The organism is Jeotgalibaca sp. A122 (assembly GCF_052266715.1).
In the GTDB taxonomy this organism is placed as follows: domain Bacteria; phylum Bacillota; class Bacilli; order Lactobacillales; family Aerococcaceae; genus Jeotgalibaca.
The window spans coordinates 461,372-546,582 of sequence record NZ_JBQPRB010000001.1; the positions used below are offsets into that span (position 1 = coordinate 461,372).

86 protein-coding genes, 6 tRNA genes, 2 rRNA genes, 1 other RNA gene, 1 pseudogene, 2 riboswitches and 2 other annotated features (1 of these 100 cut by a window edge) are annotated in these 85,211 nt (G+C 42.3%); of the genes and pseudogenes, 33 read left to right on the plus strand and 63 right to left on the minus strand.

Annotated features, from left to right (window positions below; all coding sequences use genetic code 11):
- From ACTU7M_RS02170 to ACTU7M_RS02180, 3 genes are all read right to left on the minus strand, one after another.
- Positions 1 to 976, minus strand: the 5' portion of a protein-coding gene (locus ACTU7M_RS02170) for a L,D-transpeptidase family protein (protein ID WP_443472731.1). The gene continues 401 nt to the left of window position 1, outside the view; only the first 976 of its 1,377 coding nucleotides appear in the window; its start codon is at positions 974 to 976; its stop codon lies beyond the left edge, outside the window.
- Between the two features lie 134 nt (positions 977 to 1,110).
- Positions 1,111 to 1,815 carry an O-methyltransferase gene (locus tag ACTU7M_RS02175; RefSeq protein ID WP_443472732.1) on the minus strand — a complete coding sequence of 235 codons (705 nt, stop codon included), beginning with the start codon at positions 1,813 to 1,815 and terminating at the stop codon, positions 1,111 to 1,113.
- 77 nt (positions 1,816 to 1,892) lie between these two features.
- Positions 1,893 to 3,227: a hemolysin family protein gene (locus tag ACTU7M_RS02180; protein ID WP_443472733.1), complete on the minus strand. Its 1,335-nt coding sequence runs from the start codon at positions 3,225 to 3,227 to the stop codon at positions 1,893 to 1,895.
- 283 nt (positions 3,228 to 3,510) lie between these two features.
- Between ACTU7M_RS02180 and cbpA the strand changes: the two genes are divergently transcribed.
- Positions 3,511 to 4,149, plus strand: a complete 639-nt coding sequence (gene cbpA / locus ACTU7M_RS02185) for a cyclic di-AMP binding protein CbpA (protein WP_443472734.1) — start codon at positions 3,511 to 3,513, stop codon at positions 4,147 to 4,149.
- Positions 4,150 to 4,305: 156 nt separating this feature from the next.
- On the opposite strand, the gene ACTU7M_RS02190 is transcribed toward cbpA, so the two are convergent.
- The 13 genes from ACTU7M_RS02190 to ACTU7M_RS02250 form a co-directional block, all read right to left on the minus strand.
- Positions 4,306 to 4,947 carry an MBL fold metallo-hydrolase gene (locus ACTU7M_RS02190; protein WP_443472735.1) on the minus strand — a complete coding sequence of 214 codons (642 nt, stop codon included), beginning with the start codon at positions 4,945 to 4,947 and terminating at the stop codon, positions 4,306 to 4,308.
- Between the two features lie 53 nt (positions 4,948 to 5,000).
- Entirely contained in the window at positions 5,001 to 5,489 is a 489-nt protein-coding gene (locus tag ACTU7M_RS02195; protein ID WP_443472736.1) for a QueT transporter family protein, read from the minus strand.
- Between the two features lie 8 nt (positions 5,490 to 5,497).
- Positions 5,498 to 5,543: riboswitch (PreQ1 riboswitch) on the minus strand.
- A 101-nt stretch (positions 5,544 to 5,644) separates the two neighbouring features.
- The gene (locus ACTU7M_RS02200; RefSeq protein WP_443472737.1) at positions 5,645 to 7,609 is read right to left on the minus strand and encodes an ABC transporter permease; all 1,965 of its coding nucleotides are present in this window, start codon (positions 7,607 to 7,609) and stop codon (positions 5,645 to 5,647) included.
- Positions 7,599 to 8,369, minus strand: a complete 771-nt coding sequence (locus ACTU7M_RS02205; RefSeq protein WP_443472738.1) for an ABC transporter ATP-binding protein — start codon at positions 8,367 to 8,369, stop codon at positions 7,599 to 7,601. The genes ACTU7M_RS02200 and ACTU7M_RS02205 overlap by 11 nt, the downstream gene beginning before the upstream one ends.
- 104 nt (positions 8,370 to 8,473) lie before the next feature.
- Positions 8,474 to 9,442 carry a sensor histidine kinase gene (locus tag ACTU7M_RS02210; protein WP_443472739.1) on the minus strand — a complete coding sequence of 323 codons (969 nt, stop codon included), beginning with the start codon at positions 9,440 to 9,442 and terminating at the stop codon, positions 8,474 to 8,476.
- A complete protein-coding gene (locus ACTU7M_RS02215) occupies positions 9,442 to 10,125 on the minus strand; it encodes a response regulator transcription factor (protein ID WP_443472740.1) in 684 nt (227 codons plus the stop codon). Before ACTU7M_RS02215 ends, ACTU7M_RS02210 begins: the two co-directional genes overlap by 1 nt.
- A 7-nt stretch (positions 10,126 to 10,132) precedes the next feature.
- Positions 10,133 to 11,269, minus strand: a complete 1,137-nt coding sequence (alr, locus tag ACTU7M_RS02220) for an alanine racemase (RefSeq protein ID WP_443472741.1) — start codon at positions 11,267 to 11,269, stop codon at positions 10,133 to 10,135.
- A 14-nt stretch (positions 11,270 to 11,283) separates the two neighbouring features.
- Positions 11,284 to 11,634, minus strand: coding sequence for a holo-ACP synthase (gene acpS, locus ACTU7M_RS02225; RefSeq protein ID WP_443472742.1), 351 nt, complete (start codon positions 11,632 to 11,634; stop codon positions 11,284 to 11,286).
- 27 nt (positions 11,635 to 11,661) lie between these two features.
- Positions 11,662 to 12,999 carry a metallophosphoesterase gene (locus ACTU7M_RS02230; protein WP_443472743.1) on the minus strand — a complete coding sequence of 446 codons (1,338 nt, stop codon included), beginning with the start codon at positions 12,997 to 12,999 and terminating at the stop codon, positions 11,662 to 11,664.
- A gap of 313 nt (positions 13,000 to 13,312) precedes the next feature.
- Complete coding sequence (locus ACTU7M_RS02235) at positions 13,313 to 14,884, minus strand: DEAD/DEAH box helicase (protein ID WP_443472744.1); 1,572 nt, start codon at positions 14,882 to 14,884, stop codon at positions 13,313 to 13,315.
- 376 nt (positions 14,885 to 15,260) lie between these two features.
- Positions 15,261 to 16,649 carry a UDP-N-acetylmuramoyl-tripeptide--D-alanyl-D-alanine ligase gene (locus tag ACTU7M_RS02240; RefSeq protein ID WP_443472745.1) on the minus strand — a complete coding sequence of 463 codons (1,389 nt, stop codon included), beginning with the start codon at positions 16,647 to 16,649 and terminating at the stop codon, positions 15,261 to 15,263.
- 55 nt (positions 16,650 to 16,704) lie between these two features.
- Positions 16,705 to 17,790: a D-alanine--D-alanine ligase gene (locus tag ACTU7M_RS02245; RefSeq protein ID WP_443472746.1), complete on the minus strand. Its 1,086-nt coding sequence runs from the start codon at positions 17,788 to 17,790 to the stop codon at positions 16,705 to 16,707.
- Between the two features lie 100 nt (positions 17,791 to 17,890).
- The gene (locus tag ACTU7M_RS02250; protein WP_443472747.1) at positions 17,891 to 18,640 is read right to left on the minus strand and encodes a hypothetical protein; all 750 of its coding nucleotides are present in this window, start codon (positions 18,638 to 18,640) and stop codon (positions 17,891 to 17,893) included.
- 176 nt (positions 18,641 to 18,816) lie between these two features.
- Between ACTU7M_RS02250 and ACTU7M_RS02255 the strand changes: the two genes are divergently transcribed.
- Positions 18,817 to 19,554, plus strand: a complete 738-nt coding sequence (locus tag ACTU7M_RS02255; protein ID WP_443472748.1) for an SMI1/KNR4 family protein — start codon at positions 18,817 to 18,819, stop codon at positions 19,552 to 19,554.
- Between the two features lie 225 nt (positions 19,555 to 19,779).
- Here ACTU7M_RS02255 and ACTU7M_RS02260 read toward each other — a convergent pair whose 3' ends face one another.
- Positions 19,780 to 20,043, minus strand: a complete 264-nt coding sequence (locus ACTU7M_RS02260; protein ID WP_443472749.1) for a type B 50S ribosomal protein L31 — start codon at positions 20,041 to 20,043, stop codon at positions 19,780 to 19,782.
- Positions 20,044 to 20,254: 211 nt separating this feature from the next.
- Between ACTU7M_RS02260 and ACTU7M_RS02265 the strand changes: the two genes are divergently transcribed.
- Positions 20,255 to 21,109: a DegV family protein gene (locus tag ACTU7M_RS02265; protein WP_443472750.1), complete on the plus strand. Its 855-nt coding sequence runs from the start codon at positions 20,255 to 20,257 to the stop codon at positions 21,107 to 21,109.
- A gap of 273 nt (positions 21,110 to 21,382) precedes the next feature.
- Here the strand turns inward: ACTU7M_RS02265 and ACTU7M_RS02270 are convergent, their stop codons facing one another.
- The 7 genes from ACTU7M_RS02270 to ACTU7M_RS02300 form a co-directional block, all read right to left on the minus strand.
- Complete coding sequence (locus ACTU7M_RS02270; RefSeq protein ID WP_443472751.1) at positions 21,383 to 21,745, minus strand: hypothetical protein; 363 nt, start codon at positions 21,743 to 21,745, stop codon at positions 21,383 to 21,385.
- Between the two features lie 39 nt (positions 21,746 to 21,784).
- Positions 21,785 to 23,035 (minus strand): transcription termination factor Rho, encoded by a 1,251-nt coding sequence (gene rho, locus ACTU7M_RS02275; protein ID WP_443472816.1) that lies wholly within the window; start codon positions 23,033 to 23,035, stop codon positions 21,785 to 21,787.
- 50 nt (positions 23,036 to 23,085) lie between these two features.
- A complete protein-coding gene (locus ACTU7M_RS02280) occupies positions 23,086 to 24,357 on the minus strand; it encodes a UDP-N-acetylglucosamine 1-carboxyvinyltransferase (RefSeq protein WP_443472752.1) in 1,272 nt (423 codons plus the stop codon).
- 56 nt (positions 24,358 to 24,413) lie between these two features.
- A complete protein-coding gene (locus ACTU7M_RS02285) occupies positions 24,414 to 25,202 on the minus strand; it encodes an AAC(3) family N-acetyltransferase (protein WP_443472753.1) in 789 nt (262 codons plus the stop codon).
- 69 nt (positions 25,203 to 25,271) lie between these two features.
- Positions 25,272 to 26,129 (minus strand): class II fructose-1,6-bisphosphate aldolase, encoded by an 858-nt coding sequence (gene fba / locus ACTU7M_RS02290; protein WP_443472754.1) that lies wholly within the window; start codon positions 26,127 to 26,129, stop codon positions 25,272 to 25,274.
- Between the two features lie 659 nt (positions 26,130 to 26,788).
- Complete coding sequence (gene rpoE, locus ACTU7M_RS02295; protein ID WP_443472817.1) at positions 26,789 to 27,364, minus strand: DNA-directed RNA polymerase subunit delta; 576 nt, start codon at positions 27,362 to 27,364, stop codon at positions 26,789 to 26,791.
- A 44-nt stretch (positions 27,365 to 27,408) separates the two neighbouring features.
- Positions 27,409 to 27,840 (minus strand): DUF1934 domain-containing protein, encoded by a 432-nt coding sequence (locus ACTU7M_RS02300; RefSeq protein WP_443472755.1) that lies wholly within the window; start codon positions 27,838 to 27,840, stop codon positions 27,409 to 27,411.
- A 122-nt stretch (positions 27,841 to 27,962) separates the two neighbouring features.
- On the opposite strand from ACTU7M_RS02300, the gene ACTU7M_RS02305 reads away from it, so the two are divergent.
- Together ACTU7M_RS02305 and ACTU7M_RS02310 are read left to right on the plus strand one after the other, a co-directional pair.
- Positions 27,963 to 28,778: a lipoate--protein ligase family protein gene (locus ACTU7M_RS02305; protein WP_443472756.1), complete on the plus strand. Its 816-nt coding sequence runs from the start codon at positions 27,963 to 27,965 to the stop codon at positions 28,776 to 28,778.
- 5 nt (positions 28,779 to 28,783) lie between these two features.
- Positions 28,784 to 30,148: an HD domain-containing protein gene (locus tag ACTU7M_RS02310; RefSeq protein WP_443472757.1), complete on the plus strand. Its 1,365-nt coding sequence runs from the start codon at positions 28,784 to 28,786 to the stop codon at positions 30,146 to 30,148.
- Between the two features lie 196 nt (positions 30,149 to 30,344).
- Here ACTU7M_RS02310 and ACTU7M_RS02315 read toward each other — a convergent pair whose 3' ends face one another.
- From ACTU7M_RS02315 to ACTU7M_RS02325, 3 genes are all read right to left on the minus strand, one after another.
- Complete coding sequence (locus tag ACTU7M_RS02315) at positions 30,345 to 30,893, minus strand: folate family ECF transporter S component (RefSeq protein WP_443472758.1); 549 nt, start codon at positions 30,891 to 30,893, stop codon at positions 30,345 to 30,347.
- A gap of 35 nt (positions 30,894 to 30,928) precedes the next feature.
- A riboswitch (THF riboswitch) is annotated at positions 30,929 to 31,038 on the minus strand.
- 61 nt (positions 31,039 to 31,099) lie between these two features.
- Positions 31,100 to 32,701 carry a CTP synthase gene (locus ACTU7M_RS02320; protein ID WP_443472759.1) on the minus strand — a complete coding sequence of 534 codons (1,602 nt, stop codon included), beginning with the start codon at positions 32,699 to 32,701 and terminating at the stop codon, positions 31,100 to 31,102.
- A gap of 177 nt (positions 32,702 to 32,878) precedes the next feature.
- Complete coding sequence (locus ACTU7M_RS02325; protein WP_443472760.1) at positions 32,879 to 34,030, minus strand: aminotransferase class I/II-fold pyridoxal phosphate-dependent enzyme; 1,152 nt, start codon at positions 34,028 to 34,030, stop codon at positions 32,879 to 32,881.
- A 170-nt stretch (positions 34,031 to 34,200) separates the two neighbouring features.
- Positions 34,201 to 34,465, plus strand: a binding site (T-box leader).
- A gap of 42 nt (positions 34,466 to 34,507) precedes the next feature.
- Positions 34,508 to 34,749 (plus strand) — a binding site (T-box leader).
- Between the two features lie 66 nt (positions 34,750 to 34,815).
- Between ACTU7M_RS02325 and ACTU7M_RS02330 the strand changes: the two genes are divergently transcribed.
- From ACTU7M_RS02330 to ACTU7M_RS02350, 5 genes are read left to right on the plus strand one after another with little or no spacing between them, the layout of a single operon-like run.
- On the plus strand, positions 34,816 to 35,892 hold the full coding sequence (locus tag ACTU7M_RS02330) for a methionine ABC transporter ATP-binding protein (protein WP_443472761.1): 1,077 nt from the start codon (positions 34,816 to 34,818) through the stop codon (positions 35,890 to 35,892).
- On the plus strand, positions 35,889 to 36,569 hold the full coding sequence (locus ACTU7M_RS02335; RefSeq protein ID WP_443472818.1) for a methionine ABC transporter permease: 681 nt from the start codon (positions 35,889 to 35,891) through the stop codon (positions 36,567 to 36,569). Before ACTU7M_RS02330 ends, ACTU7M_RS02335 begins: the two co-directional genes overlap by 4 nt.
- Before the next feature lie 27 nt (positions 36,570 to 36,596).
- On the plus strand, positions 36,597 to 37,439 hold the full coding sequence (locus tag ACTU7M_RS02340; RefSeq protein ID WP_443472762.1) for a MetQ/NlpA family ABC transporter substrate-binding protein: 843 nt from the start codon (positions 36,597 to 36,599) through the stop codon (positions 37,437 to 37,439).
- A gap of 27 nt (positions 37,440 to 37,466) precedes the next feature.
- On the plus strand, positions 37,467 to 38,288 hold the full coding sequence (locus ACTU7M_RS02345) for a MetQ/NlpA family ABC transporter substrate-binding protein (RefSeq protein ID WP_443472763.1): 822 nt from the start codon (positions 37,467 to 37,469) through the stop codon (positions 38,286 to 38,288).
- Between the two features lie 58 nt (positions 38,289 to 38,346).
- Positions 38,347 to 39,531, plus strand: a complete 1,185-nt coding sequence (locus ACTU7M_RS02350; RefSeq protein ID WP_443472764.1) for an amidohydrolase — start codon at positions 38,347 to 38,349, stop codon at positions 39,529 to 39,531.
- A gap of 81 nt (positions 39,532 to 39,612) precedes the next feature.
- Here ACTU7M_RS02350 and ACTU7M_RS02355 read toward each other — a convergent pair whose 3' ends face one another.
- Entirely contained in the window at positions 39,613 to 41,040 is a 1,428-nt protein-coding gene (locus tag ACTU7M_RS02355) for a hypothetical protein (protein ID WP_443472765.1), read from the minus strand.
- A gap of 110 nt (positions 41,041 to 41,150) precedes the next feature.
- On the opposite strand from ACTU7M_RS02355, the gene ACTU7M_RS02360 reads away from it, so the two are divergent.
- The 3 genes from ACTU7M_RS02360 (at position 41,151) to ACTU7M_RS02370 (ending at position 42,695) form a co-directional block, all read left to right on the plus strand.
- Positions 41,151 to 41,642, plus strand: a complete 492-nt coding sequence (locus tag ACTU7M_RS02360) for a DUF2975 domain-containing protein (RefSeq protein WP_443472766.1) — start codon at positions 41,151 to 41,153, stop codon at positions 41,640 to 41,642.
- A 9-nt stretch (positions 41,643 to 41,651) separates the two neighbouring features.
- Positions 41,652 to 41,873, plus strand: a complete 222-nt coding sequence (locus tag ACTU7M_RS02365) for a helix-turn-helix domain-containing protein (protein WP_443472767.1) — start codon at positions 41,652 to 41,654, stop codon at positions 41,871 to 41,873.
- Positions 41,874 to 42,014: 141 nt separating this feature from the next.
- Complete coding sequence (locus ACTU7M_RS02370; RefSeq protein WP_443472768.1) at positions 42,015 to 42,695, plus strand: MIP/aquaporin family protein; 681 nt, start codon at positions 42,015 to 42,017, stop codon at positions 42,693 to 42,695.
- Between the two features lie 60 nt (positions 42,696 to 42,755).
- On the opposite strand, the gene ACTU7M_RS02375 is transcribed toward ACTU7M_RS02370, so the two are convergent.
- On the minus strand, positions 42,756 to 43,517 hold the full coding sequence (locus tag ACTU7M_RS02375; RefSeq protein WP_443472769.1) for a sugar phosphate isomerase/epimerase family protein: 762 nt from the start codon (positions 43,515 to 43,517) through the stop codon (positions 42,756 to 42,758).
- Positions 43,518 to 43,735: 218 nt separating this feature from the next.
- On the opposite strand from ACTU7M_RS02375, the gene ACTU7M_RS02380 reads away from it, so the two are divergent.
- From ACTU7M_RS02380 to ACTU7M_RS02405, 6 genes are all read left to right on the plus strand, one after another.
- On the plus strand, positions 43,736 to 44,119 hold the full coding sequence (locus ACTU7M_RS02380; RefSeq protein WP_443472770.1) for a cytochrome b5 domain-containing protein: 384 nt from the start codon (positions 43,736 to 43,738) through the stop codon (positions 44,117 to 44,119).
- A gap of 99 nt (positions 44,120 to 44,218) precedes the next feature.
- Complete coding sequence (gene uidA / locus ACTU7M_RS02385) at positions 44,219 to 46,015, plus strand: beta-glucuronidase (protein WP_443472771.1); 1,797 nt, start codon at positions 44,219 to 44,221, stop codon at positions 46,013 to 46,015.
- Between the two features lie 296 nt (positions 46,016 to 46,311).
- Positions 46,312 to 46,791, plus strand: coding sequence for a PTS sugar transporter subunit IIA (locus ACTU7M_RS02390; protein WP_443472772.1), 480 nt, complete (start codon positions 46,312 to 46,314; stop codon positions 46,789 to 46,791).
- Positions 46,792 to 46,810: 19 nt separating this feature from the next.
- Complete coding sequence (locus tag ACTU7M_RS02395) at positions 46,811 to 47,122, plus strand: PTS fructose transporter subunit IIB (protein WP_443472773.1); 312 nt, start codon at positions 46,811 to 46,813, stop codon at positions 47,120 to 47,122.
- Between the two features lie 23 nt (positions 47,123 to 47,145).
- Complete coding sequence (locus tag ACTU7M_RS02400) at positions 47,146 to 48,210, plus strand: PTS fructose transporter subunit IIC (RefSeq protein ID WP_443472774.1); 1,065 nt, start codon at positions 47,146 to 47,148, stop codon at positions 48,208 to 48,210.
- 156 nt (positions 48,211 to 48,366) lie between these two features.
- The gene (locus tag ACTU7M_RS02405) at positions 48,367 to 49,065 is read left to right on the plus strand and encodes a hypothetical protein (protein WP_443472775.1); all 699 of its coding nucleotides are present in this window, start codon (positions 48,367 to 48,369) and stop codon (positions 49,063 to 49,065) included.
- Positions 49,066 to 49,282: 217 nt separating this feature from the next.
- Here ACTU7M_RS02405 and ACTU7M_RS02410 read toward each other — a convergent pair whose 3' ends face one another.
- From ACTU7M_RS02410 to tnpB, 3 genes and pseudogenes are all read right to left on the minus strand, one after another.
- Positions 49,283 to 49,909 carry an HD domain-containing protein gene (locus tag ACTU7M_RS02410; protein WP_443472819.1) on the minus strand — a complete coding sequence of 209 codons (627 nt, stop codon included), beginning with the start codon at positions 49,907 to 49,909 and terminating at the stop codon, positions 49,283 to 49,285.
- A 30-nt stretch (positions 49,910 to 49,939) separates the two neighbouring features.
- Positions 49,940 to 50,374 (minus strand): annotated as a pseudogene (locus ACTU7M_RS02415) (ASCH domain-containing protein); the annotation flags it as partial.
- Positions 50,375 to 50,461: 87 nt separating this feature from the next.
- On the minus strand, positions 50,462 to 51,499 hold the full coding sequence (gene tnpB, locus ACTU7M_RS02420) for an IS200/IS605 family element RNA-guided endonuclease TnpB (RefSeq protein WP_443472776.1): 1,038 nt from the start codon (positions 51,497 to 51,499) through the stop codon (positions 50,462 to 50,464).
- 107 nt (positions 51,500 to 51,606) lie between these two features.
- On the opposite strand from tnpB, the gene ACTU7M_RS02425 reads away from it, so the two are divergent.
- The 5 genes from ACTU7M_RS02425 to ACTU7M_RS02445 all read left to right on the plus strand — a co-directional run bounded on the left by ACTU7M_RS02425 (position 51,607) and on the right by ACTU7M_RS02445 (position 56,669).
- Positions 51,607 to 52,809, plus strand: a complete 1,203-nt coding sequence (locus ACTU7M_RS02425; RefSeq protein WP_443472777.1) for a hypothetical protein — start codon at positions 51,607 to 51,609, stop codon at positions 52,807 to 52,809.
- Positions 52,810 to 52,822: 13 nt separating this feature from the next.
- The gene (locus ACTU7M_RS02430) at positions 52,823 to 54,010 is read left to right on the plus strand and encodes a hypothetical protein (RefSeq protein WP_443472778.1); all 1,188 of its coding nucleotides are present in this window, start codon (positions 52,823 to 52,825) and stop codon (positions 54,008 to 54,010) included.
- A complete protein-coding gene (locus tag ACTU7M_RS02435) occupies positions 54,007 to 54,906 on the plus strand; it encodes an ABC transporter ATP-binding protein (protein ID WP_443472779.1) in 900 nt (299 codons plus the stop codon). The genes ACTU7M_RS02430 and ACTU7M_RS02435 overlap by 4 nt, the downstream gene beginning before the upstream one ends.
- A 4-nt stretch (positions 54,907 to 54,910) precedes the next feature.
- Complete coding sequence (locus tag ACTU7M_RS02440) at positions 54,911 to 55,675, plus strand: hypothetical protein (protein ID WP_443472780.1); 765 nt, start codon at positions 54,911 to 54,913, stop codon at positions 55,673 to 55,675.
- A 100-nt stretch (positions 55,676 to 55,775) separates the two neighbouring features.
- Entirely contained in the window at positions 55,776 to 56,669 is an 894-nt protein-coding gene (locus ACTU7M_RS02445; protein ID WP_443472781.1) for an SDR family oxidoreductase, read from the plus strand.
- 203 nt (positions 56,670 to 56,872) lie between these two features.
- Here the strand turns inward: ACTU7M_RS02445 and nrdG are convergent, their stop codons facing one another.
- The 5 genes from nrdG to ACTU7M_RS02470 form a co-directional block, all read right to left on the minus strand.
- On the minus strand, positions 56,873 to 57,439 hold the full coding sequence (gene nrdG, locus ACTU7M_RS02450; protein ID WP_443472782.1) for an anaerobic ribonucleoside-triphosphate reductase activating protein: 567 nt from the start codon (positions 57,437 to 57,439) through the stop codon (positions 56,873 to 56,875).
- A 12-nt stretch (positions 57,440 to 57,451) separates the two neighbouring features.
- Complete coding sequence (gene nrdD / locus ACTU7M_RS02455; RefSeq protein ID WP_443472783.1) at positions 57,452 to 59,611, minus strand: anaerobic ribonucleoside-triphosphate reductase; 2,160 nt, start codon at positions 59,609 to 59,611, stop codon at positions 57,452 to 57,454.
- 163 nt (positions 59,612 to 59,774) lie between these two features.
- Positions 59,775 to 60,203, minus strand: a complete 429-nt coding sequence (gene mgsA, locus ACTU7M_RS02460; protein WP_443472784.1) for a methylglyoxal synthase — start codon at positions 60,201 to 60,203, stop codon at positions 59,775 to 59,777.
- A 195-nt stretch (positions 60,204 to 60,398) separates the two neighbouring features.
- Complete coding sequence (locus ACTU7M_RS02465) at positions 60,399 to 60,797, minus strand: hypothetical protein (protein ID WP_443472785.1); 399 nt, start codon at positions 60,795 to 60,797, stop codon at positions 60,399 to 60,401.
- An 81-nt stretch (positions 60,798 to 60,878) separates the two neighbouring features.
- Positions 60,879 to 61,403 carry a hypothetical protein gene (locus ACTU7M_RS02470; RefSeq protein ID WP_443472786.1) on the minus strand — a complete coding sequence of 175 codons (525 nt, stop codon included), beginning with the start codon at positions 61,401 to 61,403 and terminating at the stop codon, positions 60,879 to 60,881.
- A 179-nt stretch (positions 61,404 to 61,582) separates the two neighbouring features.
- Here ACTU7M_RS02470 and ACTU7M_RS02475 point away from each other — a divergent pair, with 179 nt between their 5' ends.
- From ACTU7M_RS02475 to mscL, 5 genes are all read left to right on the plus strand, one after another.
- A complete protein-coding gene (locus ACTU7M_RS02475; protein ID WP_443472787.1) occupies positions 61,583 to 62,347 on the plus strand; it encodes an SDR family NAD(P)-dependent oxidoreductase in 765 nt (254 codons plus the stop codon).
- Positions 62,348 to 62,988: 641 nt separating this feature from the next.
- Positions 62,989 to 63,819, plus strand: a complete 831-nt coding sequence (proB, locus tag ACTU7M_RS02480) for a glutamate 5-kinase (RefSeq protein ID WP_443472820.1) — start codon at positions 62,989 to 62,991, stop codon at positions 63,817 to 63,819.
- Positions 63,816 to 65,090, plus strand: coding sequence for a glutamate-5-semialdehyde dehydrogenase (locus tag ACTU7M_RS02485; protein WP_443472788.1), 1,275 nt, complete (start codon positions 63,816 to 63,818; stop codon positions 65,088 to 65,090). The genes proB and ACTU7M_RS02485 overlap by 4 nt, the downstream gene beginning before the upstream one ends.
- Before the next feature lie 206 nt (positions 65,091 to 65,296).
- Positions 65,297 to 66,388, plus strand: a complete 1,092-nt coding sequence (locus ACTU7M_RS02490) for an NAD(P)/FAD-dependent oxidoreductase (protein WP_443472789.1) — start codon at positions 65,297 to 65,299, stop codon at positions 66,386 to 66,388.
- Positions 66,389 to 66,465: 77 nt separating this feature from the next.
- The gene (gene mscL / locus ACTU7M_RS02495) at positions 66,466 to 66,858 is read left to right on the plus strand and encodes a large-conductance mechanosensitive channel protein MscL (protein WP_443472790.1); all 393 of its coding nucleotides are present in this window, start codon (positions 66,466 to 66,468) and stop codon (positions 66,856 to 66,858) included.
- Between the two features lie 40 nt (positions 66,859 to 66,898).
- Here the strand turns inward: mscL and ACTU7M_RS02500 are convergent, their stop codons facing one another.
- From ACTU7M_RS02500 to dnaX, 13 genes are all read right to left on the minus strand, one after another.
- On the minus strand, positions 66,899 to 67,906 hold the full coding sequence (locus ACTU7M_RS02500) for a YdcF family protein (protein ID WP_443472791.1): 1,008 nt from the start codon (positions 67,904 to 67,906) through the stop codon (positions 66,899 to 66,901).
- Between the two features lie 14 nt (positions 67,907 to 67,920).
- Positions 67,921 to 68,790 (minus strand): 16S rRNA (cytidine(1402)-2'-O)-methyltransferase, encoded by an 870-nt coding sequence (gene rsmI / locus ACTU7M_RS02505; RefSeq protein ID WP_443472821.1) that lies wholly within the window; start codon positions 68,788 to 68,790, stop codon positions 67,921 to 67,923.
- Positions 68,786 to 69,064 carry a GIY-YIG nuclease family protein gene (locus ACTU7M_RS02510; RefSeq protein WP_443472792.1) on the minus strand — a complete coding sequence of 93 codons (279 nt, stop codon included), beginning with the start codon at positions 69,062 to 69,064 and terminating at the stop codon, positions 68,786 to 68,788. Before ACTU7M_RS02510 ends, rsmI begins: the two co-directional genes overlap by 5 nt.
- The gene (locus ACTU7M_RS02515; RefSeq protein ID WP_443472822.1) at positions 69,054 to 69,815 is read right to left on the minus strand and encodes a tRNA1(Val) (adenine(37)-N6)-methyltransferase; all 762 of its coding nucleotides are present in this window, start codon (positions 69,813 to 69,815) and stop codon (positions 69,054 to 69,056) included. The genes ACTU7M_RS02510 and ACTU7M_RS02515 overlap by 11 nt, the downstream gene beginning before the upstream one ends.
- A complete protein-coding gene (locus ACTU7M_RS02520; protein WP_443472793.1) occupies positions 69,802 to 70,161 on the minus strand; it encodes a DNA replication initiation control protein YabA in 360 nt (119 codons plus the stop codon). Before ACTU7M_RS02520 ends, ACTU7M_RS02515 begins: the two co-directional genes overlap by 14 nt.
- A 26-nt stretch (positions 70,162 to 70,187) precedes the next feature.
- Positions 70,188 to 70,994 (minus strand): PSP1 domain-containing protein, encoded by an 807-nt coding sequence (locus ACTU7M_RS02525; protein ID WP_443472794.1) that lies wholly within the window; start codon positions 70,992 to 70,994, stop codon positions 70,188 to 70,190.
- A 24-nt stretch (positions 70,995 to 71,018) separates the two neighbouring features.
- Positions 71,019 to 71,996 carry a DNA polymerase III subunit delta' gene (gene holB, locus ACTU7M_RS02530; RefSeq protein ID WP_443472795.1) on the minus strand — a complete coding sequence of 326 codons (978 nt, stop codon included), beginning with the start codon at positions 71,994 to 71,996 and terminating at the stop codon, positions 71,019 to 71,021.
- A gap of 8 nt (positions 71,997 to 72,004) precedes the next feature.
- Positions 72,005 to 72,337, minus strand: a complete 333-nt coding sequence (locus ACTU7M_RS02535; RefSeq protein ID WP_443472796.1) for a cyclic-di-AMP receptor — start codon at positions 72,335 to 72,337, stop codon at positions 72,005 to 72,007.
- A 27-nt stretch (positions 72,338 to 72,364) separates the two neighbouring features.
- Positions 72,365 to 72,997, minus strand: coding sequence for a dTMP kinase (gene tmk, locus ACTU7M_RS02540; RefSeq protein WP_443472797.1), 633 nt, complete (start codon positions 72,995 to 72,997; stop codon positions 72,365 to 72,367).
- Between the two features lie 74 nt (positions 72,998 to 73,071).
- Entirely contained in the window at positions 73,072 to 73,377 is a 306-nt protein-coding gene (locus ACTU7M_RS02545) for a DUF2508 family protein (RefSeq protein ID WP_443472798.1), read from the minus strand.
- 28 nt (positions 73,378 to 73,405) lie between these two features.
- A complete protein-coding gene (recR, locus tag ACTU7M_RS02550; RefSeq protein ID WP_443472799.1) occupies positions 73,406 to 74,002 on the minus strand; it encodes a recombination mediator RecR in 597 nt (198 codons plus the stop codon).
- Between the two features lie 21 nt (positions 74,003 to 74,023).
- Positions 74,024 to 74,341, minus strand: a complete 318-nt coding sequence (locus tag ACTU7M_RS02555; RefSeq protein ID WP_443472823.1) for a YbaB/EbfC family nucleoid-associated protein — start codon at positions 74,339 to 74,341, stop codon at positions 74,024 to 74,026.
- Between the two features lie 16 nt (positions 74,342 to 74,357).
- Entirely contained in the window at positions 74,358 to 76,181 is a 1,824-nt protein-coding gene (gene dnaX / locus ACTU7M_RS02560) for a DNA polymerase III subunit gamma/tau (RefSeq protein WP_443472800.1), read from the minus strand.
- 192 nt (positions 76,182 to 76,373) lie between these two features.
- On the opposite strand from dnaX, the gene ACTU7M_RS02565 reads away from it, so the two are divergent.
- Positions 76,374 to 76,688: a hypothetical protein gene (locus ACTU7M_RS02565; protein WP_443472801.1), complete on the plus strand. Its 315-nt coding sequence runs from the start codon at positions 76,374 to 76,376 to the stop codon at positions 76,686 to 76,688.
- Positions 76,689 to 76,795: 107 nt separating this feature from the next.
- On the opposite strand, the gene ffs is transcribed toward ACTU7M_RS02565, so the two are convergent.
- Both ffs and tadA read right to left on the minus strand, forming a co-directional pair.
- Positions 76,796 to 76,881, minus strand: an RNA gene (gene ffs / locus ACTU7M_RS02570) — signal recognition particle sRNA small type.
- A 51-nt stretch (positions 76,882 to 76,932) separates the two neighbouring features.
- Positions 76,933 to 77,433 (minus strand): tRNA adenosine(34) deaminase TadA, encoded by a 501-nt coding sequence (tadA, locus tag ACTU7M_RS02575; protein WP_443472802.1) that lies wholly within the window; start codon positions 77,431 to 77,433, stop codon positions 76,933 to 76,935.
- A 116-nt stretch (positions 77,434 to 77,549) separates the two neighbouring features.
- On the opposite strand from tadA, the gene ACTU7M_RS02580 reads away from it, so the two are divergent.
- On the plus strand, positions 77,550 to 78,425 hold the full coding sequence (locus ACTU7M_RS02580; protein WP_443472803.1) for a helix-turn-helix domain-containing protein: 876 nt from the start codon (positions 77,550 to 77,552) through the stop codon (positions 78,423 to 78,425).
- 43 nt (positions 78,426 to 78,468) lie between these two features.
- Here ACTU7M_RS02580 and ACTU7M_RS02585 read toward each other — a convergent pair whose 3' ends face one another.
- On the minus strand, positions 78,469 to 78,795 hold the full coding sequence (locus ACTU7M_RS02585) for a hypothetical protein (RefSeq protein WP_443472804.1): 327 nt from the start codon (positions 78,793 to 78,795) through the stop codon (positions 78,469 to 78,471).
- A gap of 119 nt (positions 78,796 to 78,914) precedes the next feature.
- Here ACTU7M_RS02585 and ACTU7M_RS02590 point away from each other — a divergent pair, with 119 nt between their 5' ends.
- Positions 78,915 to 80,081: a cation diffusion facilitator family transporter gene (locus ACTU7M_RS02590; RefSeq protein ID WP_443472805.1), complete on the plus strand. Its 1,167-nt coding sequence runs from the start codon at positions 78,915 to 78,917 to the stop codon at positions 80,079 to 80,081.
- 48 nt (positions 80,082 to 80,129) lie between these two features.
- Here ACTU7M_RS02590 and ACTU7M_RS02595 read toward each other — a convergent pair whose 3' ends face one another.
- Positions 80,130 to 82,637 (minus strand): ATP-dependent Clp protease ATP-binding subunit, encoded by a 2,508-nt coding sequence (locus ACTU7M_RS02595; RefSeq protein ID WP_443472806.1) that lies wholly within the window; start codon positions 82,635 to 82,637, stop codon positions 80,130 to 80,132.
- Between the two features lie 38 nt (positions 82,638 to 82,675).
- Positions 82,676 to 83,140 (minus strand): CtsR family transcriptional regulator, encoded by a 465-nt coding sequence (locus tag ACTU7M_RS02600; protein WP_443472807.1) that lies wholly within the window; start codon positions 83,138 to 83,140, stop codon positions 82,676 to 82,678.
- Between the two features lie 250 nt (positions 83,141 to 83,390).
- Here ACTU7M_RS02600 and ACTU7M_RS02605 point away from each other — a divergent pair, with 250 nt between their 5' ends.
- Positions 83,391 to 84,095: a glucosamine-6-phosphate deaminase gene (locus ACTU7M_RS02605; protein WP_443472808.1), complete on the plus strand. Its 705-nt coding sequence runs from the start codon at positions 83,391 to 83,393 to the stop codon at positions 84,093 to 84,095.
- 107 nt (positions 84,096 to 84,202) lie between these two features.
- Here the strand turns inward: ACTU7M_RS02605 and rrf (ACTU7M_RS02610) are convergent.
- The 8 genes from rrf (ACTU7M_RS02610) to rrf (ACTU7M_RS02645) all read right to left on the minus strand — a co-directional run bounded on the left by rrf (ACTU7M_RS02610) (position 84,203) and on the right by rrf (ACTU7M_RS02645) (position 85,063).
- Positions 84,203 to 84,318 (minus strand): 5S ribosomal RNA (gene rrf, locus ACTU7M_RS02610).
- Positions 84,319 to 84,374: 56 nt separating this feature from the next.
- Positions 84,375 to 84,448, minus strand: a tRNA-Pro gene (locus ACTU7M_RS02615).
- 10 nt (positions 84,449 to 84,458) lie between these two features.
- Positions 84,459 to 84,532, minus strand: a tRNA-Arg gene (locus ACTU7M_RS02620).
- A gap of 10 nt (positions 84,533 to 84,542) precedes the next feature.
- A tRNA-Gly gene (locus tag ACTU7M_RS02625) sits at positions 84,543 to 84,614 on the minus strand.
- A gap of 4 nt (positions 84,615 to 84,618) precedes the next feature.
- Positions 84,619 to 84,691: transfer RNA gene (locus ACTU7M_RS02630), tRNA-Thr, on the minus strand.
- Between the two features lie 22 nt (positions 84,692 to 84,713).
- Positions 84,714 to 84,786: transfer RNA gene (locus tag ACTU7M_RS02635), tRNA-Lys, on the minus strand.
- 60 nt (positions 84,787 to 84,846) lie between these two features.
- Positions 84,847 to 84,919: transfer RNA gene (locus ACTU7M_RS02640), tRNA-Val, on the minus strand.
- 28 nt (positions 84,920 to 84,947) lie between these two features.
- Positions 84,948 to 85,063, minus strand: a 5S ribosomal RNA gene (rrf, locus tag ACTU7M_RS02645).
- Between the last annotated feature and the right edge of the window lie 148 nt (positions 85,064 to 85,211).

The window sequence follows — 85,211 nt, forward strand, 5'->3', positions numbered from 1 at the left end:
CATGGTAACCCGAACCAAGAATTTCCGGTGTCGTCTTCACGTCTTCACCCGCTAAAATATAACCAGCCAGATTTTCAGATTCGGCTTCCATTGCAATGGACCAACCGTATTCGCCCGGTGGTACTTGTACTTCGCCACGATTCGTGCTTTTAAAGGTACGTGTTTTTTCATAGGTTGCATATTTATCATGCAACGTCTTCAGGAATGCTTTGGCTGCTTCTTTATTAACGGTCGGTTTTCCCGAGTTGTCCAGGGATAACCACGAAGCAATTTGGTCCTTAGGAACGGCTATCTCTTCACCGATTATCGTATACGTAATATTCGTATCAGCCAAATCCCGCATGGTTTCAACGACTTGCGTCAAGTCTTGACTATCGGCCGTCAATTCCGGCAATACATACGCATCCTCTAAAGCAAGCGTTTCTTCACCAGCAACCATCGTTGCAATCAGTTGTTCCTCGAAACGATCCGCATCAATAATGGTACCCGGTACTTCTTCCTCAATAACAAATTGTCCATCCTTGTTTTTAACGTTTGCACTGACTGGTGCGATTCGGTCGACTTTAGATAGCGTCAACTTTTCAATCAGTTCAAAAACAGCTTTTTCATCAAATTGAATCGCAACTTCTGAAGCTTTTACCGTATGGGTGTTGAAGAAAGCAAGTGGCCAAGACCAACTGTTTTGCTGACTTTTTAATTCGCCCAGAAAAGTATCGCTGTCAATTTTGGCATCCAAATCTTGAGGCGTTACGTTTGTGACTGTTTTGCCATCTTCAGTCACAATGATGGTACTAGCATGAAGCTTTTGCGTAACGACACGCTTTGCTTCATCCAGAGTCTTGCCTCCTACATCTATTTCGCCAATTTTCGAATTGGGTAAAAAATGATTATCATAATACTTGCTTCCGCCTATGTAAGCAAGCACGAAAATCGCAAAAATGCTGATAACAGTAAAGATAAGCGGCTTTTTCTTCATCCATATCCCTCCGTACATCTCGGGTTAACGCTTTATATTTCAAATTGTTACCCAATCATTACAATTGTGTTACAGCCTTCCTTGCAGATTATTGTAACGCACCTGATACATTTTTGCTATAGTTTCAGCTCATTTTATATAGTGTCCAAGATATAACTGAAGTCGAATTCCTCGATTTTTTTAATCATCAATAATCCATCCCCTAGCGGTACAAGGGCGGTTTCCAACGCTGGGTGGTTCAATACCGTATCCATCAATAAATTCAAACGGCGGTGGATTTTCCGGACGCGTCGTGGAATTTCTTTTTCATCATCCAGTATGGTCCCACCCTGGAACACATCATCAATAATCAACATACCGCCTGTGCGCAAGACGCGTAGGCAGTGTGGTAGAAATTCATAATATTTCGCCTTGGCACTGTCCATAAAAATCAAATCGTAAGTCTGGTCCAATGTTGGCAGGATATCCGCAGCATCGCCTTCTAGCAAGGTTACTTTGTCAGCCAAACCCATTTTTTCAAAATTAGCTTTCGCCCGTTCGATCATAATATCAAAACGATCAATCGTGGTTAGATGACCCGTTTCGCCAAGATGTTGGGCCATCAAACTGCCTGAAAATCCAATTGCTGTCCCAATTTCCAAAATTTGTTCGGGTTGTAAAATACCTACCATCATATTCAGGAAAACTGCTGTCTCATGAGGGATGATTGGAATGCCGCGCTCGTTGGCATAACTTTCAAGTTCGGCTAACCCGCCAGAAAAAGGTTTTAATTCTTTACGCATAAAATCTACTATTTCCGGTTTTACAACCGGACGGCTCATCATCGGATTTTTCTCCATTTACTTTTCCACTCCCAATAAAAAAAGCTTATCTAAGCGCCGGAACGACCGCACGCCTGAGATTAAGCCTTCTCGTATTATTCTTTGTTATTTTCGTCTTCCTCTTTAGACCTGTGTTCCACATGAATCGAACGGATTCGTCCGTTTTCGACTTTAGCAGTTGTCAGCACGTAAGGGCCTACCCGGACACTGAGTTTCTCATCATCATCTGGGAAGTAACCTGCTTCTTCAATCATGTAGCCACCGATTGAATCCACTTCGCTTGATTCTATTTCTGTATCGAAAAGAGTATTAAATTTCTGCAGATTCATTTTACCATTAATGAAGTAATTCTTCTCATCCATTTTACGGGATAAGCGTTGAATTTCATCATACTCATCTTCGATGTCACCAACGATTTCTTCCAATAAGTCTTCCAGCGTCACAATACCTTCAACCCCACCGTACTCGTCTTTCAGGATTGCCATATGGGTATGTTTCTTACGGAATTCTACCAGTAAATCGTCAATAAAGATGGTTGAGGGCACAAATAATGGTTCATTTACCAAAGTCCTGAAATCCAGTCTCTCAAAGCCAATATCTTTGGAAGCTTTCAGCACATTCTTCATGTGCAGAACCCCAATTACATTGTCTTTGTCACCTTCATAAACAGGCATCCGTGAAAACGGGCTGTTCAATACCAATTCCAGGTTCTCATCTAAACTGTCGTCTAAATCTATCATTAGTGTATCCGTACGCGGCACCATTAATTCACGTGCCAAACGGGTATCAAGCGACAAAACACCCTCCATCATCGTAAATTCTGATGGATCGATTGCACCTTGACCACGACTTTGTGCAAGAATTTGACGCATCTCATCACGCGTTAATTTTTCCTCTTGTTGGGTAAAGTCGATTGGTGATAACTTTTTCAAAATATTCGTAGAAGCTGACAACAACCATACAAAGGGTTTCGTCACAGCTTTGACCACTGAAATCGGTCCGGCAGTGAAACGTGCAATTTGTTCTGGCATTTGCAAAGCAACTTGTTTCGGATAAAGTTCACCTAGTACAAGGGTAATGTAAGCAAGTACTAATGTAACAATGACTGTGGCAATTGTTTCCCAACCAGATATTCCTCCTAAAAATGGTTCCAGGTAAGGAACAAAGTTGGAAGATGCAGATGCACTGTTGAAAAATCCGGCAAGTGTAATGGCTACTTGGATGGTTGCCAAGAAGTCATCGGAGTTGTCGAGAAGTTTCAATACTTTTTGTGCTTTACGATCGCCTTCTTCGGCCATCGTATTCATTTTCTGGCGATTGATGGAAACAAAAGCTAATTCTGCTGAGGCAAAAAAAGCATTCACAGCTGTCAGGATTATCACAACTAAAATATCAGATAATAACCTCTGGGCTTCGGGGTCTGGGTTCATTTAAATCTTTTCTCCTTTAGATTGTTTTATTTTTTTCTATATAATACCGCTAGTATACTTCTATAATAGGAAATATCAAGTTGAAAAGCAAGGAGTTTTTCACAAGCGCTCAGGCGCTTCTCTCATTTTAATTCTCATATTTATTTTCTTAAATCGAAAAAGTAAGGGGTTTCTTTTGGGTCATTTATACGTTTTTAAGACATGGATGACTTTCTTGAATGCCATTGCATTTTCTCATTTTAATGTTATTATCGGTATATAAATTAGATTGGAGGAACTACCCATGCTTATTCGCTCGCTTGCCATCCCTAAAAGAGACCTGACTGTGGTTAAAGAATCTGCCACTTTACAAGAGGCAATCGACATCTTGGAAGAATCCGGGTTCCGTTGTGTTCCGATTCTTGATGAAACGGGCACACTTTTCAGAGGTAATATTTATAAGATGCATATCTACCGCCATAAAGCTAACGGAGGAGACATGACTCTTCCGGTAACGCATTTACTGAAAAATGCCACAAAATTCATTTCCATAGATAGTTCATTTTTCAAAATTTTCTTCACGATTAAAGAACTTCCATATATTGCGGTGTTGAACCGCGACAATACTTTCTTCGGTATCCTGACACACAGTAGCTTGTTGAATATGTTGGCGCAATCCTGGAGTGTAGATGTCGGGAGCTATGTACTGACGATTGTTGCTCCTAGCCGCAAAGGTGATTTGTTCCAGATTACCAAAATCATCAACAAAACAACATCCATCGCTAACGTGATAACCTTGGATGTGAACCGTGACGATGTACTGCGTCGTGTTCTTGTGACTTTGCCGGCTGACACAACAAAAGCTGAGCTTGATACAGTTGTAGCAGGACTTGAAAAACAAGAATTCCGTGTTGTTTCAATAGAAGATTTACGTAACGAATAGAGTATGAAAAAAGGCTCACTCAAGCTTAATTTAAGCTGTTGAGTAGGCTTTTTTTTATGAAATGGCCTACTCAGGCGGAAAATTTGCCATGAGTGAGCTAATTTTTTAAAAAAAGCTCACTCGGACTAAAATTTCAGTCTGAGTGAGCTTTTATCTTTATATTTCCCCATTTAAGAACGGGTTCTGTGCAAGTTCTTGTTCAACAGTAGTTGGATTACCATGACCTGGGAATAAGACTGTATCTCCAGGCAGTGGCACGATATGCTCTTTGATTCCTTGCAATAAAGTTTCTTGGCTGCCATAAGGAAAATCAGTGCGTCCGATACTGCCTTGGAAGATGACATCCCCCACTATTGCAAAGCCATTTTCTTTGAAAAGGAAAACCAGACTACCTGGTGAATGACCTGGAAGATGTTGGAGTTCAAAGTTAAATGGTCCGATTTGAGTCGGTCCCATTGTATCCAAATAGAAATCGGCGGGCTTGTCGATGACAACTTCCGGAATGAGTGGTTGTCGGCCAGATCCGTTAAGCGTTGGATCTACCAGCCATTCTTTTTCGATTGAACTTTGATACAAAGGAATACGATATTCTTTACGGATTTCATTCACAGCACCAATATGATCATAATGTGCGTGTGTCAAAACTATCGCAAATGGTTTTAAGTTATTAACATCTATAACATTCATTATTTCATCAGCTTCAGCACCTGGATCGAAAATGATCGTGTCGCGGTTTTCGCCAATCAGGAAATAGCAATTCTCTTGGATAGGTCCTACCGTTAGGGCAAGTAATTCCATGGATGTTTTCCTCCCATACTCTTTATTCTTCAATTATATAAAAAGGAGCAGGTTTATGCCATTTTTTCGGTGAAGCCAATCAGTTTATTTAAATACTTCATTAATGGTGCAGAAACAATCAATACAACTGCTTCGCCGAACGCTGTGGTTGCGTAGCTGAACCAAAAAGGTAAATCTAAAACGATATACAATTCAATTGCCACAAAAACCATTGTTATCGTAAAAACGGCTGCCGTTTTCATCATGCGTTTCATTTCGGAATCTCCCGGTTTAAACAGGCGTTCCAAAATGAGGAATGAAATGAAGGTTTGTCCAAAACCGAACACTAAATCCCATGCACCCAGTGTGGAGAAAATAAGATTTGAGATGAAGACACCTGCTAAAACCCCATATTTATAATTCTTATGATACCCAACTAGATGATTAAGCATCTCCGAAACCCGAAACTGCACGGCTCCAAAAGACATAAAACTAAAAATCCCTGTCATTGCTACATACAGGGCTGCGATGATGGTATTTACCACCATTTTTCTTGTACCCATATTTATTATTCCTCCTAGTTTTTTTCCGTGGGATGGTCGACGAACCACGTACTGCTTTTTGACAAGCTTATCTATTTTAGCACAATAAAAGAATAGCAACAAGGAGCATTTAAAAGGGAAGCAATGATCATCATTGCTTCCCTTTTGCTCGAACTTTATTGCACGATTGAGTAATAGATTCTCGCTGTTAATCGGTAGATAATCCAGTAAATCAACCCAAACGCAACAACAACACCTACTATACTTCCTATCAAGATCGTATGTGAATGCAATCCAAAAATGAGTAACATTTTATACAAGATTGGATATGCAAATGCCGTGTGAATCGTTGCAACAATAATCGGCAACATGAACATCCAGATGACCTGGCTACGGCTCGTGTCACGGATCATCTCTTTATCCAATCCAACTTTCTGCATAATCTGGAACCGCGTCCGATCTTCATAGCCTTCAGAAACTTGCTTGAAATAAGTAATTAAAATAGTCCCAATTGTGAAAAGCGTGCCCAAGAAAATTCCCAGGAACAGAAACCCTCCCGTCATGGAATACCATTCTTCGCGCATATCAGCCTGTGTTTCATAGTTAACGATTGCTTCTTCTTCAATTAACGGTCGTAGTTTTTTTGAATATGCCGCCCCAGCTTCATCCGATGCATGCGTATTCCATAGAATACTTCCCGTAACACTTGTATCGTAACTTTGGCCTTTTTCTTCATATGTATCGAGAATTGTACTAATCGTAGCCACGGTGGGGACTACAAATAAGAACGTTTGTCCCAATTCTTCGTCAGTCATAAAATGATCTAATTCATCGCTAAAAGTCTTCACCTTGAATTCTTCATCCGCTATCCGAATCGTATCAAATTGATATTTCGCTGCTTCATGAATATAAATTTCTCCTGTTTTTGGTGCCAAGGAAAGACCTTCAAGTTCATTTATAGTTTCCGCTGTCAGAAGTGTTGTAGACGTATAAGAACCATCGTCTCCTTTTATTTCATTCCCATTCAGAACACCAAAGACGTTTGCATAAGAGTAACTCTCTAAATCAGAAATTGTTAAACCAAATGTATCGGATTGAATACGTGCTGTTACTTTATCAATATCTGCTTGTATAGCTTCCATTGTTTTCTCATCATCATAATAAACGGTAGCCTGATGATCGGATGGATAACGACTCGTTAAAGCTTGTTCCGATCCCACATATATTGCGGTAGTTGTACCCAAAGCGATAATGACCATACAGGAAAGAATCGCAATGTTGGCGAGACCTGTTGCATTTTGTTTCATCCGGTAAAGCATCCCCGAAATAGAAATAAAAGCGCGTGGTTGGTAATACAGTTTTTGATTTTTTTTCATCCGTTTCAGAATGTAGATGGAACCAGAAGTAAATAGCAAGTAGGTTCCAACAATAACCAACAAAACTGCGGTGAAAAAGTTGACTAAAGCTGCGATTGGATCTGTTATTGTTAGGGAAATATAGTAACCTGCCCCTAATAACAAAAGTCCCAGCAGAAATAGAAAGACGTTACTTTTAGGTTCTTTCTCCCCTTCTTTCTCTCCACGCAGTAATTGTATCGGGTTGGAAAACGTCACCTGACTGACATTATACAAATAGGCAATAAAGAAAATAGTGACAAACACAGCAGCTGTCAGGACAAAATTCAAGGGATTAAATGAGTAAGGCATTTCAACCGGTAATTTCAACAAATAATTCAAAAAGAGAAACATCAGTCGCCCTAACACAGACCCCATTACTAGCCCCAGTAGAATGGTAACCATCCCAACAATAATGGATTCAAGCAACAAAATACGCGCAACATGTCGTTTTTCCAGCCCCAAAATCCCGTACAGCCCAACCTCTTTTTTACGCTTTTTTATAAGAAAACTGTTTGTATAAAGTAGAAAAACCAATGAAAACAGCCCGATGGTAATGGCTCCGAATCGGAACAGGAGTATTAATATATCTGCTCCACGCATCCCATCAAAGTCGTTGGACATGAGTGAGAACATTTGAAAAAGCATGGAAACCGTCAGGGTTGCAGAGATTCCGTAGGGAAGATAGAGTTGCTTGTTGGCCCGGATATTACGCAGTGCCATTTTCAAGTAAAAATTACTCTGCATGCTGCTCACCTCGATTGGTCACGACCAACATCGATTGGGCAATCTTGTCCCGGAAATCTTCAACCGAAAGGTTCCCACGATACAATTCATGGTATACGATGCCATCGCGAATAAATAATACGCGGTTTGAATAGCTGGCCGCCTGCACACTGTGGGTAACCATCATAATCGTTTGCCCTTCTTCGTTAATCCGTTCAAATGTCTCCAACAGGTTTTGTGATGCTTTCGAATCTAGCGCACCTGTTGGTTCATCGGCTAACAGTACTTTTGGTTGGGTAATTAACGCACGCGCCACAGCAGCACGTTGTTTTTGACCACCTGAAACTTCATAGGGGAAACGAATTAATTGTTCATGAATACCCAGGTTCTTCGCTAGAGGCAACAACCTTTTTTCCATTTCAATAACGGGTATTCCGGATAAAACAAGTGGCAAGGAAATATTATCTTTCAAATTAAATGTGTCCAACAAGTTAAAATCCTGGAATACAAATCCCAGTGTGTCGCGACGAAAACGTGAAATCTCTTTGTCTTTAATTTTGGATAGTGGTTGTCCTTCTAAATAGACTTCTCCAGATGTTGGTTTATCCAACGTGGAAAGAATGTTCAACAACGTTGTTTTTCCAGATCCAGATTCTCCCATGATTGCGATAAATTCACCTTTATTAACAGAAAAATTCACATTACTAAGTGCTTCCGTCCCTTTATTAGCCAACCTTGCACGGTATATTTTTTTTAAGTTCTTAATTTCAATAAATGTCATTGTTATTCCTCCTTGCCTATAATAATAGAGGATTATATCCCTCCTAGCCTTTATTTTTCCTTACAATCAAACAAAGGAACCTTACACTTTTGTAAGGTTCCGCGTTAATCAAATAATAAGACATCATTCCGCTCCAAATGGAGGATGGCTTTTGTGTAAATACCGACTTCAGATTCAATTTCCAGTCGATGGCCAAGTCGTTTGCAAATCATTCGACTTAAAAACAAACCCAAACCCGTTGACTTTTCATGCAAGCGACCGGATAAACCCGTATATCCTTTTTCAAAAATTTTGGGCAGATCCTCTGCACGAACACCCGTCCCATTATCCTCAATAATCAAACTATCACCTTCCGCATAGATACGGATTCGGCCGGTGGGTGCATATTTCAAACTGTTGGACAGAAGTTGTTCCACAATGACTTCCAACCACTTATTATCCGATACCACCGATAATTGCATCGGTTGGTAATCAAGCTGGATACGATTATAAATAAAGAGGCTTGCATACTTCTTGATAACTTTACGGATTACACTATCTAAATCAACGTTAACTAAATCAAGCTCTTGATTGGTTCCTTCCAACTTCAAGTAATTTAGCGCCATGTGGGTGTAATCTTCCACCCGAATCAATTCTTGTTCGATTTGCTTTTTAGATTCAGAGTGCGGTAATTGCTGTTGAAGTAAGCTCATCGCTGCAATGGGCGTTTTGATTTGATGCAACCAAAGCGTAAAATAATCCATTTGCTCTTGTTCCTTTTCGCGATTCCTCTGTTCCTGGTCCCGCAGTTTTTCTTCCAACAACGCAAGTTTTGTTTGATAAATCTGTTCAATCGAAGTAAATTCATCTTCCAATGCCAACTCCTGTTTAAGGGCTCTATATCTTTCAGCATATCGCAACCACTGATAGAGCCAGTAAATCATTGAAAATAATCCCGTTAACAATAAACTATACCTAAAAAAAGGACCGGGAAAACGTGTCAGGAAAGCAACAATACCAAAACAAAGAGCAGCAACGCCAGCAATAACGGCTTGTGGTCGCATCGCATGCAAGAAGGCTTTGAAGATGGTCATCACGGGGTATCCTCCTCTGTCACTGAATAACCCATTCCTTTTTTGGTAACAATGAATGAATCCAAGCCGATATTCTTCATTTTTTTACGCAACCGTGTAATAGTGACAGCCAACGTATTATCATCGATAAACGATTCATCTTCCCACAAACGCACCATAATCTCCTCACGGGCTACAAACGTTCCTTTCTTTTGAAAAAGGAGTTCGAGCGTTCGCAGCTCATTGCGCGTTAAGTCCAACTCATTGTCCCCGTATATTAACTTCGATTCTCCTGGTTTGAGGATAACCGAACCGTGGTGCAAGTAGTTTTCATTTCCAGTGAAATCATAGGTGCGTCGCAATAAAGCCTGGATTTTCGCCAGTGCAACATTCAAGTCAAAAGGCTTTTGGATATAATCATCCCCGCCCATTTGAATGGCCATGACGATGTCCATATTTTCGGTACGACTGGAGATAAAAATGAGCGGCACTTGGGAAATTTTACGGATTTCCTGACACCAGTAATAACCATTAAAGGCAGGTAATTGGATATCCATTAATACAAGTTGAGGTGTCTCGGTATGGAAATGGTTCAGGACATTTTGAAAATCAGTGACCACAAAGGAATCGTAGCCCCATTTTTTCAGTTCTGCAGCCAAAACGGATGAAATGGTGCGATCATCCTCAACAATCATGATTTTCATTTTGTCTTCACCCCTCTTTTATATCGCTGTAAATACGTGGTACACGTGTACTGATGCCGCACAAAATCTCATAACCTATTGTTCCCAGAGCAACTGCCATTTCGGAAGGACTGTTCACTTCGCCGTTATTCTCGCCCAGCATCGTTACTTTCGTACCTACTGGATATTCTTTTGGCAAACTGATCATCAGTTGGTCCATGCAGACAACGCCACGGACAGGACAGCGGTGCCCATCCACCAATAGCGTTTGGCTGCCTAGGTCACGACGCCAGCCATCAGCATAGCCAACCGGTAACGTTGCCAACCACTCACCTTCATACGCTTTGTAGCGGGCACCATAGCTGATGGTGTCGCCTTCGTGCATTTGCTTCACATAGCTGATTTCTGTTTCCAGCGTAAAGGCTGGTTTTAACTTATAAGGCAAAGGAATCGTTAAGTCCGACGGGTTATAGCCATACATGGCAATCCCTATCCTGACGGCATCCGTTTGGAAGTCTTCATGCCATAACGTCATGGCTGAATTTGCTAAATGAACGATTTCTGGGCGTTTTTCCATACTTTGTACGAGTTCCTTGAAACGCGCGTATTGACGCTCGACTTGGGCGTCATCCTCGCCATCCGCGGTTGCGAAGTGGGTAAAGATCCCTTCCAAGTGCAACGATTCGTGTTTGTCACAGAACGCCTCAAATGCCTGGACCTCTTTGGCAGTCCTTAGACCAATTCGGCCCATCCCTGTATCAAGTGCTAAATGAATGCGCAAAGGGTTGGTTGTTTTCCGCAAATTCAACAACGGCAATGCTGCTTCCAACCATTCAAAGGAAGAAACGGTCACACTGATATTGGAGTCCGCCATCAATGCCACATCCCGTACTTCGGTCAGTCCCATCACTAATAAGAAATCTTCGGTAAAACCATTTTGGCGCAGTTCGATTGCTTCATCAAGGATGGCTACACAGAAACCATCCACTCCCGCTTCTTTGGCGGCATTCGCTATTGGAACGGCACCATGTCCGTATCCATCCGCCTTTACAACAGCCAATAGTTTCTTTTCCGGTTTAATATATTTTCGAATTTGATTAATATTCCATTTGATTGCACCTAAGTCAACTTTCGCCACTGTTGGGCGATGTGTTCCTCGCACCATAAAATAAAATCCCCTTACTTTTCTAAGATTACTTGCGCAACCACTGTATTTGAAGAATGCGAAATGGAAACCCAAACGTTGCCTTCAAATGGTGATTTCGTCACATTTGGTTTGCCGCGTTCACCGGGTAAAACTTCCATATCCTGAAAGGATAATTTCCCGATTCCGGTTCCGTAGGCTTTTGAGAAAGCCTCCTTGACCGCATAGCGACCAGCCAGAAATTCCATTTTCCGGGTGCCGGTCATTTTATCAAAAAGAGCAAATTCTTTTTCTGTCAGGACCCGGGTGGCAAATTGCTCGCGCCTTTCGTAAGCCCGCGTGATACGGTCCAGTTCAGTCACATCCAGGCCAATTCCCACAATCATCTTTGTCACTCCTCATGTTCAATGTCTTTATTTTACCAGAAAATCATTTGGTATGAATAGATTGCGGTCATCTAAATCAATATCTTGCAGGGAACGGGTGGAATAACGTTTCAAAAACCCATCACTGTTCTCCTGAATAATTTTGTAACCTGGGTGAGTTTCGAGTGTTTCATCGGTTTCAAAGTCTTGGCCGGAGAAGTAGCGGACATTCAGTCGTCCCACAAAATCCATTACGTCCTCTTCGTAAGTTTCCTCGTACCACTGCTCTTCAAACATCTGCCTCAAACCCAATGTCGCGCCATCTTCATAAAAAATATCATAAGCTGTTTGTTTGTAATCCAACAAATCCGGATCAGTTTGATTGGTCGCTTGTGCCCACTCCTCGACTGCCAATTCGCGGTGGCTATAGTTCAGACCCTCTGGCGAAATAGTAATTTCACCGACGCTATTGGGAAAAATCGACAAAGCACCTGTTATGACTTCCCGGGTATCGGCGTCGGACGAGATGTTTTGCGCATGGATATGACCCGCAAACAAAGCTGTAATCCCTTGTTCCTTTAACAAAGGATTGATTTCATCTGCATTTACCAAGGTATGTCCGGTTCGCTTGGAATCGTTATGCGAAAGGAGCGGATGGTGTCCCACCCACATCTTTGCATTATGCACCTGGAAATAATCGGATAACCAGGCAGCTGTTTCCATTTTTATTTTCCCTTCTACGGTTGGCGAACTTGTATTTTCGGTATCCGTGTAAATATTTGTATCCATCATAAGGATGGGATAGCCTGTTGCAGGTTCGATGGCGTAGCTGAGTGAATTGGGGTCTTGATTAATTGCCAAGTCAAAACCAAAATCAGCAAACAGTTCGCGGAAATCGTCGGGAGAGACTTGCTTGGTCGGTTTCATTTCAGGACCTTCAAATTTACGGGCCCATCCACTATGAATATCGTGGTTTCCGGGAATAACGCTGACCTGGGTTCCGTTTGCCTCGACTTGTTCAAAGTAGGCCGCTAAATCCACCATACTTTGGTACTCACCGTTAAAGGTCAAGTCGCCGCTGACTATCAGTAAATCGGGTTTCTCAATGGCCGCTTCCCAAACGAGTGCTTGCATCACGGAGTCGATGTGCGCCAAGTCCTTTCCTGCCGCTGATGCTTTCATCTGTGCGAAAGCTGAACCGACATCATGGAGCTCCGGTGAGATATAGTGGATATCGGTCACCATCCATATTTTCAAATCTTCTGATTCAGAGACAAGCGGATCTATGTTTCGAAATTCTGTTTCCGTTGTCCCAGCTGCTGTAAAGCGATATAAAAAACCGCCCGAAATAATAAGTGCGGATAGAATTGCTAATTTTTTTATCATGCGTATGCCCTCTTTCATGTAATAACAATTAATTATTGCAAAAATAGCGCATGACTTCAAGAAATTGGTGCAAGGTGCGGCGTTTAAAATGATTTTTGGTACTGAACACCGCACTATGGCTCCCAAGTGCGGTGTTCAGAAAATTATTTCAGTGGGAACGCCGCACTTTTGGAAAAAATGCGGCGTTTAGCGTTACTATATTTCAGCATCGCCGCATTTGGCGCTAAAATGCGGCGTTTAGACTTTTTTCGCGCACTTAACGCCGCACACAAAAAAAAAGAGCGAGACAGATGTCTCACTCTTTTGCTAACGATTAGTCGTTGCTTCTGATTTTGAAGCTTGGTTTGCTTCCGCCTTTGCTGCTTCCACCTTTACGGTCGTCGCGGCGTTTACCAGCACCACCTGAACGGCTACTGTCGCGGTCTTTGTTCCAAGAACGGTTTCCGCCACCGCTATTGCGGTCGCTTGATTGGCGACGGTCGTTTGAACGGTTTCCACCGCTCTTACCTTTGTAGCCGCCACCGCTGCTCTTACCACGGTAGCCGCCTTTGCCGCCTTTACGGGATGGCAATGGGCGTTCTGGAGTGATGTTTACAGGCACTTCAGATGCTTCTTTTGTTTGGCTCTTAAGGAATGCAGCAGCCAATTCTTCTGCTGTATACTTGTCCAATAAATGTTTGATTGCACGTTCGTATTTGTCAGCTTCTGTATCTTTGACAATATCTTCGATTGTGTCAATCGCATTTTTCAATTGTCCTACCATTGCCTCTTCATCTGAAGGTGGGCGAAGTGGTGACATTTCTTTACGTGTTAATTTCTCGATAGTACGTAAGTAGTCCATTTCGTTTGGTGTTACGAAAGTAACGGACATTCCTTCCTTACCAGCACGGCCTGTACGACCAATACGGTGAACGTAGCTTTCTGGATCTTGTGGGATATCGTAGTTGTAAACGTGAGTTACACCAGAAATATCCAAACCACGTGCAGCAACGTCAGTTGCAACAAGGATGTCCAAGTTTCCGCTCTTGAAGTCTTTCAAAACGCTCATGCGTTTTTTCTGAGTCAAGTCGCCATGAATTCCTTCAGCGCGGTAACCGCGTAGTTCAAGACCTTTTGACAATTCATCAACACGACGTTTTGTACGACCGAAGATGATTGTAAGTTCTGGGTTTTGAACGTCGAATAGACGAGTCATGTTATCGAATTTCTCGAAATCTTTACATTTCACGAAATATTGATCGATCAAGTTAGCAGTCATTTCTGATGCTTTAATTTGAACGTGTTCTGGATTCTTCATGAATTGCACACCGATACGTTTGATTGCTGGCGGCATTGTAGCTGAGAACAATAGTGTTTGACGAGTTTCAGATGGTGTTTCCGAAATAATAGCTTCGATGTCTTCCAAGAAGCCCATGTTTAGCATTTCGTCTGCTTCGTCCAAAACTAATGTTTCAATGTCTTGTAATTTAAGTGCCTTGCGACGGATAAGGTCCAAAAGACGGCCAGGTGTACCTACAACAATATGTGGGTTGTTTTTCAAGCCACGGATTTGGCGACTGATATCAGCACCACCGTAAACAACTTGTGCTGTAACACGTTTGTCGCGGCCTAGACGGTACAACTCTTCTTGTGTTTGGATAGCCAATTCACGAGTTGGTGCAATAATCAAACCTTGGATTGAACGTTTGTTACGATCAATTTTTTCCAACATTGGCAGACCGAATGCAGCTGTTTTACCTGTACCTGTTTGTGCTTGTCCAATTACGTCCATTCCTTTTAAACCTAAGGGAATTGTTTGCTCCTGGATTGGCGTTGCTTCTTCAAAACCCATAGCTTCGACGGATTTTAGTAGTTCGGGAGATAATCCCAGTTCTGTAAATTTCATGTTTCCTCCTAGTTTTTGAGAAACATTAAGAGAGTTTTTTTATAAAATCGTAAGAAAGCGTCGTTCTGTGCCTTCTTAATCCTCTAAATTGATTGATATCATAAATCATATGCAAATGATCATTTAATCGTTTGAATAGTAAGTTACTGGTCTCATTCTTCGTTCGCGAAGAAAACCCTCTTTATTCCTCTATTTTTAACAAAGGTAATCATACCATGACTTTCAATTATTTACAAATTTAAACCTTCATTATGTGAAAACCTTTTTAATGTGTTCGCTTCCAAAAAAGGCGTTTTTAAGCAAAAAGACACGCCTAGCACTAAAGAATAGCGTGGGCGTGTCTTGAAACAAAATTAATAATATTGCTTTCAAAAAATCATTGTTCCCTCAGAGCTTTTACAACCGACAGCAAATCAGTTCCGAAACTGGACTTGATTAAAATTTGGTCATTATGGTCGAGTGTTGCTTTCAGCTCTTCTATTAAAGGTGCCTTATCTCCGGTGAAATAATGCAGTTGATTTGTCGGGAATTTGCTTTCAAGGGCCTGGTACAGCGGTGCAATTTCGTCTCCATACAAATAAACTGCGTCGAAATCTTCCGGTTCCAGGGAAGCCGATAAGCTCGCGTGAAGTTCTGCAGATTTCTCGCCCAGTTCACGAATATCTCCCAAAAGAACAAACTTACGGCCTTCGCGCGGTAGTTTCGCATAAGCTTCCAGAACTGCCGTCATCGAGGTTGGACTTGCATTGTAAGCATCATTCAATAATTGGGAACCATTGATTCCTTCTAGCCATTGACTGCGGTTTTCGGTTAATTCAAAATGTTCCAGATAACCTTTTACTTCCAACATGGATAAGCCAAAATAGTCGGCAATCGTCAATGCTATCAAGGCATTTTGGACATTGTACTCGCCCAAAACAGGAATTTCCAATATTTCACCATCGTCTAAACTCACTTTGAATGACGTCGCATTTTTACCACTCTCGATGCCGTAAGCAAAGACAGTCGCGGTATGATCGATACCAAAAGTACGTTTGTGATAGTTACCATCAATCGGCATCTCTTCGCGGATCAAGGGCTCATCGATTGGGTAAATGAACAATCCATCAGGTTTAAGCCCGTCAAGGATTTCCAGCTTGGCTTTGGCAATGTTCCGGCGGCTGCCTAAATATTCCAGGTGGCTTTCACCAATAATTGTGATTGCCGCAACATCCGGTGTCGCCAGCTTACTCAAGAATGAAATTTCACCATGATCGGACATACCCATTTCCAATACCAAAATTTCAGTTTCTTCCGGCATTTGTAAAATTGTAAATGGTAAACCAATCTCGTTGTTGAAATTTCCTTTCGTCTTGTGCACTTTGAATTTCGCTTCCAAAACAGCGGCGGTCATATCTTTGGTTGTTGTCTTCCCATTACTGCCTGTAATTGCAACGACTTTTGGATTGATTTCGCCCAAATAATATTTAGCCAAATCCTGCAAAGCCGTTAAAGTATCATCGACCAAGATAATCGCGATGTCTGGTGGCGCCTCAGCTTCTGGACGGCTCCATAATGCGGCGGTAGCACCGTTGGCGATTGCGGACTGAATATAATCATGACCATCGGTTTCCCCTTTTAACGGTACAAAGAGACTGTCACTTGTCGCTTCACGCGAATCAAAAACGACGCTTGTTATTTCTGCGAAGCGGTTGGGGGAACTATAATCGATGGCTTTCACTGCTTTTACAATATCAATAATACGGATTGGCTTCATTTGTGTCATCCCTTCTCTGCAAGAAAAACCGCCTCATAGGAGAACGGCTTTTCACATTATACGTTTAGTCTACTTGAACACTCGTGATTTTCCCAGAATAACGTTTAAGGGCTAATTGGATTAACTCCTCCACCAAATCGCTATACTTCAAGCCTGCATGTTCCCAAAGAAGAGGATACATGGAGAATTGCGTAAATCCAGGCATCGTATTTACTTCATTGATGTAGATTTCGTGGTTACTTGTCACAAAGAAATCACAACGGCTCAAGCCACTACCATCCAAAGCGCGGAATGCTGTGGCAGCATATTCCTGCAGTTTTTCAACTAGTTCTTCTGGCAGATCAGCGGGAATATTCAATTCCACTGAGTTATTGATGTATTTTTCCTCATAGTCATAGAAATCTACTTTTTTAACGATTTCACCAGGTACTGAAGCATTCACATCAGAGTTACCCAAAATCGCGACTTCTACTTCGCGGGCTTCGATTCCTTGTTCCACAACCACACGTGAGTCATATATAAAAGCTTTTTCAATCGCGGCTAAAAGTTCTGCTTGATTGGATGCTTTAGAAATACCCACGCTTGAACCCATATTGGCTGGTTTGACAAACATTGGGTAAATTAAAGACCCTTCGCAACGTTGGAAAATTTCTTCTTGCTGGTTTTGCCAATCAAATTTCGTTACCGGTACATAGGGAACTTGCGGTAAGCCAGCTTGTTGGAACAGCTGTTTAGAAACGATTTTATCCATCCCTGCTGCACTTGCAAGCACGCCGCAGCCCACATAAGGCATATCCAACACTTCAAAAAACCCTTGAACTGTACCATCTTCACCGTTTGGTCCATGCAAAACAGGGAAAATAACAGCGTCTTCGGATTTAATCGCCGCAGGAGAAATTTTGATACCAATTGAACTTTGACCTTCTTCTGTAGCCATTTTTTTGACATCGCCCGCTGTTAATCGTAACATTTCTGATTCTTTAACGGGTTCAGTCAATGTTTCACCTTGGATCCATTCTCCGTCACGCGTAATATAAACAGGTACAACATCATAGTAATTATAGTATATTTCTTTCACGATGGAGTGGGCAGTTAGAATGGAAATATCATGTTCCGCACTCTTGCCTCCGTATATAAGAAAGATTTTCATTATTTTTCTCCTTAAGTTATAAAATTATCAAAGTTATTGTACCACAATCTTTTTACCGATAACATTAGAAAAGAACCTGCCAGACATTGCGGACAGGTCCTTATTTTAACTTATATGTCAGTTTCCACGAATCTTTATCTGCGTCATAAGTTAAGTCCCCGATTGAAGACCGTTCGTCGAGGCTCCCTTCCAGCATGCTAAGCTGATCTTCCACTACAAATAACGGTGCGGAATAAATGGCCCCAATCACAGTCATTTGGCGGAATGAAATACAAATACCTTCCTTGAACAACCGAATAACCTCTTGCTTATCATCCACCGTGAACGGCGAAACCAGGCGTTCTTTTTGGAAAAATTTACGTTTTCCATTTACCTTTTCCTTCATTCGTTGCGTAATCGATTCGGTAAATAAATCCCAGAACTCCTCCAAGTGGCGGTAGTAAACTTTGGCAAAATTATTTGGTAACGTTAAATAGATATAATTATTTTGAAGTTTATAGTAGAAAGGGGAATGAAGGTAGTTATGCGCATGGGCAATATACAAAATTTCCGAAATCTCGACTGGTGTCAACTGGTGTAACATTTCAATATTCGAGTAATCAATCCAGCACGGTTTATTTACATCTTGCGAAATAGATTTTAAAAATTTAACGACATTTTCTTGTTCTTTAATTACATTGAAACCTGTGTAGTTATCATAAGTGCTTAGGGGATGTTTGTAATTATTGAGTAAAAGCAGATTCTGAGGGATACGTTTCAGGGAAATAGCTTCAATCATATTTACAATCCCTTTACTTAGAACATTATTACCAACTGTGTCATAATATACGTAAACGATCTGTTCTGGCACTGGACGTCCCCTTTCTTTTTTAATTTATTATTTATTGTACTATAATAAGAGACTACACGAGTCTCAGCATCATGTTAATATTATTACAATTATATATCTTTTCAAAGCGATATGTAGAAAGAAATAGTTAAGTTTACGGAAATATTCAAAACCACCCACGAAAGGAGAGGTCAGTCATGGCTTCCCACCTGATTCCCACAGCATCCGAAAAAAATTTAAATCTTCTTTTGAAAAAAAGACCTTTAACCTCCACCCTGACAACAGCTGATTTACCAGAGAGTTATTTGCAGCTTTTAACTGAACAAAATGGCGGCTATGTCAAAAACATGGTGGTGCCAACCCAAGAACCGACATCAGACGGACTGGATTGCGCGCATCTGCATTATATATTGGGTTTGCATGAAAATAAAGAAAAATCACTGCCTTATCAAGATTTTTTGCCGGATTACTTTATTATTTTCAGTTCTCACAAAGGTTGTTACTTTACTTTTGATTATTCAAGGGGAGAGGTAGAGCCTGCTATTCGGTATTTGGATACCGAAACTGATAATTGGCAAGTTGTGGCATCCAATTTTACTGCCTTTTTAAGTAACTTGCGTCCGGGAAAAATCACGGTCCCTTTCGAAGGGCAGTTGACACGAACAGAGGCCGAGCATGCTTTTTTAACAGCGGGAGAGCCAGATGAACTGGATGTGCTCTGGGCACATCTGGAAGATACGGATGATAAAGAGTGGTATTTTGACTGGATTCAGTATTTTGCGCAAATTCCAATGTTCCATCAATCGGCATTTGGTGCCCTGGAAACGCAAATTCTATATTTCCGATTGGATTTACCGCAAAATGCTGATAAGGTTTTTAAGTTTTTTCCAGAAAAGAGCGACTGGATTCAAGAAGAATTGGCAGCTGATTTTTAAGACAAAAAACGACGATTAGCTATTTAGAAAATTGCTAATCGTCGTGAATTTGCGATTTTACGCCAATTAGATAGTCGTTTGTTTCCTAAGCGTCGCCTTTTTGAAAAATCACGACTATCAGCCCACACAACAAAACTTAATCGTCGTGCCTGCCAACTAAGAAAAATTATAAAACCCGATACCACAAAAAAACCAGCCCTCTCGGACTGGATTTTACGCTTGAAATTAAGCTTCTTCTGTTTCTGTTTTGAAACCGTATTTCTTGTTGAAACGGCCCACGCGTCCTTCTGCTTGTGCAAATTTTTGACGACCAGTGTAGAACGGATGAGAATCTGAAGTAACTTCCATACGGATCAATGGATATGTGTTTCCGTCTTCCCATTCAACAGTTTCGCCTGAACCTTTTGTTGAGCCTGACAAGAATTTGAACCCTGTAGAAGTGTCCATGAATACTACTTGTTGGTATTTTGGATGGATTTCTTGTTTCATCGTTATTTCTCTCCTTTTTGCCCTGAGATATTTCCTAAATCAGAGATATTTTTTGACTTGCGTCTATAACATTAAGATAATACCACGCATATTTTTTTAATGCAAGGTTTAAATGATGGTGTTTTTATTTTTCCCGGAACCTACAAGGTTACTGTTATGAAGGCACCCATATGTTAAAATAGAGAAAAAGAAGTTGTCAGGAGGAATAGATATGCCGTATATTATCACGACTGAAAGTGGCTCCGATATTTCCCAAGAATGGATTGATCGTTACAATATCCAAGTCGTTCCCATGCACGTGACTTTAGGTGATAAAACAATAGACGATGGCAGTATTCCCGTTGAGGAGATTTATAAATATTACGACGAGACAGGAACATTGCCAAAAACATCGGGATCAACCCCCGAAGATTTTCGCGTTTTATTTGAACGGATTTTTGCCGAAAACCCGGATGCGACTATCATCCACGTTGCGTACTCTGCCGTCACAACCGTCTCCTATAATTCGGCGCGGATTGCTGCAGAAGATTTTGAGAATATCCACCTTGTGGATAGTAAAAATGTAAGTGGTGGATTGACGGCTGTCGTGGTAGCAACCGCACAGTTCATCGAAGAAAACCCCACTGCAACCCCCGAAGAGATTGTTGCCTTTGTTGAAGATGTAAGGGAGCGGACACGTTTTGTCTTCTTACCACAAACACTGACTTACCTAAAAGCGGGTGGACGTGTGTCCAATGTCCAATTTTTTGGTGCCAGCCTTCTCAACATCCATCCGACCATTGCACTGAAGAATGGGCAGTTAATTGCTTCTAAAAAATATCGCGGGTCTTTCCACCGTTGTATAAAAAATGTTATTAACGACTTCTTTAAAGATTATGATATCATCCCCGAAACGCTGACCATCGGAGGAACACCGGGCATGAGTGCAGCCGATAGAGAAGTGGCGCTTAAGCAAGTGTCTGAGTTCGGTTTTAATAATCCCCATAGCTTTGATGCTGGTGCTGTCATTTCCAGCCACGGTGGTCCCGGTGCATTTGGAATTATTGCAATCGAGAAGAAAAAATAACGAATCGTACCAAACCAAAAAGCGGGGCTGGGAGTTATCTCCCTGCCCCGTATCTATTTACGAATACTTCAACGCAAACGTGCTCAAAAAGGCAGCCCCGACGCCACTTTATCATGGTTGTTGCTGCTTCAGCAGCTTACAAACATGATACACTTGGGCGTCAGCCCACAGTGCCCCCATAATAATGCTCAGATGGTCTGCGACCATCCTGTGCTTATTCGTTCCAGTGGTTCGGGGCTAAACGCCTTTTTCCCACTCTCGCTTTTTTGCATACTATGCTAATAATTCTGTTAATTTTTCTTCTGATGCACCGCTGTCGATGTTCAGGTTTGTGAATGCGTTTGGTCCATCGATTGTAACAACTTGCGGAACCAGTGGCACTTCCATTCTGTCGCGAAGAGCTTTAATTTCTGCATCAGTCGGTGTATGTAAACTATTCAAGTAATGAATAGTTAAATCGTTTTGCGCGCGTACGCTATCCAATTTTGGAACAAACTTTTGACAAAATGGGCAAACGGGTTTTCCGATGTAAAGAATTGTTTTTTCACCGTTTTCCAAACGTTCTTCAACTTGTTTTGCTGTGAGCTCCACAAAATTGCTGACGGTCTGTTCATATTGTTTTTGTTTCTCATCCATGTTGGCATCTCCCCTTTTAAATAATACTAGCATGGATATTTATTTCATCAAAGCAATACGTTTGATGAAATCTGCGTTGTTTTTTGTGGTACGTAATTGTCTCAAGAACTCTTCGGTATACTCCAAAGTATCGCCTCGCATCGTTTTACGTAGCTTCCAAACTGTTTCCAATTCTTTTTGCTCCAGCAGTAAATCGTCACGTCTTGTACCAGATTTCTTGATATCAATAGCCGGAAATACACGGCGGTCTGCAAGTTCACGTGAAAGCACCAATTCAGAGTTCCCTGTTCCTTTAAACTCTTCATAAATGATATCATCCATCCGACTACCTGTATCAACCAAGGCAGTTGAAAGAATGGTTAAACTGCCACCATCTTCAATATTACGTGCAGCTCCAAAGAATTTTTTTGGTTTATAAAGTGCAGCAGGGTCAATCCCTCCACTGAGTGTTCTTCCACTTGGAGGTACAACCAAATTATAGGCTCGTGCTAAACGCGTAATACTATCCATTAAAATGACAACATCGCGTTTATCTTCAACAAGGCGCATAGCGCGTTCCAGCACTAGTTCGCTCACGCGTACGTGATTGGCAGGCATTTGATCAAAAGTAGAGTAAACAACATCACCTTTTACACTGCGCTCGATATCGGTTACTTCTTCTGGTCGTTCATCAATCAAGAGCATAATCAATTCAACATCAGGATAATTTTCGGTGATGCCATTCGCCACACTTTTCAGCAATGTTGTTTTACCAGCTTTTGGTGGTGCGACAATCAAACCACGTTGCCCGAAACCGATTGGAGAAATTAAATCAATCATCCGATTGGCAACACTCTTTTGATCTGTCTCCAGGTTAATCCGTTTATTTGGATAAATGGGTGTAAGACCAGGAAAATGCGAACGTTCTTTTGCTTCATCGGGATTCTTTCCGTTAACGGTGTTGACTTGCATAAGCCCATAGTATCGTTCAGAAGGTTTTGGAGGACGGGCTTTACCGCCTACTTTGTCCCCGTTCCGCAGATCGAATCGGCGGATTTGGGAAGAAGATATATAAATGTCTTCCTGACTCGGAGAGTAGTTGATTGGTCTTAAGAAACCATATCCTTCCGAGGAAATAATGTCCAAGATTCCTTCCGTCATGAAAAAACCTTGTTTTTCTTCTTGCGCACGGATAATTGCATGTGCAAGTTCTTTTTTCGTCATTTGACTATAATAAGGAATTTTGTACTCTTTTGCGTATGTGTAAATCTCTTTTAACGTCTTTTTTTCAAGCTCCTGTATGGAAAGCATGTCTTCCAAGACTCTCACCTTCATTCTCGTTGTTTTTGAATTTTTGGTACCTATGCCTCGTCTTCAATCATGGCAATATCTGCTCCTAAAGCTGTCAGTTTTTCCACGATACCATCATAACCGCGTAAAATATTTTCTACACCTGAAATTATTGTGGTACCTTTTGCCATCAATCCTGCAATGACCAAGCAAGCACCTGCTCTCAAATCGCTTGCCTTCACTTCTGCACCTGTCATACTATTGGGTCCTTGCATAAAGATGGTGCCACTTTCCACCTTGATTCCCGCCCCCATACGTTTTAATTCAGGAATATGATTGACACGTTTAGGATAAATCGTATCGATGATGGTTCCGTCTCCACTTGCTTTCAATAAAAGTGGTGTAATGGGCTGTTGTAGATCCGTTGCAAAACCGGGATATGGAAGTGCCTTAATATGCACCATTTTTAAGTCGTCTGATTTACGGATCAAAATACTATCTTCACCGATTTCCATATTGACGCCCATTTCTTCCAGCTTGGCTACAAAACCTTCCAAATGTTCCACAATCACATTTTTGATCAAAACTTCTTCGCCAACTGCAGCAGCTGCTGCCAAATAAGTTCCAGCTTCGATACGGTCTGGGATAACCGTATGACGGCAGCCATGCAAAGTGTCGACGCCATCAATGCGGATGACATCCGTTCCCGCTCCGCGGATTTTAGCACCCATATTATTCAACAACGTACAAACGTCGATAATTTCCGGTTCTTTTGCGGCATTTTCGATAACCGTACGGCCATTTGCCCGAACGGCAGCCAAAATGGTATTAATTGTTGCTCCAATTGACACAACATCCAAATAAATACGATCTCCCGTTAAACCTTCCTCAGGAGACGTTAAATAAATCGCACCCATTTCATTGCGAACAGATGCTCCAAGTGCTTCAAAACCTTTGATATGTTGGTCAATCGGACGCGGGCCCAGATTACAGCCACCCGGAAGGCCAATGACACCTTCACCAAACTTAGAAAGAATGGCACCCATGAAATAATAGGAAGCCCGTAAATTCTTAATTTTACCTGTCGGCATTGGAATTGAAATCATCTTTGACGGATCAATATTCATGATTCCCGCTTCAGCATCAAAAGTTACCTCAACATTAAATTCTTCAAGAATTTCAATCAAGGAGCGTACGTCCTGGATGTCAGGAATCCCTTCAAGCGTCACCATTGAATCCGCTAGTATCGATGCAGGAATCAAAGCTACGGTACTATTTTTTGCCCCACTGATGGTAACTTCACCATTCAAGGGTTTATTCCCATTAATGATAATTTTTTTCATGTAAACTGCCTCGTTTCGAATCATTAAAAATATTGTTAACTACATTCTATCAAAATCTACTTTGATATGTAAACGTTAATGGTGTTTTCAGACAAAGGCTGGTTATCCGAGAACAAATCGGGATTATCTTGTAGCATTCTTGTCAAAACTTCGGTCAATTTTACTGTATCACAAATACGTACCTCGGCATCCCCTAATTTACCCAGCCACATGGCACCCGATTTTTGTAATACGCCATCGACTTTCCAAAAATGCTCTGACCACGATAAGCCACAATGACGACGCGATGGCACGGATATTTTTGTTCCATCCGCCAAAACGGTGTACAACTCTTCATGCGTATCGGTCATCCGCCCTGGAATATCCAACCACTCTTCAATACCATGAATAAATGTATTTCTGGTTAAATCTACCCCAAGCAACATAATTTTCGCTTTACGATCCAATAATTTTCCCCACACGGAGCCACGTGCACAGGGCGTATCAAACTTTTCATCTCCGCTGACAAAAGAAATCGCTTCGCTTCCCAAGGCAGCCACAGAATGCGTCGGGTGAAGGGAACGTACGACATTTTCACGTTTACGAAATAATTCAGTCAAGACTCCTACGTTTGAAGGTGAATCTACTACATGAAAATCTGGGTTTTCGGCGTTAATATATTCCCAAGTATGGGTCGGTAAAACTAACAAGCCATCTTTCATGTATGCGGTTAAACTATTTAAGACTGCATCGGGCCCGCCGGCAATTTGTCCTATACTCTTAAAAGATGAATGAACCAATAACGTTCCTTCTTTATCCAATCCCAATTGGTCTAGCTGGTTCAGAAGATCGGTTTGCGTATACATCATTATCCCTCTTTACATAAACGAAAAGCCGGAGCAGGAGCCCCGGCCATTCTGATATTATTTCATTAATTAAGCTTTGTTGCTTGAACCGAATACGTTCATGCGTTCGCGAACAAGTTTAACGATTGCTTCTTTACCAGGTCCAATAACTTTACGTGGGTCATAAACTTTAGAATCTGTTGCCAATTTGTCACGAACTGCTTCAGTCCATACTTGTTGGCATTCAGTATTCACGTTAATTTTTGTATGACCATATTCGATTGCTTTTGCAATTTGGTGTTGAGGAATTCCTGAACCACCATGCAATACAAGTGGTGCACCTGTCAATTCAGAAATTTCTTTCATTTCGTCGAATCCTAGTTTAGGTTCGCCAGAATAAGGTCCATGAACGGATCCTAAAGCAGCTGCCAAAGCATCGACATTGCCTTCTTTAACCATGCGCAAGCATTCTTGTGGATCTGCATATTGGATTCCGCCTGTGATACCATCTTCAGTACCACCAACCGTTCCAACTTCAGCTTCTACAGAAGCTCCTTTGGAATGTGCGTATTCTACAACTTTTTTAGTATTTTCAATGTTTTCATCGATTGGATGATGAGACATATCAATCATTACAGATGAATAGCCTGCATCGATTGCTGATTTACAGCTGTCATAACTTGTACCATGGTCTAAATGTAGTGCAACTGGCACTGTAATATCCATTGTTTCCAATAATGCACTAACCATAGATGCTACGACTAAATGTCCACCCATATATTTTGCAGCGCCTTCAGAAACTCCCAAAATAACAGGTGAATTTTCTGCTTGAGCAGCTTCAAGAACAGCTTGTGTCCATTCTAGGTTGTTAATATTGAATTGCCCCACTGCGTACTTACCTTCTAAAGCTTTGTTTAACATCTCTGTCATACTTACTAAACGACTCATGTTTCTGCCTCCTTGGTATTCCTAAAAAATCTGTGGTGTTTGGACTTACTAACATAATAATTCTACCAAACATTTGTGTTTATGACCACCGAAATCGCTAACTATTTATTGTAGTGTAATATTTGTGCACCAAAAAAATTTTATTTTCATAAATTAAAATCATTCAATTTCTTGGTAATCAACATACAAAATAACACAATAGGGCGAACTTAGGTCAATATTCCTGTAGTAGTAGTTCGGTTTTTTATATAACTCATGTAATAAAGAGCTTTTAATAAAAGCAAAGTTCGCTATTTTAAACACAGTGTTCTAAACTTACGTTAATAGGGTAATTACAATAATATTATATCCTCATTCTTTTATAAGCCATTAACAGTGAGTAAACAGCAGCTCGCTACGTTTTATACTTGCTTAAAATAAATGATAGGGTTTTCTAAGCGAATTTTTTTCTTGGTTATGCATAAAAAGTTTAGCCTCTCGTATTGACCTTGTATATCTGTTGAAAATGGCTTCAGACAGCCTTTTTTCGAATTGTTTAGCATAAAAAAATTGCAGGGCTCGATAATGATAATCGTCTAATAATGTAAACCTTTTCATTAAAATAAAAAAAGAAACTCAAAACCACTGTAAGTGATTTTGAGTTCTTTTACGGAAAAAGACTATACTTCCTCTTCTTCCTCTTCTTCTTCGAAATCGTCATCGATTAGAGTTAAATCTTCTTCAATGCTTTCTGGAACGTCATCTAAATCTTCGTCCAGTTCGCCATCTAAATCATCGTCTTCTACTTCGACTTCTTCTTCATCTGCTTCAATTTCTTCGTCATCTTCGTCAGCTACAAATGTATCTTCTGGATCATCGTCGTTATAGTCGATTACATCGTCATCTTCAGATGTCGCAAAAGCATTAAGTTTCTTGCGTTTCTTACGACGAACTTGAACTTCTTCTTCATCAATTGTAGACAAAATCTCTTCATCAATTGAGTCGATTGGATACCATGAACGTAAACCCCAACGGTTATCTCCCAAGGAGATGAAACTACCGTCAACATTCAAGTTTGTATAGAAACGTGTCATTTTGCTATCTAGTTCTGCTTCAGACAAACCTAAATATTCTTGAACTCGACCTAATAAATCGTTGAAATCCAAGACTTCTCCAGTTGTCTCCAAAATCTCATGCGCCACTTCAATCATTGATAATTCGTTTTTGTTTGTACCATCTAAATCGGTTAGCTTCACGGTGCCACGTCCTTTCAAAAACTGTACTCCTAATCATACAATAATTAGGTAGTAAATTGCAACGACATTTCGTAATTCCCAAGTGATTGTTCACCAGTTCCGATGGTATACATCACTTGTACATATCCAGAAAAAGGGTGTTCTTTGTAATTCTGCAGCATTTGCTTCGTTTCGGTTTCGATTTCCACTAGTCCTGCTTGGGTGGGAATTTGCGCTGAGCCCCTGCCTTCAGAATCAAAAGCGAGGCGGGATAGCAATTCCTCTCCTTGTCGGCGAATAACTGTCATCTTTCCTACCCGGGATAATTTGATCGTCACTTTACTTTGGGTTCCTGATTCTTCATAGCGCAAATATAACCATTCGCCCATTTGGACAATTTGTCCCTGTCCTTCATAAACGAAAACTTCTTGTTGACCATCTTGTACAATCTTTGTCTCCAAGCGATATTCCATTATCGTTCCTTTTTGTACCGGCAAATCAGACACTTCCTTTACTTACACTTTACCTCCCTAGTATAACTTTTTAAGTTGAACGCGGTCAACAAAAGAAGAAGTTTGCTATAATGAATAAAATATCTTTTTTAGACAGGAATGGAATTATGACAAACTCTTTCATATATGATCATGTGCCAAGTGAATTACAAGGCGACTCTCTTTTTCATTTTGCAATGGGGGATGCATTAATTCGCGAGGTGAATAGAAAGCCCCAACAGACAATGCTGCATTTTTGGCCCATCGACAATATGATTATTTTAGGGATGGTTGATACGAAGCTACCCTATTTATCAGATGCCATTGCCACGCTACAGGAAGCTGGCTACACCGTTGTCGTTCGCCCTGCAGGAGGCTTGGCTGTTGTTTCTGATCCAGGAATATTGAACTTTTCAATTATTTTGGCGGAACCCGCCGACACAAAAATTTCGATTGATGAAGGCTACGAAATCATGGTTAAAGTGATTCAACGTACTTTTGCTTCTTTTGGTAAAAATATTGAAGCTTATGAAATAAGCGATTCATACTGCCCCGGCAAATTCGATCTCAGCATCGACGGTAAAAAATTTGCAGGAATTGCCCAACGCCGGTTTAAGAATGGTATCGGAGTCATGATTTATTTAAGCGTGACAGGCGATCAAGCAAAGCGTGGCCAGACGATTCGGGAATTTTATCAAACTGGGTTAAAGGATGAAGAAACGCGTTGGTCTTACCCTGATGTAGACCCTGATTGCATGGCTAATTTAAGTGATTTACTGGGTGTTGATTTGACGGTAGACACGGTCAAGGAAATGATTCTTGAAACGGTGAAAAAAGAACAGGATGTACTCCCCGGATATTTTAACGCGGAATTGTTGGCAGATTATCACGTTGGCTATGAAAAAATGCAAAAAAGGAATGACCAAATTTTCAACAAGGGGTGAACGGCATGCAAAACTTCTATACCACTACCATGCTTCCAAAAGAAAAAGTGTTCCGGGATCCGGTTCATGGCTACATCCATATCCAACACCGTGTCATTCTGGATTTAATCAATACGAAGGAATTCCAGCGTCTGCGTCGTATCAAGCAGCTTGGGACTTCCTCTTTAACGTTTCATGGTGCTGAACACTCGCGTTTCAATCACTCGTTAGGGGTTTATGAAATAGCGCGGCGTATTTGCGATAAGTTCATCCGAAACTACCCTTCCATGGAAAAAGGCGACGGCCTTTGGGATGACAGAGAGCGTTTGGTTACTTTGTGTGCCGCTTTATTGCATGACTTGGGACACGGTCCCTTTTCCCATACGTTTGAAAAGATTTTCGATACCGATCATGAAGCAGTAACCATTGCGATTATTCTTTCACCTAACACTGAAATCAATGCTGTTTTACGTGAGGTAGGGCATGATTTCCCCAATCAGGTTGCTTCGGTCATTGCCAAGGAATATCCAAACCCACAAGTGGTGCAAATGATTTCCAGCCAAATTGATGCGGACCGCATGGATTATTTATTGCGTGACGCTTATTACTCGGGCGTTACTTATGGAACGTTTGATTTAACACGGATACTACGGGTTATTCGACCAAGTTTGAATGGGATTGTGTTTGATATCTCCGGGATGCATGCAGTTGAAGATTACGTGGTTAGTCGCTATCAAATGTACATGCAAGTTTATTTCCACCCTGTTTCACGCGGGATGGAAGTTATCTTGTATCATTTAATGAAACGGGCAAAAGATATATATATGGACGAGACACAAGAGTTGGTATATTCTGCCAGCTTCCTGGAACCATTTTTCCGCCAGGATTGGACGCTCGAAGATTATTTACGGTTGGATGATGGTGTATTGACCACCTACTTCAATCACTGGATGGATGAAAATGATCCAACCTTAAGTGATTTGGCAGATCGTTTCCTGAACCGGAAGCCGTTCAAATCGGTGCGCTTCGACCGGAAGCGCGATTTGGGAACGGTAGAAAAATTGCAATCTCTCATCAGGGATATGGGTTATAATCCAGACTACTATACTTCTTCCAACAACAGCTTCGATTTGCCGTATGATTTGTATCGTCCCGGACAAGTCAGTAGCAAAACGCAAATTGAATTCATGCAAAAGAATGGTGAAATTATTGAGCTATCGGAAGTGAGTGCCATTGTATCATCGTTGACCGGAAAGTTTCGTGGCGATGAGCGTTTGTATTTCCCGCGTGAAATCACACATGGATTCTCCCAAGAAGGCATTAATTTGTTTGATAATTTGGCGGATGAATTCCGCAGCTATATTGAAAATGATGAAATTATTACTAAATAAGACTCGGATGTGGCGTTAAGAAAAAACTTTTTCGGCGAACGCCGCTTTTTTCGCAAAAGTGCGGCTTTTAGGAATGCTAACCGCAACTTAACGCCGCACTTTCGCCCGAAATGCGGCGTTAAGCACCTTTCAGAAGAGCTAATCGCCGCACCACACAAAAACAGCGTGAGACCATTACGGCTCACGCTGTTTTTTGTTATTTATTTCGCCACTTAATAGGATATTCAGCTAGCATACGCTGAATGGATGGATTTCCCGTGATCCAGTAAATGATCGCCACTTCAATTGGCAAGGTCAAAATGTTTTCAAACAAACGAATGGGTAGCATGCCCCAAAAAGCTTGATCGTACAGGATATACAACCAAAGCGAGTTCAATCCAACATTAACCAGCGCTGTTACCGCAAAATTTGCCCAAACCAGACGTCCTAGTGTCAGACGTTTTTTGTATAAAATCAACGCATAAATCATCGGACCGATTGCAGCAGAAAGAGTGAATCCCGGTGAAAATGGGAAACCCTTTGGAAACAGGAAGAATCCGAGTAAATCGGCACCTGCTCCTGAAAATGCACTGACCCAGGGACCGTACATGATGGCCAGCAATACCGTTGGAATGAACGTAAAGCTAACCCGGATAAATTGTGTTTCGATTGCTAAAAAGCGTGTTAATACAACTTTAATAGCAATCATCAGACCAATGACAGCAATGTCCTTGGCTGAAAATTGACGTGACGAATTCTTAGTCATCGACAGCAACTCCTTCTTAGAGTCGCTACAAATTATGCAGCGAATGCGAGAACAAAACCGCAAGCAGAGATTTTTAGCTCCTGCTTTTCGTTCGGGGGCAACATCCCATCCACCCGACACTTAACGCTTTGTTTTCTACTCTGGTTTTTATTTCCCTTACGGGATTGGTTTATTTTACGACGGTTTATTAAAAAACACAACATCATTTACTGTTTATTAGTTAATGCTTCCTTTATAAAACCATGGAAAAGCGGATGCGCGTGCATTGGCCGCGATAAAAATTCCGGATGAAACTGACATGCAATAAAGAATGGCTGCTCTTTTAATTCTATTATTTCAACCAGCCTGCCGTCAGGCGATACGCCTGAAAAAATCATGCCCTTTTCTTCCAACGTCTTGCGGTAGCTGTTGTTAAATTCATAGCGATGTCTATGGCGTTCCGAAATGGTAGCGGCTTGGTACAGTTTCCGGGCCAATGAATTTTCTTTCAAATCACACGGATATAATCCTAGTCGCAAGGTACCACCCATATCCATCCCAGCTTCCTGGTCAGGCAACAGGCTGATAATCGGTTGGGGCGTGTCAAGCGTCGTTTCGGTTGAATCAGCTTCCGTCAACCCTACCACATGTCGGGCAAACTCAATGGTTGCCAACTGCATGCCCAAACAAATTCCCAGAAACGGAATCTTGTTTTCCCGTGCGTATTGGATCGCCAGAATTTTACCTTCCAGTCCCCGACTTCCAAAACCACCGGGTACCAGTATACCGGCCGCGGCTCCTAAACGTTCTGCCACATTCTCGACAGTCAGTTCCTCCGCTGGAATCCAGTCGATCTGGACCTCCGTATTTTCGGCGTACCCCGCGTGCCTCAAAGCCTCTGCCACCGATAAATAGGCATCCTGTAAAGAGACATACTTCCCAACCAAAGCAATGCGTACTTTTCTTTCCAAATGTTCCACCGTGTCGACAAGCTCTGACCACTCTTTCAATGCTGCTTCGGGCGCCTCCAGACGCAGCTGTTTGAGAACAATGTCATCCATTTTTTGTTCTTTCAACATCAAAGGAATTTGATAAATAGAAGATACGTCACGCGATTCAAAAACGGCTTCTTCATCCACATCGCAAAAAAGAGCCAGTTTTTCCTTGATTCCCCGTGGTAACGGTTGTTCCGTCCGCACCACCAAAACGTTCGGCTGGATTCCCAAACTTCGCAGTTCCTTCACACTATGTTGGGTGGGCTTGGTTTTCAATTCTCCAGACATTTTCAAATAGGGAATGAGAGTGACATGGATATAGAGCACGTTCTCGTTGCCAACGTCTTTCCGCATTTGACGCAAAGCTTCAAGAAATGGCAGGGATTCGATATCCCCAACCGTCCCCCCGACTTCGGTAATGACAATATCGGAATCGGTCGATTCACCTGCCCGTTGGATTTTGTCTTTTATTTCGTCGGTTATATGCGGGATGACCTGGACAGTTCCGCCTAAATAGTCGCCCCGACGCTCTTTTTTTATAACTTCTGAATAGATTTTTCCGGTTGTGACGTTTGAAAATTTGTTCAGACGAATGTCAGTAAAACGCTCGTAGTGTCCTAGGTCCAGGTCCGTTTCCGTCCCATCGTCGGTTACGAAAACTTCGCCGTGTTGATAGGGGCTCATCGTGCCGGGATCGACATTTAGATAGGGGTCAAACTTTTGGATGGTGACCGTCAACCCACGTTCTTTCAACAACCGTCCGAGAGAAGCTGCGATAATTCCTTTACCTATGGAAGAAACCACTCCACCCGTTACAAAAATATACTTTGTCATCATTATGCCTCCTAATTTTTCGGTAGGAACCATAAAATCAAAAAATCCCCGTTCCGTAATCGGAACAGGGAGAAATTTCAATTTATGCGCACCTCTTTGTAGGGTGCCCTTCAAAAATATTACTGCAATTGCCGTTCACAGTCAATAAAAAATCATTGGTGTGGCAAAACTTAATATTTACCCGACAAACGCACTGACCCGTTGCATAGCTTCTTCGACTAAGTCGGTCGCCAAGGCAAAACTCATACGCACATACCCTTCTCCACCCGGTCCGAAAATACTGCCGGGAATCATCCCCACGCGTGCTTCTTTAGCCAAGGTTTGGCAAAACGCCATATCGTCGTTGCCAAATTTTTCGGGAATGCGCGCAAATACATAGAAGGCCCCTTTTGGCTCGGGAACTGTAAAACCTGCTTTCGTTAAAGCGTCCAGACAGATATTTCGACGCGTTTCATAAGCCATACGCATACGTTCGATATCCGCTTCGCCATTACGGAAAGCTTCCGCCGCAGCTGCATAGGAAACCGAAACACCGGTCGTCACTACCGTTTGGTGAACTTTAAAGATAGGTGGGATCCATTGCTTTTTAGCTGCAATAAATCCAACACGCCAACCAGTCATTGCGAATGATTTGGACGCCCCATTAATCAAGATGGTTTGATCTGGCAATAAACTTGCCATTGAAAGGTGGTCAACACCGTAAGTCAACTCGCTATAAATTTCATCACTGATGACGAAAATATCGTACTGCTTGATGGCTTCAGCTAAAGCCACAAGTTCTTCCTTCATATAAGTAACACCGGTTGGGTTACTCGGAAAGTTCAGGACAATCGCTTTAACATTCTCATTTTCCGCCATCGTCTGGTGCAGCAATTGTGGCGTCATCAAGAAACCCGTTTGGGAAGTATCGACTTCAATCGTTTCGCCATAAGCCGTTGTTGTTGCTTGTTTATAGAGCGGGAAATAAGGACTTGGAACAATTACCTTTTCACCCGGGTTCAATACGCCAAACAAAGCCGAATAGATCGCTTCGGTCGCGCCGATCGTCAAAATGATTTCACTGGCCGGATCAAAATCCAAATTGTGGCGTTTTTTCAGGAATTCCGCAACCGCTTGGCGCGCGTCCAAAGTTCCCATGGAATGGGAATAATGAGAAACGTCATTTTTAATAGCCGTGATAGCAGCTTCCTTCACGTTTTCCGGCATACCAAAATCCGGCTCTCCCATCGTCATCATGATACAGCCATCAACGGAACGGAAAATTTCATCCAATTCCCGAATTTTGGATGGCACGATTTTTTCTAATTGGCGATTTGTTGTTAAAGCCATTTCTTTTCCCCCTATACATCCTTTATTAAAAAATCCTCATTTTTATCGTGTTCTCATTGTAGCAATGTTTTTTATCTTTTGAAATAGAGTAAGCGCGTTGGCGTCATTTTAAAATTTTTTCAGATATTCGGTTGACATTAGATTAGAAATTGGTTATATTAAGCACATCGAAAAACACAGTGAAGAGAAGAGTACTTCAGGATGTCCTTTTAGAGAGAGCTTGGTTAGGTGAAAGCAAGCAAGGAACGAATGCAGGAAGATGGTCTCTGAGTGGCTTGGCCGAATGCGTGAGCTTTAGGTTGAGACGGGAACGCCCGTTATAGTGTCTCAGTATCATCCGTTGCATTGGGCGGAGGCACTGGTTAAGGTTAGAGCAGTGATGCTTTGACGAACAAAGGTGGTAACACGAAATCGAACTTGATTCTCGTCCTTTCCCGTACGTAAGTGTGGGGAGAGGACGAGATTTTTTTATTTTCAAAAAACGCGATGAAAAGGAAAGTACAGTGCGGGAAGTTTCAAAGAGAGCTTGGAATGGTGAGAACAAGCAAACCGAACGACTGGAAAATGGCCTTGGAGCGGTGAGGATGAACGGCAACGTAAGTCTTTGCTGGGTACGCCCATTACAGCGTAGAAGTGATAGATTCACTTCCAGAGGGATTGTCTGTAAGGGCAGTTCGAACTAAGGTGGTAACACGAATGCTTGTGCACTCGTCCTTTGAATCCTCTCATTGGAGATGATTCGGGACGAGTGTGTTTTTATATTCAAAAGAAATGAGGAATTAATAATGATTGACTTACAAAATGTCTCGGTTACATTTGTTGACGATCAAAAACGCGAAATTAATGCGGTACGCAACGTCTCTCTTGAAGTTGAGCGCGGAGATGTCTATGGCATTGTCGGATACAGTGGTGCAGGTAAAAGTACCTTGGTCCGGACAATCAACTTATTGCAACGCCCTACTGATGGAAAAGTTTTTGTAAACGATAAAGAAATAACGGCTCTTAATAAAGAACAACTGCGGGAAGCCCGCAAGAAAATCGGTATGATTTTCCAACACTTTAACTTGATGGGTTCACGGACCATTTTCGATAATGTTGCTTTCCCATTGAAACGCTCAGACTTAACGAAGCAAGAGATTGCCGATAAAGTTACTGGGTTATTGGAACTGGTGGGCTTGGCAGATAAAGCCAGTGCTTACCCTTCGCAATTATCCGGTGGTCAAAAACAACGGGTTGCCATCGCACGGGCCTTGGCAAACGATCCAGAAATCCTGCTTTGTGATGAAGCAACGAGTGCTCTGGACCCAAAAACAACGTCTTCTATTTTAGAACTATTGAAGAAATTGAACAAAGAATTAAACCTTACCATCGTTATCATCACACACGAAATGCAAGTAGTGAAGGAAATTTGTAACAAGGTTGCCGTGATGGAAGATGGGAACGTCATTGAACGTGGCTCATTGCTGGATATCTTCACGAAACCACACAACCAATTGACGAAAGACTTCATCAATACCGCAACACACGTTGATCAAGGAATCGAGACTGTATTGTTGCATCCAACCCTTCTGAATCTGGAAGAAGACGATGTGCTGGTAAAACTTTCCTTCGTCGGCGGTTCGACTGGCGAACCACTTATTTCCAAATTGAGCAATGATTACCAAGTTGCCGGAAATATCCTGTTTGGTAATGTCGAAATTCTTCAGGAAACACCTGTTGGTACCCTCTTGCTGGTTCTATCCGGAGCACCACATAACATTGCTGAAGCGGTTCGCTTCCTGCAAGACAGTGGCGTAGCCGTTGAAATTATCGACGCTGAAGAAGTCGAAGCCAGAAGAACTCTGGAAGGAGAGGAACAATAATGGAATTCATCAATAATTTATTACCGAATGTTACCCCGATCTGGGACGTTGTTTGGCAAAGCTTATGGGAGACCTTGTATATGACACTCATCTCGGGCGCCATTGCTGGCGTATTGGGAATTATCCTGGGAGTCATCTTACTTATTACCGATGAAAATGGCCTGACCCCCCGCCCTGCCTTGTACAATGTGTTGGACAAGCTCGTGAACGTGTTCCGTTCCTTGCCATTCATCATCTTGATTGCTTTGATTTATCCATTCACGCGCATGATTGTCGGAACTGCAATCGGAACAACAGCTTCTATCGTTCCTTTGGTTGTTTCAACTGTTCCATTCTTTGCCCGTCAAATCCAAAATGCTTTACTGGAAGTCGATCCTGGAGTAGTCGAAGCGGCTCAAGCAATGGGAACAAGTAACTTGGATATCATCTTCCGCGTTTATTTGAAAGAAGGTTTGGCATCCATCATCCGTGTGTCATCCGTAACTATCATTAACTTGATTGGTTTAACAGCGATGGCTGGAGCTGTCGGTGGCGGTGGCTTGGGTAACCTGGCTATCTCACGTGGGTATAACCGATTCCAGAATGATGTTATCTTGGTCGCAACCGGCTTGATTTTAATCATCGTTTTCATCAGCCAAGCAATTGGTAATTATTTAGTTAAAAAAGTAAGTCACTAATATAAAAAAAGAAAAGAGGAAATAATCATGAATAAAAAATTCTTAGGTTTGACAGCAAGTTTGGCATTGTTCTTGGCAGCATGTGGTTCTGAAGACGCAACACAGGAATCAACAGCAGGCACAACTGAAGAACCCGTTGAAGTATCAGTCGGGGTTGTAAGTGAAGTTGAAGTTGAGGTTTGGGAAGATGTTAAAGAGCGTTTGGTGGATCAAGGAATTGAATTAACAATTGAACAGTTCGGTGACTATGTACAACCTAACTTGGCAGCACAATCTGGCGACGTTGACATCAATGCGTTCCAACACGTGGCTTTCCTGGAATCATTCAACGCTGACAATGACGGTAACCTGGTACAAATTGGTTACACTTATATTTCACCACTTGGCTTGTACTCCGATAAAGTTGAGGACTACGCTGATTTAGCAGATGGCGCTGAGATTGCGATTCCAAACGATGTTACCAACGGTGGTCGTGCTCTTCTATTATTGCAAGCAATCGATTTGATCAAATTGGATGAAGCAGCCGGCACAGAACCAACCGTTGATGATATTACTGAAAATCCAAAGAACTTGGTTATTACAGAATTGGATGCTAGCCAAACAGCTCGTTCTCTTCCAGACGTGGATGCAGCAGTTATCAATACAAACTTCGCGACTGACTCTGGTTTAGTTCCAAGTGAAGATGCTTTGTTCTTGGATACTGATAACATTGCTGAAGTAAATGAAATCTACAAAAACGTCATTGCAACACGTGAAGAAGATGCTGACAACGAAGCTTACTTGAAAGTTGTTGCAGAATACCAATCAGAAGAAACAGCTGCAAAACTTGAAGAAGTAACACAAGGCAACGACGTTCCAGCTTGGGACTAAACTTTAACTAATTGGGGGAATTTAATCATGAATAAAAAGAAATTTTTTGGTGGTTTGGTAGCAGCGAGTGCCCTTTTCTTGGCAGCTTGCGGTGGCGCCAGCGATGAAGCAACAAAAGTTACGGTTGGGGTTGTTGGTGAAGTCAACGAACCTTGGGAGTACGTAATTGAAGAATTGAAAGAAAAAGAAAATATTGAAGTCACTTTACAAAAGTTTACGGATTATACAACACCAAACGCAGCTTTGGCTGACGGTTCAATCGACTTGAACTCATTCCAAACTGAAATCTTTTTGGATAACTACCTGGAAAGCTCCGGTGAAGATTTGACGGTTATCGGTTATACGGTGATGGCACCTTTGGGAATCTACTCAAACAAAATCAGTGACGTCAGTGAGTTGGAAGACGGCGCAGAAATCGCGATCCCGAATGACCCATCAAACGGTGGCCGTGCCCTTCGCTTATTGCAGACAGCCGGCTTGATTACGGTGGACCCTGAAGCTGGTTTGGTCCCATCTGTGGATGACATCACGGAAAACCCTAAAAACTTTGTCATCACGGAATTGGATTCTTCCCAAACTGCACGTGCTTTGGATGATGTAGCTGCTTCTGTCATCAATAGTGGCATGGCCGTTGATGCTGGCTTCATTCCGTCAGAAGATGCCATCTTCCTGGAACCTGTGACAGAGGATTCAAAACCTTACTACAACGTCATAGCGGCTCGTACTGAAGATGTGGACAACGAAGTTTACAAAACAATCGTTGAATACTACCAATCTGAAGGAACAGCTGAAGTTATTGCAGAATCTTCAAAAGGATCCAACTTCCCAGTTTGGGACGAAGTAAAATAATTAAAAATATGAGGGCAAAGGTGACTTTGCCCTTTTTCTATATCTAAGGAGGCAAATTATGGTAAATCAAGCAACCATCCGTCAAGAAGTTCTAGAAATCGAAGATTACATCGTGGCGCTACGTCGTCATTTTCATAAACATCCGGAAGTCAGCCTGAAAGAATTTCAAACCATCCAACGCATCCGTGAAGAATTGGAAGAAATTGGTCTACCATATGTAAATGTTGGCGAAACTGGCGTCTTGGCAACATTACAAGGTGGCAAAGGTCCCGGAAAAAAATTACTGTTGCGTGCAGATATTGATGCCCTACCTATGGAAGACCGCACTGGCGCTGAATATGCTTCTCTAAACCCGGGTGCTAACCACGCTTGTGGTCATGACGGTCACGCATCTGCACTACTTGGAGCCGTTCGTGTTTTAAAAGCACACCAAGATGAAATTGCCGGTACGATTGTCATTGCTTTCCAACCAGCCGAAGAAATCGGCGCAGGAGCGCGTCAGTTCGTTCGGGGTGGTTTTGTGGATGATGTCGACCATGTATTCGGTATTCACTTGAGCTCCCGTAATGCACTCGGTCAAATCATCGCAACGCCGGGTCCCAATAACGCTTCGTGTGATATTTTCAAAATCAAGGTGCATGGAGTAAGTGGCCATGTTTCCAACCCTGATCAAGGACGTGATGCTTTGGTGAGTGCGGCAGCCATTGTTACCGAACTCCAGACCATCGTAGCGCGGGAAACAAAACCAAGCGATGAAGTCGTTGTGGGTATTGGCGTCTTGCGTGCTGGTACAAACTATAACATCATTGCCAATGAAGCAATCATTGAAGGAACAGTCCGCACCTTTGATCCAATCGTACGGGAACAAGTATTGGAAGCGGTCGAGCGCATTGCCCGGTTGACGGCCGAAGCCCATCGCACTTCGATCGAATTTTCGAACTATGATGCAGCTGCGCCGTTAATAAACGACGCACGGGCAACAGAGCATGCTTTCCAGGCCGCAGCAAAAATTGTCGGCGCAGAAAACATCATCACCGATGCCCCGAAGAGCATGGGTGCAGATGATTTTGCTGATTTCTTGGCAGTTGCCCCCGGTATTTACTGCTTTGTTGGTACCCAAAGCGACGAGAAGACAGCTTTCAATCACCATCATGAACAATTCGATATTGATGAAAAAGGTTTGTTGATTGCAGCCGAATTGCATGTGACTTATGCATTGGATTACTTAGCGGATCCGTTCTGATTTTTCAAAGTATTTTCCAGTCCCTAAAAATAAATAAAGAGACATGCGCGTACCCAAATTGGGACACGCATGTCTCTTTATTTATAATTCTTCATAAAATTTTTCCGTTTCTTCTTTCGTTGCACGGGTCAGGACATAACGCTCGCCTTCCGCATCAAGTTCCAGTCCCTCTCCAACCAACGTCAGCCACCAAGATTGGCCATCCACCAGAAGGTCAAGTCGTTTATGACTACGGTCATGCATAATGCTTACTTCTTTCTCGACACCTTCTGGAAAATTTTTGACCGATGAATCGGTGATTTCCAGATATCCCGTTTGACCTTCACCTTCAAAATACCAAACCCCAATGACATCTGCGAGTTGCACGGTATTGTAATAGACAGATGAACCATTATAATGAGCGCTTGTGTAATCCGACATATCTTCCATCACCACTTGGCTTTTTCCGGTTTCATCCAATCGATATAAGGTATCAAAAATTGAATATACAACCACGCCATTCGAATGACTATAAAAAGCCTCCAAATCTTCAGCGATTAATTGTTCATTCCAAAGTAAATCGTCAGTCAAAGACATCGAAACAAGGTTGCCTTGGGGCGTAACCTCCCAGAGCAAGGAGGTCTCCTGAATCATTTTTTCTTTATTTTGTATTTCCGGATTCCATTTAAATACCGTTCCGTCCTGATTTTGGAAATAAATCATCCCATTTACCACCTGATAAACGTTCGTCTCTGCCACGCGTTCACTTTCCGTCAACCCATTCAAAGTGTACCTTTTTAAGATCTTTTGAAAGGGATCATCGCTCTGGAGATAATAGAGGGTATCCTCTATAACCGTCACATCATCTGACAAAAATACCCTCCCCTCTTCAATCAACACGCGTTCTTTCGTTTGAATGTCATAATAAAACAATTGATTGTCTAGATTGGTGATCAAGGCTTTATGTTCCTCGGTTAATAATTTAAAAGTGTAAACATCTTCATCAATGGGATTTAATGTACCACTATCTAAATCATACACGCTGAAAATCCCCGTCCTGTCGACCACATAAAGTTCATCCCCTGCCGACTCATACCACCAGGTATCAACCGGCAATGCTCGGTTAGAACCATCCTCGTAAAGATGGACAGCATTATCCAAATCCGTATAAAAAATCTTTTCTTCATCCAAATTCGCTCCGTCGAAACGCTGGACATTGGAAGCAATCATGGTAATCCCTTGTTCTTCATCATACGCGTATAAATCAAAATCAGAATCAATGAACAATATTTTCTCAGTTTCTTCAAAATATTCAAAGCTTGATTCCAACACATTTTCGGCTACAACTGTAGGTGCCATGTCACCATTTTTTATAAATAATGAACCATAATTTTGAAAGTTTTCATTTTCACCTTCAATTTTGAAAAATAAGTATGCCTCATCTTCTGCTTCCATTGTCCGAAAACCCTCATCACTGCATCCAGCCAGACTTATCAATCCCAGCAGAAAGAAAACCATTTTATACAGCATCCCTCTCCTCCTTTACTCTTTTTTAATTAATTATCAATAATTATTTATTGTTTTTCGATAAATAAAACCCTATAATGAACTTACAACTAAAAAGTGTGAGGTGTCTTTATATGAAAAAATATGCAACTCTCTTTCTTAAAATCGCGCTCTTGGTCCTGACGATTCCAGTACTGGCAGTGATGGTATTTGTTTTACCGCAATTTATTAGTGAGGCTATCCAGCATCTGTCGGAAGGTCCTGTTATTGCTTCGGCCGTATTGGGTCTTACTGGCCTCGTTTACCTTTCAACACTACCATTTTTTGGAGCCCTTTTCCAAGCTAACAAGCTCCTAAAATATATCAATGGTGAAACAGCCTTCTCCACCTTATCTGTTCAAGCACTTAGGAAAATTAAATGGTTTGCCTTCAGTATTTGCGGCCTCTATACACTCGCACTGCCCTTTTTCTACATTTTGGCAGAATGGGATGACGCCCCAGGGGTGATTTTGGTCGGCCTTGTTTTTGTCGGGGCGGCCTTGGTCGTAGCTGTTTTCGCTAACATGTTGGAGCTCTTGCTTGAAGAAGCAATCCGCATGAAAAACGAAATCGATCTAACAGTGTGAGGTGAGAAAATGCCAATTATCATAAACTTAGATGTCATGCTCGCAAAACGTAAAATGAGTGTTACAGAACTTACCGATCGCGTCGGTATAACCATGGCCAATATTTCCATACTGAAGAACGGAAAAGCAAAAGCTATCCGCTTCTCCACTCTTGAGGCGATCTGTGAAGCACTAGACTGCCAGCCTGGAGATATTTTAGAGTATCAAAAAGAAAGTAAGTTTAGCCAGTGACGGTTTGATAGCCATCCATCCGTTACATCTTACTCCTATTAGTAATATTAATTCCTATCTATAAGTAAAAGTAGATTACTGATATAGTAATAGTAAGCTATAATTAAGCGTACATTAATTAAATATAAAAGGAGCATATCGATGATAAAAAAAGCATTAGCAGAAATGATTGGTACATTTGCACTCGTACTAATTGGGACGGGTACTGTCGTTCTAGGCGACGGCACAACAGGATTATTAGGAATTGGATTCGCGTTTGGCTTAGCAGTCGTAGCAATGGCCTACAGCGTTGGGACGATATCTGGTGCGCACCTTAATCCGGCAGTAAGCTTGGCGATGTTTATCAATAAACGTATTAATTTACAGACATTTGCTGCTTACGTCGTTGCACAATTAGTAGGTGCAGTCGCTGGTTCAGGAGTTCTTCGTCTCATTCTTTCTCAAGTTGGTGGCGACACAAGTAATTTAGGAGCGACCGTCCTTGCTGAAGGTGTAACCCTTTTTGGCGGGTTCATGATCGAACTCATTTTAACGTTTATTTTTGTTATGGTTATTCTTGCAGCCACTGGGAAAAATGGCGATGCGCATTTTGCTGGTCTTATAATAGGATTGACATTAGTTGCTCTTATTCTGCTGGGCGGAACAACGACAGGCGTTTCCTTGAATCCTGCTCGTAGTTTTGGTCCTGCTGTTTTCATGGGTGGAGCTGCTCTATCACAACTATGGATGTATACTTTAGCAACGCTTGCGGGTGGCGGTTTAGCAGCGGTCGTAGCCAAATTTGTTTTGGACACCGAAGCGGGTGCTCCTGGAGTCGAATAAGCCTTTCTTAAATATAAAAAAGCATCTGAAATTAATTTTTCAGATGCTTTTTATATATTTTTATTTTATTTTGTGGGCTACAAGATAGTCATAGCTTTCTTGTAGACATTGGAACGGCTCTTTCTCAAATGTTTCCTGTTCTGCGAAAGCATATTTCACTCCAGTTTCTATAGTGGCAGTGAAGATTTTTTCCCAGGAAATGGATCCATGGCCAACTGGCATGAGCACCTGTTTGCCATCCTCCGTCTCCATGCCATCCTTAAAGTGGATCAAGTCATTGCGTCCCTCAACTTTATGAATCCATTCGACGGGATCTAACCCCCCATGGATGATTTGATAGATGTCTAGTAGAAACTGGCATTCATTTCTTGTATTTTCAAAGATAATTTCAAGAGAATTTTGCTTCTCATAGTGAAAAATATCTGAAAGTCGTGGATGAAAATTTAAAATCTTACCTTTTGTTTCCAAGTATTGTGAAAGTTTGTCCAGCTCCTCTGCAAACTGCAGACACCCCTCATAGGAATGATAGCGTTCGGGAATACCGCTGACGGTTATGTATGTTCCTCCCCACAGGTCATTCATCGCTATAACCTCATCCAGATGTGCCACTACTACATCGTAGTGGTCCTGCGTTCCAATGCATTTCAACCCTGTCTCTTTTAAGGCATCATGGATGAACGCCACGGGAATTTCCGGGTTGATCCATTGAATCTGGATGACCTTATATCCGATAGCGCTTACTTTTTTGAACGATGTCAGGACATCCTCCGGGGTCTGAAGATATTTCTTAATGCTTGAAATCTGAAAACCTAGTTTTGTCATGACCATTCTCCTTACTTGTTTTTATAATTTTAATTATAGCATTTTAGATGAAATGTTTTTCCAAGCATATATGCAACCCCTCTAAATTTAAAAACACGTTTTATTGTGATTTATAATTGGAAGTAGCACGCGATGAACCCCTTCAGAAGTGACTAATCCATATCTCTTGTATTCGTTTCCTGTATCCTCTACACTTTAGATAATTAGGAGGGATAATCATGAAAGAATTCAAGGTTTTGTTACTGGCGGCTATGATGACCTTCGTGTTAGCAGCCTGTGGTACAACGACTACGACTGATCCCGATCTTGAAACCTCCGAACCAGAAGTAAGTGAAACAATGGGCTCCGCATCAGTAGAAGAAGGCACTCGCATTTTTACATTGGATGAACTAAGTGAATTTGATGGAAAAGACGGAAATCCCGCTTATGTGGCGGTGGATGGCGTCGTTTACGATGTGACCGGTGTTGAAGCATGGGCCAATGGTGAACATCAAGAAGGGATCGTTGCCGGGAAGGAACTTTCCGATAAAATCCTGGAATCCCCTCATGGCAAAGATGTTTTAGAAGATTTACCAATCGTCGGAACTTTGGAAACTGAATAAGTATACAAAAGGACGGTCGCGAAACTGCGACCGTTCTTTGCTTGGCATTGACTGCGTTTCAAGGTAAACTATTGGAATAATACTCTAGGAGGACACAAGATGTTATACCCCATTTTAACTGAAACACGCAGCCTAATTGACTTAGGTGGCGTTTGGAAATTTTATTTAGATGATTATTCGAAAAAAATAGATGTTCGTCAACCATTGGAAACTGAAGACTTAATGGCGGTTCCGGGTTCTTTCAATGATCAAGGCGTCCTTTCAAAAGTGCGTAACCACGCGGGCACCATCTGGTATGAACGCGAATTTACAATACCTAGAACACTGCTGAATGAGCGTTTAGTCCTGCGTTTTGGCTCCGCAACCCACCAGGCAACGGTCTACGTAAATGGAGAAGAAGTCGTGAAACACAAAGGTGGTTTCACTCCATTCGAAGCAGAAATCAATAACGCTATCAAACCCGGAATCAACCGTGTCTTGGTGGAAGTAAGCAACCTACTGGACTACACGACGCTGCCCGTTGGTAACCATACGCAAACGACCGACGAAAACGGTCATCCCGTTCACCACGTAGACGAGAACTTCGACTTCTTCAATTACGCCGGCTTGCACCGTCCCGTGAAAATCTACTCAACACCAATAACATACATCCAGGATATCGTTTTAAATCCAAGCGTTAATGGAAAAAATGCCCGTGTTGCTACTTCCGTTTCTGTCGAAGGTGACTATGATACCATTTCTATTTCCCTTCTTGATGAGGATGGTAAAAAAGTCGCAAGTGCTACAGGTGCGCATGCCGATATCAGCATCGAAAATGTCAATCTGTGGGAACCGATGGCTGCATATCTTTACACGGCCCATGTGGAAATTATGCAGAACGGTGAAGTTATCGACGAATACCGTGAACCATTTGGCGTGCGGACAGTCGAAGTAAAAGATAGCCAGTTCTTCATTAACAACAAACCGTTTTATTTCAAAGGATTTGGAAAACACGAAGACACTTTCTATAACGGCCGCGGTTTGAATGAAACAGCGAATGTGATGGATTTGAACTTATTCAAGTGGATCGGTGCGAATTCGTTCCGGACTTCCCACTACCCTTATTCTGAAGAAATGATGCGCTTGGCAGACCGCATGGGAGTCGTTGTCATCGACGAAGTGGCGGCAGTGGGACTTTTCTCAGGATTCTCAGCTCTTTTGGCACTAGGCGGAAAAGAAAAAAATACCTGGGAAGAAATGCAGACGCACGAAGCGCATAAACAAGCGATTCGCGAACTGATTGAACGGGATAAGAATCATGCCGCGGTTGTGATGTGGGTCATTGCCAATGAGCCTGCTTCGCACCAAGATGGCGCTTACGAATACTTCGAACCACTTGTTAAGTTAGCCAAGGACTTGGATCCGCAAAAACGCCCAACCACACTCGTGAATATCATGTTCGCTTTACCGGATGTTGAAAAAGCAATGGGACTGGTTGACGTAATTTCTTTGAATCGTTATTACGGTTGGTATATAAACACCGGTGACTTGAAAGTAGCCGAGGCAAGTTTACGCGCTGAAATTAAGGGTTGGATTGAAAAATATCCTGGCAAGCCGATTCTATTTACCGAGTACGGTGCTGATACCGTCGCTGGTTTCCACGCGATTGACGATATTCCGTTCACGGAAGAATACCAGGTGCGTTATTATGAAATGTACCACCGCGTCTTCGATGAGTTTAAGGAAGTAACCGGTGAGCAAGTCTGGAACTTTGCCGATTTTGAAACGAAAGTTGGAACGGCGCGTGTTCAAGGAAATAAAAAAGGGATCTTCACCCGTTCACGTCAACCAAAAATGATTGCCCATGAACTAAGAAAACGCTGGACGGCAATTCCAGATTTTGATTATCAAAAATAATAGTCATATGAGCCTTGCTTCTCCTTATTTCCTTAGGTGAAAGCAGGGCTTTTTTTAGGTTGGTCGGAAATAAAAACTGCTTTTTTCATTTTTAATTCCGAGTTTTCTAAAAAATCGGAAGTATAAGTATCAATTTGAAATTCTACTTCCGACTTTATAGAAAAGTCGGAAGTAAGAAGTCAGTTTTCGTTTCCTTCTTCCGACTTTTATTCTTACCTTTATTCACAAAGTTCCTATTTGTGAAAGCGGTTTATATTTAGTATGATGAGAACATATAAATCCAAAGGAGGTTTGTCATGTCGAATGAAATAGAATTTATACCGGTAAAGAGTGATGTTATCCTCAGCTATGAGAATCAATCCACCATTAAATCTGCATTTTTTCAAGAAGCGGCCGCCGTATTGGCTGACTTACTGCATATTCCTGCCCCAACCATTGTATTGGCCCTTGAGGAACGCGAGCGCTTGAGTACGACTGGATTTGGTGATGGGTTGGCAATTCCCCACGGAAAAGTTGCGGGTCTGGATATGCCCGCTGTCATTTTTATGCGTTTGGAACAACCGGTGGAATGGGAAGCTTTGGATGATAATCCTGTCACCGAGTGTTTTTTTCTCATGATTCCCGCTTCCGATACCACCAATGTCCATCTCAAGCTTCTTTCTAAACTGGCCTATCATTTGGCCGACGAAGAGTACCAAAAGAAAATACATGAAACGGATGATGCCGAAGAGATGAAACAATTGATTGAAGAAATGATGCAACGGTCCATTCATTGATTATAAGGAGGATATTTCTATGAAAATCATTGCTGTAACAGCCTGTGCAGCTGGAGTAGCCCATACGTTTATGGCCAAAAAAAAGTTAGAAGATGCGGCTAAGAAGTTGGGTCATGAAATCAAAATCGAAACCCAAGGAGCAGGTGGCATTGAAGATGAACTGACTGCTACAGACATCGCTAGTGCCGACATCTTGATTCTTGCCATTGATGTTGAGATTTCCAAACGCGACCGTTTCAAGGATGTGAAGAAAGTTGAAGTTCCCATTACGACTGTCATCAAAAGCCCGGAGGCCTTATTGAAAAAAATCGAACTCAAGCTTATGCAGTAAACTAATAAAGGAAGTGATCCATTATGAAAATCAGACGTGCTTTAATGACTGGTGTTTCCTATATGCTCCCCTTCATCGTTGTTTCGGGGATGACGATTGCCCTGACTGGTATGTATTCGCAATATATTCAAGCTGATAACCCAACTATTCTCGCTCTAAATGGATTCGCTTGGACCTTAATGAATCTCGTTCCAGCTATCTTTTCTGCCTATGTCGCATATGCCATTGCTGATAAACCCGGAATTGCGCCTGGGTTCATAGGTGGTTATATCGCCTCCATGCCTCCAGTCGAAGGCACTGCCAGCAGTGGTTTTCTGGGTGGTATGATTGCCGGTTTGGTGGCAGGCTACCTCGTTCTTTCCATCAAGAAGGTCAAGCTGCCCGATTTTATCGAACCAATTAAGAAGACCTTATTCATTCCCGTTATTGCAGGCTTGGCTCTTTATTTCTTGATGGCTTATCCTGTCGCTTTAAGTGTGGGGGTCTTGAACGAATGGATCATTGATGGACTCATTCGACTTTCACAACAACCCGAGTACGCCTTTCTTTTAGGTGCGATTCTCAGTGCCATGTGTGCCTTTGACATGGGCGGACCTATTGGCAAGATTGCCATCACCTTTGTTTTTGCGGTATGGAATGAACCAAGCGGAATCGGCTTCATCGTGAACGCGGCAGTTTTTCCTGGTATCATGGTACCCGCTCTATCGGTGGGGATTGCCGCCCTCATTGCCCGCTCGAAATACACGTTGGCTGAACAAAAAATGGCGCCGGCCTCCATTCTTTCAGGCATTGTCGGTATTACGGAAACGACTATTCCCTACGCCATCCAGGATCCTTTCCGCATCATTCCAGCAAATATGATCGGAGCGGCTATTGGGGGAGCAATCATGATGGGCTTCGGTGTTTCCACTTCTGGCGTTTCCGGCATCTTCGGAATTCCGATGGCGACCAATATCCCTGTCTTTCTTCTAGCCATTCTAGTCGGCGTAACCATCTCTGTCACTTTACAAATACTGTTGAAAAAACCGGTCGATGTCCATGCGGTTCCTGAAGAAACATATGATGATTTTGATATCGAAATTACCTGACAAACCCTCTAGGATAGAGAAGCATCGCCTTTACCACTGATTTGGTAAAGGCGATGCTTTTTTATTTATTAATTAATTTTTCCTAAATGTAAGGCCATTCCCTCAGCAAGTCTGATAAAGTTAATTAAAAGATTACTGAAAGGGGCATTGTACCAATTGAACCCAGATGCCAATATTCAAAAAACAAAAATGAAAACCATTTGGGGTTGCTTATCTTCATTTATTCTAGTGATTGTTATGCCAATTCTCTTAATATTTGGTTACTTTTATTATCAAATGAATCTCAAAGAACAAACACTCTTGGTCAGTCATTCCCCGGACCAGGAAACAGTCTTTGAAAGTATTGAAAAAGGTCAATCCTTTCTATTTGGTCCTTCAAATGTACGAATCAACTATCACAATCAAATGATTGAGCGAAGTATATTTAATGATGGCGCCGTCCTAGACAGCGACAATTTTGATGTCAAATGGACAAGCAATGATACCGCCACAATCTATCTTGATGGCGACGAACAAAGTCTCGATGTCATTCATTTCGATCGTACCCAACCCGAAGTTTTTAGGCAGGAACAAGTTGAACTAGAAGCGATCAAATTGGAAACAAGCCTTTCACCTGATCAAACAAAAATGATTGAAGTCAAAGAGATAACATTGTCGGAAGGAAGTAAATTTCCGAAATTGTTGCGCTTTTATTATGGAGACACCGGTAGTGAACTAGCGGATTATGAGGAAATTGAAAAGTATTTCCGGTTTGATTCATATCGCATAGACTGGATCGATAATAACGACGCGTCAGTAAGTCTCCTGTCCAGTGAAAATGAAGTTCTCGAAAGCCTTGATATTTATATAGACTAGCTGTCGTTGGATCACTACTTCAACTTATTTTTGTTATTAAACTTAATTTGTCTCATGTATTTGCGGAAATAATTAAGCAAGATACCCAGCACAAGGAAAATCAAAGCATAATAACTTATTTGCATGAGGATTGCTCCCAAGCGGGTCTCCAAAACATCATTTAAAATAAAAACTATTATCGTGTAACTAATCGCTAGTATCCAAAATTTTTCTTTATTCATTTCTCACCTCTGATTTCCAGTTCCAGTTGTTTCAGAAATGCCTCCATGAATAACGTTCTCTCTCTGGCCAGTTTTTTTCCCGCTTCGGTATTCATTAAGCTTTCCAAGCGTAATAATTTTTCGTAGAAATGATTGACTACATTCGTTGATGTTCGGTAAGCTGCTTCGTCCAACTCTTCGGGATCAAATGGTTGGGAGTCGTCATACATGGCGTGCCCTTTTGAACCGCCATAATAAAACGTTCGCGCTATTCCAATCGCTCCGATTGCATCCAAACGATCCGCATCCTGTACGATTTTACCAACTTTAGTCAATTCGTATTTTTCTTTTAAGTTCTTCGAATAAGACATATTCTCAATCGTGTCCCGAATCAGCGCAATCTCCTCTTCAGACGCACCACTTTGTTGGAGCACTTCCAACACTTCTTGCTTCGCAACTGCTACATCATCAGTCAACTTTTCGTCGATGACATCGTGCAATAAAACGGCGGCACGGATTACAGTGATTTCTGCTTCCGACATTTGTTCCTCTTCCGCAATTGTCACCGCCAACTTCTCGACGCGTTTAATGTGGTTCAGATCATGCCCTGTCGTATCATCACCCAACTTTTTCTCAACAAACACATTTATCAAACACAAATCAATACCAGCCTTATAAACAACCTCAAAATCTTCGCATAACACCAATGATTCTTCCGTGAAAGTCAGTCCGGCCTTCGCGAATTCCTGTAAAAAGAATTCCTCATGAACTGCGCGCCAATACGCCAGCGAACGGTCTCCTTCACCTTCCCGGTAAGCAAATTCCGCGGTCACCTCGTTAAATGGAACCACCTCTACCCTGGTCGTTTGAATGACACAAACCGCTTCATCCCTTCCATTCAGGATGATACTGAAATCTCCTTCTCTGGGAAAAGGGTCATTATCCACTGCATACAAATCATACCCTGATGCGGTCGCTTTTTTCACACCATCCAAAGTTAGTTGCGCCAACTTATCGGGCACGACCCCATAACTCCAAGCTTCATAATGTGCGTCCTTATATTCGGGTTTTTCCGTTATAAATTGTTGCCAAAGCGCTTCTGCTTTCATTTTATGTCTCCTCTATAGTTGAACTACCCCCACCTACGCTATCGCTTAGAGGTGGGGGATTCCTACGAACACCGGGGTATCCCCCGGTTATCTTAATAGGCTATCCCCGCAGCTTCCTGCGGTTAGAAGCCTCATGGCTTCGTTTTTGAGATTGATGCTTGCGTTCAGATCCCGATCATGGTGGGCATTGCATTGCGGGCAATCCCACTCGCGCACCCGGAGATTCTTCACGTCTTTGTTTTGGTAGCCGCAGCACGAACAGAGTTGGCTGGAAGGGAAGTTCCGGGCGACGGCGACGACTTGCTTGCCGTACCATTTCGCTTTGTATTCCAGCATCGTCCGGAACTGCGCCCAGGATGCTTCTGCTATTCCTTTGGAAAGCCTTTTGTTCTTCAGCATGCCGGACACCTGCAGGTCTTCGATCCCGATGACGTCGTGGTTTTTGACGATTTCGGTCGAAATCTTTTGCAGGTAATCGGCTCTGGCATGACTGATTCGTTCATGGATCCGGGCGACCTTGACACGCTGCTTCTGATAGTTTTTCGATTCGGAAAGCTTGCGTCCGTCCTTTTTGGCCTGTTCCCTGCGCCGGGAAAGGGTTTTCTGCCCTCTGGCCAGTTTCCGCTCCAGTTTGTGGGAAACCCTTGGGTTTCCGTAGACGGTCTCGTCGGAAATGACGGCAAAAGCCTTTAAGCCGACATCGACCCCGCAAACGGAACCCGTTTCCGGCAAGGGCTGAACCTCCGCCTCGACCAAAAGGGAAACGTAGTAGTTGCCCGACGGGTTCCGCCGAACAGTGGCGCTCAAGATCCGGCCGGCGACTTCTTTGGACTTGGCGAACCGGACCAGCCCCAACTTGGGCAGCTTCAGCCTGTTCGCCAAAACGGCGATGTTGCCGTTGGTCTGTCTGGTCGTGTAGGACTGGACCGGATTCCGTTTGCTCTTGAACCGCGGGACGGCGTTCTGTTTTTTGAAGAAGCGGTCATAGGCATCACTCACGTTCCGCACGGCTGATTGCAGGGCGATGCCCTTTTCATTCCTTGAGGGGGAGTCTTCTGGCGGAAAATGATAAAGCAAGGTGAGTTTTTCAACGCTAATAGTATCATTATTTTTGTAAGTAATCATTGTTCGTTCCTTCCACAACACATTGTCTATTTTCTACCTCTAATAATATCAAAAAATGAAATTATTATGGTAAAATTATGATAATTTTATAAGAAAGGGGTTGTCTTATGGCTTTTACCGTCTTTAAAGAAACATGGCTTCATCTACTTCGCAACACCAAAAACAGATTGACGATTGTGCTGGTTTTGGTGGCGATTTTGACATATAGTGCTTTCTTCTTACCCCGTCTGGATGGCTTTAACATCATCGATTTAAAGCAACTTGAACAAAGCATCGTTTCAAACGAAGGCATCATGAAGTCTGCCATCGAGGATGGGAACTTTGATGTTAACATGTTCACGGGCAAATCTGCTTACGTTGATGCCAAGCAAAAATACGAAAATAATCGCGCGCTCTTGGCCGCGATTGAAAATGGGGATGCTTTACGCTACCGCGTTTTGACAGATGTCTATTTGCCCGATTTCCATTATGAAGATATGCAGGATCGTTATGCTACTAATTCCTTATTTCCCATGAAAGATTTTGGCTATGATTTAACGAATTATGGTAACAGGGTTGGAAGTTATGACACGTCTGAATTATCTTTCCATGTCATTCAGGAAAAAACGGCTTGGCAGCAAATCCACTTGTTCATGCATGAATGGGGCCCAGCCATTTTAGTTATCTTAACGCTGTTCATTGGTGCAGATGTTTTCGTCGAAAGTATCCAAAAAAGAACCCAGCGCATTGGTATACCGATTGACTGGGGAAAATATTTACTTATGCAATCCTTGGCTATTTTTAGTTTTGTTCTTATCTTCTTCCTTGTGGCTGGGGGTATCTTTTTTATTTTAAATGGGCTGTTATTCGGCTTTGGTTCTTTACAGTGGCAAGTCCCTTCCTTCACTTACAGTGATGATCCAATTTTGATGTTGGAAGCGGACGGTCTCATTCCTATCAGTGGTTTCTTGCTGAAGACACTCCCTTTTCTTCTCATGATTTTGTACTTGTTTATCCGTTTAACAGTGTTATTTTCACTCGTGTTCCGTCAAAGCGTAATTGTTTTTATAGCGGGAATCTTTACGTTATTATTCGAAAAACTCTATTTCAATCGGACCACACGCGATATTTTCGGGATTGATATCAGTAAATTCCCACAAACTTACTTTGATTTTGGCAAAGTCATTTCGGGTGAAAAAAACTTTTTACTTAATACAGGAACCATTGCAGTTGAACAAGGGCTACTTATATTAGCTATAACGATAGTAACAGTGGAGATACTTCTGGCAGTGATGGTATCCGTCAGGAACCGTCAACGCTTCATCGGATAAGGGAGGGAAGAAGATGCATTTAGCAAAATGGGAATGGAAAAAAATGCTGCGGGATTGGAAAACCCGGATTTTACTGATGGGGTTCTTCCTCTTCTTTGGCTCTTTTTCCCTTCTATACCAGCAACAAAATTTATCGTTTCCGGAAGAGGAAATGAATGAGCAGTATCAAACCATTCATAACATCTTCAATTCCATCCCGAAAAGTGTCTTTGAAGGACCGGATGGACAGGAGGTTTATGATACCTTGGCGGAATTACAATCTTTATATGGCATGCAGCTTTATATCCTTTCCAAGCGCGACGGCAATACCATCACTGGATTCGAGAATGTCTTTGATAGCTATCTGGAAAATGGGGCAAAGATTGCAGAGAATAACGCCGCTTTACTTACCTTAACTGATTTCGAACACTACGATTTTTTAATCAGTTATTTGCCGGATGCTAAAGCCATCCACCAGGACGTGGCCTTTTTCGACTATATGGAAAAACATGGGTTGGATATTGAATGGAACGCTTTTTCGGCCAGTAATATTTTTCTGAAAGAAGTCAATATGATGGTCGGCATCGTACTCTTTTTATTCGTTGCCCTTTTGGGTTGTGACCGGTTTACACGGGACCAAACCAAGAACTGGAGCATTACGCATGGCCTTCCAATTCCTTGGCGTAAGCAATGGCATATCCGCAGTGCGCAGTTATGGCTAGTGATGTGGATGGTCTCACTTGGCGGGCTCTTGATGAGTTACGTTATCAGCCTCCTATTAGAGTCACCGGGCAGTCTTTGGTATCCCGTTATTATTTACGCGAATAACGGTTATCTACCAATCGCTATATGGCAGTATGCTCTACTGGCAATCAGTATTGCGATGTTACTCAGCTACTTTTTGTTGTTGGTAGCGGTCGGATTGAGCTGGGTGTTCCGCACCATTTACTTGACCCTAATTGTCACGTTGAGCACGTATTTCATTCCCGTTTTTTGGCAAGTGGTCAAGCCTTTTTCATCCTGGCAGCCGAGCCTCTATTTCCATATTGAATCGGTCTTGATGGGAGAGATGGCGCAGACTACGGGCTTACAAGGTGTTTATTTCTGGAAAGGACTTGTCTTGATGGCGGTGATTTTCGCACTAGTCGAAATCCTTTTCGCCGGCTTCTTTGACCGGATTCAAACCCAAACACTCGGCTTAAGAAGGAGGGTTAACATATGACGTTAGCCATAAATAATTTAACCGTTCAATACGGTGAACGGATCATTCTTGATGATATCAGTTTCGAAATTTCCAAGGGTTCCATTATCGGTTTGGTGGCACCCAATGGAACCGGCAAGACAACCTTATTCAATGCCATCATGCGCTATATTCCGATTCAAAAAGGATCGATTGTGATTGATGACAAAGTGTATAAAAACAGTCGCAAGGATATTTTAGCCTTGCATAAAAAAGTAACCTTCTTTCCGGATCAAGCGGATTTGTACGAAAACTTTTCCGGTCGCGAGCACATTCAACTGTACGCTGAAATTTGGCAAAAAGATGCGGCTCGTGTGGATGCAATCATTGAGCAGTTACATATGGGCCATTACGTGGACCGCAAAGTGCATACTTACTCGTTGGGAATGCGACAACGTCTCTGTTTCGCGATGATGTGTGCCGCCAACACACCGATTATGTTGATGGATGAGGTCATGAACGGCCTCGACCCCGAGAATGTCAACTTGGTTTCCAGCGTTTTGGAAACATTGCGGGCCGACGGAAAAATCATCATGGTCGCTTCCCACTTGCTGGATAACCTGGACGAATACGCGGACAAAGTCTTTTTTTTGGAAAACGGTCGTTTTACTTATATTTCCGACCATCATGAAGCAAAACAAACGTATGTAAAAGGGAAAATGACGCGTACTGATTATGAGTCGCTGACAGACCTACCGGAGGGAACGTTGTACTTAGATAGCGGTTTATGTTGTATTCCGGTAGCGGACGATACCGAAGCGGTTCGTTACTTGCAGCTGTTGCGTTCCAAAAATGCTGAAACAGCGACAATTGGACCGCTCGGAACCGCAGACCACTATATTCGAATTTACGATTTCACGACAGAGAACAAGGAGTGAGACGATGCAAAAGAAACTATTGGTGTTATTGAGTCTCCTTCCCCTTCTCACTGCCTGTTCTTCGTTTACGGGGGTAATAAATCAACGCTATGGTGCCCGGGTTATCGAAACGAATGAAGAAGCTGTTACAGCCTATAAAAAGTCGCATGAGATTATTGGGGAAGAAAAAGAAATACTTGGCGCTGTATTGCCGGAATTCTTTTTCCAGGAGCCTTTGGATTTCAGTGGTGAGGAAAAGCCGCGGTCACTATCAACTGAGCCGTTGATCGTCGGGAAAGATGTGTCGGAGGGTCGATATACGGTATCCAAAAACGAAATCATGCAGTCCGGTTATTTGACGGTTTTGGATGCGGAAGGCGAAGTTGTGTATCGCCATTTTCTTGATTTTTCAAAAAATGCGGTGGAACTGAATTTGTATGAAGGGATGCAATTGAAAGCCAATGACGGTTATCAGCCACGGTTGTTAATGACCGGCGTGCCAGCTGTAGGTATGACGCCATTGGAAGAAGGACAATATCAGTTTGTAAATGGTGTTTTCCATGTTGGAGAACAGATTGAACCGGGTGAATATGTGTTTTCGCTTCCCGCTGGTTATCATACATCAGGGGTAAACTATGTATATGTGTTGGAGACAGATGGGTCATTCCGTGTTTTTGAAATGACGGGTGATATGCGCGATTGGATGGATACTTCCATCAGGCTAACGTTGGAGGCGGGACAAGTTCTTTATGTGGCAACAAATAGCAGTTTGACATTAACGCGGCAGTAATAACAGAGACGTTGCTCATGGTAGTGACTAATCGTTTCAATGGCGCTCGGTCAGTAAGTTTTGTTATCCTTATATTAGAAAAATAAGGAGATGATTTTTGATGACTGATGCAAATTTGAACGATCCGCGTAAGATGTATTACAGTGAAAAGTTCCCTGATCAAGAGCAAAACACTCCCGCCCTTCAAAGCAAGATGGAGCCAAAACCGGACTGCGGCGAAGATTCATATAAAGGTTATAACCGACTTGAAGGCCGTCGTGCTTTGATTACGGGTGGTGACTCAGGGATTGGACGTGCGGCTGCCATTGCCTATGCGCGTGAAGGTGCCGATGTCGCCATTCACTTTTTCCCTGGGGAAGAAGCGGACGCTGAAGAAGTTAAGGCATTAATTGAAAAAGAAGGTCGCAAAGCATTGTTGCTTCCGTATGACTTGCGTGAAGATTCAGCTGCAACGGAAATCGTGACGCGTACCGTCGAAGCGTTTGGTGGATTGGATATTCTCGTTTTGAATGCTGCCCAACAAATTGCCCAACCTTCTTTGAAAGATTTGTCGATGAAACAAGTACATGATACGTTTAAGGTAAATATTATCAGTATGTTTGAAACGGTTAAAGCGGCTGAGGAGCATCTGAAACCAGGAAGTGCGATTATTACAACGACTTCGGTTCAATCCTTCGACCCTAGTGATCCGTTAATGGATTATGCGGCAACGAAAGGTGCAATCAGTAATTTTACGGTTTCGTTGTCTTCCTATTTTGCGGATAAAGGTGTTCGGGCGAACAGTGTCGCTCCGGGACCGATTTGGACGCCGCTACAATTGGATAATGGTCAGTTGGAGGGTGCCATTCCTGAATTTGGTCAGAAGAGTCTGTTGAAACGTGCTGGTCAACCAGTTGAATTGGCGCCAATATATGTGTTGCTCGCATCTGATGAAGGAAGTTATATTACCGGTCAAATTTATGGTGTTACCGGTGGACAACCGATTGGACTATAAAAATTTAAAAGCGCGAACTTCTTGGGGATTTTTCCCGGAAGTTCGCGCTTTTTATTTGTATAATCACAACAGGTGCGGCGATTAAAAAAATCCCGAGCCCGGAACGCCGCTTTTTTTCCGAAAAAGCGGCGTTCGTGACCTGCGTGGTGCCCTTAACGCCGCACTTTTCCAAAAAATGCGGCGTTAAGAAATTTTTTTCGAGCTTAAAGCCGCACTTTGGACACTTCCCACATCACAATCTCACCTCGCGCCAATGTTTCAGGCACTCGGATGATGCGTTGATTGGAGCTGCCCCGAAATTGAAGCGTCAAATCTTTTTTGCTCAGCTCAAACCTGCCATCAACGAGTACATCAATCATTGCTAACAGTTCTTGCTTGTCGTCCGTCTCCGCTTGGAGCTCTTCCCAGGTGTATCCGGTCCAGCTCCAGATATCTTTGCGATCCCCAAAGCGTTCACGCACCTTCTTGACCAATGGCAATAAAATCCCGGTATTCAAGAAGGGTTCACCGCCCAATAAAGTCAGCCCCTGCACGTAATCATGTTCCAAATCGGACAAGATGCGTTGTTCCAATTCTTCTGTGTAAGCTTCACCATAGCTGAATGACTGCGCTACTTTGTTGTAACACCCTTCGCAAGCAAATAAACAACCACTCACATATAGACTATTTCGCACACCCTCGCCATCGACGAAATTAAACGGCTTGTAACTGGCGATTTTTCCCCGCGAATATATTTCTGAAGTCCATTCACCCGGTTTCGGATTTCGCATGTTCTCGCCCTCCTACATATGCTTCTTGCGTGCTGAAATTTCTTTGTGGCGGCCGTATACCATTGGTCGTTTTTGGGGATTACCCAAATAGCCACACGTCCGTTTCACTACATCACACGTATCTGGATTATTATTTTGGCATTTTGGGCATTCAAAGCCCCGCTCGGTAGGATCAAATTCCCCGACATAGTCACACTCAAAGCACTTATCAATTGGCGTATTTGTTCCCAAATAACCGACTTTATCGTAAGCATAGTCCCATACTGCTTCCAGTGCTTTGGGATTTTGGCGGATATTTGGATACTCACAGTAGTGAATAAAACCGCCGGAAGAAAAGGCCGGGTATTCTTTTTCAAAATCAAGCTTTGCAAACGGCGTTGGTTTCTTACGGACATCATAGTGGAAGCTATTGGTATAGTAGCCTTTGTCGGTAATGTCTGCGATTTCCCCGAATTTTTTCGTATCCAATTTACAGAAGCGGTCCGTCAAACTCTCACTCGGCGTTGCATACACACTGAAATGATAACCGTAGTCATTTCCCCACGTATCACAGTTACGCTTTAATTCATGTAAAATATCCAGGGTAAATGCTTTGGCTTCGGTATTGGTTTCCCAATCCGGACCGTAGAACACAGTTGCCACTTCGTATAAACCAATATACCCCAGAGAAATAGTCGCGCGTTTGTTTTTGAAAAGTTCATCCACATCCTCTTCGGCTTCCAGTTTGTGGCCCCATGCCCCGTTCATATATAAAATGGGTGCATTTTCCGGCTTCGCCTGCTTCACGCGTTCGACACGGTAAACGAGCGCATCCTTCGCAATTTCTATGCGTTCTGCCAGCAATTGCCAAAATTGGTCTCTATCTCCATTCGATTCCAGGGCAATACGCGGCAGATTCATTGTTACAACGCCTAAATTCATGCGTCCGCTAGCCACTTCGTTCCCTCGTTCATCTTGCCAACTTTGCAGGAAGGAACGACATCCCATTGGCGCTTTGTAGCTACCTGTTAATTCGACCAATTTGTCATAATTTAAAATGTCCGGATACATCCGCTTCGTCGCGCATTCCACCGCTAACTGTTTAATATCATAGTTTTGATCCGTCGTGCGTAAATTCACACCATCACGAATACCAAAAACCAATTTAGGGAAAATGGCCGTCCGCCGCTCTTTACCGAGTCCCTGAATACGAACCGTCAATATGGCTTTTTGAATCTCACGTTCATAACGATTCATTCCCAAGCCGAAGCCAAAAGTTACAAATGGTGTTTGTCCGTTCGAGGTATAAAGTGTATTTACTTCGTATTCTAAACTTTGCATCGCGTCATAAATATCTTTTTTCGTTTTTTCCCATGCGTAGGTTGCTTGTTTTTCTGGGTGCACCCATTTTTTTGCGTCCGCCATGTGTTTTTGTTCATTCAATTCTGCATACGGACTCAACAATTCGTCAATCCGGTCTGCGCTCGTTCCACCATATTGGCTGCTGGAAACATTGGCAATAATTTGCGCCATTTGGGCCGCAGCGGTTTGAATGGATTTCGGCTTTTCCACTTCGGCGTTACCGATTGAAAATCCATTCTCAAACATATACCTGAAATCGATCAAGCAGCAATTTGTCATGGGGGAGTAGGGATGATAATCCAAATCATGGTAATGAATATCCCCGCGTAAATGTGCATTCTCAACATGTGGTGGTAACATCCGCAAGCCTACTGCTTTCGCTGTAACACCAGCTGTCAAATCGCGTATGGTGTTAAAAACACGACTATCCTTGTTCGCATTTTCATTTAAAATGGTCTCATCTGCCTGGATTAGTTGTTGAACGCGCGACTCGATGTTGCGTTGTGCTTGTTTCTGCTTCCTCTTTTGAGCTCGGTAATGACGATAGTTTTCTGCAGTTTGTTTTAATTCATTTTTTGTTAGCGTTTGTTCAACCAATTCGTGAATATCTTCGGTCGAAATATGATGGCCTGATCTGGATAAGATAGTCGTTTCGATTTCTGCAACGACTGCATCCATCTGATGCTTCGCTTCGCTGTTGCCTTTCCCATTCATTTGATTCGCTTTTTCGATAGCTGCGACAATTTTATCCGACTTGAATGATACAATGCGTCCATCCGTTTTAAGAACGTGTAACGCAATATTTTCTTGACTAGAGACTATTTGAGACACTGTTTAACCCTCCTGATGATACTATATATAGTGTTTTTACATACTTTAACCACTAAATGTTGTACCTAATTTATCACATACGTATTTGTGAGTAAATACACAAAAAGTAAGCAAAAAAAGAACACCTCTAAATCAAGCGATTCAAAGGTGATTCTTTAGGGGGCTAGAAACCGGGTTCTAGGCTGTCTCTTTCGTCTGAGTTGTAGAATTGACGCCAATCGATAAAACCAGCATCCAATCCTCTCAACAGTACTTCTGCCGTTCCAATGTTTGTAGCCAAGGGAATCTCATAAACGTCGCTTAAACGGATTAATGCAGTAACGTCTGGCTCATGCGGCATGGAAGCCAAGGGGTCACGCAAGAAAATCACGAGATCCATTTCATTTTCGGAAATAAGGGCACCAATCTGTTGGTCACCACCAAGGGGGCCGGATTTGAAACGGTGAACGTTCAAGCCTGTTGCTTCCGTTATTCTTAACCCCGTTGTTCCAGTAGCAAACAATTCATGCTTCTCTAAAACCGGTTGATAAGCTGTACATAGACGAATCATTAAATCTTTTTTACGGTCATGTGCAATCAATGCAATTTTCATAAAGTGTTACCTCCACTCGTGATGATAAATTTAGTATATCACTTTTCAAAATTTTGTCGTGAAGATTTCATACTTTCTTCATAATTAAGCGCTAATATAACAGTAAGCCAATCACAAACAATCTTTTAATTCTTTGCTCCTCCAAGTAAAGAACAACTCCTTAGAAAGAAGCAACCCAGCCGGGTTGCTTCTTTTTTATGATCGGCTTGGTATTAAAGTGATTCCTGCCACCAAAGGCAAGTATTGCCCCTTATTCAGAGCATCCACAAACCAATAAAGCTGTTCTGGTAAGGGTAAACTAAACGTCGTCATAACTGGATGCAGTACCGCAATAATCAATGTCGGTAATGCTACAATAAAAAATAACGAAGCATCCTTCATTTTAAAATTACTCCAGACAAAAACCAATGATAGATATAATCCTGTTAAAAATGGTAACGCGAATTGCAGCCATGCATACAAAACTCTATCATCCGGCGTCGTTAGTCGCCACAAAACATTTTTATCGAGATAGTCATGACCAAATATAACGACTATCAATCCCGCCAACCAGATAATATTCATTAGCCAAGGGTTTTTCTTATTTCTCCGCATCCTACACCTCTTATTTGTTTTTCTACCATTATACCAAATGAAAAAGGTCAGGACGGCATTGTCCTAACCCTTCTTTAAATATTAGTGTCTTCCGGTATGTGGATCGTTGTCATGCAAAAGCGATTCATCAACATCTTCATTTGCTAAACCACTATCAACGACGCCCTCTCCCGTACTTGTAATAACATTCGAACGCATCGCATCAGTCGCATCCAGCATTGCCTGGTTATCGACCGGCTTATCCATATACTGGCTTTCTTCTTCATACTTTTCGTTCAACAAGCCTTGCTTGGTTCCCTTTACCAAAACGAGCACGCAACCCTCTTCAAGATCCTCTTGGTAGCCGTAAAGCGGGTCGTCGTCCGTTCGATAATCAGGCATTGGTCGGTTCTCAATTGCTATCGAGTCTTTAACCTCTTGCCACAATTTTTCTTCAGTTGTCACTTCTGCTTCTGTACTTTTCGCATATGTCGGCTGGAAATTTTCATGGGTTATCAAAGTGATATCTTCGTTGGTGCAACCTTTTTCCTTCAACTGTCTGATGATAGCCACCACTTTTTCAACAGAGTCATAACAGCCCACGATATATCGGTTTCTAAGTATCATCTCAATGCCTCCCTAGAACTTGTTACCTTTATTATAACGGTTTCATAATCATCTCCCAAACCATACCCCTTTTCTCATTTTGCAAAAATTGAAACAATTCAAAAGTTGTAGTAACATGAATACATAATGAAAGCGTTTACTTTTTAAGAACTATCAATATGAGTGGAGATGGGAAAAACATGCTAAATCTAAATGATAAGGTCGCAATTGTAACAGGTGCTGCAATGGGTATGGGAAAAGCAACCGCGGAATTATTTGCTCAAGTGGGCGCCAAAGTTATCATCGCCGATTATAACGAAGAAGAAGGCCAAAAAACGGCAGATGGAATCAGGAAAAATGGCGGTGAAGCTACCTTCATTAAAGTGGATGTATCAAAAGAAGAACAAGTTAAAAATCTGGTAGAAAAGACGGTAGAAACATATGGACGTCTAGATGTCGCCGTAAACAACGCAGCCATTACGCCCGATGATAAACCAATCGCAGAGATGGATATGGACTACTATGACCGATTAATGTCCGTCGATTTGAAGGGCATCATGCTGTGCATGAAATATGAAATCCAACAAATGCTTAAGCAAGGTGGCAAAAGTTCTATCGTCAATACTTCATCTGTCAGCGGCTTACGGCCCCAACCCGCTAATCCTGCTTACGTCACTGCAAAACATGGCGTGATTGGTGCGACGAAAGCAGCAGCAATGGATTATTCATCCAAAGGCATTCGCATCAACACTGTTTGTCCGGGTGCAATCGATACGCCCATGTTGCAAAATGCTCTCGTCCAATTCGGCCTTGATCCCGTTGCCTATGCCAAACAACTGAGTATGCTTGGGCGCTTTGCCGAAGCAGAAGAAGTTGCACAAGCGAACTTATGGTTGTGTTCAGATTTATCATCTTACGTTACCGGTGCCACCATTGCAGTTGATGGCGGTTATACCGCGATGTAAGAGCAAATCTATAAAATAAATATAGAGGAGGTTGGATTTCTGTGCCCAACCTCCTCTATTGCGTTATTTTAAAGATACACAGTAAGTAATTTAATCAAAAATAGAAAGGTGAACTCTGCCTTTAACCGCAGGCAGCGGAGATTTAGGATCACACTACCTTTCTGCTGTTAACAGCATGGCCTTTTGTATGGTCATTCTTCTCATTTTCATATAAATTCCACCTCTTAAGATTATTAGATACCATGATGCTAAAAATCAGGCGGTTTCTTTTGATGATGCTGAAGGACGTAATTCCATTTTGAAAAGGTTTCTCTACTATATAAATAATTCATAAGCAGCTCCTTTCTAAAACAAAAAAAACACAAAGGTCACTTCTCCCTGTGCATCATCGACCAACTATTCAATTTTTTTGGCAAAGGTTGCGGACAAACACTCATCTGAACGGATTTCTTAATAAATGCAGCCATGTGATTACCTCCCATTTTTCAGTATAAAAGACTTAAAAATGTTCGAACCTTTGCTTAGCTCTATTATAAGACAGTTATTTTTTCTTTTCAATGATTTCACTTACTTCAAGTTTTTCCCTTTTCGTGATAGTATTGAGCAAAGCCATTAAAAACAAATGAGGAATAAACATGAATATACGAAAAAAACTACAGCAAAGTAAACGCATCGTCATTAAAATTGGAACAAGTTCCTTGATGACTGCAAACGGCAAAGTGAACTACCAACAATTCGACCGCCTCGCTTATGTCCTTTCTACCCTTAACAAAGACGGCAAGGAAATTGTCCTGGTTTCTTCTGGCGCGATGGGAGTTGGCTTGGACAAGTTGAATATTTCCAAACGTCCCGTTTCGATACCCGGGCAACAAGCAATTTCCGCCATCGGACAATGCGAGATGATGAATCTTTATTCCCGTTTCTTTTCCCACTACAATCAGACAGTTGGCCAAATCCTGCTAACACGCGACATTATCGAATTCCCGGAAAGTTTAAAAAATGTAACCAATACCTTCAACGCCTTAATTGAAATGGGTATTATTCCCATCGTAAATGAAAATGATACGGTTGCGGTTGAAGAGTTGGATCACCAAACAAAATTTGGTGATAATGACCAGCTTTCCGCAATCGTGGCAAACATCATCGACGCCGATTTATTAATCATGCTTTCCGATATCGATGGGTTCTATGACCAAAATCCGGTCAACAACCCAGATGCCACCCTCTTTCACACGATTTCCCAAGTGACTGATGAGGAAATGGCGAAAGCTGGAGGCGAAGGTTCTTCCTTTGGAACAGGTGGTATGATCACCAAGCTCAAAGCTGCCCAGTACTTATTAAAAAATAATCACGAAATGATCTTAGCCAAAGCAGAGGATCCCACCATTATCTTTGATATTCTCAAAGGTCATGAAATCGGCACTTATTTCTCTAACCAACCTGAATTGATCAAGGAGGAAACGACTGAATGAACAACATGCTCGAAACAATGGGTAGGCAAGCAAAAATAGCTGCCAATATCCTCAGAAAAACCAAAACAGCTCAGAAAAATAAAGCTTTGCTTGCAATGGAAGCTGCCCTTTTGAAAAATCAGGAAGCAATCATTGAAGCCAATGCCATCGATATTGCAAACGCCCAAGAGCGGGGATTGGCAAAACCAATGATTGAACGCTTAACTTTAAATCCTGCCCGTATCCAATCCATGGCGGAAAGTATTCATCAAATTGCCGGATTACCAGATCCAGTGGGTTATATTGAGGAAATGAAGACAAGTGAAGATGGCCTGCGCATCGGTAAACAGCGTGTGCCATTAGGTGTCATCGGGATTATTTATGAATCTCGCCCGAACGTCACTGCGGATGCCGCTGCTCTTTGTTTCAAATCCGGTAACGCTGTTATCTTACGCGGCGGGAAAGAAGCCCTGGCATCAAACCAGGCCATCCTGGAAGCAATGCGTGAAGGCTTGAGAGCGGCTGAATTGCCCATTGAAATGATTCAACTGATTACTGACCCTTCCCGTGAACTTGCGACAGCCTTTATGCAAATGAATGACTATTTGGATTGCTTGATTCCACGTGGTGGCGCAGGCCTGATTCAGAATGTTTTGAAAAACGCGACTGTTCCGGTTATTGAGACAGGGGTCGGAAATTGCCATTTGTATATCGATAAAGAAGCAGATTTGGAAATGGCAACCCGTATTTTGATAAATGCAAAATGTGACCGCCCTTCTGTCTGTAATTCCATTGAAAACTTGCTTGTTCACTCGGATGTGGCCAACCGCTTCTTGCCTGTATTTGCCGAGGCCCTAAAGCCTTACAACGTGGAAATACGTGGGGATGAAAAGACAATGTCCTTAATCCCTGATGCGATTCTGGCAACGCCTGAAGACTATGATACCGAATTTCTGGATATGACATTGGCGGTTAAAGTCGTCAGTCATTACGATGCTGCCGTTTTGCATATTCAAAAACATTCCACTGGTCATTCAGAAGTCATCGTGACCGCTGATTACCAGACTGCGCTTGCATTCTTGGAAGACATCGATGCCGCTGCAGTTTACGTTAATGCCTCGTCGCGCTTCACAGATGGTGGTTGCTTCGGACTTGGTGGCGAAATTGGCATCAGCACCCAAAAATTACATGCCCGTGGACCAATGGGATTAGCTGAACTTACTTCCTACAAGTATATTGTTTTTGGAGAAGGACAAATTCGCGGTACGACAGGAAATGAATTTGAATGTTAAAATAGAGCAGAGTGGGACAAAAGGCGTTTAGCCCCGAATCACTGGAGCGAATAATGCTCAGATGGTCGCAGACCTTCTGAGCATTATTCGTGAAGTGAACGTCGGGGCTGCCTTTTGTCGCACGTTTAGAATAGAGATATTCGCATATAGGAAAGAGGCTGGTACAAAAGTCCCAGCCTCCTATTTTTGTTTAGAGGAGAAAAATAATGACACGAAATATAGCAATTATCGGTGGTGGGATTGTCGGCGCGACTGCAGCCTATTATTTATCCCGCCAAGGACATCAGGTTACGGTATTTGATGAAGGAACAGGGCAAGCGACTTCTGCTGCAGCTGGTATCATCTGCCCCTGGCTATCAAAACGACGCAATAAAAAATGGTATCGGCTGGCTTCAGAAGGAGCAGCTTTTTATAAACAGCTATGTGAGGATTTGGCAACGGATGGCGGAGATTCTTCTTTCTATAAAGTTTCCGGCGCCATCTTATTAAAGAAAACCCCTAAAGCGACACAAGAGCAATATGAATTAGGCTTGAAACGGCGGGAAGATGCACCGGAAATAGGCGATTTGAAAATCCAGAGCCAGGAAGAACTGCTTTCCTTGCTTCCTTCAATCCAAACCCAGGAAAATGCCCTATTCGTTTCGGGCGGTGCACGTCTGGATGGCGGTGCTATGGTAGCCGAATTGCTGGCGCAGGTTGTGAAGAATGGTGGCACTCTATCGAAAGGGTGGATTGATTTGAATGAAACCTTTTTAAAGCAATTCAATGCGGTTATTCTGGCTACCGGAGCCTGGTTACCCCAAACCCTGGAGCCCCTCGGTTATCAAGTCGATATTCGTGGGCAAAAAGGGCAACTCGTCGTGCTTCAAACCGATGATGTTGATAACGGAGATTTACCGGTGATTATGCCCGAAGGTGAAATTGACGTTTTACCAATCGGGAATGGCAAAGTTTTTGTCGGGGCAACACATGAAAATGACAAAGGATATGATATAACCGTAGAACCCGATATCATCAATCACTTGATTGAACAAGGCGAAGCCTTATTTACGCGTTTACAAGGTGCCCAAACAATTGAAGTAAAAGTAGGAACCCGTGCTTATACTTCCGACTTTAGTCCTTTCTTCGGCTATGTTCCCGGTCAACCCCATCTATTGGTTGCTAGTGGCTTGGGATCATCAGGTCTAACCACCGGACCACTCATAGGTTATCAATTAGCACGGTTAGCTGCTGGGCAAGAAGCAACCCTACCGCTGGAAGACTATCTACCGAACCATTACATTGTTCTCAGAAAGTAATTTCAAATAGGCTTATCGTTTTAAATACCAAAATTTATCCCTTATAATGAAACTATATTGCGGAGGAGGTGAAAAAAATGATCAAAGAATTTAAAGAGTTTATTATGCGTGGTAATGTTTTGGATTTGGCAGTCGGGGTAATTATCGGGGCAGCTTTCTCTGCTATCGTAAATTCATTAGTTGCTGATATTATTACACCATTAATTGTATCTATGACTTCTCAAGCAGATATGAGTGATTTGGCTGTCAAAATCGGGACTGCTACCCTCACTTACGGAAACTTCATTCAGGCTATCATCGACTTCCTAATTATTGCCTTTGTTCTGTTCATTATTATCAAGTCGGCGAATAAGTTCAAACGTAAACACCCTGATATGGATACTGAAGAAGTTGAAGTACCTACAGCAGAGGAATACTTACGTGAAATCCGCGACCTATTGGCAAGCCAAAACAAACAAGACATTCTTTAATGAACACGAATAAACGGACCCGACATTTTGTCGGGTCCGTTTATTTGTTATATAAATAGGCGCTGATTAAATAAATGCTGAGCGTAAGGAAATGGATATGACGATAAATCAAGAACAAGGCCAGATATTCCCGTAAAAGTGCATAGGGTAAGTAGAAAATCGGTGTTTTAGCACCAATACCTTCTGCTTCAATTCCTAATTGACTGGCATACACCCCACCACGCAGGACATGATAAGAACTCGTCACAAATAATATTTTTTCTTGGCTCTTAAGGAGACGTTGGCTATACAGAAAATTTTGATGGGTATTGATCGATTGATCCTCCACAATGATTTTATCCGCAGTTACTCCTTTTTCCAGTAAATAGGCCTGCATCACTTCTGCTTCCGAAACCGCATCATCGGGGCTTTTCCCGCCACTCACGACCAATGTTGCCGGTTCATAACCTTGCATAATTTGATTATTTTGGTATTGAATAGCGCGGTCCAAACGGTACTTCAGCATCAGACTGACTCCTCCGTCCGGCGCCAATCCCGTACCTAAAATGATAACCCAGGATTTATTAAAACTGGGGCTGATAACCCGGGACGACAAAACCATAAACAAAAAAATAATGAAAGTAATTAATAAATACAGGAAAACATAATCAAGCATTGTTTCCAAAGAAAAGATTAGACTGCTATTCAGCCATAAGCGATTAATCAGTACCAACACCAGTATTCCCAACATCAATATTCCAGATGCAGCTACAACACGATACTTCCTGGATTCAGGTCGTTTCCTTAAACGATTAAAGGCATGAACAATGAGTCCGATACTGGATAAGCCGAGAACATAAGGCGCAATCAATAATAAGAATATTTCAGTCTTCTCCAGAAACTGGACGATTGCAGCTTCAAAAGGGTAACGATTCCTTTGATTAATTCCAGCCCCAAAAGCAAAAAGAGCAAGAAGCAACGCAGAGTTTTTTTCGGTGCGTGTGCGCTGATTTCGCCACATATAAAAGAATGTGCCTACGCACATCATTCCAACTCCGTAAAATACCATGCGCCTTCTCCCCCTTAAAGTTCGTGATAAGCTTGATACACGTCTTGCTTTTTCAATTGGCGTACTTTAGCAACTTGCTTAATGGCATCTTTTGCGGCAAGTCCTTCTTGGTCCATTACGAGTTCAACATGTTTCTTTAAGTCCTCAGGGAAAAATTGATTCACCGCTTCTTCTGGTTCGCGATTCCCTTCCACCATGAAACAAATTTCACCCTTCACTTCCGACTGCTCCAACCATTCCAATACTTCTTCAGCCGTTCCACGGATAAATTCCTCATAGCGTTTTGTTAACTCGCGACAAATCACCACACGGCGCTCTGGGCCTAAAACGATAATGAGGTTACTGATTGTTTCTTTGATCCGGTAGGGTGATTCGTAAAAAATCATCGTTTCTTCTTTATTTTTCAACATTTCCCATTGTTCACGCTGCTCTTTCTTTTTACGCTTCAAAAAACCGATAAACGTAAAAGGTTGCGGTGGCAAACCAGACGCAATAAGTGCCGTCACGCCAGCATTTGCACCAGGTAAAGGGACAACCGTAATCTGGGCTTCGATACAGGCTACGACCAGATCATGACCGGGATCACTGATAGAAGGCATTCCCGCATCACTTACTTGTGCAATGTTGGATCCATTTTCTAGTAATTCCAGCAAATAAGGAATCCGTTCTTTCGTATTATGTTCGTGGAAACTGATTTGAGAAGTGGTGATATCAAAGTGATTTAACAATTTCTGGGTGTTTCGGGTATCTTCCGAAGCAATCCAGTCCACATCTTTCAAGGTTTCCACTGCCCGGTAGGTCATATCACCTAAATTGCCTATTGGGGTTGGAACAAGGTAAAGCGTACCGGATTGGTGGGTTTCATAACTTTTTTGGGTTTCAATCATCTGGTATCTCCTTCTTCCACTTTTTCAAACGGATTTCTTTTTGTCTTCTCGTTAATTGCTTGAATGCATATTCTGCTTTTGTCGCTTCACTGCGCGTTTCAAAGCCCTGTTCATGAATCATTTTCACGGGACGGCGGGTTTTTGTATATTTGGAACCAATCCCGTTATTATGTTCTTTTTCCCGGCGCTCAGGGTCGGTTGTATAACCTGCGTAAAAGGAGTCATCGGCACAATGTAAAACGTAAAAATAATGCTGTTTGTTATTCGCCAAAAAGAATCGCCTTCACTTCTTCGGAATAGGCACGGGAATCGTCATGAATGAAAAGAGGCGACAATATTTTTAGCCCTTCTTCTTTTCCGTCTTTTATTGCTTCAATTAAAATCATGTTCGCTTCCTTGCCCTCATAAGGATAAATGAAACGGATTTTTTTCGGAGCCAGGCGATTTGCCCGCATCGCATCCAAAATTTCAAAAAAGCGGTCGGGACGATGGACGAAATAGGCTTTTCCATTCATTTTTAGTAACTGGCTTGTTTTCTTCATTAATTGAGGCAAATTCAACAAAATTTCGTGGCGCGCAATCGTATAAGCATCCAGATTATTCTTGGTACTATCATTTAAATTTTTGAAATAAGGCGGATTACACGTGATGATATCAACAGAGTCCGGTTTAATATGCTCGGTAATCGCATTAATATCAGCATGGATAAAAGAGACTTTTTCTTCGATCTGATTCAATTGGACGGTTCGTTTGGCCATATCCACCAAACGGTCCTGTACTTCCACCCCGATGATTGGATTTTCCGTTTTACCCGTCAACAAAAAAGCGACCGCACCGTTTCCGGAACAAAAGTCCACGATTGTCGCTTTCCGTTTTCGAGGTAATTCAGCAAAGTCTGCCAATAAAACAGCGTCCAGAGAGAAAGAAAAAACAGAGGGACTCTGAATAATCTGGATATTTTCGCGTTTCAAAATATCCAGACGTTCGCCCTCTCTTAAAAGGGGGTTTTTATCTGTCACCATTACCGCCCCGTTCTCCATAAATGACATCCAGACAGAAGACACAGGATTCATCATCCACCCTGCGGCTGCCGTAATAAACATTACAGACATGGAAGCCATCCTCATATAATTTCTGTAGATTCAAACGTGATTTAGACATTTCTGGTTCCGTCACCACAGTATCTGGCTCCAATTGTTTATCCAGGTATTCAATGCGGTCACGCAAATGTTGGTTCTCAATCTGCAGATTTGTATTTTCCTCAATCAATTCCGTCAGCTTCTGTTGAATTTCCCGTAAATCTTCATTAACAGATGAAATCCGGCTTTCAACACGATGAAATTGATCAAATAAAGCTCGTTTATCCATTCTACCCACTCACAATTTCATATTTCTTAAGCAAAGACTTGCGTCAGTTCTTCCCAGGCATATTGAACTGTTTTTCGTTCCTGGAACAATTTTATGGTCACCACCTGGGATAGGATATTCAATCCCACAACTTTTCCCAGTCCTTCTGGCGTTTCGATTTCAGTGCCGTAATCCGGCATGGATTTCTTTAACTCTTCATACGTCTCATCTTCATAATTCAAACAGCACATCAAGCGCCCACATAATCCTGATAATTTGGCATTATTCAAGGATAACCCTTGATTTTTAGCCATTTTTATCGATACAGGTACAAAATCACCCAAGAAAGTAGAGCAACAAAGCGGCCGGCCACATGGACCAATGCCCCCCAAAAATTTCGCTTCATCACGGGCGCCAATTTGTCGCAACTCAATCCGTACGTGGAAAATAGCTGCTAGTTCCCGCACGAACGAGCGGAAATCGACGCGGCCAGGAGCGCTGAATAAGAAAGTTAGCTTTTGACGATCGAATGAGTAATTCGCACCGACAATTTTCATCTCTATTTGGGAACGGCGCGCTTCCGCTTTGGCTATTTTAAAAGCTGCCGCGGCTTCTTCAACATTGTCTTTTTCTATAGTCAAGTCCTCTGTCGTTGCGGATCGCAAGATTAATTCGGCCGGTTGTAGAGCATCCTCTTGTTGACAGCTTTTGGATGCAATGACAACTTTCCCGATTTCAAGATATTCGCCTTGTCTGACAATGACTTTTTCATTTAACGCAAACATTTCTGATTCATTTTCAAAATAAGAAATGGGACCATTATTTACAAAACGAATACCCAGTGCTTTTTTCACCTTAGCTACCTCCTTTTTCATTGCTCACTTGATTAGTTGATTTTGAATAACAAGACTTTCCAAAACACCTTGTGCTTGGACATTAGCCTGGATGGCTTTCTTGCCATCCAGGATATTCTCTATTTGTTGGGTTAAATAACCACTATCTTTTCGAAAATTTTGATAATGTTTCAATAGTTCTTGGTGAACGGCCGCTTTATCATGACCGAATGATAGATAGAGCATATCGCGATAATGGAATAGTAACAAATCCAGACATAACGTTATCTGTGCACGTTCTTTCACCAAAGGCATGAGGTCAGTGTGGACATAAATAAAAGCCATGGAGTCTTTCTTCATGAGTTGATTAAACCACGTCCATACTTTTCCCAGGAGCTCCTGGAACCATTCATCTGCCTGTAATCGCTGGGCTTCTTTTGTATCATTGGTTAAAGCTGATAATACACCGACGTATTTTTCCGTAATGCCTTCTTCCCGAAAAACATCCCCCATCACTTCCCGCTTTAAAGGCTGGAAATGAATGATTTGACAACGGGAGCGGATGGTTGGAAGAATATTCTCTTTTACGGTTGTCAGTAAAAATAAATACGTATCCATCCCTGGTTCTTCCAAAAAAGTCAGGAGGCTGTTGGCCGCGCTAATGGTCATCTTTTCCGCCTGATCGATGATATAGACCTTTTTATTGCCTTCCACTGCACTTTTAGAAAATTCGGATTTCAGTTGCCTGATTTGATCCACTTTAATGGATTGGCCGTCCGGCTCCACCACGATTAAATCCGGTTGATTCCCCTCAATAAATCGCCGGCAATTCCGGCAATTCCCGCAAGGTATCCCGAGGTGTCCACTCTCACAAAAAATAGCTTGTGCCACCCGTTCGGCTAAGGCCATTTTCCCGGTTCCCCGAGCACCTTCAAACAAATAAGCGTGGCCAAGTCGTTTTCCGGTAATTGCGTTCGCAAACAATTGCTGAAGTTCCGGCTGTTTTTTTTCTAATTCTGTCACCATGGGCATTAGAAGCGATGGAAGCTTTCAACAGGCATGACGAAGACGGTCGCCCCACCTACATGTACTTGCATCGGATAAGCCAAGTTGTTGCCGTTTAATGATACATCCATGTTAACCGGAGTAGTCATGTACTGTTCTCTGGATTCACAGTTCACTTTGATAATGTTCAGTACTTCTTCTACTTGTTCATCCTCAACCCCAATCATGAAGGTTGTGTTTCCTGAACGGAGGAAGCCACCAGACGATGATAATTTTGTTGCCCGGATGTTTGCCTCAACAAGTTCATCCGAAAGTAATGCACTGTCTTTATCTTGAACGACTGCCATAATCAGTTTCATAACGATCTCCTCTTTCTGTCTTTTAAATTAAAAGAAGCGGGACAGGATAACTGTCATACACTGTGTCACGACTTCTTCTGGTGTTTGTGTGCCATCTATTGTAACAATTCGCTCTTTGTTCTTTTGCGCCAAGGCTTGGTAGCCTTCCCTTACTTTCTCATGAAAAGACAACTTTTCTTGGTCGAGACGATTATACTCTCGTGTTCCCTCGCTCTTTTGAATGCGGCCTAAGCCGACTTCAGCCGGAACATCAATGTATAATGTTAAATCAGGCTGGATACCATCTGTCGCAAAATCATTGATTCGAAAAATACCCGCCTCGCCAATTTCACGCGCGTGTCCTTGGTAAGCAATGGAACTATCCACAAAACGGTCGCAAAGAACAATATCGCCTGCGTCAAGAACGGGGAGTACTTTTTCCACCAAGTGTTGGCGGCGGCTTGCTGCATACAACAAGGCTTCCGTCCGTGCATCCATCTTTGTATGTGCCGGATCCAGAATGATATCCCTTATTTTTTCTGCAATCGGGCTGCCACCCGGTTCACGGGTTGAGACAATCTGTTTATCCGTCATTGTGGAGAGGCGTTTTACAATCTCTCTCAATGCGGTAGTTTTGCCAGATCCATCCGGGCCTTCCAATGTGATAAAAATACCATTCATATACGCTAGCTCCTTGTTCATGTAATCTCATTATACTCTAATTCATTGCTTTTTTATAGCTTCTAAAAAGTCAGCTAATCCTGGTATAAGTTGTCTTTTTTATAGCCTCGTTTTTTCAGACCCATTGCTTTGATCTTCCTTGGCTTGGCAATATCACCCTGGATATTCCGCTGACGCGCTTCGCGCATCAAGCACAAGTACTTGGCTCTTTCAATTTTCCGTAAGGCATTCAAGTCTTCCGGTACATCGTACGCTTCTTCTTCGAGGTGTAAGAGCAGTTGGTATCTCTGGAAAACAGTCTGCAGGCTATTGCTCAAACGTTCATCCATCAGCTGTTTTTGCTGATTTTTCCTGCTTTTATTCAATAAATGGAACACCATTTTATTAATGACTCCTCATACTTTCTTCCTATAATTCCCGGCGACCGTCGATAGCGCGGAATAACGTCATTTCATCCGCATATTCAATGTCGCTACCCACTGCCAGTCCATAGGCAAGACGCGTCACTTTGATTCCAGCTGGCTTGATGAGTCGTGATAGGTACATCGCTGTTGCTTCACCTTCTGCCGTTGCGTTGGTTGCAATAATCACTTCATTAATTTCCTCGTTTTGAAGACGTTTAATCAAATCAGGGATATTCAAATCTTCCGGTCCGGTTCCTTCCATCGGAGAAAGAACACCATGCAGAACATGGTACAAACCATGAAATTCCCGAATTTTTTCCATGGACATGATATCGCGTGGATTTTCCACTACCAAAACGGTTGAACGGTCACGGCCTTCATCCTGACAAATGGAGCAAGGGTCCGATTCGGTGATGTTGCCACAAACGGAACAGTAATGTAAATCTCTCTTTGTACTGATTAAGGCATTCGCGAATTTAACAATCTCTTCCTCTTCCATATCCATACAGAAGAAAGCAAGACGAGCAGCCGTTTTTTGGCCGATACCTGGTAATTTCATGAAACTCTCAATCAGCTTGGCTATTGGTTCTGGATAATGCATTTAGTCAGCACCTTCCGTCAATTAAAAGTTAGGCATTGCGCTTGCGAATTTACCCAATTTTGCTTTTGTTTCTACTTCGATTTTCTCAAGAGCAGCGTTTGTCGCCATCAAAATTAAATCTTGCAGCATTTCGATATCATCTGGATCGACAGCTTCCGGTTTGATTGCAACATCAACTACTTTTTTATCTCCGGTCATTGTTACTTGAACAAGTTCATTGGCAGCTACCCCTACAAACTGTGTTTGGTTGATTTGTTCTTGTGTTTCCTCGATTTGTTTTTGCATTTTTTGCATTTGTTTCATCATACCTTGCATATTTCCCATATTTCCGCGCATTATAATTCGCTCCTTTTATTTAGTCGTTTATGATTGTCACATTTTCTTCTCCGAAAATGCTGATTGCTTGTTCGACAACTTCTTTTTGTTTTTCTTCTTCCCGCACATCTTCATCCGGTCCCATTGCAAAATCTTCAAAGGGTTGTGGCGGTACATCGTTGTCCGAAAACTCACTGGCCACGGGATGGTCTGTTGGGGCCACTGCATTTGGTTCCGGTTGTTTCGGCTGGATTTTACCTGCCTTTAAATCCTGTACATAGTTACGGCGCAAAGTTCCCCATTGCTCGACGGTCAAACAAACGACTTCACCTGGTCGGTTTGTCATCCTTTGAATCGCCTCAGCCAATGCTTCCCGGAGTTCCATATCTTCCGTCGCTTTTTGGCAAAGAATATCGTACTCGAAAGCTAGAATACAGGCACTACCGTTTGCTGCCACGGGTTCTGCTTGGCGTAAAACCGCTCGTTGGGTAACAGATAGGTAATCAAGGATATCTCCCCAATTAGATTGTAACGTAACAAGCTCTTGTTTTGTTGCTTCGCGCATAATTTGTTGCGCGCGACCGATATCCGGTTTAAAACCATTTGGATTTTTACGTGGTGGCGCTGGTTTTGCAACTGTATCACTTGCTGATACTTCAATTCTACCATTTTTCAATCCTTCCAAAACAGCTTTTAGTTCTTTTTTCAAAGAAGCAACTTCCTTTTCCAGACGGACCACTTCTTGGCTGTCTGCTGCTTTGGTTGTGGCTGTAGCTGGTTGTGAAAGGGGCTGTGATAATTTAACCGCCAGGACTTCCAGGTAGACATCCGGTTGTGTTGAGAAACGCATTTCTTTTTGCGTTTGGCTGAATTCTTCAATAGCCCGGTATAAGAACGTAGCTGCCACTGATTCAGCAAACGAACGGAACTTATCCGTCAAACGGTCAGCGTCCTCCATCCCTTTACCGTTTGTCTGTTTATACACCAAAATGTCCCGGGAAAACAGGATCATTTCTTCCAGGAAGCGGCCTGCTTCTTTACCGTTAGCTAAAATCGCATTCAGGATTTTAAGTGCTTCCTCAGCGTTTTCTTCCTTGAGGGCGCCCAGGAATGACAACATCATTTCCTCGGTCAGGCTTCCCGATACTTGAATCGCGTTATCCAAAGTGACCAAATCGGAATTATAGGAAATGACTTGGTCCAATAGACTCAAGGCGTCCCGCATTCCGCCGTTAGCTGCCCGCGCAATAACATGCAGGGCTTCTTCCTCATAGGCGATTGTTTCTTCTTTCAAAATAAAAATCATTCGCGCTAAAATATCCTGGTACGTGATGCGTTTGAAATCAAAGCGCTGTGTCCGCGAGATGATGGTCAGTGGAATTTTATGCGGTTCGGTCGTTGCCAGAATAAAAATAACATTCTCCGGTGGCTCTTCCAATGTTTTCAAAAGGGCATTAAAGGCGCCTGTTGACAACATATGCACCTCGTCTATGATATAAATTTTATGTTCAGCTTGCGTGGGAGCATAACGAGCTTTGTCGCGAATGTCACGGATTTCCTCAACCCCGTTGTTACTGGCCGCGTCAATTTCGATGACGTCATTCAAGCGACCTTCTGTGATGGCAAGACACATTTCACAGGCATTACATGGTTCACCGTCTTGTTGATTCGGGCAGTTAATGGCTTTAGCGAAAATTTTAGCCGCACTCGTTTTCCCTGTCCCTCTTGGACCAGTGAATAAATAAGCGTGGCTAGATTTTTTTTGTTCGAGAGCATTTTTCAAAGTTCGCGTCACCGCTTGTTGACCGGCAATATCCTCGAAGCGCTGTGGCCGCCAGACACGATAAAGTGCTTGATAACTCATTATTTCCCTTCTTTCTGTGCGTATTTCATCTATTCATTATACGGTAAAAAAGCCAAAATAGAAAGCGGAGCTGACGTTTCCTTTTGACTTGAAAAGGCGCCAAATTAACCTTTTTAAATGGTATCGGGATATTTTTGTTTTTAGATGAAATCCAGAGTATACTGGACACAAGAGAGGAAAGGAGGGATAGACGTGAAAATCCGAATTGAAACATGTACAACCTCCATAGCTACAAGTTTGAATACCGTCAGGAAACTCCGTGAAGACGGCATTCCCAAAGAACATATTTATATTGTGACGAATATCGCCAGTAAAGATACGATTCTTAATAATTATGACCTCCGCAATGAAGATGGTTCCATTTTTTCTTCCCATTCCCTGATTGAAAATGTCAAAGATATTTTAACCGTCCCCGAATTTAAAAAGACGGGGCATCCCCTGGATACTCTCCAGAAGTACCAAGAACGAATTGAATTCGGCAGTATTATTGTTGCCGTTGTTGAATAACGAGATAAAACGCTCACCCAGAGACTTTTCTTCCGGGTGAGCGTTTTTTGTAAAAGTGATTAAAAAATAAAAAGCCCTCATCCGAAGATAAGAACATCTGGTTTGCTATTAACTTACAGCACATGGCGACTCTTACTTATAGCTGCTTCCTTCCGGATCTGACTCATTCATAAGACCGCCATTGCAGTAAGGCCTTTCGGCAAAGTTTAGTATAACACACGTCGCCCTTATTTTTCAAGGGCAATCAGTTCATTCGACGTAAATGTTTCCGACTTTCTTCTTTTCTTTTTAAGCGTAACGCGCGAAAAAAGGTTTGCAACAAACTTTGGCATTCATCATGCAGAATACCTGTTTCCACTTCTGCTTGGTGGTTAAAGCGATCGTCTTGCAATAAATTCATCAATGTACCGGCAGTCCCACCCTTTAAATCAGCCGCACCATAATAAACTTTTTTGATGCGTGATAAAATGATGGCGCCACTGCACATTGGGCAGGGCTCCAACGTTACAAACAATTCAGCATCTTCCAGACGCCAATTCGAAAGTTTTTTGTTGGCATCACGAATGGCCGTCATTTCGGCATGTGTAGTGGCATCGTTAGTCGTTTCTCGTTCATTATGGCCGCGTCCAATGATTTCACCATCCAGTACAATAACCGCGCCAATGGGAACTTCCCCAATAGCGCGCGCTTTTTCTGCCTCCAGGATAGCTTCCCGCATAAACGCCTCTTTTTCAGCTAATTCCATCTTATCCCTCTTTCTCATCCACCCTAATATAATCTATTTCGGAACATCTTTCCAATTATTTTGTATCAATGTTAAAATGAAAGTACTATTGAAATCGATTGCGAGGAAAATCTTTTATGGAAGACTTACTTAAAGAACTTTTCCCTGAGGCGAAGGTCAACCAATCTTCCTGGATGGGAAATGATTATTTCACTGTCCCCTTGGAGGGCAAATTCATGCATTTCGCATCCGGTACCATAACAGACCGGGAAAAACGTCTGATCATCCAGATGTTGGAACCAGATACAGTTTTTAATACCGGCCTCAAGAACGTTTGGGCACATTATTTGTTGGAAAATCCCAACCCTATCCCAAGTGGTTATGAGCGCATCCAGGTCCTGCAAGTCACTTTAAAACAAACTTCTCCAGAGCCGATTGACCGAAAATTATGGCTGGATGCTTTTAAAAACACCCTCTCTTCTATAGTCGATGGTTTTTTTGTTTCAGAACAATATGCCATCTTCATTATTCATAATCCTGATCACTTTGAGCTGACAAATGAAATTGAAGGCGTCTTGAATGTGTTGGATGATGATTTTGGCATCAAGTCCAATGCATATCTGGGTCAAAACTGGACAGTCAATTCGTTTTTACCTGCACTTTTTTTAGAAGAACAAAGTATATTCCTGGACACACGTTCTCGAAGCCAGGCGGATCAAATCGTCACCCTAACGACGACAGCTTTGCCCCACTATACCTTTGAAGCAGCTTCCAAAAGCCCAATTCTAGCCACAATAAAGGAAGGTATTCAAAATATAGACGGCGGGGCTGACTTAGTGTATGCCATGTGGCAAAATCAGGGAAATATTTCCAAAGCAGCTACCGACCTTTACGTCCATCGTAATACGTTACAATATCGCATTGACCGTTTTGTGGACACAATCGGTTTGAATTTGAAAAAAATGGATGATTTACTGCTGAGTTATATGGCATTACATGCCCGGTTTAAATAACAAAGGAGACGACAGGTTGCCCTATCGTCTCCTTCTCATTCATTTATTTGAACTTTTTGCTTACATGATCTTTATAATCAACCGCTTTGTCTCTCAAATCGTCGAACGTATCAAAAATTGTATCTTTCCAGCTGCCGGTGCGATCGAAAACGCTCAATAATGTTTCGATTTCATTATCACTTAGCGTTTCGACGACGTTCATGACACGATGGTTGCCTTTGAATTTACTTTTCAATCGTTGGCGGTTTAAATAAGCCCCAACGCGGTCCACAGTTTCTTCTTCATTCATAAGAATTGTTGCGACAGCAGTTATAGCAGCCGTGGCAGCTAAACCAATGAGAAATGCTTTTTTTGAATTTGAATTTTTCATTATTGATCGCTCCTTTTCATTTGTCTTTATTTTAGCATACAAGAAAACGTATTCCGAATGATTTGGTCTGCCACCTATGGCATAATAAGCGTACATTCTATCGAAAAGGGAGTCTCCACATGTTTACTAAATGGCTGGAATCTTATGCCGAACATCATACCATCGAGAAAAAGCGTCTGCGCATTGGCTTATTGGCCGGTGTTATCGGACTGATTTCAAATTTATTACTTTTTATTGTTAAATTAGCTGCGGGTTGGTTATCGGGCAGTGTATCCATTATGACCGATGCCATCAATAGCCTTTCCGACACTGCTTCTTCCATCCTGACGTTATTGGGCTTCAAGGCTGCTTCTAAGCCACCAGACAAAGAACATCCTTATGGGCATGAACGCTTTGAATACATCAGTGGACTATTGGTTTCAACCATCATTATTTTTGTGGGGTTTCAATTTTTAACTACTTCCGTCGAGCGTATTTTTAATTCCACCGCCTTAGCAAGCGGGCCACTTATTTTTGTGTTATTGACGGTTTCCATCTTCGCAAAAATAATTCAGGGCCTCTTTTATAAATCAGCTGCCACTACCATCCATTCGAATACTCTTAGAGGAGCAGCTCAAGATAGTTTGAACGATGTTTATACGACCATCATTGTATTACTTGCTTCATTGATTGAGTTTTTCACTGGGTTAACCGTGGATGGATATGCAGGGGCGATACTTGCCATTTTTATCATTTACAGTGGCATCAACATGATTCGTGATTCCATGGATGATTTGCTCGGCTCACGACCAAACGAGAAAGAGCTGTCCGAAATCCAGGCGCATTTCGACCAATTCGACGCCATCCTGGGCTATCATGACTTGCTCGTTCACAATTATGGCCCCAATAAGACGTATGCCTCCATCCATATAGAAGTCGATGATAGTTGGACCTTAACCGAGGCGCATGAGGTCAGCGACTATATCGAAAAACATTTCAAAGATGAACTTGGTATCGATTTAATTTGTCACCTGGATCCAATAGCCGTCCAAAACGAGGAACATACGCGAATTTACCGTGAAGTCAAAGCCATCCTCAAATCTTACCAATTAAATTTGAAATTTCATGATTTCAGGGTTGAAGAAGGACCTGAAAACGTCAAAATATCTTTTGATATCGACGTTCCCGAAGACATTACCACCTCAAATGAACAATTAGTCAAAGTTATTAAACAGGACATTTCAGAAAATGTCGGCGAAGCGGAAATCGAAATTACGGTCGACCGCTTGAGCTTATTGAAACACTAATCAAAAAAACGAGGGCGAGACTTGTGTCTCTTCCTCGTTTTTCGTATGTTAAGAATTACTTCCTACTAAATCTTTACCTGTTTCGTCTGTTGAATCTTTTTTATCTTCACGGACTGAAATACGGATTTCTCCGTTGCGCGCACCAATAGTCACGGAATCACCAAACTTAACATTTCCGGTTAGCATTTCTTCGCTTAGTTTGTCCTCGATTTCTTTCTGGATAGCACGACGAATTGGACGCGCCCCATATTCAGGGTCGAAGCCAGCCTTAGCGATAACATCAATCGCAGAAGGGGTAACTTTAACGTGAACATCCAAGTCTTTCAGACGTTTCACAATCGTATTCGCCATCAACTTAACGATTTCATGCAATTCTTTCTTGTCCAGCGAATGGAATACAATCGATTCATCAATTCGGTTCAAGAATTCCGGACGGAAAGTACTTTTCAGTTCTTCCCGAATGCGTTTCTCCATCGCCTTATAGTCATGTTTCATATCCTTGACATTGAAGCCAACGGATTTTTCATCACGAATGGCAGTTGCTCCCAAGTTGGATGTCATAATTAAGATGGTGTTACGGAAATCAACTTTGCGACCTTTCGAATCAGTCAAATGACCATCATCCAAAACTTGCAGCAGAATATTAAAGACATCCGGATGCGCTTTTTCAACCTCATCAAACAAAATAACAGAATAAGGTTTTTGTCTAATTTTTTCAGTCAATTGGCCACCTTCATCGTAACCCACATAACCTGGAGGTGAACCGACTAAACGACTGGTTGCAAATTTCTCCATGTATTCTGACATATCAATTCGAACCAAGGCATCCTCTGAACCAAACATTGCTTCTGCCAATGTTTTGGCCAATTCGGTTTTTCCGACACCCGTTGGTCCAAGGAAAAGGAAGCTTCCGATTGGACGATTTGGATCTTTCAATCCTGAGCGGGCACGGCGAATCGCACGTGATACAGCACCTACTGCCTCTTCTTGGCCGATAACGCGCTCATGAAGAACATTTTCAAGTTTCATTAAGCGGTCGCTTTCTTTTTGTTCCATCTGGTAAACGGGGATTCCGGTCCACAACGCAACAACTTCGGCAACATCGCGTTCATCTACACTCAAGGTGTATTCATCACTCTGGGAAGCCGCTTCTGATTCTTCTCTGATGCGATCCAGACGTTGTTTGCGTGTCATCTCTTTTTTACGAATACGCGCTGCTTTAGCAAAATCCTGGTTCAGGATGGCATCTTCTTTTTCTTTGCCGAGGCGCTCAATTTCATCTTCCAATTTACCCACAGGTGTATCACCATGCGTCACGTCTAAACGGACTTTCGCCGCCGATTCATCGATTAAATCAATAGCTTTATCTGGTAAACGACGAGAGGTAATGTAACGGGTTGAGAGCTTCACAGCTGCTTCAATCGCTTCGTCCGTGATTTCTACCCGGTGGTGATCTTCATAACGGGAGCGTAGTCCCATCAAAATATCCACCGTTTCATCAGCGGTCGGCTCGTCAATATGAATAGGGGCAAAACGACGTTCCAAGGCTGCGTCTTTTTCAATATATTTTTGATATTCGTCCAGTGTGGTTGCCCCGATTGTTTGAAGCTCACCACGTGCCAATGCAGGTTTCAGGATATTAGAAGCATCGATTGCTCCTTCTGCTCCCCCCGCACCGATTAACGTATGTAATTCATCGATAAAGAGGATAACATTGCCATCCCGATAAACTTCGTCGATGATTTTTTTCATCCGTTCTTCAAATTCACCACGGTATTTGGTTCCAGCTACCAGAGATCCCATATCCAGCATCATCAGACGTTTGTGTGCCAACTGCTCCGGCACTTCGCCATTGACGATTTTCTGGGCTAAGCCTTCAACGATTGCCGTTTTACCAACACCTGGCTCCCCGACAAGAACAGGGTTGTTTTTTGTACGGCGAGATATAACTTGAAGAATGCGACGTACTTCCCGTTCCCGACCTACAATCGGGTCTAATTTCTGATTACGAGCCAATTCTGTCATGTCCCGTGCCAGTGAATCTAGTGTTGGTGTTCCCTCCGAAGTTTTAGCAGCTTTTTTGCCGCCTCTAATCGTATTTTTTGCCGGTTGTTTTAAACCGATTTTTTCATATAGCGTTTTACGTAATAGGTTGAAATCAACACCAAGATTTTTCAAAATCTTTACTGCTAAAACTTCTTCTTTTAACAGACCAATCAATAGATGTTCTGTACCAACAAGAAGCGTTCCTAACTTTTGGGACTCTGTAGTGGCGTACATCACGACAGTTTTAGCCCGAGGCGAAAATGGCATTGGAGCAAAATGGTCGGATAACGGTCTTGCCGTTCCATAGCCCGTTAGATGCTCAATTTCATCACGAACGTGTTCCTCATCCACATCGAAGTCGCGAAGAATTTTCCCGGCAATTCCCTCAGGTTCGCGTAGAAGCCCTAAAAGAATATGTTCTGTTCCAATTGATTGATGTTTAAAGTAATGGGCCTCTTCCGTTGCTAGAATGAGCGCTTTGCTCGCTTTTTCTGTAAATAGTTCGTCCATCCTTAACGCCTCCTTTACTAGGGTTATGACTGATTATATTATGCTTTAAAGCGAAGACTCTGTAATTGTTTGGTCAAAAGATGCGCGCGTACAACATCCTCATCATCCCCAAAAACCTGGAGCGTATTTTTATCGAGAATTGACAACATGAGATTGCCTTCTCGCTTGGAAATTAGTTTTTTATTAAACATATTTTGAACGATGGCAAACGCGTCTCTTTCGGAAATAACGTTTCCGACCATCTTGATCATTTCATCAAGAAATTCCACTTCATCCATGAATTTGACCTTCATGATGCGTATATACCCACCGCCGCCACGTTTACTTTCGACTAAATAGCCATGTTGCTCGGTAAAACGCGTATTAATTACGTAATTGATTTGTGAAGGGACACAATTGAAGTGACTGGCCATTTCATTACGTCGTATCTCAACTTGCTCTTGTTGCTTAAGTATTTTTTTAATATAAGCTTCAATGATATCTGACATATTTTGGTTCTGCAATTCATCCGCCCCCTTTCACCTGACTAATTTTGACTATTGTAACACAAATAGTATGCTATTCTTGGTTCAGTGTCAAATGGAAAGGTCCGAAATCTGTCTATTGACCAATTATTATATCGTAATCTGACTCTTTTTTGAACTATTTTGTTTATAAATATCCCGGATGTGTATTTTTTAGTTTTATTGACAATGAATACTTTTAGTTTTAGAATTATTTTAATACTACTATATAAAAAGGAGCATCAGATCATTGGAAATCCTTTATACACAAACAAGAGAAGAAGGTTCACAAAAAGCTTATGAATTAATCCGGGAAGCCCTGGACAATGGCGCAAAAGTATTTGGGTTAGCAACAGGGTCAACCCCAGAAGGCCTTTATAAAAAGCTCGTTGAAAGTGATGTTGATTTTTCTGAAGCTGTTTCTGTCAACCTGGATGAGTATGTAGGTTTGCCAGGAACACATGAGCAAAGCTACCGTTACTTCATGGAACAAAACTTATTCAATCATAAACCCTTCAAAGAATCCTATGTACCAAATGGTATGAACGAAGAAAAAGCTGAAATCGAACATTATGAAGCTATTCTGGAAAAATACCCTGTTGATGTTCAAATCTTGGGAATTGGTCATAACGGGCATATCGCTTTTAATGAACCAGGCACACCACTTAACTCTTTGACGCACAAAGTTGAGTTAACGCAATCTACTATTAATGCTAACAAACGTTTTTTTGAAAAAGAAGAAGATGTGCCACGTCAAGCTTATTCAATGGGTCTTGCTTCTATCATGAAGGCTAAGAAAATCATTCTTTTAGCTTTTGGTGAAGATAAAGCTCAAGCAATCAAAGATTTAGTGACTGCTACGGAACCTACTGAAGACATTCCTTCAACTGTTTTAGTAAATCACCCAGATGTAATTGTTATCGTGGATGAAGCAGCGGCTTCTTTAATTAAATAATTTAAGAATGACAAAGCCAGGCAAAATCTTATTTTTTAGATTTTGTCTGGCTTTATTTTTTTGCAAATAAAAAAGCCTCTCCATAGAGAGACCGATTCAATCATACTGCGCGGCAACGTCCTACTCTCACAAAGGGAAACCCTTCACTACAATCGGCGCTAAGAAGCTTAACTTCTGTGTTCGGGATGGGAACAGGTGTGACCTTCTCGCCATCGTCACCGCACAATGTTTCTTATCAATGAAAAACAAAAGACCAGGAAATTGACCCAGTCTCGGATATCGGGAAGACAGGATTCGAACCTGCGACCCCTTGGTCCCAAACCAAGTGCTCTACCAAGCTGAGCTACTTCCCGATGATAAAAATGCAACCAGTAGGAGTCGAACCTACAACCGCCTGATTCGTAGTCAGGTACTCTATCCAGTTGAGCTATGGCTGCAAAATGTGAAAGCGGAAGACGGGGTTCGAACCCGCGACCCCCACCTTGGCAAGGTGGTGTTCTACCACTGAACTACTTCCGCAAAATGCCGGCTAAAGGACTTGAACCCTCGACCCTCTGATTACAAATCAGATGCTCTACCAACTGAGCTAAGCCGGCTTTATACATATTAAAATGTATATGAGTCATGCAGGGCTCGAACCTGCGACCCTCTGATTAAAAGTCAGATGCTCTACCAACTGAGCTAATGACTCAAACAATCCATTGCGGACCTCGGTCCACACCATCCGGCCTGTTTGAGGGGGCCTGGATAATGGAGGTTGACGGGATCGAACCGCCGACATCCTGCTTGTAAGGCAGACGCTCTCCCAGCTGAGCTAAACCTCCGGAAAACAAAAAAAGAGAAAAATAAATTGCGCGGCAGCGTCCTACTCTCACAAAGGGAAACCCTTCACTACAATCGGCGCTAAGAAGCTTAACTTCTGTGTTCGGGATGGGAACAGGTGTGGCCTTCTCGCCATCGCCACCGCACAACTATTTAATTGGGGGAACACCGTTCCCTCAAAACTGAATCCATAACACGTCGTAACGGCCGACCAAAGCCATTCCGCGCTTGCTTTTTTGAATCTTCAATCGTGGTTAAGTCCTCGACCGATTAGTACCAGTCCGCTCCATGCAT

What these genes read in the sequence shown, in the direction of transcription:
- ACTU7M_RS02175 (WP_443472732.1), bottom strand. Translation starts at nt 1,815, where the DNA reads ATGGAGAAAAATCCGATGATGAGCCGTCCGGTTGTAAAACCGGAAATA.
- ACTU7M_RS02180 (WP_443472733.1), bottom strand. Translation starts at nt 3,227, where the DNA reads ATGAACCCAGACCCCGAAGCCCAGAGGTTATTATCTGATATTTTAGTT.
- cbpA (WP_443472734.1), top strand. Translation starts at nt 3,511, where the DNA reads ATGCTTATTCGCTCGCTTGCCATCCCTAAAAGAGACCTGACTGTGGTT.
- ACTU7M_RS02190 (WP_443472735.1), bottom strand. Translation starts at nt 4,947, where the DNA reads ATGGAATTACTTGCCCTAACGGTAGGACCTATCCAAGAGAATTGCTAT.
- ACTU7M_RS02195 (WP_443472736.1), bottom strand. Translation starts at nt 5,489, where the DNA reads ATGGGTACAAGAAAAATGGTGGTAAATACCATCATCGCAGCCCTGTAT.
- ACTU7M_RS02200 (WP_443472737.1), bottom strand. Translation starts at nt 7,609, where the DNA reads ATGCAGAGTAATTTTTACTTGAAAATGGCACTGCGTAATATCCGGGCC.
- ACTU7M_RS02205 (WP_443472738.1), bottom strand. Translation starts at nt 8,369, where the DNA reads ATGACATTTATTGAAATTAAGAACTTAAAAAAAATATACCGTGCAAGG.
- ACTU7M_RS02210 (WP_443472739.1), bottom strand. Translation starts at nt 9,442, where the DNA reads ATGACCATCTTCAAAGCCTTCTTGCATGCGATGCGACCACAAGCCGTT.
- ACTU7M_RS02215 (WP_443472740.1), bottom strand. Translation starts at nt 10,125, where the DNA reads ATGAAAATCATGATTGTTGAGGATGATCGCACCATTTCATCCGTTTTG.
- alr (WP_443472741.1), bottom strand. Translation starts at nt 11,269, where the DNA reads ATGGTGCGAGGAACACATCGCCCAACAGTGGCGAAAGTTGACTTAGGT.
- acpS (WP_443472742.1), bottom strand. Translation starts at nt 11,634, where the DNA reads ATGATTGTGGGAATTGGCCTGGATGTGACTGAACTGGACCGTATCACG.
- ACTU7M_RS02230 (WP_443472743.1), bottom strand. Translation starts at nt 12,999, where the DNA reads ATGATAAAAAAATTAGCAATTCTATCCGCACTTATTATTTCGGGCGGT.
- ACTU7M_RS02235 (WP_443472744.1), bottom strand. Translation starts at nt 14,884, where the DNA reads ATGAAATTTACAGAACTGGGATTATCTCCCGAACTACTAAAATCCGTC.
- ACTU7M_RS02240 (WP_443472745.1), bottom strand. Translation starts at nt 16,649, where the DNA reads ATGACACAAATGAAGCCAATCCGTATTATTGATATTGTAAAAGCAGTG.
- ACTU7M_RS02245 (WP_443472746.1), bottom strand. Translation starts at nt 17,790, where the DNA reads ATGAAAATCTTTCTTATATACGGAGGCAAGAGTGCGGAACATGATATT.
- ACTU7M_RS02255 (WP_443472748.1), top strand. Translation starts at nt 18,817, where the DNA reads ATGGCTTCCCACCTGATTCCCACAGCATCCGAAAAAAATTTAAATCTT.
- ACTU7M_RS02260 (WP_443472749.1), bottom strand. Translation starts at nt 20,043, where the DNA reads ATGAAACAAGAAATCCATCCAAAATACCAACAAGTAGTATTCATGGAC.
- ACTU7M_RS02265 (WP_443472750.1), top strand. Translation starts at nt 20,255, where the DNA reads ATGCCGTATATTATCACGACTGAAAGTGGCTCCGATATTTCCCAAGAA.
- ACTU7M_RS02270 (WP_443472751.1), bottom strand. Translation starts at nt 21,745, where the DNA reads ATGGATGAGAAACAAAAACAATATGAACAGACCGTCAGCAATTTTGTG.
- rho (WP_443472816.1), bottom strand. Translation starts at nt 23,035, where the DNA reads ATGCTTTCCATACAGGAGCTTGAAAAAAAGACGTTAAAAGAGATTTAC.
- ACTU7M_RS02280 (WP_443472752.1), bottom strand. Translation starts at nt 24,357, where the DNA reads ATGAAAAAAATTATCATTAATGGGAATAAACCCTTGAATGGTGAAGTT.
- ACTU7M_RS02285 (WP_443472753.1), bottom strand. Translation starts at nt 25,202, where the DNA reads ATGTATACGCAAACCGATCTTCTGAACCAGCTAGACCAATTGGGATTG.
- fba (WP_443472754.1), bottom strand. Translation starts at nt 26,129, where the DNA reads ATGAGTCGTTTAGTAAGTATGACAGAGATGTTAAACAAAGCTTTAGAA.
- ACTU7M_RS02305 (WP_443472756.1), top strand. Translation starts at nt 27,963, where the DNA reads ATGACAAACTCTTTCATATATGATCATGTGCCAAGTGAATTACAAGGC.
- ACTU7M_RS02310 (WP_443472757.1), top strand. Translation starts at nt 28,784, where the DNA reads ATGCAAAACTTCTATACCACTACCATGCTTCCAAAAGAAAAAGTGTTC.
- ACTU7M_RS02315 (WP_443472758.1), bottom strand. Translation starts at nt 30,893, where the DNA reads ATGACTAAGAATTCGTCACGTCAATTTTCAGCCAAGGACATTGCTGTC.
- ACTU7M_RS02320 (WP_443472759.1), bottom strand. Translation starts at nt 32,701, where the DNA reads ATGACAAAGTATATTTTTGTAACGGGTGGAGTGGTTTCTTCCATAGGT.
- ACTU7M_RS02325 (WP_443472760.1), bottom strand. Translation starts at nt 34,030, where the DNA reads ATGGCTTTAACAACAAATCGCCAATTAGAAAAAATCGTGCCATCCAAA.
- ACTU7M_RS02330 (WP_443472761.1), top strand. Translation starts at nt 34,816, where the DNA reads ATGATTGACTTACAAAATGTCTCGGTTACATTTGTTGACGATCAAAAA.
- ACTU7M_RS02340 (WP_443472762.1), top strand. Translation starts at nt 36,597, where the DNA reads ATGAATAAAAAATTCTTAGGTTTGACAGCAAGTTTGGCATTGTTCTTG.
- ACTU7M_RS02345 (WP_443472763.1), top strand. Translation starts at nt 37,467, where the DNA reads ATGAATAAAAAGAAATTTTTTGGTGGTTTGGTAGCAGCGAGTGCCCTT.
- ACTU7M_RS02350 (WP_443472764.1), top strand. Translation starts at nt 38,347, where the DNA reads ATGGTAAATCAAGCAACCATCCGTCAAGAAGTTCTAGAAATCGAAGAT.
- ACTU7M_RS02355 (WP_443472765.1), bottom strand. Translation starts at nt 41,040, where the DNA reads ATGCTGTATAAAATGGTTTTCTTTCTGCTGGGATTGATAAGTCTGGCT.
- ACTU7M_RS02360 (WP_443472766.1), top strand. Translation starts at nt 41,151, where the DNA reads ATGAAAAAATATGCAACTCTCTTTCTTAAAATCGCGCTCTTGGTCCTG.
- ACTU7M_RS02365 (WP_443472767.1), top strand. Translation starts at nt 41,652, where the DNA reads ATGCCAATTATCATAAACTTAGATGTCATGCTCGCAAAACGTAAAATG.
- ACTU7M_RS02370 (WP_443472768.1), top strand. Translation starts at nt 42,015, where the DNA reads ATGATAAAAAAAGCATTAGCAGAAATGATTGGTACATTTGCACTCGTA.
- ACTU7M_RS02375 (WP_443472769.1), bottom strand. Translation starts at nt 43,517, where the DNA reads ATGACAAAACTAGGTTTTCAGATTTCAAGCATTAAGAAATATCTTCAG.
- ACTU7M_RS02380 (WP_443472770.1), top strand. Translation starts at nt 43,736, where the DNA reads ATGAAAGAATTCAAGGTTTTGTTACTGGCGGCTATGATGACCTTCGTG.
- uidA (WP_443472771.1), top strand. Translation starts at nt 44,219, where the DNA reads ATGTTATACCCCATTTTAACTGAAACACGCAGCCTAATTGACTTAGGT.
- ACTU7M_RS02390 (WP_443472772.1), top strand. Translation starts at nt 46,312, where the DNA reads ATGTCGAATGAAATAGAATTTATACCGGTAAAGAGTGATGTTATCCTC.
- ACTU7M_RS02395 (WP_443472773.1), top strand. Translation starts at nt 46,811, where the DNA reads ATGAAAATCATTGCTGTAACAGCCTGTGCAGCTGGAGTAGCCCATACG.
- ACTU7M_RS02400 (WP_443472774.1), top strand. Translation starts at nt 47,146, where the DNA reads ATGAAAATCAGACGTGCTTTAATGACTGGTGTTTCCTATATGCTCCCC.
- tnpB (WP_443472776.1), bottom strand. Translation starts at nt 51,499, where the DNA reads ATGATTACTTACAAAAATAATGATACTATTAGCGTTGAAAAACTCACC.
- ACTU7M_RS02425 (WP_443472777.1), top strand. Translation starts at nt 51,607, where the DNA reads ATGGCTTTTACCGTCTTTAAAGAAACATGGCTTCATCTACTTCGCAAC.
- ACTU7M_RS02430 (WP_443472778.1), top strand. Translation starts at nt 52,823, where the DNA reads ATGCATTTAGCAAAATGGGAATGGAAAAAAATGCTGCGGGATTGGAAA.
- ACTU7M_RS02435 (WP_443472779.1), top strand. Translation starts at nt 54,007, where the DNA reads ATGACGTTAGCCATAAATAATTTAACCGTTCAATACGGTGAACGGATC.
- ACTU7M_RS02440 (WP_443472780.1), top strand. Translation starts at nt 54,911, where the DNA reads ATGCAAAAGAAACTATTGGTGTTATTGAGTCTCCTTCCCCTTCTCACT.
- ACTU7M_RS02445 (WP_443472781.1), top strand. Translation starts at nt 55,776, where the DNA reads ATGACTGATGCAAATTTGAACGATCCGCGTAAGATGTATTACAGTGAA.
- nrdG (WP_443472782.1), bottom strand. Translation starts at nt 57,439, where the DNA reads ATGCGAAATCCGAAACCGGGTGAATGGACTTCAGAAATATATTCGCGG.
- mgsA (WP_443472784.1), bottom strand. Translation starts at nt 60,203, where the DNA reads ATGAAAATTGCATTGATTGCACATGACCGTAAAAAAGATTTAATGATT.
- ACTU7M_RS02465 (WP_443472785.1), bottom strand. Translation starts at nt 60,797, where the DNA reads ATGCGGAGAAATAAGAAAAACCCTTGGCTAATGAATATTATCTGGTTG.
- ACTU7M_RS02470 (WP_443472786.1), bottom strand. Translation starts at nt 61,403, where the DNA reads ATGATACTTAGAAACCGATATATCGTGGGCTGTTATGACTCTGTTGAA.
- ACTU7M_RS02475 (WP_443472787.1), top strand. Translation starts at nt 61,583, where the DNA reads ATGCTAAATCTAAATGATAAGGTCGCAATTGTAACAGGTGCTGCAATG.
- ACTU7M_RS02485 (WP_443472788.1), top strand. Translation starts at nt 63,816, where the DNA reads ATGAACAACATGCTCGAAACAATGGGTAGGCAAGCAAAAATAGCTGCC.
- ACTU7M_RS02490 (WP_443472789.1), top strand. Translation starts at nt 65,297, where the DNA reads ATGACACGAAATATAGCAATTATCGGTGGTGGGATTGTCGGCGCGACT.
- mscL (WP_443472790.1), top strand. Translation starts at nt 66,466, where the DNA reads ATGATCAAAGAATTTAAAGAGTTTATTATGCGTGGTAATGTTTTGGAT.
- ACTU7M_RS02500 (WP_443472791.1), bottom strand. Translation starts at nt 67,906, where the DNA reads ATGGTATTTTACGGAGTTGGAATGATGTGCGTAGGCACATTCTTTTAT.
- ACTU7M_RS02515 (WP_443472822.1), bottom strand. Translation starts at nt 69,815, where the DNA reads ATGGTGACAGATAAAAACCCCCTTTTAAGAGAGGGCGAACGTCTGGAT.
- ACTU7M_RS02520 (WP_443472793.1), bottom strand. Translation starts at nt 70,161, where the DNA reads ATGGATAAACGAGCTTTATTTGATCAATTTCATCGTGTTGAAAGCCGG.
- ACTU7M_RS02535 (WP_443472796.1), bottom strand. Translation starts at nt 72,337, where the DNA reads ATGAAACTGATTATGGCAGTCGTTCAAGATAAAGACAGTGCATTACTT.
- tmk (WP_443472797.1), bottom strand. Translation starts at nt 72,997, where the DNA reads ATGAATGGTATTTTTATCACATTGGAAGGCCCGGATGGATCTGGCAAA.
- ACTU7M_RS02545 (WP_443472798.1), bottom strand. Translation starts at nt 73,377, where the DNA reads ATGGTGTTCCATTTATTGAATAAAAGCAGGAAAAATCAGCAAAAACAG.
- recR (WP_443472799.1), bottom strand. Translation starts at nt 74,002, where the DNA reads ATGCATTATCCAGAACCAATAGCCAAGCTGATTGAGAGTTTCATGAAA.
- dnaX (WP_443472800.1), bottom strand. Translation starts at nt 76,181, where the DNA reads ATGAGTTATCAAGCACTTTATCGTGTCTGGCGGCCACAGCGCTTCGAG.
- tadA (WP_443472802.1), bottom strand. Translation starts at nt 77,433, where the DNA reads ATGGAATTAGCTGAAAAAGAGGCGTTTATGCGGGAAGCTATCCTGGAG.
- ACTU7M_RS02580 (WP_443472803.1), top strand. Translation starts at nt 77,550, where the DNA reads ATGGAAGACTTACTTAAAGAACTTTTCCCTGAGGCGAAGGTCAACCAA.
- ACTU7M_RS02585 (WP_443472804.1), bottom strand. Translation starts at nt 78,795, where the DNA reads ATGAAAAATTCAAATTCAAAAAAAGCATTTCTCATTGGTTTAGCTGCC.
- ACTU7M_RS02590 (WP_443472805.1), top strand. Translation starts at nt 78,915, where the DNA reads ATGTTTACTAAATGGCTGGAATCTTATGCCGAACATCATACCATCGAG.
- ACTU7M_RS02595 (WP_443472806.1), bottom strand. Translation starts at nt 82,637, where the DNA reads ATGGACGAACTATTTACAGAAAAAGCGAGCAAAGCGCTCATTCTAGCA.